Origin of the sequence: Streptomyces sp. NPDC093568 (assembly GCF_044764945.1) — a bacterium.
In the GTDB taxonomy this organism is placed as follows: domain Bacteria; phylum Actinomycetota; class Actinomycetes; order Streptomycetales; family Streptomycetaceae; genus Streptomyces.
Genome location: NZ_JBIWJD010000001.1, coordinates 571053 through 685487, shown reverse-complemented (window position 1 = coordinate 685487; position 114435 = coordinate 571053). Strand labels below are relative to the sequence as shown.

Here is a 114435-nt window from a genome sequence, read left to right as displayed (position 1 = left end):
ACGGGCCACCGTGTACGGCTACCCCCGCCAGGGCCCCGACCGGGAGCTGAAGAAGGCGATCGAGGGCTACTGGAAGGGCCGCGTCACCGCCCACGCCCTGCGCTCCACCGCCGCCGGACTGCGCCGCGGCAACTGGCGCCGGCTCGCCGACGCCGGCATCCACGAGGTGCCGACCGGCGACTTCTCGTACTACGACCACGTCCTGGACACCACGGTCGCCGTCGGCGCGATTCCCGAGCGCCACCGCGCGGCCGTGGCGGCCGACGCCCTGGACGGTTACTTCGCCATGGCCCGCGGCACCCAGGACGTCGCGCCACTGGAGATGACCAAGTGGTTCGACACCAACTACCACTATCTGGTCCCCGAGTTGGGCCCGGACACCTGCTTCGCGGCCGACTCGACCAAGCAGGTCGCCGAGCTGAAGGAGGCCCTGACGCTGGGTCTGACCGCCCGGCCCGTCCTGGTCGGCCCGATCACCTACCTCCTGCTCGCCAAGCCCGCACCCGATGTCGCCGCGGACTTCGAGCCGCTCACCCTCCTGGACCGGCTGCTCCCGGTGTACGCGGAGATCCTCGCCGACCTGCGCGCGGCGGGCGCCGAATGGGTCCAGCTGGACGAGCCCGCCCTCGTCCAGGACCGCACCCCGGCCGAGCTGAACGCCGCCGCGCGCGCCTACCGTGCGCTCGGCGCCCGCACCGACCGGCCGAAGCTGCTGGTCGCCTCGTACTTCGACCGGCTCGGCGAGGCACTGCCGGTGCTGGCCAAGGCACCGGTCGAAGGGCTCGCGCTGGACTTCACCGGGCCCGCGGCCGGCAACCTGGAGGCGCTCGCAGCGGCCGGCGGGCTGCCCGGCAAGCGACTGGTGGCGGGGGTCGTCAACGGCCGCAACATCTGGGTCAACGATCTGACGGCGTCGCTCGCCACGCTCGGCACCCTGCTGGGCCTGGCGGACCGGGTGGACGTGGCCGCGTCCTGCTCGTTGCTCCACGTGCCCCTCGACGCGTCCGCCGAGCGGGACATCGAGCCGCAGCTCCTGCGCTGGCTGGCCTTCGCCCGGCAGAAGACCGCCGAGATCGTCACCCTCGCCAAGGGTCTGGCCAAGGGTACCGGCGCGATCACGGCCGAACTCGCCGCCAACCGCGCCGACCTCGCCTCCCGGGCCGGCTCCCCGATCACCCGCGACCCGGCCGTCCGCTCCCGCACGGCGGCGGTCACGGAGGCGGACGCCCGGCGCGCTCAGTCGTACGCCGAGCGGGCCGCCGCCCAACGCGCCCAGCTGAACCTGCCGTTGCTGCCGACCACCACGATCGGCTCCTTCCCGCAGACCGGCGAGCTGCGCACCGCGCGCGCCGACCTGCGCGCGGGCCGGATCGACGCCGCCGCCTACGAAGAGCGCGTCAAGGCGGAGATCCAGGAGGTCGTCGCCTTCCAGGAGAAGACCGGCATCGACGTCCTGGTGCACGGCGAGCCGGAGCGCGACGACATGGTGCAGTACTTCGCCGAGCGGCTCACCGGCTACCTCGCCACGCGGCACGGCTGGGTCCAGTCCTACGGCACCCGCTACGTCCGCCCGCCGATCCTGGCCGGCGACATCTCGCGGCCCGAGCCGATGACGGTGCGCTGGACGACGTACGCCCAGTCCCTCACCTCGCGCCCGGTCAAGGGCATGCTCACCGGCCCGGTCACCATGCTCGCCTGGTCCTTCGTCCGCGACGACCAGTCGCTCGGCGAGACGGCCCGCCAGGTCGCCCTCGCCCTGCGTGACGAGGTGGGTGACCTGGAGGCGGCCGGCGCCTCGGTCATCCAGGTCGACGAGCCGGCCCTCCGGGAGACGCTGCCGCTGCGCGCCGGCGACCACGCCGCGTACCTGGCGTGGGCGACGGAGGCGTTCCGGCTGAGCACCGGCGGGGTGCGGCCGGACACGCAGATCCACACGCACATGTGCTACGCCGAGTTCGGGGACATCGTCGGGGCGATCGACGACCTCGACGCCGACGTCATCAGCCTGGAGGCGGCCCGCTCCCACATGCGGGTCGCCCGCGAGCTCGCCGCGCACGGCTATCCCCGCGAGGCCGGTCCGGGTGTCTACGACATCCACTCCCCGCGCGTGCCGAGCGCCGAGGAAGCGGCGGAGCTGCTGCGCATCGGTCTCAGGGCCGTCCCCGCCGAACGGCTGTGGGTCAACCCCGACTGCGGCCTGAAGACCCGCGGCTGGCCGGAGACCCGCGCAGCGCTGGAGAACCTGGTGGCGGCGGCCCGTACGGTACGGGGTGAACCGTCCCCGTCCTGACCCGTCGGACGGGCCCCGGCGCACCCGTGCCGGGGCCCGGAGACCCAGGTCACAGGGTGGAAGAGGGCAAGGTCACAGCCGTGCCCTCTGCTGCTCCTTTGACGATCTGACCTAGCATCCGAGCATGACGGTCCTGCCTGACGACGGGCTCTCGCTGGCCGCCGAGTTCCCTGACGCAACCCATGAGCAGTGGCAACACCTGGTGGAAGGTGTGCTGCGCAAGGCGGGTAAGGACGTCTCGGGCACGGCCGCGGAAGACGCCCTGTCCACCGCCCTGGAGGACGGGTTGCGCACCCGCCCTCTGTACACCGCGCGCGACTCCGCGCCCGAAACCGGTCTGCCCGGGTTCGCCCCGTTCGTTCGGGGTGGCCGCGCCGAGGGCAACACGGCGGGCGGCTGGGATGTACGCCAGCGGCACACGGCGCTCACGGACGGTGTGGTCCTCGGTGACCTGGAGAACGGCGTCACCTCGCTCTGGCTGGTCCTCGGCGAGGGCGGCGTCCCGGTGTCCGACCTGGGCCGCGCCCTCGACGGCGTCTACCTCGACCTGGCCCCCGTCGTCCTCGACGCGGGCACCGACGTGGAGCCGGCCGCGCGTGAGCTGCTGCGGCTCTACGAGGAGCGGGGCGTCGCCAAGGAGGCGGCGCGCGGCAACCTCGGCGCGGACCCGCTCGGCCTTGAGGCCCGTACCGGGAAGTCCTCGGAGTTCGCGCCCGTCGCCTCGCTGGCGCGGCTGTGCGCCGAGGAGTACCGGGGGCTGCGGGCGCTGACCGTGGACGCGCTGCCGTACCACGAGGCCGGTGGCTCGGCCGCCCAGGAGCTGGGTTCCTCGCTGGCCACCGGCGTCGCGTATCTGCGGGAGCTCACCGAGGCGGGACTGACCGTCGAACAGGCCTGCGCGCAGCTGGAGTTCCGGTTCGCCGCCACCGCCGACCAGTTCCTCACGATCGCCAAGCTGCGCGCCGCGCGCCGGCTGTGGGCGCGGGTCACCGAGGTGAGCGGGGCGCCGAGCGCGGCGCAGGTGCAGCACGCCGTCACCTCGCCGGTGATGATGACGCGCCGGGACCCCTGGGTGAACATGCTGCGCACGACGGTCGCCACGCTGGCCGCCGGCGTCGGCGGCGCCGACTCCGTGACCGTGCTGCCCTTCGACCACGCGCTCGGCCTGCCGGACGCGTTCGCGCGGCGCATCGCCCGCAACACCTCGACCATCCTCATCGAGGAGTCGCACCTGGCCCGGGTGATCGACCCGGCGGGCGGCTCCTGGTACGTGGAGCGGCTCACCGACGAACTCGCCCACGCGGGCTGGGAGTTCTTCCAGCGCATCGAGCAGGCCGGCGGCCAGGCGGCGGCCCTGCGCTCGGGGCAGCTGCGCCAGGACCTCGCCGACACCTGGGAGGCGCGCTCCGGCAGGCTCGCCAAGCGCCGCGAACCCGTCACCGGGGTCAGCGAGTTCCCGCACCTCGCCGAGCAGCCCGTGGAGCGCGAGCCCGCTCCCGAGCCCCCGTCCGGCGGCCTCCCCCGCGTCCGGCGCGACGAGGCGTACGAGGCGCTGCGCGCCCGCTCCGACGCCCACCTGGCCGCGACCGGATCCCGGCCCCGGGTCTTCCTGGCCGCGCTCGGCCCGGCCGCCGCCCACACCGCGCGACTCACCTTCGCCTCCAACCTCTTCCAGGCGGGCGGCATCGAGCCCGTCACCGAGGGCACCTTCGAGGAGAGCGGCGCCACCGAGGCGTGCCTGTGCTCCAGCGACGCCCTGTACGAGGAGCGGGCGGAGGCCGAGGCCGGGCAGCTGAAGGCCGCAGGCGCCGCGCATGTGTTCCTCGCCGGGCGGCCCGGGAACCACCCCGGTGTCGACAGTTACGTCTTCGCGGGCTGTGACGCCGTCGCCGTGCTGTCCGCCACCCTCGACCGCATGGGAGTGTCCTGATGGGAATCCCCGACTTCTCCGGGATCGAACTCGGAGAGCCGAGGACCGACGTCGGCGCCGACGAGTGGCGGGCGGCCGCCAAGAGCGACGGGGCCTTCTGGGAGACCCCCGAGGGCATCGCGGTCAAGCCGCTCTACACCGGCAGTGACCTGGAGGGCCTGGACTTCCTCGACACGTACCCGGGCATGGCGCCGTATCTGCGCGGCCCGTACCCGACGATGTACGTCAACCAGCCCTGGACGATCCGCCAGTACGCGGGCTTCTCGACCGCCGAGGAGTCCAACGCGTTCTACCGGCGCAACCTGGCGGCCGGTCAGAAGGGCCTGTCGGTCGCCTTCGACCTGCCCACGCACCGGGGTTACGACAGCGACCACCCGCGCGTGACGGGTGACGTCGGTATGGCGGGCGTGGCGATCGACTCGATCTACGACATGCGGCAGCTGTTCGACGGGATCCCCCTCGACAGGATGACCGTGTCGATGACGATGAACGGCGCCGTGCTGCCGGTGCTCGCGCTGTACATCGTGGCGGCGGAGGAACAGGGCGTACCGCCCGAGAAGTTGGCCGGGACCATCCAGAACGACATCCTCAAGGAGTTCATGGTCCGCAACACCTACATCTATCCGCCGAAGCCGTCGATGCGGATCATCTCCGACATCTTCGCCTTCACCTCGCAGCGGATGCCCCGCTACAACTCGATCTCCATCTCCGGCTACCACATCCAGGAGGCCGGTGCGACGGCCGACCTGGAGCTGGCGTACACGCTCGCGGACGGCGTCGAGTACATCCGCGCGGGCCGCGAGGCCGGCCTGGACGTGGACGCGTTCGCACCGCGGCTGTCGTTCTTCTGGGCGATCGGCATGAACTTCTTCATGGAGATCGCCAAGATGCGGGCGGCCCGCCTGCTGTGGGCGAAGCTGGTGAAGCAGTTCGACCCGAAGAACTCCAAGTCGCTGTCCCTGCGCACCCATTCGCAGACGTCGGGCTGGTCGCTGACCGCGCAGGACGTGTTCAACAACGTCACGCGTACGTGTGTCGAGGCGATGGCCGCGACACAGGGCCACACCCAGTCGCTGCACACCAACGCCCTCGACGAGGCGCTCGCGCTGCCGACCGACTTCTCGGCCCGCATCGCGCGCAACACCCAGCTGCTGATCCAGCAGGAGTCGGGCACGACCCGGGTCATCGACCCGTGGGGCGGCAGCGCGTACGTGGAGAAGCTGACGTACGACCTCGCGCGGCGCGCCTGGCAGCACATCCAGGAGGTCGAGGCGGCGGGCGGCATGGCCAAGGCGATCGACGCCGGCATCCCCAAGCTGCGCATCGAGGAGGCCGCGGCCCGCACGCAGGCCCGCATCGACTCGGGGCGGCAGCCGGTCATCGGCGTCAACAAGTACCGCGTCGACAGCGACGAGCAGATCGAGGTGCTCAAGGTCGACAACTCCTCCGTGCGCGCCCAGCAGATCGAGAAGCTGCGGCGGCTGCGGGCGGAGCGCGACGAGCAGGCCTGCCAGGACGCGCTGGACGCGCTCACCCGGGCCGCCGGCGGCGAGGGCAACCTGCTGGAGCTGGCGGTGAACGCGGCCCGCGCCAAGGCCACCGTCGGAGAGATCTCGGACGCCCTGGAGAAGGTGTACGGCCGGCACGCGAGCCAGATCCGTACCATCACCGGCGTGTACCGCAACGAAGCCGGGGAGTCGCCCTCCGTGGACCGCACCCGCACCCTCGTGTCCGACTTCGAGGAGGCCGAGGGCCGCCGCCCGCGCATCCTGGTCGCCAAGATGGGCCAGGACGGCCACGACCGCGGCCAGAAGGTGATCGCGACCGCGTTCGCCGACCTCGGCTTCGACGTCGACGTCGGCCCGCTGTTCCAGACGCCCGCCGAGGTGGCGCGCCAGGCCGTCGAGGCCGACGTGCACATCGTCGGGGTGTCGTCGCTGGCCGCAGGTCACCTCACCCTCGTACCGGCGCTCAAGGAGGCGCTGGCCGAGGAGGGCCGCGAGGACATCATGATCGTGGTCGGCGGAGTGATCCCGCCCCAGGACGTGCCGACGCTCCTGGAGATGGGCGCGGCGGCGGTCTTCCCGCCCGGGACGGTGATCCCGGACGCCGCGTACGACCTGGTGCGGCGGCTGGGGGCCGACCTCGGGCACGAGCTGTGATCGATCTCGACGCGTATGTGAAGGGCGTGCTCGACGGGAAGCGGGCGATCGTCGCGCGCGCCATCACGCTCGTCGAGTCCACCCGGCCGCAGCACCGGGTGCTGGCACAGCGGTTGCTCACCGAGCTGCTGCCGCACAGCGGCAGGGCGCGGCGGATCGGCGTGAGCGGGGTGCCGGGGGTCGGGAAGTCGACGTTCATCGACGCGTTCGGGACCATGCTCACGGGGCTCGGGTACCGGGTCGCGGTGCTGGCCGTCGACCCGTCGTCCAGCCGGACCGGCGGGTCGATCCTGGGTGACAAGACGCGCATGGAGCGCCTCGCGGTGGACCCGGCGGCCTTCATCCGCCCCTCCCCCACGGCCGGCACGCTGGGCGGCGTCGCCAAGGCCACCCGTGAGTCGATCGTGGTGATGGAGGCGGCCGGCTACGACGTGATCCTGGTGGAGACGGTCGGCGTCGGCCAGTCGGAGACCGCGGTCGCGAACATGGTCGACTCCTTCCTGCTGCTGACGCTGGCCCGCACCGGCGACCAGCTCCAGGGCATCAAGAAGGGCGTCCTGGAACTGGCCGACGTGCTCGCCGTCAACAAGGCCGACGGCCCGCACGAGCGCGACGCCCGCGCCGCCGCCCGGGAACTGGCGGGCGCCCTGCGCCTGATGCACGGCAAGGACGCCGCCTGGACACCGCCGGTGCTGCACTGCAGCGGGCGCGAGTCGATCGGCCTGGACACCGTCTGGGACCGCCTCGAACAGCACCGCACGCTGCTCGACTCCACCGGCCGGCTCGCCGCCAAGCGGCGCGACCAGCAGGTCGACTGGACCTGGACCATGGTCCGCGACGAACTGCTGGGCCGCCTCAACGCGGACCCGTCGGTACGGGCGGTCGCGCCGGGCCTCGAACAGCAGGTCAGGGACGGTGAGTTGACGGCGACGCTGGCCGCCGAGCGGATCCTGGCGGCGTTCGAGGGCGTACGCGATCAGCACACCGAAGGGTCGGAACCGCGCGGCGCCACCAGTCCCGACTCGTAGGCGAACACGACGAGTTGGGCCCGGTCGCGCGCGCCCAGCTTCGTCATCGCCCTGCTGATGCGGGTCTTCGCCGTGAACGGTCTGATCACCACCCGGCCAGTCCCTCGCACTGCTCGACGGCATCGACCCCGGCGAGGCCCCCGCCTGGGCCTGCTGGACGCGGACGACCACGACGTCGTCGAGGCGGCCCTGCGGGGCTGGGACTGCGCGCATCCGCCGCTCGCCCCGGACGGGTGCCCGGACCACCGGGAGCGTCCCGCCGCCCGGCCGGCGCTGCTGGCCGCCCTGGCGCCGTACCGGATCGCCGACGAGGACGTGGCGGCGTGGCGACGGCCGGAGCACACCGACCACTGTCTGGTGCACCTGGTGGCCTACGGCGCCTTCATCGCCATGGACCGTGTCGAAAGCGCTCTTTCCGCCCAAAATATCCTGGAGGCCCCGTAAATCACCCAGGACGCCGTCCGATCGTGGCCCGTCCGTAATGGCGTCAGCACGGAGCGAGTTGGCCCTTCCGCCTCACAGGGAGTCATGTGACACTGGCGTCCCGTCCGCAGTGCGGACTCCTTCCGCACCGTCCCCCACGAGAAGTGCGCCGTGCGTTCCCTTCCCTTGCCGCTCGCCCTCACCGCGCGTCTGTCGCCCGTCGTCGTGCTCGCCGCGGCGGGCTGGGCGCTGTCGTCCGGACCCGCCGCGACGCCGGCCGCCGAGGACCGTACGGCGACGCAGAACACCGGCGGCGAGGACGCGCCCTCGGCTCCCGCGACGGCGGCCGCGTCGAAGACGTACTCCGCCGCTCCGGCGCCGTGCAAGGCCCTGAGCTCGAAGTCGATAGGCGACCTAGTCCCCGGCGCCAAGGCGGCCGGCAAGGAGATCCCGTCGACCGACTCGAACCTGCGCCGCACCTGCTCGTGGAACGCGCTCAAGGGTTTCGACTACCGCTGGCTGGACGTGTCCTACGAGATCACCGCGTCGGACGAGGCGGCGGAGGAGTCCTACAAGGGGCGGGTCGCGGACAAGAGCGGCGGTGGCGAGGTCCCGGGCGTCGGTGACGCGGGCTACTCGGTCGTGAACCTCACCACCGAGGACAAGCAGCAGACCCGTGAGGGCACGGTGATGATCCGCGCGTCCAACGCGCTGATCTCCGTCACGTACAGCGGCAGCGACTTCGAGTCGAAGAAGGCGCCCGACACCGACGAGATCAACAAGGGCGCGATCAAGGCGGCCAAGGAGGCGGTCGCCGCCTTGGAGGACGGCCAGAAGGGCTGACCGTCCTCCACCCGCGCGGTCAGGCCTCGGCGCGTTCCCTGCGCCCGCCCATCAGCACCACGTACAGCAGCAGCGAGGCCGCAAGCCCCACCGCCCAGCCGTAGTCGGCGAGCGGCTTGAGGAACGGGATGAGCCCGTCCGTGGGGAACGGTCCGGTCTTCGTCCCGTCGGCCCCCACCCCCGAGTACGAGCCGCCGACCGCGAGCACGCCGCCCACCAGGAAGGCGACGATCGCCCGCCAGTTCCAGCCGTTCGTGTACCAGTAGCGCCCGCCGGGCGTGTACAGGTCGGCCAGGTGCAGGACCGTGCGGCGGACGATCCAGTAGTCGGCGATGAGGATGCCCGCGACCGTGCCGAGCAGGCCGCCGACCACGCCGAGCCAGGTGAAGATGTAGAACTCCGGGGTGGAGATCAGCTTCCACGGGAAGATCAGGACGCCGACGACCCCGGTGATGAGGGCGCCCGTACGGAAGTTGATGAGCTTCGGGGCGAGGTTGGCGAGGTCGTAGGCCGGGGAGACGACGTTCGCCGCGATGTTCACGGAGATGGTGGCGACGAGCACGACGATCAGCGCGAACAGCAGCCCGAAGACGCTGTCGGTCTTGGCGGCCAGGGTGACCGGGTCCCAGATCGCCTCGCCGTAGACGACCTCGGAGCCGGAGGTGACGAGGACGGCGAGGACCGCGAAGAGGGTCATCGTGGTCGGCAGACCGAGGGACTGCCCCCAGGTCTGTGCCCTCTGACTGGCGCCGAACCGGGTGAAGTCGGGGATGTTGAGGGACAGCGTGGCCCAGAAGCCGATCATGCCCATCAGGGACGGGAAGAAGACCGGCCAGAAGTCGGGGCCCCAGCCGAGCTTCGAGGGCTGGTCGAGCAGCGCGCCGAACCCGTCCGCCTTGATCGCGATCCAGACCAGCAGGACCAGTGCGCCGACGATCACGAAGGGCGCGGCCCAGTTCTCGAAGTGCCGCAGGAAGTCCATGCCGCGGTAGATGATGGCGATCTGCAGGGCCCAGAACAGGATGAAGCAGAGCCACAGCGGCCAGGGGTTGCCGGCGATCTTGCCCGCGTTCTCCCAGTGGCCCCCGGTCAGCTTGGAGCCGAGGGCGAAGATGCCGCTGCCGCCGATCCAGGTCTGGATGCCGAACCAGCCGCAGGCCACGGCCGCCCGGATCATCGCCGGGATGTTGGCGCCGCGCAGCCCGAAGGAAGCCCGCGCGAGCACCGGGAAGGGTATGCCGTATTTGGGCCCGGCGTGCCCGGTGGCCAGCATCGGCAGCAGCACGATGACGTTGGCGAGCGCGATGGTGAAGACGGCCTGCTTCCAGTCCATGCCGAGCGCGACCAGGCCGGAGGCCAGGGTCCAGCTGGGGATGCAGTGGGCCATCGAGATCCACAGGGCCGCGAAGTTGTACGTCGTCCACTTGCGCTCGGCGACCGGGACGGGACGTAGGTCCTCGTTGGCGAAGGGGCTGTCGGCGGGGAACGCCTCGGGGGCGAGCTCGATCCGGCCGCCGGTGTCGGCGGACTGGGGTATCGGCGACCCCGTGGGGACTGTTTCGGTCATGAGCAGGCCAATCGATCAGGTGGGACGGGAGAGGCCGTGCGGGGGCCGGCGGGGCCGGGGGGAAGGGCGGCGCGGGGGGGCATGCCCGGACTTCCCGGCCCCGCCCCCTCCCCGGGACGGCGGGGAGGGTGACAGGGGTGGGGGGTCGGTTGCGGCGGGTTGGTGCGGACTCGCGTGCTCGGGCTAGGAGTTGACCGCGGGGATGACGGAGGTGCCGTAGGCGTCGATCACGGCCTCCTGCGCGTCGTGCATGTCGTAGACGGCGAACTGGTCGACGCCCAGCTCGCGCAGGGCGTTGAGCTTCTCGATGTGCTTCTCGACCGGCCCGATGACACAGAACCGGTCGACGATCTCGTCGGGCACGAAGGCGGTGTCGGGGTTGTCGGCACGCCCGTGGTGGGAGTAGTCGTACCCCTCACGGGCCTTGATGTAGTCGGTGAGTTCGTCGGGGACGGCGGCGGAGTGCTCGCCGTACTTGGACACCAGGTCGGCCACGTGGTTGCCGACCATCCCGCCGAACCAGCGGCACTGCTCACGGGCGTGGGCGAGCTTCTCGGGCGAGTCGTCCTCGGTGACGTACGCCGGGGCGGCGACGCAGATCTTCACCTCGGACGGGTCGCGTCCGGCCGCGACCGCGGCGTCCTTCACGGCCTTGACCATGTACTCGGTCAGATAGAGGTCGGCGAGCTGGAGGATGAACCCGTCGGCCTCCTCGCCGGTCATCTTCAGGGCCTTCGGGCCGTACGCCGCCATCCACACGGGGAGTCGGGCGCCCTCCTTGATCCACGGGAAGCGCACCACCGTCCCCCCGCCGAGGTCGGCCTCCTGGCCGCTGCCGAGGGCCCGGATGACCTTCATCGCCTCGCTGATCCGGGCGAGGGTGTTGGGCTTGCGCCCGGCGACGCGCATGGCCGAGTCGCCGCGTCCGATGCCGCAGACCGTACGGTTGCCGAACATGTCGTTGAGGGTGGCGAAGGTGGAGGCGGTGACCTCCCAGGTGCGGGTGCCCGGGTTGGTCACCATCGGCCCGACCGTCAGCCGCTGCGTGTTGGCCAGGATCTGGCTGTAGATGACGAACGGCTCCTGCCACAGCACGGCCGAGTCGAAGGTCCAGCCGTAGCCGAACCCGCTGCGCTCGGCGCGTTTCATCAGGCTGACGACCCGCGAGGCCGGCGGGTCGGTCTGCAGGACGAGTCCGAAGTCCATGTGCTCCGCTCCTAGTTGAGGTACTGACAGGTGGAGCGGGGCGTGTAGACACCGTGCCCGGCACGACCGGTGTACTCCCGCTCGGTGATGACGAGTTCGCCGCGCGAGAGGACCGTCTCGACCCGGCCGGTGGTCTGCTTGCCCTCGTACGCCGAGTAGTCGACGTTCATGTGGTGGGTGACGGCGGACATGACCTGCTCGGCCCGCGGGTCGTAGATCACGACGTCGGCGTCCGCGCCCGGCGCGATGGTGCCCTTCTTCGGGTACATGCCGAACATCCGGGCGGGCGTGGCGCAGGCGATCTCGATCCAGCGGCGGCGCGAGATGTGTCCGTCGACGACGGCCTGGTGGAGCAGGTCCATGCGGTTCTCCACGCCCGGAAGCCCGTTGGGGATCTTGGAGAAGTCGCCCCGGCCGAGCTCCTTCTGGCCCACGAAGCAGAAGGGGCAGTGGTCGGTGGAGACGACCTGGAGGTCGTTCGTCCTGAGGCCCTTCCACAGCTGGGCCTGGTGCTCGCGCGGCCTCAGGGGCGTCGAGCACACGTACTTGGCGCCCTCGAAGTCCGGCTCGGCGAGGTTGTCGGTGGACAGGAACAGGTACTGCGGGCAGGTCTCGCCGAAGACGTTCAGCCCCTCGTCGCGCGCCCGCGCCAGCTCGGCCACCGCCTCCATGGCCGAGACGTGCACGACGTAGAGCGGGGCCCCCGCGACCTGCGCGAGCTTGATGGCCCGGTGGGTGGCCTCCGCCTCCAGCAGCGCCTTGCGCACCTCGCCGTGATAGCGGGGATCGGTCTCACCGCGCGCCAGCGCCTGCTCGACCAGCACGTCGATCGCGATGCCGTTCTCGGCGTGCATCATGATCAGACCGCCGTTCTCGGCGGAGCGCTGCATGGCGCGCAGGATCTGGCCGTCGTCGGAGTAGAAGACGCCGGGGTAGGCCATGAACTGCTTGAAGGAGGTCACGCCCTCCTCCACCAGCAGGTCCATCTCCTTCAGCGTCTCCTGGTGCACATCGGAGACGATCATGTGGAAGCCGTAGTCGATCGAGCAGTTGCCCTCGGCCTTGGCGTGCCAGGCGTCGAGGCCCTCGCGCAGCGAGTGGCCCACGCTCTGGACGGCGAAGTCGACGATCGTGGTCGTGCCGCCCCAGGCGGCGGCCCGGGTGCCGGTCTCGAAGGTGTCGGAGGCGAAGGTGCCGCCGAACGGCAGCTCCATATGGGTGTGGACGTCGACGCCGCCCGGGATCACGTACTTCCCGGTGGCGTCGATGGTCCGCTCGGCCGTCCAGGCCTCGGCGGCCGGGGTGCCGGCGGCGGCGAGGGCGGCGATACGGCCGTCCTCGATGAGGACGTCGGCGTGCATCTCGTCGGACGCGGTGATGACGAGGCCGCCGCGGATTACTGTTCGGCCGGTCATGTCGTGGTCGCTCCTCACGGTTTCACAGTCGCGGTTGTGTGGGGCTGGTCGCGCAGTTCCCCGCGCCCCTTGGCGGCGTTGCCGCTACCGGCGTTTTCAGGGTGCCGTCAGCGGGCCGTACGCCCCCGGCGCGCGGTCCCTGTAGAACTGCCAGCGGTCGCGGACCTCTCGCAGCTTGGCCAAGTCCAGGTCGCGGACGACGAGTTCGGTCTCCTTGTCGCTCGCCACCTCCCCGACGAACTGGGCCTCCGGGTCCACGAAGTAGGTCGTGCCGTAGAAGTCGTTGTCGCCGAGGTCCTCCACACCGACCCGGTTGATCGCGCCCACGAAGTACTCGTTGGCGACGGCCGCGGCCGGCTGCTCCAGCTGCCAGAGGTAGCGGGAGAGCCCGCGGGAGGTGGCCGAGGGGTTGAACACGATCTCGGCGCCGCCGAGACCCAGGGCCCGCCAGCCCTCCGGGAAGTGCCGGTCGTAGCAGATGTACACGCCGATCTTCCCGACGGCCGTCTCGAAGACCGGCCAGCCGCTGTTCCCCGGGCGGAAGTAGAACTTCTCCCAGAATCCCTGCACTTGGGGGATGTGGGTCTTGCGGTACTTGCCCAGGTAGGAGCCGTCCGCGTCGATCACGGCGGCGGTGTTGTACAGGACCCCCGGCTGCTCCTCCTCGTACATCGGCAGCACCAGGACGATGCCCAGCTCCTTGGCGAGCGCCTGGAAGCGGCGGACGGTCGGGCCCTCGGGGATCTGCTCGGCGTACTCGTAGAACGCCTTGTCCTGCACCTGGCAGAAGTAGGGCCCGTAGAACAGCTCCTGGAAGCACAGCACTTGAGCGCCCTGCGCGGCCGCGTCGCGGGCCGCCTGCTCGTGTACCTGGATCATCGATTCCTTGTCGCCGGTCCAGGCGGTCTGGAAGAGGGCGGCACGAATCACTCGGCTCATCGGGACCTCCGGTCGCTCGGTGTGCGAGAAGGCTAGGAAGTCCCCGGCATCGGTTTGAGTTGCAGGGTGTCACGTCTGCGGGCATGCGGCGTGTCACGGTGTCACCCTGTCGTGGTCCCATGTTTCACCGCCGTTTTCCCAGGTCGTGGCAGGTTTCAGCTCTGTTGCGCGTCGTGCGCGAGGAGTGCGATGTGTACGGATGCGGCCTGCTCGAAGTCGTCGAGGTCGACGCCGAGCCGCGTCTGTATCGCCTCCAGGCGGCGGTAGAGCGCGGGCCGCGAGACATGGTGGAGCTGGGCGGTGCGGGACTTGTTGCGGCCGGTCGCGAGGTAGGTGCGCAGCACGGACAGCATGTCGTCGTCGGCCGCGCACAGCAGCCCGTCCAACTCCCGTTCCGCGAAGGACTGGACATGCGGGTCGTCCCGCAGCAGCCGGATCAGGCCGCGCAGATGGACGTCCTTGAGGCGTACGACGGCCGGGAGGTCGAGGGCGGCCGAGGAGTCGGCGACGGCGTCGGCGACATGCTGGGCCTCGCGCAGCCCCGTGGGCACGTCGTCCCAGGCGGTCCGCGCCTCGGCGGCGGCCACGACGGCCCGCTCGGCCCCCGACTCCGAGCGCACCCGGCCGGCGAAGTTCGCGGCCAGCACGGTGGCGTCCTGGTCCCGGGCGAGGCTGAGCAGCACGGCGGTGGCCCCGTCGGCGAGCTCGGCGACGATCCCGGACAGCCCCAGCATCCGCAGCACCCGCTCCAGCCGGTCCGCCTCGACGTCCCGCACCACCAGCGGCACGAAGCTGCGCCGGTTGACCGGCAGTCCGGCGGCCCGCGCCCGCGGCAGCAGCTGCCGGGCCGGTACGACCCCGCTGACGAGGTCGGTCAGCAGGCTCTGCGCGGACTGCTCCTCCCAGGTGTGCGCGGAGTTCCCGCCGAGCATGCGGTGCAGGACGAGGGCCTCGGCGGCGCGGTCGGCGAGCAGCCGCCCGGCGGCGGTGTCGCCGCGGTGCCCGCACAGCATGATCTGGCCCCACCGCTCACCGCGTCCGCCCAGTTCGGCGCGGATCCAGCCGTCGCCCTCCCTGCCTCCCCCAGTGCCTGAACGGCCTGGGTGGTGCCCCCATGCCTGCCGGGCGATGCGCTCCCAGTCACGCAGCACGTCGTCCACGGCCGACCGCTCGCCCGCCGTGGCGAGGACGCGGTGGGCGAGGTTGGTGACGACGACGGGGCAGGCGCTGTGCGAGGCGACCTCGTCGAGGAGTCGTTGCAGCGGCGCGCCCGCGGTGATGAGTCCGGTGAGGGCGGTCCGTACGGACTCCGAGAGGCTGACGGCGGCGAACTTCCGCCGCACCAGCCGGGACTGGACCTCCTCGGTCAGGTCGGCGAAGGGGAACGGCCGGTGCAGGACGACCATGGGCAGCCCGCACCGCTCGGCCGCCCGGCGCATCACGTCCGGCGGGGCCGGGAACGCCCGGCCGAGGCCCAGCACGACGGCGGCGGCCTCGGCGCGGTGCAGGGACCGGATGTACTCGGCCTGCTTGTCCTCGTCGCCGGCGAGCAGCACGCCGGTGGTGAGCACCATCTCGCCGCCGCTGAGCATCACCCCGACGTCCGGTGCCTCGGCGACATGCACCCAGCGCACCGGCCGGTCGAGCTGACCGGCGCCGGCCACCACCTCGGGCTCACCGGCCAGCACCCGCTCCAGGGTGAGGACCTGGCGGACCGACAGAGCGGGTTCGGAAAGTTCCGTGGGCTCCGATGTGGTGGTCATGGCGGCGTTCCCTTGCTCAGGTGCTCACTCGGGTCGTGCTAGATGCTCCTCAGAGCGTTCTCGAGGATCGCGGCGCCTTCCTCGGCCTCCGCGACGGTGAGGGACAGCGGCGGGGCGATGCGCAGGGAGCTGGTGTTGTGGCCACCGCCCTTGCCGAGCAGGAGGCCTCCGTCGCGGGCCGCCTCCAGCACGGCGGAGGCGGCGGCGGGGTCGGCCTCGTCCGTGCCGGGCCTGGTGAGCTCGACGCCCAGCATCAGGCCCCGGCCGCGCACCTCGCGTACGTGCGGCACCTGCGCGGCGACGGCCCGCAGCCGCTCCAGGAGGAGTCCGCCGACCCGCCGGGCGTTGCCCTGGAGGTCGTGTTCGAGCAGGTAGGAGAGGTTGGCGAGGCCGGCCGCCATGGTGATCTGGGTGCCGCCGAAGGTCGAGATGCTGTTGGAGTCCAGGCAGTTCATGATCTCGGCGCGGGCGACGACCCCGCCGATGGACATGCCGTTGCCGATGCCCTTGGCGAAGGTCAGCATGTCCGGCGGACCGGACTGGCCGTGCGCCTGCCAGCCCCAGAAGTGGTCGCCGGTGCGGCCCCAGCCGGTCTGCACCTCGTCGGCGATCCACAGGATGCCGCGCTCCGCCAGCACCTCGCGGAACGCGGCGTACAGCCCGTCCGGGCCGGAGGTGAAGCCGCCGACGCCCTGGATGGGCTCGGCGATCAGGGCGGCGGGCGGGCGGGTGTGGCCGAGGAGGTCCTTCAGGTCCTCGACGCAGGCCGCGATGAAGTCGGCGTCGCTGAGACCGGCGTACGGCCCGCGGGTGCGGACACCGCCGTGGACGTACAGCGTCTGCAGCGGTGACAGCGAGGTGGGCGACCAGCCGCGGTTGCCGGTGATGCCGACCGCGCTGAAGGAGCGGCCGTGGTAGCTGTTGCGCATCGCGAGGACCGTGTTGCTCTGCCGGTGGGTCGTCGCGAGCAGCAGCGCGGTGTCGTTGGCCTCGGTGCCGGAGGTGGTGAAGAAGACGCGGGCGTCCGGGATGCCGCTCAACTGGGCGACGCGCTCGGCGAGCTCGACCATGGGCCGGTTGAGGTACAGGGTGGAGGAGTGGATGATCCGCCCGGCCTGCTCGCTCACCGCCTTGGTGACCTCGGGCAGCGCGTGCGCGGTCATCGTGGTGAGGATGCCGCCGAAGAAGTCGAGGTAGCGGTTGCCCTCGGCGTCCCAGACGTGGCGGCCCTCGCCGTGGGTGATCTCCAGCGGCTCCTCGTAGTACAGGGCCAGCCAGTCCGGCATGACGGCTCGGTGGCGTCCCAGCAGGTCCTTGGTCACGGCTGCACCAGTCCTTCATAGGCGTCGGGGCGGCGGTCGCGGTAGAAAGCCCACTGCTGCCGCACTTCGTCGATGAGGTCGAAGTCGAGGTCGCGCACGACGAGTTCCTCGCTCTTGTCGCTGGCGATCTCCCCGACAACCTGCCCACGTGGATCGACGAAATAGCTCGTCCCGTAGAAGTCGTTGTCGCCGTACGGCTCCTGCCCCACGCGGTTGATCGCGGCGACGAAGTACTCGTTGGCGACGGCGGCCGCGGGCTGTTCCAACTGCCAGAGGTAGGCGGACAGACCGCGCGAGGTGGCCGACGGGTTGTAGACCAACTGGGCGCCGTTGAGCCCGAGTTGCCGCCAACCCTCCGGGAAGTGGCGGTCGTAGCAGATGTAGACGCCCACCTTGCCGACCGCGGTCTCGAAGACGGGCCAGCCGATGTTGCCCGGCTTGAAGTAGTACTTCTCCCAGAAGCCCTTGACCTGCGGGATGTGGTGCTTGCGGTACTTGCCGAGGAAGGTGCCGTCGGCGTCGATCACGGCGGCGGTGTTGTAGTAGAAGCCCGCGTTCTCGACCTCGAACACCGGCACGACGATCACCATGCCGGTCTCGCGGGCCAGCTCCTGCATCCGGCGCGTGGTGGGCCCGTCGGGGACCGGCTCGGCCCAGCCGTAGTGCTCGGGTTCCTGGACCTGGCAGAAGTACGGAGCGTTGAAGACTTCCTGGAAGCCGATGATCCTGGCGCCCTGCCGGGCCGCCTCGCGGGCGTGCTCCTCGTGTTTCGCCACCATGGACTCTGTGTCGCCGGTCCAGGTGGCCTGGACCAGAGCGGCGCGTACGACGTTGGCCATGAGCTGCTCCTTCGACGGGACGTCAGAGCCTCTACGCCCGTAGAGGGGGCCGTAGAGGCTTGAAAGTAAGCCCCCGGGACAGCCTTGCCAAGACCATCGTCGTTAACCCGCTGAGTCGATCAGGTTTCACCCTCCTGTGGGTGATGGATGGGGCCGGTGGGAGGGGTGTGACCCGTGGTGCGCGCGGGTGTCACGCCGCGAAGCCCGCGACCCTCAGGGCGTGGACCAGATCCCACTGGCACTCGTCGGAGACCCGCTGGGCGGCCTCCAGCAGGAGCGGTACGAGCGTCCTCGGGTCGGGCTCGGCGCTGCGGGCGGCCTCCTCCGGGGTGCGGACGCGGACGTACGCGTCCAGCAGCGCACCGACCTCGCGGCTCCGCCCCTCGCCGGCCAGCCCCAGCACGGCCCGCCCGATCTCGGGTGCGGGCCGCAGCACGCCCTGCCGCAGGATACGCTCCCCGTCGTCGGCCCGCCCGGCCGCGGTCAGCGCGTCGGCGGCGGCGACCAGCCGCTCGGCGGGCAGCGAGGCGGCCTCCCACAGCAGGGTCGCCCAGTCGGCCTCCAGGCCGGCGCGCCGCATCTCGGCGGCCAGCAGCGGAAGCCGTACGGCGGGCCAGTGCGCGGCCTCGACGAGCAGCACGTGTGCCTCACCGCTGCGTCCCTGCGCGCGCAGCCGCACCAGCGCTGCCACGGTGCCGGCGACCTCCTGCCGGTCCACCGCGTCCGCCGCCCGGGCCTGCGGCTCGGCCGCCGCGGCCGGCTCCTCGGCGGCCCCGGCGAACCGCGCCCCTCGCGGGGTGCGGCGCGGGGTGGCGCTCTGCGCGGGGAGGGTCGGCAGTACGGGTTCGGCGGTCGGAGGTACGACGACGGGGGCGGCCTCCTCCTCGACGATGCCGGCGAAGCGGGCACTGCCACGGCGGCGTTTGCGCTGCTTCGGCGTGGGGGGTTGGGGGTCGGTGGTGCCGATGGTCTCGGGCGGGGCGGGGCGGTCTTCCACCGGAGTGCTGCCGCTCGGGTCGGGATGGTCCCGGAAGCCGTCGGCCCCGGACCTGTCGCCCTGGAGCCTGCCGCCCGGGAAGCCTTCGCCCCCGGGCCTGTCGTCCGCGAACCCGTCACCCCCGAGCCTGTCGTCCGCGAACCCGTCACCCCCGAGCCTGTCGTCCGCGAACCCGTCACCCCCGAGCCTGTCGTCCGCGAACCCGTCACCCCCGAACCCGCCGTCCGGGAACCCCTCGTCCGCGAACCCGCCGCCTCCGAATCCGCCGTCCCGGGACCCGCCGCCCCCGGCCCCTCCGTCGGCGACGCGAAAGACGGCCCCCTCCCCCACCCGCCCCTGCCGCATCGCCCGCCCCCGCGCCCCCGCCGCCCGCCGTTCCAGCTCGGCGATCCGGCCGCGCAGCTCGGCGCAGCGGGCGGTCGCGCGTTCGTGGTCGTCGCGGGCCCAGGCGAGGTCGAGGCGGATGGTGTCGGCCTCCTCCCGGCTGGTCGCGGCCGCGAGCAACCGGCCCAGCTCCGCCTGCCGTTCGGCGGCGTACCGCTGTTCGCGGAGCATGACGTCGAGTCGGTCGCCGAGGGCGTCACGGCCGCCGGGACGCGCGTCGAACGCGCCGAGCGCGGCGGTGTGCAGGGCGTGCGCGCGTTCCGTCTCGGCGTCGGCGCCGCCGGGGCCGTACTGCCCGGCGAGGTCGTACAGGAGGGACTCGACCACGTCCCAGGGCGGGACCTCGCGTCCGTCGAGGCAGGCCCGCATGCCCTCCGGGTCACGCTGCCAGAACACCCCGCACCAGCCGCCGCCCTGGTCGAGGCGCGCCACGAGGCCGTCCAGGTAGTTCGCGAACTCCCGCACCCGAGCCGAGAGTTGATCCACTGACATCCCAACTCCCGCCAGACCGGAGCACTCCGGTCCGTAAGGCAACACCAGACGTGTTACGGGCGCGCTACGGGAAGTTTTCCGACTGAACGCAGAGTACGCCGCTCCTGCCGGAACGTGACGTGCGGGCCTCTCAGGCGGCGGCCTCGACCACAGGCGCGCACCGGCCGTGGAGGTCGTCCATCGACAGCCCGAGGGCCTCCGCCAGCGCGGCCACGGTGAAGAACGCCGGGGTCGGCGCACGTCCGGTCTCGATCTTGCGCAGCGTCTCGGCGGAGATGCCGGCGCTCGCCGCGACCTCCGTCATGCTGCGGCCGCCACGGGCCTCGCGGAGCAGCCGGCCGAGCCGCTCGCCGCGCTCGCGCTCTTCGGGGGTGAGAGGGGTGCGCACCATGGCGCCCATTCTAATACCGCTCCCCGCCCACCTCACCCCATTCAAATACCGGTATAGTAATTGGCATGGTGGAGCTTAAGACGGACAAGTCGATCGATGAGATGTACGAGGCCGGGCAGGTCGTGGGCCGGGCCCTCACGGCCGTGCGCAAGGTCGCCGACGTGGGGGTCTCCCTGCTGGAGCTGGACGAGGTGGCACGCGAGGTGCTGCGCGACGCCGGGGCGACCTCACCGTTCCTCGGCTACCGCCCCTCCTTCGCACCCACCCCCTTCCCGGCCGTCATCTGCGCCTCGGTGAACGACGCGATCGTGCACGGCATCCCGACCGGCTACCGCCTGCGCGACGGCGACCTGGTCTCCATCGACTGCGGCGCCGAACTGGGCGGCTGGGCCGGCGACTCGGCGATCAGCTTCACGGTCGGCAGGGCGCGCCCCGCCGACGTACGCCTGATCGAGGCGGCGGAGCGGGCACTGGCGGCGGGCATCGAGGCGGCCGTGGTCGGAAACCGCATCGGCGACATCGCCCACGCGATCGGCTCGGTCTGCCGGGCGGCCGGCTACGGCATCCCGGACGGCTTCGGCGGACACGGCATCGGCCGCAAGATGCACGAGGACCCGGGCGTACCGAACGAGGGACGCCCAGGCCGGGGCATGCGACTGCGGCACGGCATGGTCCTCGCCATCGAGCCGATGGTCGTCGCGAGCGGCAAGGACGGCTACCACGCGGCGCCGGACGGCTGGACCCTGTGCACGAACGACGGATCCCGCGCGGCGCACGCGGAGCACACGGTGGCGATCACGGATGTGGGACCGCGCGTTCTCACCGCCAGGGAAGCCCTCTGACCAGCCACCCCCGCCGGAGACGTTGCGCACCGACGGCCGCACAGTGCGCCCGGGCGGCTCCCGCCCCGGGTTTCGTGCACGGCCGCCGCGACCACCGACGGGCCGCAGTCGAGAACGATTCTTCGCACATGCGCACGGCAAACCTTCGATGGCCAAAGCTCTCCCACCAGGTCCGAACGCACGTGCAAGTAGAACAGGTTCACCAGCCTTTTCGTATGTTCATACTTTCGTGCCACACCTTGCCGGAACCACGCATTCCGCAGCTAGCTGTGTGCTGTGCCCACCCCACCGTGGGGCTTGGGCCACGGCTCAGTGAGGAGAAGTCATGAAGAAGGCATACGAGGCACCGACGCTCGTCCGGCTCGGTACGTTCCGCAAGGAGACGGGACTCCTTCAGCGCTCCGGCAACGACCGGCTGATCTTCAGCAAGAACTGACGGGCGACGGCACTGACCCGACGTCATGACTGAACTGCACGAAAGTGCGGGGACGGGCCCCGGCGACGCGCACTTCGCGGTCCTTCCGGACCGCGAGGACGCGGCCGCCGTGGCCCGCTCCTTCGCCCGCCCCGGTAGCCGGACCCTCGCGCACGCGTCGGGCCGGCCCTGGCTGGTCGGCCACTGGCACGACGACGAGATCGTCACCGCGAGCGCCGGGAGTGCCACCCTCGCCGTCATCGGCTGCTGCCCCGTCGAGGCGGCGCAACTCCGGCGTATGGCCGCACGGCTGAGGGACCTGACGGAACTCGACGCGCCGGCCCGCTCCCTCCCCGGCAGCTTCCACCTCGTCGCCGCCCTCGACGGACAGGTCCGGGTCCAGGGCACCGCCTCCGGCCTGCGGCTGGTCTTCCACACCGAGATCGACGGCGTCCGGGTGGCCGCCACCCGCGCCGACACGCTCGCCGCCGCGCTCGGCCTCGACCCCGATCCGCAGGAGCTGGCCGTCCGGCTGCTGTGGCCGGCCCCCTACCCCCTGTTCGAGAACTCCCTGTGGCGCCCGGTCACCGCTGTGCCCCCGCAGGACGCCGTGATCGTCGCCGCGGACGGGCGCACCGTACGGCACACCCGCTGGTGGACGCCGCCGGAGCCGGTGCGGCCACTCGCCGAGGCGGCGCCCCTGATCCGGACGGCGCTGGAGGAGGCCGTGGGCGCGCGGACCCGGCAGGGCGGCGTGGTGAGCTGCGATCTGTCCGGCGGCCTGGACTCGACCTCCATCTGCTTCCTGGCCGACCGTTCCCCCGCCCACGTGGTGGCCAGCACCTGGCCGGGCCGCGATCCGGCGGACACCGACCTGCAGTGGGCGGAGCGGGCCATCAAGCACCTCCCGGACGTCGAGCACGTGGTGTGGGACGCCGACGCCTCGCCGCTGGTCTACGAGGATCTGCTCGGCATCGACGACCTCCTCGACGAGCCCACCATCGGCGTCATGGACCGCTCCCGGGTCCTGCACCACCTGCCGGGCCTCGCCGCACGCGGCAGCCGGTTGCACCTGACCGGAATCGGCGGCGACCACGTGGCATGGTGCTCCGACGCCTACTACCACCGGCTGGTGCGCACCCGTCCACTGTTCGCGCTGCGCCAGTTGCGCGGGTACCGGGCGCTGTGGCAGTGGCCACTGGGCGACACGGCCCGCGCCCTCGCCGACTCCCGGCCGTACGGGAAGTGGCTCGCCGACGGAGCCGGCCGGCTGCGTGACCCGTTGCCCTCGTCCGTCGCGACGAGTCTCGGCTGGGGCATGGCCCCGCGCCTGTTCGACTGGGTGACCCCCGAGGCGGAGCGGATGGCCCGCCGGGCACTGCTCGACGCGGCGGCCACGGCCTCGCCGCTGCACCCGGACCGCGGACTGCACACCGACCTGGAGCAGATCCGCTCGTGCACCCGCGTCATCCGGCAGTGGGACCGGATGGCGGCGCGGGCGGGCCTGCCGATGGCCTCCCCCTTCTTCGACGACCGCGTCATCGAGGCGTTCCTCGCCGTCCGTCCGAGCGAGCGCGTCACTCCCTGGCAGTACAAGCCCGTCCTGAGCGCCGCGATGCGCGGAATCGTGCCCGAGGACTGCCTGCGGCGTGCCAACAAGGCGACGGCCGCCATGGACGCCGCCAACGGACTGCGCCATCACCGCGGCGACCTGCTGGCCCTGTGGGAGGGCTCACGGCTGGAGGCACTGGGCCTGGTGGACGGCGACGAGCTGCGCCGCCTCGCCGTACGCCCGACCTCACCGGGCCTCTCCGACGCCATCCTCTACTCCACCATCGCCGCCGAGGTGTGGCTGCGGGGGCTGTCCCACAGCCGTGCCCGCACTCCCTGAGAACCCCGTCAGAAAGGCGAGCGCATGCCCTTGCGGTTCGACGCACACATCTCCACGGCCGAGACCGACTACGGCACCGTACTGCTGGACGAGCGAGCCGGTACCTACTGGGAGTTGAACCCGACCGCCACCCTTGTGGTCCGTACCCTGCTCGACGGCGGCGAGGAGGCGGACGCGACCGCCGCCCTGATCCGCGAGTTCGACATCGACCGGGCACAGGCCGAGCGGGACGTCGAGGCGCTCGTCGGTCATCTGCGTGAGGCGGGACTGGCCTCATGACGACACCCAGCGCGCTGGAACGCCCCACCGGTGTGCCCCTCGGCCACCGCCTGGCCGCCCTCCTCGTCCTGCTCCCCGCCGTCGCCCTCGCCCTTCTGCCACCCCGCCGTATCCGGACCGTGCTGGGCGTGGTGCGGCGCGGTGCCGCACCCGCCACCATCGCGCAGGCCCAGGACGCGCGCGACGCCATGTGCGCCGCCAGCCTGCGCTGCGCCGCCCCGAAGGGGTGCCTGCCGCGCTCCCTGGGGGCCGCGCTGCTGTGCCGGCTGAGGGGGACGTGGCCGACCTGGTGCACCGGGGTCCGCGTCGTCCCGCCCTTCACCGCGCACGCCTGGATCGAAGCGGAGGGCCGCCCCGTGGGCGAGGGCGTGCCCGACGGCTATTTCGCCCGGCTGGTGGCCGTCGAGCCGGCAGGCCGATGAGCGGGGGGGTGGCCGCGGACACCGGGCCGGCGTCGGGCGGCACGGTCGCGGACCACAGGACCCACGAGGCCGGCGACGAGGACCTGTCGACCCGCGCGGCCGTGGCCACGCTGTACAGGCTCACCGCCGGGCACCGGGCCGCCGCCGCCGTGGCCACCGCGCTGACGCTGGCCGGCTCCGCGCTGGGGCTGGTCCAGCCGCTGGTCGCCCGGCACGCCGTGGACGCGAGCGGCCGCGGCCAGGTCGTCTGGCCGCTGCTGGCACTCCTCGGCGCACTGTTCCTGGTGGAAGCGGCGATCGGGTCGGCGGGGCGCTTCCTGCTGGAGCGGATGGGCGAGGGCGTCGTACGGCAGCTCCGGCTCGGCCTGGTGGGGCGGCTGCTCCGGCTGGAGATGCGGGAGTACGACCGACACCGGAGCGGCGACCTCATCTCCCGGGTCACCGCCGACACCACCCTGCTGCGCGAGGTCGTCTCGCAGGCCCTGGTGGACCTGGTGACCGGCAGCCTCGTCGCCGCCGGAGCGGTGATCCTGATGGCGTGGCTCGACCCGCTGCTGCTGCTTCTGGTCGCGCTCACCGTGGCCGTCGCCGCGGCCGTGGTCACCTCGCTGCTCCAGGGCCTGCGGAAGGCGTCCGAGCATATGCAGGACTCGGTCGGTGCCGTCGCCGCGGACCTGGAACGGGCCCTTGGCGCCCTGCCCATGGTCCGGGTGCACCGTGCCGAGGACCGCGAGGCCGCCCGCATCGGGGGCCGGGTCCAGGAGGCCTACGACGCGGGGGTCCGCACCGCGAAGCTCGCCTCCGTCATGAGTCCCGCCGTCGAACTCGCCGTCCAGGGCTCGTTCCTCATCGTGCTCGTCGTCGGTGGCCTGCGGGTCAGCGGTCACGCCGGCTCCCTCGGGGATCTCGTCGCGTTCCTGCTGTACGCCTCGTATCTCGTCCTGCCGCTGTCCTGCGTTTTCCACGCGGTGGGTCTGGTCCAGCGCGGCATGGGCGCATACCGGCGCGTCGACCAGGCGCTGCGCCTACCCGTGGAACACACGGGCCCGTCGGCCGGGTCGACCGGCCACCGGCCGCTGCCGTCCGTCCCCGCCGGCCAGCCGGCGCTCGCCCTGCACGACGTCCGCTTCGGATACGCCCCGGGCCGCCCCGTACTGTCGGGCGTGTCCTTCGCCGTCCCCCACCGCCGGCAGGTCGCCCTCGTGGGCCCCTCGGGAGCCGGCAAGAGCACGGTCTTCGCGCTGGTGGCGGGGTTCTACGAACCGGACGCGGGAACCGTGCTGTTCGACGGGCGCCCCGCCGCCGAACTGGGCCGCGACGTCTGCCGCCGGCGCATCGCCGTGGTGGACCAGAACACCCACGTCGTCCACGGCACCCTGCGGGAGAACATCACCTACGCCGTGCCCGACGCCCCCGAGGCGGAAATCCGGCGGGTCCTCTCGCTGACCCGGCTGGAGGAACTCGTCGACCGGCTGCCCGGCGGTCTGGACACGGTCGTCGGTGAGCGCGGCAGCACCCTCTCCGGCGGCGAACGTCAACGCGTCGCCCTGGCCCGGGCCTTGCTCGCCCGTCCCGCGCTGCTGCTCCTGGACGAGCCCACCGCCCACCTCGACGCGATCAACGAAGCGGCGCTGACCACGGTGATGAAGGACGTCGCCCAGGAATGCGCCCTGCTGGTCATCGCCCACCGCCTGTCCACCGTGCGGCACGCCGACCACATCGTCGTCCTCCACCCGGGCCGCGGCCCGGCCTGCGGAAGCCACGAGCAGCTGATGGCCCGCGATCCCCTCTACCGCGAACTGGCCACGAGCCAGATGCTGCGCCCCGGCGACGGGCCGCCCGCGGACCTGGGCGGCCGCCGGACGAACGGCTGAGGCGTTCCTGCACATGCCCCCTGGGCCAGAACGTGCCATCGTGGCATGAGCGAGCCCGAACCGGGTTACCCGAATCCGGCACGTCGATCAGCGAGGGCGACCCTGCCCGCGCAGGGAAGCCGGATGGGAACGCCATGACCAGCGGCTTCAGTGGTCCCGAAGACTACGACCCCTTCGGGGAATTCCTCGCCCGCTTCTTCGGCGGACCGCGCCCCGGACCCCGGCAGATCGACATCGGACGGCTGCTCAGTCAGCCGGCCCGGGAGATGGTGCGCGGCGCCGCCCAGTACGCCGCCGAGCACGGCAGCCGGGACCTGGACACCCAGCACCTGCTGCGGGCCGCGCTGTCCGCCGAGCCGACCCGGAGCCTGCTCAGCCGGGCGGGCGCGGATCCCGACTCGCTGGCGACGGAGATCGACGAGCGGTCGGGCCCGATCCAGCACCAGCCGGGCGAGGCCCCGCCGCCGACGTCGCTCTCCCTCACGCCGGCGGCCAAGCGCGCCCTGCTGGACGCGCACGACCTGGCCCGCGCGCGGGGCGCCGGCTACATCGGCCCGGAGCACGTGCTCAGCGCCCTCGCCTCGAATCCCGACTCGGCGGCCGGGCACATCCTCAACGCGGCCCGCTTCGCGCCCTCCGGCATGCCGCCCGAGGCCGCCGACGGGGGCCGGCCCGGGGACCGTACCGACCAGCGCCCGCGTGTCGACACCGGTACGCCGACCCTGGACAAGTACGGCCGTGACCTCACCGACCTCGCCCGCCAGGGCCGTATCGACCCGGTGATCGGCCGGGACGAGGAGATCGAGCAGACCGTCGAGGTGCTCTCCCGGCGCGGCAAGAACAACCCGGTGCTCATCGGCGACGCGGGCGTCGGCAAGACCGCGATCGTGGAGGGCCTGGCCCAGCGGATCACCGACGGCGACGTGCCGGACGTACTCAGCGGCCGCCGGGTGATCGCCCTCGACCTGACCGGGGTGGTCGCCGGCACCCGTTACCGGGGTGACTTCGAGGAGCGGCTGACCAACATCGTCGACGAGATCCGCGCGCACTCCGACCGGCTGATCGTCTTCATCGACGAACTGCACACCGTCGTGGGCGCCGGAGGCGGCGGCGAGGGCGGGTCCATGGACGCCGGGAACATCCTCAAGCCGGCCCTCGCACGCGGCGAACTCCATGTCGTGGGCGCGACGACGCTGGAGGAGTACCGCAGGATCGAGAAGGACGCGGCGCTCTCCCGCCGGTTCCAGCCGATCCTGGTCCCCGAGCCGACCACCGCCGACGCCATCGAGATCCTGCGCGGCCTGCGCGACCGCTACGAGGCCCACCACCAGGTCCGCTACAGCGACGAGGCGCTGGTCGCCGCCGTGGAGCTGTCCGACCGCTATCTCACCGACCGCCGTCTGCCGGACAAGGCGATCGACCTGATCGACCAGGCGGGCGCCCGGGTGCGGCTGCGCGCACGGACCAAGGGCACGGACGTACGGGCCATGGAGCGCGAGGTCGAGCAGCTGACCCGGGACAAGGACCAGGCCGTCGCCGACGAGAGCTACGAGCAGGCGACGCAACTGCGCGACCGTATCGTCGAGTTGAAGAAGCGCATCGCGGAGACGGGCGACGGCGAGATCGACGAGGGCATGGACCTGGAGGTGACCGCCGAGGCCATCGCCGAGGTCGTGTCCCGGCAGACCGGCATCCCGGTGAGCAGCCTCACCGAGGAGGAGAAGGACCGGCTGCTCGGCCTGGAGGAGCATCTGCACCAGCGCGTCGTCGGGCAGGACGAGGCGGTGCGCGTGGTCTCCGACGCGGTGCTGCGCTCGCGGGCCGGACTCTCGAGCCCCGACCGGCCGATCGGCAGCTTCCTCTTCCTCGGCCCGACCGGCGTCGGCAAGACCGAGCTGGCGCGGGCGCTGGCGGAGGCGCTGTTCGGCAGCGAGGAGCGCATGGTCCGCCTGGACATGAGCGAGTACCAGGAACGGCACACAGTCAGCCGGCTGATCGGCGCCCCGCCCGGCTATGTCGGCCACGAGGAGGCCGGCCAGCTCACCGAGGTGGTGCGCCGGCACCCGTACTCGCTGCTTCTGCTGGACGAGATCGAGAAGGCCCACCCGGACGTCTTCAACATCCTGCTCCAGGTTCTGGACGACGGCCGGCTGACCGACTCGCAGGGCCGGACGGTGGACTTCACCAACGCGGTCGTCGTGATGACCAGCAACCTCGGCTCGGAGGCGATCAGCCGGGGCGGCGCCGGGATCGGGTTCGGCTCGGGTGACGAGGAGGCCGCCGAGGAGGCGCGCAGCGAGCGGATCCTGCGGCCGCTGCGCCAGCACTTCAGGCCCGAGTTCCTCAACCGCATCGACGAGATCGTGGTGTTCCGCCAGCTCACCCACGACCAGCTGGAGCAGATCACCAACCTGATGCTGGACAAGACGCGGCGGCTGCTGCACGCCCAGGGCGTCTCGGTCGAGTTCACCGCAGCGGCCGTGGACTGGCTCTCCGAGCGCGGCTACCAGCCCGAGTACGGCGCCCGCCCGCTGCGCCGCACGATCCAGCGGGAGGTCGACAACCAGCTCTCCCGGCTGCTCCTGGACGGCCGGATCGGCGAGGGCGGCCGGGTGACGGTGGACGTGGAGGACGGGCGGCTGGCCTTCCGCACGGAAGAGCTGCCGCCCGCCCCCGAGTTGTGAGCGGCGGGTGGGGCGGCGCTACGACGCCGGCCGCACCACCATCGCCGACCCGCCGCCCCGCCGTACCTTCTCGGCGGCTGCGAGCCACTTGCCGTTCGGCAGCCGCTGCACGCCCGTGGCGGCGCCGATCTCCGGGTTGAGCTTGAAGGAGTGCCCGATGGCCTCCAGCTCGGCCTTCACCGCACTGTTGTAGAGGCCGGGTTCCAGCTCGGTCTGGGCCGCGTTGCGCTGGCTGGCGCGCGGCGCGGCGATCGCGTCGACGAGCGGCACCCCCCGGTCGAGGAACCCGGTCAGCGACTGGAGCACGGTGGTGATGATCGTGGCACCGCCGGGCGAACCGAGCGCCACCACGGGCCTGTTGTGCTGGTCGAGCACGATCGTCGGGGACATCGAGGAGCGCGGGCGCTTGCCCGGGCCCGGCAGGTTCGGGTCGTGCACGGCCGGGTTGGCCGGGGTGAAGGAGAAGTCCGTCAGCTCGTTGTTGAGGATGAAGCCCCGGCCCGGGACGGTGATGCCGCTGCCGCCGGTCTGCTCGATGGTGAGGGTGTAGGAGACGACGTTGCCCCACTTGTCGGCGACGGTGAGGTGGGTGGTGCTGTCGCCCTCGTAGGTGGTCGGGGCGGCCGTGCCGCTCGCCTCGCAGGCCGCCGGGTCGCGCGGGTCGCCGGGTGCCACCGGGCTCTTCAGCACCGCGTCGTCCTTGATCAGGCACGCCCGCGAGTCGGCGTACCGCTGCGACAGCAGTTCCTTCGTCGGTACGTCCTCGAAGGCGGGGTCGCCGACCCAGCGCCCGCGGTCCGCGAAGGCGATGCGGCTGGCCTCGATGTAGCGGTGCAGGTACTGGACCTCGCTCGCCTTGGAGAGGTCGGTGTTCTCCAGGATGTTGAGGGCCTCGCCGACGGTCGTGCCACCGGAGGAGGAGGGCGCCATGGAGTAGACGCCGAGTCCGTGGTACGAGGTCCTGGAGGGGGCCTGGGACTTGACGCGGTAGGCGGCGAGGTCCCTGGCGGACAGGTCACCGGGGCGTGCCTTCCAGCCGGAGGCCGGGTCCACGGGCGGCTCGTTGACCGTGTCGACGATGTCCTCGGCGAGATCGCCCCGGTACAGCGTGCCGACGCCCTTGCTCGCCAGCTCGGCGTAGGTGCGGGCGAGGTCGGGGTTCTTGAAGGTGGAGCCGACGACCGGCAGCGCGCCGCCCGGCAGGAACAGCTTCGAGGTGTCCGGGAAGTAGCGGAACCGCGTCTCGTTGGCGGCGGTCTGCGCGCGGAAGGTGGCGTCGACGGTGAATCCGTCGCGGGCGAGCCGCTCGGCGGGCTTCAGCACCGAGCCGAGGCTTCTGCTCCCCCACTTCTCGAGCGCCCGCTGCCAGGTCGCGGGCGTGCCCGGGGTGCCCACGCTCAGGCCGCTGGTGACGGCCTCGGCGAACGGGATCGCGGTGCCGTTCTCCGTGAACAGCCGGGAGTCGGCGGTCAGCGGCGCGGTCTCCCGGCCGTCGAGGGTGCGCACGGTACGGGACTCGGCGTCGTAGTAGACGAAGTAGCCGCCTCCGCCGATGCCGGCGGAGTAGGGCTCGGTGACCCCGAGCGCGGCGGCGGTGGCGACGGCCGCGTCGACGGCGTTGCCGCCCTTGCGCAGTACCTCGATGCCGGCGGCGGAGGCGTCCGCGTCGACGCTGGAGACGGCTCCGCCGTAGCCGACGGCGACCGGGACCTTCTCCACTCCGTGGGTTCCGGTGCCCGGCGGCGCGGCCGCTCCCACCGACACCACGGCAACCGAGATGGCCAGGACCGACAGTTTCCGCGCGACAGGGCGACGCATCCGCACCTCCAGTCAGGGACCGTCCGCGCAGCCTATTCGATCGGCATGCCCCCGTCAGCCTGTCCTCGGCAGGCTCTCGTCGAACACGGGTTTGCGTTCGCCCGCTAGCATGCGCGCCCATGAATGACGACGTGCGCAACATCGTCCTGGGCGTGGTCGCGGCCGGCCTCAGTGCGATGCTCGGCTGGCTCGCCCGTACCTACCTGTGGAAGCGCAGGCTGCGCCGCAGGCAGGCGTTCTTCGGGCTGCCCGACAACGCCGAGTCCCTGCTGGTGGTCAACCGCGGGGCGGGCGGGCCCGAGTTGACGGTGATGCGCTACGACGTGTTCGCGCTCCTGGAACTCGCCGCCCTGATCAAGGACTGCAACGCCAACGCGCAGATCATCCCGCACGACGCGGCGCGCCAGGGCTTCGGGGAGCGCACCGAGTTCTGCGTCGGCGGCCCGGCGTCGAACCGCCGCATGATGGCGCACCTGGCCTCCCTGCTGCCCGGTGTGCGGGTGAACGTCGACGCCGAACCCGGCCCGGACCGGGGCGCGTTCCAGATCGGCTCGGAGCGCTACCGGGTGGAGGTCGGCAAGGAGGAGTACGCGCTGCTCGCCCGGCTCACCGTCGACGAGAGCCAGGGCCCGCGCCCGGTCTTCCTGTTCTGCGGGCAGACGTCGATCACCAACCAGGCCGCCACCCGCTACCTCGCCCGCAACCACGAGCGGCTGAGCCGCAAGCACGGCACGGGCTCGTTCGTGCTGCTGCTGAAGGTGGTCAACTCGCAGGCGTACGGCCCGGATGTGGTGGAGCTCGTCGCCGATGTCACGCGGTCGGCGCAGACCGCGCTGCCGGCACCGGCGGCTCCTCGCAACAGCCACCGGGCCTCCTGAGGTCCAACACATTCCGCTAATCGTTACTGGCACGTAACTTACCGACGGGTTACTTGCGGTAAGAGGCCGCGGTTACCGTCGGGTCACTTTGCACTGACACGAGTGAGGAGTGACCCGTGGGACACCATCGCAAGGCCCTGCGCACGACCGCCGTGGGCGCCGTCTCCGCGACCCTGGTCGCCGGTAGCGCCCTCGGGCTCGCCCCCGCCGCCCAAGCGGCCCCGAACAGCGTCCGCTTCGTCGACATCACCGGCGACGGCGGCACCACGCTCAAGGCGAACGTCGTCACGCCGGCCGGCGCCGACGGCACGCGCGACTACCCTCTGCTTGTCATGCCCACGAGCTGGGGGCTGCCCCAGGTCGAGTACTTCGCGCAGGCCCAGAAGCTCGCCGACTCCGGCTATGTCGTGGTCAGTTACAACGTGCGCGGCTTCTGGCAGTCGGGCGGCGAGATAGAAGTGGCGGGGCCGCCCGACATAGCCGACGCGTCCAGGGTCATCGACTGGGCGCTCGCCAACACCCCGGCCGACGCCCGGCACATCGGCATGGCGGGCGTCTCGTACGGCGCCGGCATCAGCCTGCTGACCGCCGCGCAGGACAAGCGGGTCCGGGCGGTCGCCGCCCTCAGCGGCTGGGCCGACCTCATCGGCTCGATCTACGCGGGCCGCACCCAGCACGTCCAGGCCGCGGCGCTGCTGGACGGCGCGAGCCTGGTCACCGGCCGCCAGAGCCCCGAAGTCCGGCAGATCTTCAATGACTTCTACGCCTCCAACCTGTCCAAGGAACAGGACATCATCAACTGGGGGAAGAAACGTTCTGTCGCCACATACGTGGACGAGCTCAACGACAGCGGCGTCGCGGTCATGCTGGCCAACTCCTGGGGCGACACGGTCTTCCAGCCGAACCAGTACGCGGACTTCTACGAGAAGCTGACGGGCCCGAAGCGGCTGGAGTTCCGCCCCGGCGACCACGCCACCGCCGAGCTGACCGGCCTGTTCGGCCTGCCCAACGACGTGTGGACGGACACCGAGCGCTGGTTCGACCACTACCTCAAGGGCGAGGACAACGGCGTGGGCCGCGAGCTGCCGGTCCGCCTCAAGTCCCGCACCAGCGGCGGCTACGAGGGCTACCCGGACTGGAAGTCGGTCGGCGCGACGAACCGGAAGATCGCCCTCGCGGGCACGACCACGATCCGCACGAACGTCGACTCGGGGGCGAACGGCGGGGTCGTCTTCCTGTCCAGCATCCTCGACCAGGTGGCCCAACTGCCTCCGATGGCCTCGATTCCGCTGATCCCCCGGCTCTGGGCGGGCGTGTGGCAGTCGGAGAAGTACGCCACGGCCCAACGGGTACGCGGCACCGCGAAGTTGCACACCACGATCACCCCGACCAAGGAGAGCGGCACCCTCGTCGCCTATCTCTACGACGTGGGCCCGCTCGGCCTCGGCAAGCTGGTCAGCAACGCGCCGTACACCTTCCACGGACGTACGCCCGGAAAGCCGTTCACCGTGGACCTGGAGCTGTACTCCACGGCCTACGACGTGCCGGCAGGGCACCGACTCGCCCTGGTCGTCGACACCGTCGACCCGCTCTACATCGAGCACAACCCGTCCGGCGCGCGGCTGACCTTCTCCTCGCCGGCGAACGACCCGTCATACGTGTCGATTCCACTGCGCGAGCAGTGATCTCCGGCCGGCGCCGGACGGGTATGGCTCTGTGACTGCTGCCCCCTGCTGCCCCTGTGTCCAGGGGCCGTGGGGGGATCCCCACCCGGCAGCAGCGTCCCCGGACGTGGACGGGGCCACCGCCACGGCCTTGGGGACGGACGGAACATCGTAGTCGAGGTCGGTTCAGCTGCGTTGCGATGGCCGCAAACTATCCGGGCAGCAGGGAACCTATGGGACGACACGCACTTTTCGGGCATTAGCCGTATTTATCCGGTTCTTACCTGAAAACGCCCATGAGGCCTCAGGCCTCCGAGACCTCCGCGTACAGCTGTGACAGCTCGGGCACGCCGCTCACGGCCCACTCCCGGCCCGAGGTCACCACGTCGAACTCACGGCCGGAGGCGAGGCGGACGACCGGCTGGCCGTCCGGCCAGAACCCCCAGGCCGCACCGGGTACGGTGCGCACGATGACGGTGCCGAGGTACAGCCCGGCGTCATTGCCCAGCCAGGGCAGGACCTCCTCGTCGTCCCGCCAGCGCGGCAGCAGCTGATCGAGGGCCTCCAACGAGGCCACGGTGTCATCGAGTTGGATCCCCGCCCGGGACGCGTGGGAACGCAGGAGTTCGCACTCGGAGAGAAGTTCGGCGATGCCCTCGGGGTCGGGGGCCCCGCGCTTCTCGGGCCGATGGCCAAGAAAAGGGATCTTCATACGCACAGCGTGTCATTCGCACGGGCGAGCGCACCACAGGCGCGCGGACCGCCGATTCCGGTCGAGTTCACGCCGACTTCTGGCATGGCTCGTTGACGGGTCACGGGTGCCTCTCTACTTTCTCGATGCGTCCTGCGTCTCGTCCGAACGGCTCATGTGAAACGGCTGGTTCGAACGTCCCGACCAGAAGCCTCACCCGAACTTGTCATGCGCAGTCATACGCGGTCCTGAGCGGTCGTGAACGGGAGGAGTCGGCCGTGCGCCGATGTGTGTGGATTTCCGCGGTCGTCCTTGCCCTTTTCGCGGCCCTCGTGCCCGCGGTCTCCGCACACGCGGCCGGCGAACGCAGAGCCGTGCCGCTCCCGCTGGAGCGGCTCTTCGACAACGCGGCCGTCAGCGACGACGCCCGGCCCGCCGACGCGGACTTCGACGGGGCGGGCGCCTCCCTGTCGGCTCGGGACCTCGCGGCCGCCGGCTGGACGCCAGGCCGCGCGCTGACCGTGCAGGGGGCCCGGCTGACCTGGCCGAACCGGCAGCCGGGCGAGCCGGACAACGTGCGGGCCGCCGGGCAGGAGGTGCGCCTGACCGGCCGCGGCGACGCGCTCGCCTTCCTGGTGGCGGGCACGGCCGGAACCGACGTCGGCGCGGCGGGAGAGGTCGGGTACGCCGACGGCACCCGGTCCGCCTACCGGCTCACCGCCCCCGACTGGCGCACCGGCCCGCTCGCCACCAAGGCGGTCGCCCTGCCGCACATCAACACCCCGGGCGGTCAACTCACCGAGAGTGCCCGGCTGTACGTCATGACCGTGCCGGTCCTCGCGGGCCGCTCGGTCGCGTCGGTACGGCTGCCGCAGGCACCCGGGATGCATGTCTTCGCGGTGTCGGTGCGGACCCCGGCCACCGGCTGGACGGGGAGTTGGGCGAGCGCGACGGGCGGCCATCCGACCGTGGGGCCGTGGACCGACCGGACGTTGCGCCTGGTGGTGCACACCTCGGTGGGCGGGCCCCGGGTGCGGCTGCGGTTCGACAACACCTTCGCGTCGGGGCCGGTGCGGATCGGCGCCGCCACGGTGGCGGTACAGCAGTCCGGCGCGGCGGCGAAGGCGACGCCGGTCCGCGTGCTGTTCCGGGGTGCCGCGGGTGCCGAGATCCCGGCGGGGGCGCAGGCGTACAGCGATCCGCTCGGCTTCACCGTGCCCGCCGACGCCAATCTGCTGGTGAGCTTCCATCTGCCGGCGACGGTGCCGGCGGCGCCCGTGCACCGGCTCGCGCAGCAGCGGTCGTACGTGAGCGGGCCGGGCGACCACACGGCGGACGTCTCCGCGTCAAACTACCCGACCGTCCTGACCAGCTGGCCGCTGCTGACGGGCGTCGACGTGGGCGGCGGACCGGGCTCGGTGGTGCTGCTCGGGGACTCCATCACCGACGGCGACAAGTCCACGGTGGACGCCAACCGGCGCTGGCCCGATGTGCTGGCCTCACGGCTGCTGAAGCAGAGTGCGGTCCCCCACTACGGGGTGCTCAACCAGGGGATCTCGGGCAACCGCGTGGTCTCCGACCGCTACCCCGGGGACGGGGTCTCCACGGACACCGCCGGGGTGAGCGCCCTGCACCGGTTCGACCGGGATGTGCTGGCCCAGACGTCGGCGCGTACGGCGGTGGTGTTCGAGGGCATCAACGATGTGCGGGCAGGCACGAGCGCCGAGCAGGTGATCGCCGGACTGCGCGAGATCGCGGACCGCGGGCGGGCGCGGGGACTGCGGATGCTGGCGGCGACCGTACTGCCCTGTGCGGGCGAGGCACGGTGCACGGCGGCTGTCGATGCCGAGCGGGTCGAGATCAACGCCTGGATCCGCAGTGCCGGGGTGTACGACGGGGTGCTCGACTTCGACGCCGTCGTACGGGACCCGGCGCAGCCGTCCCGGATGCTGCCCGCCTACGACAGCGGGGACCATCTGCATCCGGGCGACGCGGGGCTCGCGGCGCTGGCCGGGTCGGTGGATCTGAGGCTGCTCGCCGGGTGACCGGACCGGGGACTACACGTCCAGATCCACGACCACCGGTGCGTGGTCCGAGGCGCCCTTGCCCTTGCGCTCCTCCCGGTCCACATAGGAGTCGGTGACGGCCTTGGCGAACGGCTCGTTGCCGTAGACCAGGTCGATGCGCATGCCGCGGTTCTTGGGGAAGCAGAGCTGGCGGTAGTCCCAGTAGGTGTACGGGTGGTCGTACTTGAGGGGGCGCGGGACGACGTCGGAGAGGCCGGACTCGCGCAGGGAGGCGAGGGCCGCGCGCTCGGCGGGCGTGACGTGGGTGAGGCCCTCGAAGGCGGCCACGTCGTAGACGTCGTCGTCGGTCGGCGCCACGTTGTAGTCGCCCAGCACCGCGAACGGGCGGCTGCCGCCCGCGTCGCCGGCGACGGCCGCCTTGAGGGCCTCGAACCACTGGAGCTTGTAGGCGTAGTGGGGGTGGTCCACCTCGCGGCCGTTCGGCACGTACACCGACCAGACGCGGACCGGGCCGCAGGTCGCGGAGATGGCACGCGGCTCCTGGACGCCGTCGTAGCCCGGGTCGCCCGGGAGGCCCTTGACGACCTCCTTGAGGCCTACGCGGGAGAGCACCGCCACGCCGTTCCACCGGCCGGTGGCGTTGACCGCCGCCTCGTAACCCAGGTCGCGCAGCGGGTCGACCGGGAACTGGCCCTCGGCGACCTTCGCCTCCTGGAGGCACAGCACATCGGTGCCGCTGCTCTCCAGCCAGGCCAGGAGCCTTGGCAGGCGGGCGGTGATCGAGTTCACGTTCCAGGTCGCGATGCGCATGTCTCACAACCTACCGGGCGGGACTGACAACCCTGCCCCGCCCGGGGTGGGACCGGTCACAGCTGCGCGGAGTCCCCCGGTGTCAGCCGCAGATGCTCCGCGCCGCCGAGGCCGCCGATCTGGCGGTCGTAGATCGGCCGGGCCAGGTCGGTGAGGAGGGCGTCGTGGATGTCGTACGCACGCTGCGGCTTGACCTCGCGGACGTAGTCGATGACTTCCGCGATCTTGTTCCAGGGGGCCATGACCGGGAGCATCAGCGTCTCGACCGGGTGGTCCGGCACGGTGAGGGCGTCGCCCGGGTGGAAGACCCGGCCGCCGTCGACGAGATAGCCGACGTTGGTGATGCGGGGGATGTCCGGGTGGATGACGGCGTGCAGCTCGCCGTGGACCTGGATGTCGAAGCCGGCGGCGGTGAAGGTGTCGCCGTGGCCGACGGTGTGGACACGGCCCGGGAACGCCGCCGAGATCTGCTCCGCGACGGACTTCAGGGTCCAGATGTGCGCGGCCGGGTTGGCCTCCATGGCCGCCCGCAGCCGCGTCTCGTCGAAGTGGTCGGGGTGCTCGTGTGTGACGAGGATCGCGTCCGCGCCGATCGCGGCGTCCTCCTCGCTGAACCCGCCGGGGTCGAGAACGAGCGTCTGGCCGTCCTTCTCGAGCCGGACGCAGGCGTGCGACTTCTTCGTGAGCTTCATGGGTCCATCCTGGCGCGCACGCCCGCGGGATGCTCACTCCTCGGGGGTGGTCTCCTCCCTGATGACCTTCTGGGCCACCTTGAACGCGCTGTTGGCCGCCGGCACACCGCAGTAGACGGCCGCCTGCAGCAGGACCTCCTTGATCTCGGTGGGGGTCAGGCCGTTGCGCAGCGCGGCGCGGACGTGGAAGGCGAGTTCCTCCAGGTGACCGCCCGCGACCAGGGCGGTGAGGGTCACACAGCTGCGGGAGCGCCGGTCGAGGCCGGGTCTGTCCCAGATCTCACCCCACGCGTAGCGGGTGATGAACTCCTGGAAGTCCCCCGAGAACTCATCCGCCTGCGCCAGCGCCCGGTCGACGTGCGCGTCGCCGAGCACCTCGCGGCGGACCTTGATGCCCGCCTCGTACGGGTCCGGCCGTCCCGTCGTCTGCGGCACCGCGACGGCCGGGGCGATCTCGGCGATGGGCGCGGGCTGCGGCGGCGCCGCGGCCAGGACCGGCTTGACCGGGGCGGCCACGATGGCCATCTGGCCGGTGTTGGTGTCGTAGCCGGGCTGCCAGGCGGTGGAGAAGTGCCGCACCAGCAGGTCGGTGACGGCGGCGGGCTGCTCGACCGGGACGAGGTGGGAGGCGCCGGGGACGACGGCGAGCCGGGCGTCCGGTATGCCGGCGACCAGGGTGCGGGCCTCCGCGGGGCCGGTGACCTGGTCGTCCGAGCCGACGAGGACGAGGGTGGGCACGGAGACGCCGGCCAGCCGCGGCCGTACGTCGAAGGAGGCGAGCGCCTCGCAGGCGGCGATGTAGCAGCCGGGGTCGGTGGTGCGCACCATCTGCACCGCCCATTCGGTGATGGCGGGCTGGGCGGCGGCGAAGCCGGTCGTGAACCAGCGGTCCGGCGAGGTGCGGGCGATGGGGTCGAGGCCGTTCGTGCGCACGATCACGCCCCGCTGGCGGAACTCGTCCGCCGTGCCGAACCGGGGCGAGGCGGCGATCAGCGCGAGCGAGGCGATCCGCTCCGGGTGGCGCAGCGCGAGTTCGATGCCGAGGGCGCCGCCGAGCGCGCAGCCCGCGTAGCCGAAGCGCTGCACGCCGAGGCTGTCGAGGGTGGCGAGCAGCCGTTCGGTGAGGTCGCCGACGGAGCCGGCCGGGTACGCGGGAGCGCCGCCGTGCCCGGGCAGGTCGAACCGGAAGACCCGCCACTGCTGGGTCAGCTCGGGGACCTGCCGGTCCCACATGTGCCAGGTGGTGCCGAGTGAGGGACCCAGGATCAGGACGGGTGCGTCTTCTGGTCCGTCAAAGCGGTATTGCAGGGTGTTCGTCGGTGTCTCACTCACGCCCTGCACGCTCTCACATCTCACGAATTCTCACGCGCGGGGGTCGCAACCCCATGCAAGCCGTCCCACCTTGTGGTGGCTCCGCGAAGATCCTCCACACCACGGCCGCGTTCAGCTCTCCGGCGCGGCGCCCAGGCCGGTGAGGGCGCCGACCGGGTCGAGGTCGGGGGTGCCGCGCGGCCACCAGTCGTCGTGGCCCGGTTCCGATTCGTACGGGTACCAGAGGCCGTCACGGCCGAGGCGGAGCTGGACATGGCCGCGCGGGTGGGTGAGGTGGTTGCGCCACGGACGGAAGGCGGGGAGGTCGGCGGCGAGGAGGAGGGGGCGGGCCCGGTCGAAGCGGCCGGCCGGCGGGTCCCAGGGTTCTTCGAGGACGGCGAGCCCTTCGAGGCCGCCCTGGCGCCAGGCGGCGACCGCGCGGGCCAGGTCGGCCGGGGTGCGGTCGGCGGCCGAGGCCAGGGAGGAGTACAGGGCGCGGGTGGAGGCGGTCAGGCCGGAACCCGGGCGGGCGGCGGCGAGCCGTACCGCGTCCTGCCACAGGGTCAGTTCGGCGACCGGGTCGCGGCCGGTGGCGAGCAGGGCGTGGGCGCGGACCGCCGCGTCCGTCGCCAGCTGGTCGAGCGCGAAGGGGTCCGGGCCGCCCGGGGACGCCGGGTAGACGGGCGGCTGCTCGGGATGCGGGGGCGTGGGCAACGGGGCGGGCAGGGACGGCAGTCGGCGCCTCGGATCAAGCGCCTCGGCGGCCCGTACGCCCGCCAGGGGCGCCGGTTCCTGGTCCTGCGCGGCGCGCGCGGCCCGGGTGGCGCTGAGGCGGGACAGCGTATCCAGCAACTCGCGTTCGCCACGGCCGCGCAGCAGGAGCAGCACGAAGGGGTCGGCGTCCAGCAGGCGTGCCGTCTGGTAGCAGAGGGCGGCGGCGTGTTTGCAGGGGTGGCCGCGGTCGGGGCAGCTGCACCGGGGGTCCAGGTCGCCCGGCCCCGGCAGCAGCGGCACCCCGCACTCGGCCAGCGACTGCGGCATCTCCTTGTCGAGCAGCGCGGCGATATGGCCCGGCCGCTCGGCGACGGTGTCCAGGAACCGCGCCCAGTCGGCGTCGTCCAGCGTCCGCAGCCGCACCTGCACGCGGTAGGGCCGCGGCCGGCTGCCCCGCACATACGCCAGCACGAGCCCCGGCGTCACGGTGATCGCGTCGACGTGGCCCTCCTGGGCGTAGCCGCGGCCGCGCGCGAGCCGCTTGGCGTCGAGGGCGCCCTCTTCCAGAGCGGTCACCCAGGCGTCGCCCCACCAGGTCTCGGCGAAGCGGGCGTCGTCCGGCGGGCGGGGCGCGAAGGCCGGGAAGGTACGGCGGAGTTCGCCGTCCCGGGCCGGGGCGGCCATCGAGCGGGGGACCTGGGGTGTCGCGGGGAGACCGGGCGCGGGTGGAGGAGCGCTGACGGCGTTCGGAGGTGGTGTTTCGTGTGCCGGTTCGCTCGCTGAGTCGGGGGCGGTGGGTGCCGGGTGGGGTGGTGCGCTGTCCGTGAAGGGTGTGCGCGCAGGCGGAGTTGAGGGGGACGGTGAGGCCGGGGTGGGGCTCTTCGGCTCGCTTCGTCGGTCCGCGGGCGGCTCGGACAGCGCCGGGTCGTCCCCGTGAGGCGAGTCCTCGGACGGCATCCGGAAGGCACCGGCGAGCAGACTCCGAAGGTCACGGGCGCGCCCGCTGTCGGCACCGGCGTCCTTGCCCCGTCGCGCGACGGAGCCGGGCGGGGTTTGCTCGGGCCGACGGGGCCTGCGGGCACCCGGAGTCGACCGGTCGGCCTCCTCCTCCTCCGCCGCCGCCCGCCGCCTGTCCTCCATGGCGGCGCGCAGGGCCTCGCGGGCGGCGTCTCCGGGGCGGGCCGCGCGTGGGCCGGAGGTGGACGCGGGCGCCTCGGGGTCGGCCCCTGTGTCCGACGGTGACGGGTCCGCTGCCGCGCCCGCCGTGGCGGCTTGCCCACCCGACCGGCCCTCAGCGCTGTCTGCCCGGTCCGTGCCGCCGGCGGCGGGAGGTGTCGTAGGCCGTGCCCCGGAACCGCCGGGTGTCCGGGTGGGGCGCAGTGCCGCACGGGCGGCATCGCTCGGCCGGGCTCCCCGACGCTCGTCGGCGTCTCCCGTGGTCGACTCCGCGCCCGAGGACGCCTCCTGCTCCGCGTCCCGCCTCTCCCGGGCAGCCCGCAGTGCCCGGCGCGCCACGTCAGCCGGGCGGTCCGCGGGCTCGCTCCGGGGGCCCGGCTCACGGGGCAGCCGCTCCCCCTCGCCCGCACTCTCCCGCTCCCCCGCGCCCGTCACGACTCCCTCCTCAACGACACGAGGTCGGACAGCTCGCGGTCCGTCAGCTCCGTGAGGGCCGACTCGCCGGAGCCGAGGATCGCGTCGGCCAGGGCGCGCTTGGATTCGAGCATCTCGGCGATGCGGTCCTCCACCGTGCCCTCGGTGATGAGGCGGTGGACCTGGACAGGCTGGGTCTGGCCGATGCGGTAGGCGCGGTCGGTGGCCTGTTCCTCGACGGCGGGGTTCCACCAGCGGTCGAAGTGGACGACGTGGCCCGCGCGGGTCAGGTTCAGGCCGGTGCCCGCCGCCTTGAGGGACAGCACGAGGACCGGGGTCGCTCCGCTCTGGAAGCGGTCCACCATGCGTTCGCGCTCCGGGACCGGTGTGCCGCCGTGCAGCAGGTCCACCGGGACCGCCCGGGCGGCGAGGTGGGCGGCGATCATGCGGGCCATGCCCACGTACTGCGTGAACACCAGGGCCGAGCCGTCCTCGGCCAGCAGCGTGTCCAGCAGTTCGTCCAGCAGTGTCAGCTTGCCCGAGCGCACGGCCAGTCGCTCGGTCGCCGAAGTCGCCTCCTCCTTGAGATAGAGCGCCGGGTGGTCGCAGATCTGCTTCAGGGAGGTGAGGAGCTTGAGGACCAGACCCCGGCGCGCCATGCCGTCCGCCGACTCGATGACGTACATCGACTCGCGCACCACCGCCTCGTAGAGCGCCGCCTGTTCGCGGGTGAGCGGGACCGGGTGGTCCGTCTCGGTCTTGGGCGGCAGCTCCGGGACGATGCCGGGGTCGGACTTCTTGCGGCGCAGCAGGAAGGGGCGCACCAGGCGGGCGAGGCGGGTCACGGCCTCCGCGTCCTCGCCGTTCTCCACGGCGCGGGCGTGCCGGGCGCGGAAGGACTTCAACGGGCCGAGCAGACCGGGGGTCGTCCAGTCGAGCAGGGCCCACAGCTCGGAGAGGTTGTTCTCCACCGGGGTGCCGGTGAGCGCCACGCGCGCGGGCGTCGGGATCGTGCGCAGGGCCTTGGCCGTCGCCGAGTAGGGGTTCTTGACGTGCTGCGCCTCGTCGGCGACGACCATGCCCCAGGTGTGCTGGGCCAGGGTGGGTGCCGTCGACCGCATGGTGCCGTAGGTGGTGAGGACGAAGCCGCCGTCCATGTCCTCCAGGGTGCGGTCGGGGCCGTGGAAGCGGCGGACGGGGACGCCGGGTGCGAAACGGGTGATCTCCCGCTGCCAGTTGCCGAGCAGCGAGGCGGGGCAGACCACCAGGGTCGGGGCGGTCCGGGCGCGCTTCAGGTGCAGGGCGATGACGGTGATCGTCTTGCCCAGCCCCATGTCGTCGGCCAGGCAGCCGCCCAGCCCCAGGGACGTCATGAGCTCCAGCCAGCCCAGGCCACGGAGTTGGTAGTCCCGCAGGGTCGCCCGCAGTCCCGGCGGCGGCTCCGCCGGTCGTACGCCCGCCGTCAGCCGGTCGCGCAGCGCGGCCAGGGCGCCGACCGGTACCGCCTCGACGGACTCGCCGTCGACCTCCGCGCTGCCGGTGAGGGCCACGGACAGCGCGTCGACCGGGTCGAGCAGGCCCAGTTCCCGCTTGCGGGCCTTGCGGACCAGGGCCGGGTCGACCAGCACCCAGCGGTCCCGCAGCCGCACCACCGGGCGGTGCGCCTCGGCCAGCGCGTCCATCTCGCCCTCGGTGAGCGGGTCGCCGCCGATCGCCAACTGCCAGCGGAACTGGAGCAGTTCCTCGCTCTCGAAGAAGCCGGTGCCGTCGGTCGCCGAGCCCGGCGCGGGCCGTACGACCGCCGCCGCGCTGAGGTCCTGCGCCAGGTCCCGGGGCCAGTGCACCGCCACCCCGGCCGCCGCGAGCCGGGTCGCGGCCACTCCCAGCAGGTCGCCCAACTCCTCGTCGGACAGCGCCAGTACGTCGGGCACGTCCTGCTCGGAGAGCCGGTCGAGCGGCGCCCAGACCCGGGCCGCGCGCCGCACCGCCAGGGCCGCGTCCACCCGGGCGCGGGGCCCGAAGGCGGTGTCCGCCTCGCCGGACCACAGGGCCGTCGCGTCGGCCACGAGGGTGGGGTCGGCGAGGCTGTGCACCTGGACGATCGCCGCGCCCGCGCTGCGCACGCCCTCGTCGTGGTCGTCGAAGAGGTCGTAGGCCGACAGGTCGAGGCGGAGCGAGATCCGCACGCCCGCGTCCATGCCGGCGGCGACCTCGGCCGCCCAGTCCTGGGCTCCGGGCAGGTGCAGGCCCTCGCGGGCGGCGAAGGGCCTCCCCGAGGCGTACGGGGCGGCGGGGGTGCGGGGCAGGGTGTCGGCGACCGCGTCCAGGAAGGCACGCAGCAGCGCCTCGGGCTCGGGCAGCCGCAGCGGGCCCGAGCCGGGCAGAGGGACCGCGTGCCCCTCGTAGGGCAGGGCCGCGGCGATCGCGCGCAGGTGGGCGATGTCGTCCGGGTCCAGGGGGCCGGCCCGCCAGGCGTCGTGGCCGGTGGGGGTCAGGCCGGGCAGCAGCCGGCCGCGTGCGGTGAGCCGGAGGGCGTGCAGCGCGGCCGCGCCCCAGCAGGCGGTGGCGGGGTGGGCGGCCGGGTCGCGGCGGGCCCGCACGAGCAGCGGCAGCGCCTCGCCGAGCGGCACGGCGAGCGCGGGGGTGGTCCGGCGGCGGACGCCGGCGCCATGCCGCCGTACGACCGTGAGCTCGGTGTCCTCGGTGCCCTCGCCGGGGAGCGGTCCGCCCTCCGGGTCCCAGAAGGCCACCCGGCCCTCGCGCGGCAGAGGCGCGGGCAGGAAGACGGCCGCGAGTCGGACGGGGACGGCCGCCCCCGCACGCCCGGCCACCACGGCCTGGTCGCTCATACGTCCTGTCACCTCCCGCCCCTGAGTCGGATCAACCGTCTTCGACTCTACGGGCGGGGTCTGACAATCGGCCCCGGCGCCCGCTCGGGCCCGGCGTCCCAGCCTGTGATCAAGGGACCGTGCGCGAGACGACGTACACGAACGGATGGTCCGGGTCGGACATGTTCACGACGACGTCCTTGGTGGGCGCCGGGTTCTTCTGCTTGTGGACGAAGCCGTACCACGGGCCCTTGCGGCTGAAGTCCCAGCCGGTGATCTTCTGGTCGCGGGCGCTGATGGTGATGTCGTCCTGCTTCAGATCGTCCCGGTCCGCGCCCATGGACTTCAGGTACCCGTCCAGCTCTTCGTCCTCCGTCTCGAACTGGACGTACAGCCGGCTGGTCCGCCAGTTGTTCGTCTCGTAGTACGCGACCTTGTACGACGGCACGGGGATGGGGATCTGGTAGATGCGCCGCTGCACCCTCGACGGCCAGCCCGCGCTCAGGCCGGTCGCCGAGTACTTCTCCTCCTTGTCCTTGCCGCTGTCGCGGCTCTGGTTGGCGGAGATGACCAGATAGCCCGCGGGGACGCCGATGAGCAGCACGATGATGAGCAGGGTGAGCGTCCTGCGCCGGATCATGTGGCGGCGGTCCTCGGCCGGCTGCCGCGGCTCGCCCGCGGAGTCGCTCTGCTGGGGTGCGGGCATGGTTACGCGGACCCCTGCGACGCTCGACGGGCCTCGGCGAACCGCGCGTACCGCTCGTAGCGCTCCACCCGGCGCCGGTTGGCGCGGCGGAAGCGGCGGGCGACCAGGCGGGCGAGGTCGGCGGCGCCGACCATGCCGGCCTCGGGGCCGAGCTGCGCGCGCGTGATGCGGGCCTCGGGGCGGTAGCCACGGCCGGTGAGCTGGCGCTTGAAGGCGTCCCGCGCGGGGGCGATCAGCAGCTCGTCGGCGGCCGACACACCGCCGCCGATCACGAAGCAGGAGGGGTCAAGGGCGGCCGCGAGGTTGGCGATGCCCACCCCGAGCCACTGGCCGATGTCCTGGAGCAGCTCGATGCACATGGCGTCGCCCTCGCGGGCCAGCTCGGTGATCATCGGGCCGCTGATGTCGCCGATCTGGCCCTTGACGTGCTCGATGATCCCGTACGCCACCGGGGAGTCGGCGGCGGCCAGCTCCTTGGCCTCCCGCACCAGCGCGTTGCCGGAGCTGTACTGCTCCCAGCAGCCGCGGTTGCCGCAGGGGCAGCGGTGGCCGCCGGGCACGACCTGCATATGGCCGAACTCACCGGCGACGCCGTACTTGCCGCGCTTGACCTGACCGTCCTCCAGGATCGCGCCGCCGATGCCGGTGCCCAGCGTGATCATGACGAGGTGGTCCTCGCCGCGGCCGGCGCCGAAGCGCCACTCGGCCCAGGCGGCGGCGTTGGCGTCGTTGTCGACCAGGACGGGCACGGCGAGCCGGCCGGCGAGGCGGTCGCGCAGGGGCTCGTTGCGCCAGGACAGGTGGGGCGCGAACAGGACGCGGTTGCGGTCCGCGTCGACCCAGCCGGCCGCGCCGATGCCGACGGCGTGCACGTCGTGGCGGTCGGACAGGTCCAGGACGAGCTCGACGATCGTGTCCTCGACGACCTTGGGGCTCTTGGACTTGTCCGGGGTCTCCGTGCGGAGCTTCTCCAGGATGTTGCCGTCGGCGTCCACGACGCCCGCCATCACCTTGGTGCCGCCGATGTCGATGCCGACGGTGGGCACTCTGGGCGCCGACAGGTGTGAGCGGCGCTCTCTGGAGCCCACCGTCCTCAGAACGGGGGCCCGCCGTGAGCCGATGGGGGCGGTGAAGTCGCGGTAGGTGCTCATCAGGGCCGATTCTGCCTCACCGCCGGTACGGGTGCCGTACGGGGAAACAATGGGGTGGTTCACGGCATACGCCGCCTGCGGGCCGTTTGTGGTCGCTCGCGCAGTTCCACGCACCCCTTGGCGGCACCCTGCGCCAGGGACGTTGCATTGTCCTGACATTGCAACGTACCGAGCGGTCCGCTCACGACCGTACGAGCAGCTGGAACTCGAAGGAGTAGCGGCTCGGGCGGTACGTGTGCGTGCCGTACTCCACGGCCCGGCCCGTGTCGTCGAAGGTCACGCGCTGCATCGTGAGCAGTGGCGCGCCCTCCTCCTCGGCGAGACGTTCGGCCTCGGCGGCGGTGGCGGCGCGGGCGCCGATGGTCTGGCGGGCGCTGTGCAGGGTGATCCCGGCGGCGCGCATCAGGCGGTAGAGGCCGGTGGCCTCCAGTTGTGCGGTGTCCAGGCCGATCAGGCCGGGCGGCAGGAAGTTGCACAGGTACGCCATCGGCTCGCCGTGCGCGAGGCGCAGCCGCTCGACGCGGTGCACGTCGCTGTCCTCGGCCACCCCGAGGGCGGCCGCGACCTCGGCGGACGCCGGGACGACGGTGTTGACGATCACCCGGGTCGCGGGGCGCTGGCCGGCCGACTCCAGGTCGTCGTAGAGGCTGCTGAGCTCCAGCGGCCGTTTGACCTGGCTGTGCACGACCTGCGTGCCGACGCCCCGGCGGCGCACCAGCAGGCCCTTGTCGACCAGCGACTGGATGGCCTGGCGGACCGTCGGACGGGACAGACCGAGGCGCGCGGCGAGCTCGATCTCGTTGCCCAGCAGGCTGCCGGGCGTGAGCGCTCCGTGCTCGATCGCGGCCTCGAGCTGTTGGGACAGCTGGAAGTACAAGGGCACCGGACTGCTCCGGTCCACGCTGAGCTCGAGTTCCACGGTCGGGTCCACTTCTGGTTTCGGCACGGGCCGACTGTAGCTCTACGCGTTGTTGACGGGAAGTCGTGTAGTTTGATTGTCCGGACATTTGCATTGACAGGGTACGCACTGAACCCGCACTTTGTTTCCATGCGCATCGGGGTCATCGGTACGGGCCGCATCGGCACGATTCACGCCAACACGCTGAGCCGCCACCGCGAGGTCGGTTCCCTGATCCTCACGGACGCGGACGGCGCGCGGGCCCAGGAGTTGGCGCGGCGGCTGGGCGAGACGGCGGCACCGGGCGTGGACGAGATCTTCCGGTGGGGCGTGGACGCGGTGGTGATCACCACCGCTACGTCGGCCCATGCCGAGCTGATCGGCCGGGCGGCGCGGGCGGGGCTCCCGGTGTTCTGCGAGAAGCCCATAGCGCTCGATCTGCCCGGGACCTTGCAGGCGATCGGCGAGGTGGAGACGGCCGGGACGATTCTCCAGATGGGCTTCCAGCGACGCTTCGACGCGGGCTACGTGGGCGCGCGCGAGGCGGTGCGGTCCGGGCGGCTCGGGCGTCTGCACACCGTGCGGGCGCTGACCAGCGACCAGGCACCGCCGCCGGCCGACTGGCTGCCGCTGTCCGGCGGGCTGTACCGGGACACGCTGATCCACGACTTCGACGCGCTGCGCTGGGTGACCGGGCACGAGGTCGCCGACGTGTACGCGGCCGGGTCCGACGCGGGCCCCGCGATGTTCCGTGAGGCGGGCGACGTGGACACGGCGGCGGTGGTGCTCACGCTGGACGACGGCACGCTCGCCACGGCCACGGCGACCCGGATGAACGGCGCCGGGTACGACGTGCGCATGGAGCTGGCGGGCGAGCTGGACCAGATCGTGGTGGGCCTGGACGACCGTACGCCGATCGCGTCCACCGAGCCGACCGGGCCGCCCGCGGCGGACAAGCCGTGGGGCGGGTTCCTGGAGCGGTTCGGGCCCGCGTACGAGGCGGAGTTGAAGGCGTTCGTGGAGGTCGTGCGCGGCGAGCGGGCCAACCCCTGTGACGGGCGGGAGGCGCTGCAGGCGCTGCGGATCTCGGAGGCCTGCGAGCTGTCGCGGCGTGAGCGAAGACCGGTCGCACTGCGCGAGCTTCCCGGCGGGACCCAGGCCGCGGCCATGTGAGGCGGGCACGCGCGGGGCGTCCGCGTGCGGTCACCAGCGCACCGGCAGGCTCCGCATCCCCCGTATCAGCATCCCCGGCAGCCACTCCCCCGGCGGGCCGTCGAGCGCCAGGCCGGGTGCGCGCTCCAGGAGGGCGCGCAGGGCGGTGCGGGCCTCGAGGCGGGCGAGGGGCGCGCCCAGGCAGAGGAGCGCGTACACCGGATGCGGGTCCACCCGGAACCCGTCCCCGAACTCCCCCAGGTCGATCACGTCCGCCATGACACTCGCCCTCCCGTCACTGCGACAACGCGCGGGCGTCCCGACTAGTGCCCGCCGTCGTCGAGTTCCTCCAGAAGTCCCGCGTCGTACGCCAACAGGGCGATCTGCACCCGGTTGTTGAGGTCGAGTTTGGCGAGGACGCGCGAGACGTGGGTCTTGACGGTGGCGACGCTCATGAAGAGCCGTGCGGCGATCTCCGCGTTGGCCAGGCCCCGCCCCACCGCGACGGCGACCTCGCGCTCACGGTCGTTGAGGGCCGCGAGCCGCTCACGCGCGCGGGTGCGGCGAGTGTCGGCGGCGGCTCCGGCGGCGTGGTCCATCAACTGCCGGGTGACGGTGGGCGACAGGACCGGGTCGCCGGCCGCGACCCGGCGCACCGCCGCGACGATGTCGGCGGGCGGGGTGTCCTTGAGCACGAACCCGGCGGCGCCCGCGCGCAGGGCGCGCAGCACCTGGTCGTCGGCGTGGAAGGTGGTGAGCAGCACGACCTGCGGGGCGTCCTTGCGGCCTCGCAGCCGCTCCGTCGCGGTGAGACCGTCGACCGCCGGCATCCGGATGTCCATCAGGACCACGTCCGGCCGGGTGCGGTCGACCAGCGCCTCGACCTCGGCACCGTCGGCGGCCTCGCCGACGATCTCGATGTCGTCGGCGCCGCCCAGCATGAAGGACAGGCCCGCCCTGACCAACGGGTCGTCGTCGACGAGGAGCAGTCTGATCGCAGTCATGGGGCTTACGTAATCACGGTTGTACGGCGTTCCGGAGCCGGACCGCGTGGAGTGTTCCGCGGGCGCGCGGCGGCAGTCCGCGAGGGGTTCCACCGCGCCGCACGCGCGCGTGCGGGCCGGGCGGCCCGGCCCTCAACGGCGCACTCGGGGGCGGCCGTTGGCCACGTCCGGGTCACGCCCCGCCCCGGGACCCCCGCCCCCGGCGCGCGGCCCCGCGTCATCCCCACGGCAGCACGCCCCGCACCTCGAAACCCCCGTCGGCCGTCGGCCCGTGTTCCAGCCGGCCGCCCGCGAGTGTCGCCCGTTCCGTCAGGCCGATCAGGCCCTGTCCGGAGCCCGGTACGTGCGGGACGGGGCCCACGGGGGCGGGGTTGCGGACCGCCACCGACAGGCCCTCGCCCGGCGTTCCGGTCACGCTCACCGTCACCTCCGCGCCGGGGGCGTGCTTGCGGGCGTTGGTCAGGCCCTCCTGGGCGATGCGGTAGGCGGTGCGGCCGACGGAGGTGGGGACGGCGGCGGGGTCGGTGACGCGCTGGTCGAGGGTGACCTTCATGCCGGCCTCCCGGGACTCGTTGACCAGGGCCTCCAGGGCCGCGAGGGTCGGCTGCGGCCGGCCCGAGTCGTCGGGCTCGTCGGCCCGGAGCACGCCGATGATCTCCCGCAGGTCCTGGAGTGCCTCGTGGGCGCTCTCCCGGATGACGCCGGCCGCCCGCGCGATCTCCTCCCGGGGTGCGTCGGGCCGGAACTCCAGCGCGCCCGCGTGCACGCTGAGCAGCGTCAGCCGGTGCGCCAGCACGTCGTGCATCTCGCGGGCGATGGCCTCACGGGCCAGCCGCTGTGCCTGCTCGGCCCGCAGCCGCGCCTCGTTCTCGGCCCGCCGGGCGCGATCGCGCAGGGTCACCATCAGCTGGCGCTTCGACCGCACGAACATGCCCCAGCCGACGATCGCCCCCGTCAGCAGCACGCCGAAGACCATCGCCCAGACGTACGGCACGTCGGGGTCGGGGCGAAGCCAGAAGAACAGCGGAATGAGCACCAGGTCGGCCAGGGCCACCCAGACGACGTACCGGAAGGGCCGGTGCACGGCGAGCGTGAAGAGGGCGACGACGCCCGCGCCGCCGGCGGTGTTCGACACGAAGCCGATCGGGACCATCGCGACGGCGAGCCCGAGCGGCCAGCGGCGCCGCAGCCACACCGCGGCACAGGACAGGGCGCCCAGCACCTGGTCGAGGACGGCGTAGCCCTGCGGCAGGTCCTCGCCGCGCAGCGTGTCGGCGGCCAGCAGCCCGATGAACACCGCGAGGACGAAGCACGAGAAGTCGACCACCCAGTCGCGCGCGGTGCGCCGGGGCCTTCCGGAGCGGCCGGGGTCGGGGTCGAGCTCCTTCACCAGGGCCGACGGCAACAGCCAGCGGTGTCCTGGGAACACCTGTTGCGCGGCCGCCGGTTCGTCATGACTCACGGTCGACAAATCTACGCAGTGCACGCCCTCGGCGCGGCGCCTCGGCCGTGATCGGCGACCAAAGTCGCGCGACCGCCGACTTCGGTCGCGGCGGGCCGCCGCGGAAGGTGGACTTCCGCGGCGGGCCGCCGCGGAAGGTGGACTTCCGTCGGCCATGGCTCGCCCCGCGGCGTATTGGTGTGGGGGGTCCGCGGGGCGAGAGTCATGGCATGAGGCACCTGCTGGAGTTCCTTGGAGTCATCGCCCTGGCGCAGGGCGCCGTCGGCCTGGTCAACGAGTTCACCGGCTGGGACTGGGGTCTGATCCAGGGACTGGACGTCCTCGACGGCTTCGAGATCTACGCGAGCGTCGCCCTGCTCGTGCTGGCGTTCGCGCTGTTCGCCTCCGCCGGGAGCCGGAAGTCCGGCTGAACACGCACCGGACTTCCGGCCGGCCGCACCTTTTCCCGGTGCGGACCGTGGCCCGATTGCTCAGCAGCCGTAGTTGATCAGGTCGAACGTCTCGTAGTGGTCGGCCGTGTAGTAGTCCTCCTGGCTCTTCTCACCGGTGACGATGCGGCGAGCTCCACGCGTGGGGGAACCAGGCGTCTTGACCGTGTACTCGTGGTAGTACCCGGACGACTGGCTCGGCAGGACGCCTTCCCGGTTCTGGAAGACGATGCCGTCCTGGTCGTAGGGGTAGGGGCCGCCCTGCTCGATCAGTTCGAGCGTGTCGTGGGCCTGGGAGGGCAGGTCGCCGTAGCAGATGCTGCCCACCGCCGCGGCGGCCGGAGTGGCGGTGACGGTGCCGCCGACGAGGAGGGCGGACAGCACGGCGGCGGCCGCGCCGATACGAGTGATTCGTGGGGGGAATCTCATGGCTTCATGATGACGCGCGTAGACAGTGGCATGTCAATGTCAAGACGACAGAATTTGCCTTCATGTCCGTTGAGTTCTCGGGAAGTTAACGTGCCTCCCGGCGTTCTCACCCGATCTCCATCAGGCCGGGCGAGAACGCCGCGAACGGACACTCACGCGTCCTCGGGAAGCTCGAACGAGCCGTACTCGGGACGGCCCGCGAGGTCGTAGGAGTTGATGGCGACGCCGCTGCGCGTGGCGCGGCCACCGCTGTGCTTGAACCTGGTGGGCTCGGCCCCCTCGGTGAAGAGGCGGTACCCCGCGCCCAGGACGACCGGGAAGGTCAGCAGGTGCAGGGTGTCGACCAGGCCGAGGGCGAGCAGCGACCTGACCAGGGCGCCGCTGCCGTGCACCTGGAGCTCACCGTCCGTGCGCTCCTTCAGGGCGCCGACCTCCTTGGCGAGATCGCCGCCGAGCACGGTGGTGCCGGCCCACTCCGGGTCGGTCAGGGTGGCGGAGGGGACGTACTTCGGCAGTGCGTTGAGCTTGGCGGCGACCGGGTCGGCCGGGTCGGTCACCTTGGGCCAGAACGAGGCGAAGATGTCGTACGTACGGCGTCCGAGGAGAAAGGCGGCCGGGCGCGTGAAGACCTCGTTGATGAACTGACCGAAGTCTTCGTCGGCGTACGGAAAGACCCAGCCGCCCTGCTCGAAGCCGCCGCGGGTGTCCTCCTCCTTGCCGCCGGGCGCCTGGTAGACGCCGTCGAGGGTGACGAAGAGGGTGGAAACGAGCTTGCCCATGAGGAGTGCCTCTTTTCCGGGGTGGGGTCTGCTGTCATCACCTCAGACCCCACCGGCACCCGCAACTCATCGGTGGGCCGTGCGCCGCCCCGGCCTGGGTTCCGCTCCTGCCGCGACCTAGGTGTCCGTTCGCCGCCAGCACTTCCCGCCGCGGGGCGCTGGGATGGACTCATGACAACCACTGACGAATCCACGACAGGCACGCACACACCCCTGCACGGCAAGGTCGCGCTGGTCACCGGCGGCAGCCGGGGCATCGGCGCGGCGACGGCCCTGCGCCTCGCGCGCGAGGGCGCGGACGTCGCCGTGACATACGTGAACGGCGAGCAGGCGGCCGAGGAGGTCGTCCGGGCCGCTCAGGCGCTGGGGCGGCGGGCCGTGGCCCTGCGGGCGGACTCCGCGGACCCGGACGAGGCGGCCGGCGCGGTGGAACGCGCCGTGGAGACGCTGGGCGGGCTCGACGTGCTGGTGAACAACGCCGGCGTCGGCGTCCTGGGCCCGCTGGAGGGCCTGGCGCTCGCGGACGTGGACCGGGTGCTCGCGGTGAACGTCCGGGGTGTCTTCCTGGCCTCCCAGGCGGCTGCCGGGCGCATGCGGGCCGGGGGCCGGATCATCACGATCGGCAGCTGCATGGCACAGCGGGTGCCGGGGCCCGGCGGAACGCTCTACGCGACCAGCAAGTCGGCCCTGATCGGCCTGACGAAGGCGCTGGCGCGGGAGCTCTCCCCGCGCGGTATCACGGCGAACATCGTCCATCCCGGGCCGATCGACACGGACATGAACCCCGCCGATGGGCCCTACGCGTCCGGCCAGGCCGCGATGACCGCCCTGGGCCGTTTCGGCACGGCCGACGAGGTGGCGGCCACGGTCGCCTACCTGGCCGGCGCCGAGTACGTGACGGGCGCGGAGTTCGCCGTCGACGGCGGCCACGCGGCCTGAGATGACGTGGGGCGCGCCGGTGCTGTCCGGCCGGCGCGCCCCACGGGTTCGGACGCCTTACGCGCTCACCGTGGCGGGACTCAGCCGCCCACCTCCTGGTGCCGCGCCGCCAGCCCGGCCGCGCCCTGCTCCGTGAGCGAGCCGTGCAGGCGGAGGCGGGAGATGCCGCCGTCCGGGTAGATGTCCACGCGCGCGTGCGTGCCGACGGCGGGGACCGGCAGGACGAAGCGGTGGTTGGTGTCGGGCTGCAGTCGGGTGCGCGGGAGGATCTCCGTCCACTCCCCGCTCTCGCCGTCCTTCACCGACACCGAGGCCCAGCCCGCGCTGTTGCCCTTCAGGTACGCGGTGTCGATCTCGATCGCCCGGATCTGGGACTGCGCCGCGAGCCGGTAGCTGATCCAGTCGTTGCCCTGGTCGCGCCGCCGACGGGTCTCCCAGCCGTCGTCCATCTTGCGGGAGCGGCCCGGCTGGATGGTGTTGGTGGCGGGCGAGTAGAAGAGGTTGGAGGCGTTCTCGGCCTGGCCGCCGTTCTCCAGGGCGACCACGTCGAAGGTGCCGAGGACCTCCAGCCACCGCGGGTCGGGGACGACCTCGCCGTACACACGCAGGCGCGCGATGCCGCCGTCGGGGTGCTGGTTGACCCGGAGGTGGGTGAAGCGCTGCTCCGCGGAGACGGCGAACCCGTTCGCCGCGTGGCCGCCGACCGGCGTGCGGGGCACGAGGGTCGTCCACTTCACGTCGTCGCCGAGCAGTTCCTCCGGGGAGGGCGAGCCCTGCACCGACGCGCCCTCGACGGACACCGCCTGCGGATAGTTGCCGCGGAAGTGGGCCGTGTCGACGACGATGCCGCGGATCACGCCCGGCGCGCCGAGCCGTACCAGCGCCCAGTCGTGGTCCTCGGCCGTCGGCCAGGGGTGGTCGGCGGAGGCACCGCGCCGCCGCCGGGTCTCCCAGCCGTCCATGATCTTGCCCTTGTGCCCGAAGTGCTCGGGGTCGAACTCGGCCCGCTCGGGCACCAGCAGGTTCTCGCGCTGGGCGAAGAACTCGTCGTTGGCGGCGATGACCCCGGCGCCCAGCCGGCGGTCGGCCAGGTTGGCGTACTGGGTGAACGGGAAGTCGGCGGTGCGGTAGTCCGCGTAGGGGTCGCCGCCGCCGTAGGGGTTCGCGTCGCCGGTGAAGCTGGCCAACAAGGATCGATGCTGCGCCGTCACGGTGATGGTCTGCCTTTCGAGATCGATGGGTGGGATTCAGTCGGTCCGGGTGAGGAGTCGCCCCTTCGGGTCGGTGAACTCGCCGTCCGCGACGATGCGTTCGCCGCGCAGCCAGGTGGACTTCACGACGCCGTACAGGGTCTTGCCGGCGTACGCCGTCACGCGGTTGCGGTGCTGGAGGGCGGCCGGGTCCACGGTGAAGGTCTCGTCGGGCGCGAGGACGGCGAAGTCCGCGTCGCGGCCCGCCTCGATGGCGCCCTTCTGATCCAGTCCGACGAGCCCCGCCGTGCGCGCGGACATCCAGCGGACCACGTCCTCCAGGTCGTACCCGCGCCGGCGGGCCTCCGTCCACACGGCGGCCAGGCTCAGCTGGAGGCCGGAGATGCCGCCCCAGGCGGTGGCGAAGTCGTCGGTCTTCAGGTCGGCCGTGGAGGGCGAGTGGTCGGTGACGACGCAGTCGATCGTGCCGTCGGCCAGCGCCTGCCACAGCAGGTCCTGGTTGGCGGACTCACGGATCGGCGGGCAGCACTTGAACTCGCTGGCGCCGTCGGGGACTTCCTCGGCGGTGAGGGTCAGGTAGTGCGGGCAGGTCTCGACGGTGATCCGTACGCCGTCCCGCTTGGCCTCGGCGATCAGCGGCAGCGCGTCGCTGGAGGACAGGTGGAGCACGTGCACGCGCGCGTGGAGCCGCTTCGCCTGGGCGATCAGCTGGGCGATGGCCGTGTCCTCGGCGTCACGCGGACGCGAGGCGAGGAAGTCGGCGTACTTGGGGCCGCCGTGCTGCGGGGCGGCGTCGAGGTGGTGCGGGTCCTCGGCGTGCACGATCAGCAGGCCGCCGAAGGAGGTGATCTCCGCCAGGGACTGCGCGAGCCGGTCCTGGTCGAGGTGCGGGAACTCGTCCACGCCGGACGGCGACAGGAAGGCCTTGAAGCCGAAGACCCCGGCCTCGTGCAGCGGGCGCAGGTCCTTGACGTTGTCGGGCAGGGCGCCACCCCAGAAGCCGACGTCGATGTGCGCCTTGTCGCGGGCCACCTCCTGCTTGGTGCGGAGGTTGCCGACCGTGGTGGTCGGCGGCAGGGAGTTGAGCGGCATGTCGACGAGGGTGGTGATGCCGCCGGCCGCCGCGGCGCGGGTGGCGGTCCAAAAGCCCTCCCACTCGGTGCGGCCGGGGTCGTTGACGTGCACGTGCGTGTCGACCAGGCCGGGCAGCAGGACGTCGTCGCCGAGGTCCTCCAGCCGGGCGCCGGACGGGACTTCGGCGTCGTACCCGAGTACGGCCGTGACCTTGCCGGCGGCGACGGCGACCGAGGCGGCCCGCGTCCCCTCCGGGGTGATGACGCGCGTCGAGCGCAGCACCAGTTCAGCGTCGGACACCCGGACCCCTCTCTGCCGCTCCATGACTTCCACCCAGCGGAATTCAACGTTCTGTTGAAGAAGTCTTCACTCCCGTTCCGGCGCCGTCAAGGGCACACTTCTCCACAGTGCACCCGCTCGACACTCTCTGGACGTTTCCACAAAGCGGAATTACAATTCCAGCAAGCAGAACGTAGCTACGTACAAGCAGGGAGTCAACCGACCCACGGGTAGGCTTCTGCCCTCCCACCGGTCCCGAAAGGAACGCCGTGCCGACGTCCAGCGCCAGCACCACCGACACCGCCAAGTCCAACGGCGGCGGGGTCCAGTCCCTCGAGCGCGCCTTCGACCTGCTCGAGCGGATGGCGGACGCGGGCGGCGAGGTGGGCCTGAGCGAGCTGTCCGCCAGCAGCGGACTGCCGCTGCCCACGATCCACCGCCTCATGCGGACGCTCGTGGCCTGCGGATACGTACGCCAGCAGCCCAACCGCCGCTACGCCCTCGGCCCCCGTCTGATCCGCCTGGGCGAATCCGCCTCCCGGCTGCTCGGCACCTGGGCCCGCCCCTACCTCGCCCGGCTGGTCGAGGAGACCGGCGAGACGGCGAACATGGCCCTGCTCGACGGCGACGAAATCGTCTACGTCGCCCAGGTGCCGTCCAAGCACTCGATGCGCATGTTCACGGAGGTCGGCCGGCGGGTGCTGCCGCACTCCACGGGCGTCGGCAAGGCGCTGCTCGCCTCGTTCCCGCCGGAGGAGGTGCGAGCCCTGCTGTCCCGCACCGGGATGCCGGCCGCCACCGAGAAGACGATCGTCACGCCGGACGGCTTCCTCGCGGCCCTGGAGGACGTGCGGCGCCACGGCTACGCGGTCGACGACAACGAGCAGGAGATCGGCGTGCGCTGCCTCGCGGTCTCGGTGCCCGACTCCCCGACCGCGGCGGCCATCTCGATCTCCGGCCCGGCCGGCCGGGTCACCGAGGCGGCCACGGAGAAGATCGTGCCGGTGCTCCAGCAGGTGGCCGGCGAGCTGTCCCAGGCGCTGGCCACCCAGAGTCCCGCGTGACGGTGTCAGCGCGCTGGCCGGGCCGCTACACCGACCGGCACGGCAGCGAGGAGATCGTCTTCGAGTCGGACGGCCGCGAGGTGATCCGTACGACGATCAGGGGCGTGCGCTTCGAGGGCGACACGATGGACACCCTCGGCGCGCTGACCGGCGACCGCCCGAGCCGGCGTTCACCTTCTCCGGGGGAGACCTCTGGGCCTGCCTGCTGGAGTGGGAGCTGACCATGCCCGTCGAGGTCGAAGGGCAGGGCGAGCACGTCGCGACCGTGCACTGCGCGTTGCAGCTCCGGTGCCCGGCCGGAGGCGGAGAACCTCACCGTCACCCTGCGGCTCGACGGGCGCGAGTACCACGCCACGCACCCCGACTTCGAGGACGCCCTGCACGAGATCGGGAACGCACTGCCCGGGACGGCCCGCCTCAAGGCGTGCATCGCGTGCGCCTGGTCCGACTACCACCCGGTGGGCCGCGGCATGATGACCGGGCTGGCCTGCTTCCGGGGCGCCAAGGACGTCTACCGGCGGTGCGACGGCAAATACGGGCCCAACGGCATCCTGACGATCTGGCCCCGGCGCACCGAGTTCGTCCAGGAGACGTGGGTGTGCGACCAGTTCGAGCACCGGACGTCGGACCGGGGCTACCGGGGACCGTTCCCGTTCCGCGGCTGGACCTGACCTAACCCCGGGGCCGCCCGAACATCTCCACCGCGTCGCGCACCTGTGTGAGCCCGGGAGACAGCGCGCTCACCGATCCGATCGCGCCCGCGATCAGCAGCAGCGACCTGCGCAGCCGAGGAGTCTCCGGCGCGCCGGAGACCGCCATCGCGGCCAGCGCCGCGAGTTCGTCCTCGGCGATTCCCCGGTCCGGGAACTCGGCCGGATGCGCGGCGAGTTCGCGGCGCAGACGGGACACGGCCGTCCGCAGTTCCGCCACCCTTGGGTCCTCGTCGCTGCCTGTCACCGGCCTCTGCCCCAAGCTCCGCAACAAAGCTCTCCCCCCTCGCACGCCGTTGTGCGCCAGTGGTCGCGCAACCCCCGCCGAGCACCCCTGGCGTAGCTCGGGCGCCGGGGACGCCGGTCAGTAAACGCCACCCGATGCCGAAGCGCCACCACGCGGACGGAAATTCAGTCGTTGGGGACTCGGGCCCGCGCGCGGGTGTCAGGTATGCAGGACGCATGACGCTGAAGGACAGGGCGGATGACCCGGAAAGACGTGACGCATGACTGAGAACGAACCGCCGCCGGTCGCCGGTCTGCTGCTCGCCGCCGGCGGCGGCCGACGCCTCGGCGGACGCCCCAAGGCCCTGCTCCCGCACCGCGGCCGGCCCCTCGTGGAGTACGCGGCGGGGGTGCTGCGCGCGGCCGGCTGTGCCCGCGTGCACGTGGTGCTGGGCGCCGGCGCCGAGGCCGTACGGGCGCGGGCGGAGCTCGGTGACTGCGTCCTGGTGGAGAACCCGGACTGGGCCGACGGGATGGGCTCGTCGCTGCGCGCCGGGCTCGATTCGCTCGCCGGCACGGGGGCGCGGGCGGCGCTCGTCTTCCTCGTCGACCAGCCCGGCATCGGAGCGGAGGCTGTCGCGCGCGTCCTCGCGGCGTACGAGGACGAGTCGTCGCTCGTCTCGGCCGCCTACGACGGGGTACGCGGGCATCCGGTCCTGTTCGGCGCCGCCCACTGGGCCGGCATCGCGGCGACCGCGACCGGCGACCGGGGTGCACGCGCCTATCTCAGGGAGCACCAGGAGGCGATCGGGCTCGTCGAGTGCGGTGACGTGGCTCAGCCGTACGACATCGACACGGAGGCCGATCTCGCCCACCTTGAGTGAGTGCGGTGGCACCCGGAGCCACCTTGCCTCGACTCAGAGAATCTCGACATCAACAAACCATTGAACTTCCACCATGAGGAAACTAGTATCCACTGATCAGAAGCGCCCGTCCGCTCCACGGGCGCTGTCCGACGTATCCGGGAAGACTGGCACCCGGTGCCAGGCACGACAGCTCGTCCACGTAGCTCGCTGAAGGAAGTGACAGCTCATGTCCGCACCAGCGCCGTCCCCGCTGGCCATCGTCGACGCCGAGCCCCTGCCCCGGCAGGAGGAGGTCCTCACCGAGGCGGCCCTCGCCTTCGTGGCCGAGCTGCACCGGCGGTTCACGCCCCGGCGTGAGGAGCTGCTCGCCCGCCGCGCCGAGCGCCGCGCGGAGATCGCCCGGACGTCCGCGCTCGACTTCCTCCCGGAGACCGCCGCGATCCGCGCGGACGACTCCTGGCGGGTGGCCCCGTGCCCGCCCGCGCTCCAGGACCGCCGGGTCGAGATCACCGGTCCCACGGACCGCAAGATGACCATCAACGCCCTCAACTCGGGCGCCAAGGTCTGGCTCGCCGACTTCGAGGACGCCTCCGCGCCGACCTGGGAGAACGTCGTCCTCGGCCAGCTCAACCTGATCGACGCCTACACCCGCGGCATCGACTTCACCGACCCGAAGTCCGGCAAGTCGTACGCGCTCAAGGCCGACGAGGAGCTCGCGACCGTCGTCATGCGCCCGCGTGGCTGGCACCTGAACGAGCGCCACCTCCAGGTCGACGGCGAGCAGGTCCCCGGTGCCTTCGTCGACTTCGGCCTGTACTTCTTCCACAACGCCCAGCGCCTGATCGACCTCGGCAAGGGCCCGTACTTCTACCTCCCGAAGACGGAGTCGCACCTGGAGGCCCGCCTCTGGAACGACGTGTTCGTCTTCGCGCAGGACTACGTGGGCATCCCGCAGGGCACCGTCCGCGCGACCGTCCTGATCGAGACGATCACGGCGGCGTACGAGATGGAGGAGATCCTCTACGAACTGCGCGACCACGCCTCGGGGCTGAACGCCGGCCGCTGGGACTACCTGTTCTCCATCGTCAAGAACTTCCGTGACGGCGGCGCCAAGTTCGTCCTGCCGGACCGCAACGCGGTCACGATGACGGCCCCGTTCATGCGGGCGTACACCGAACTCCTCGTCCGCACCTGCCACAAGCGCGGCGCGCACGCGATCGGCGGCATGGCGGCCTTCATCCCCTCCCGCCGGGACGCCGAGGTCAACAAGGTGGCCTTCGAGAAGGTCCGCGCCGACAAGGACCGCGAGGCCGCCGACGGCTTCGACGGCTCCTGGGTCGCCCACCCCGACCTGGTCCCGATCGCCATGGAGTCCTTCGACAAGGTCCTCGGCGACAAGCCGAACCAGAAGGACCGGCTGCGCGAGGACGTCCACGTCGAGGCGGCCGACCTGATCGCGATCGACTCGCTGGACGCGCGGCCCACGTACCCGGGCCTGGTCAACGCCGTCCAGGTCGGCATCCGTTACATCGAGGCCTGGCTGCGGGGCCTCGGCGCCGTCGCCATCTTCAACCTCATGGAGGACGCGGCCACCGCGGAGATCTCCCGCTCCCAGATCTGGCAGTGGATCAACGCCGGCGTCGAGTTCGAGAACGGCGAGAAGGCCACCCCGGAGCTGGCCCGCAAGGTCGCCGCCGAGGAACTCCAGAACATCAAGGACGAGCTCGGAGACGAGGCCTTCGCGGCCGGCCACTGGCAGCAGGCCCACGACCTGCTCCTGGAGGTCTCCCTCGACGAGCGGTACGCGGACTTCCTGACGCTGCCGGCGTACGAGCAGCTGAAGGGCTGAGCTACTCCCGCGACGCCTTGTCCGAGTGGCCCAGGGACTTTCCCGGGGCCACTCGGTCGCGTACGGCCTGCTTCACGGCCGTCGGCTCGGGGAAGCCCTGCTCGCGGCGGTCCCAGACCACCTCGTCGTCCACCCGGACGACGAAGACACCGCCCCTGCCCGGCTTGAGGGCCAGTTCGGACAGCTCCGCCTCGAAGGTGGTGAGCAGTTCCTGCGCCAGCCAGGCGGCGCGCGGCAGCCACTTGCACTGGGTGCAGTACTCGATCTCGACACGGCCACTCATCCGAGGTGCACCGACCAATCCTGTTCCGCGGCCGGTTTGCCGTGCAGGTCGGGCACCTGCTTCAGCCACTTCGGCCGGCCCTGCTGTGACTTGGCCGCCCGGAGGGCCTCCTCGGCGGCGAGTTCCTCCCGGGTGGGGAAGTCGGTGGGGAGCCAGGCGGCGGACGCCCGCACGCGCGCGTGCAGGTGGGCGACGTAGGCCTCGCGGGCCGCGTCGGGCGTCGCGAAGCCGGGCTCCTCGGCCAGCCAGGCGTCCGGCACCTCCGCCACGATCGCGCGCAGCACCTCCTCGGTCACCCTCGGCGCCAGCTCCGCGTCGGCGGCGCGCACGTCGGGGCCGTAGTGTCCGAGGGCGTGGTGGCGGAAGTCGTAGGACTTCCCGGGGTCCGAGCCGTCCCAGCGGTGGTGGAAGACCAGGGCCGCCCCGTGGTCGATCAGCCACAGGCGCGGCGGGACCGTGCCGAGGGTCGGCCAGATCATCAGGTTCGAGCTGTGCACCGTGCGGTCGACGTTCGCGGTCAGGGCGTCCAGCCAGACGATCCGGCCCGCCTCCAGCGGGTCCACGCGGAAGGTCTTCGCGGCCTCCGGGGTGAAGTCCCGCGCGCCCGGCAGGAAGTCCATGCCGAGGTTGACCCCCGCGCTGGCGGCGTGCAGGTCCCGCACCTCCTGGTGCGGCTCGCTGTCGGCGACGGCGGGGTCGAAGTGGACCAGGACAAGCTCGGGGAAGCGCAGCCCGAGCGCGCGGGCGAGTTCACCGACGATCACCTCGGCGACCAGCGCCTTACGGCCCTGCGCGGAGCCGGTGAACTTGACGACGTAGGTGCCCAGGTCGTCCGCCTCGACGACGCCGGGTACGGAGCCACCGGAGCGCAGGGGGGTGACGTAGCGGGTCGCGGTGACCTCTCTCAGCATCTGTCGGGCCACCAGCCTCGTTCGTCTGTCGGCAGGAAACGCCCATAGTAACCTCCGACCCCTCGGGAGAGGCGGGGCGAGATGGACGTGCTGGGGGTCGACGCCTGTGGCAGGCAGGGGTGGGTGGGGATCGGGCTCACGGGCGGCGCCTACGCGGGCAGTCTCGTGGACGTCCGGCTGGACGCGCTGATCGAGCGGGCCGCCGAGGCGGCGGTGATCGCGGTGGACATGCCGCTCGGCCTGGTCGAGCGCGGCTGGCGTGCCGCGGATCTCGGCGCGCGGGCGCTGCTGCGGGAGCGGCGCAGCACCGTCTTCCTGGTGGCGCCGCGGCCGGCGTGGCTGGAGTCGGAGTACACGGTGGCCGGTGACCGGTGCCAGGAGCTGACCGGTCAGCGGCTGAGCCGGCAGGCGTGGGCGCTGGCTCCGAAGCTGCTGGAGGCCCGTGCGTGCTGGCTCGCCGACCGGCGGGTCCACGAGGTGCACCCCGAGCTGTCCTTCCGGGCCCTGGCCGGCGGGGTGCCGCCGGCGTACGCCAAGAAGACCTGGCGCGGCCAGCACGCGCGACGCGCACTGCTGGCGGCGGCCGGAGTAGTCCTGCCCGACGAGCTCGGGGAAGCGGATCGCGTGCCGGCGGACGATGTCCTCGACGCCGCCGCCGCGGCCTGGTCGGCGCACCGGATCGCGGTGGGGACCGCGGTACGCGTCCCGCAGTCGCCGGAATTGGACGCGGAAGGCCGCGCGGTGGAGATCCGCTACTGAAGCCCCGCCGCCCGGCCGGCTCTCACCGGGCCAGCGGGTTGGACAGCGGGCCGCCGCCCCGTCCGCGGCCGTCCAGCACAACAGCACGCCGGGACACTCCGGGACGGACAACACCGCCGCCGCACCATGAAAATCCGCCACTGACACCCCCTCCCCCAGCCGACCCTCACCGGGCCAACGGGGCGGGCAACGGCAGACAACGGGCCGCCACCCCCTACCCCGCCGTCCAGCACAACAGCACGCCGGGACACTCCGGGACGGACAACACCGCCGCCGCACCATGGAAATCCGCCACTGACACCCCCGCCCCCAGCCGACCCTCACCGGGCCAACGGATTGGGCAACGGCAGATAGCGGGCCGCCGCCCCGTCCGCGGCCGTCCAGCGCAGCAGCAGGTTGGTCTTGCCGGGCAGGGTGGGGGCGGACAGCAGCGCCGGGATCTCGGGGAGGTCGTGGCGGGCCAGCTCGCGGCGGGCGGCGGGCCACGGGTCCAGCGCCGGGAAGCGCTCGACGAGGGCTCCGGCGATCTCCACGAGATGGTTCACGACCAGGCAGTACACCAGTCGCTCCCAGCCGGCCGGCCGGGACACCTCCGGGAGCAGCTTCACGCCCTCGGCGTCCCGGAAGAGGGCCTGCACCGGCATGCCGTCGTCGTCGACGGCGACCAGCGTGTTCTGCAGGTGGGCTTCGAGTACGACGCCGTGGCCGGCGAAGGCGTCGAGGGCCGGCGGCACGACCTGGGCCAGATACGCCTCCCACCAGGCCACCGGGTCCTGGATGCCGAGCAGCGGGCTCCCCTCGAAGCCCTCGACGAGCCCGGCGGCGAGCAGGGGCGTCGCGCCCGGCAGCACGCTGTCCCGCAGTCCGTCGCGGACCAGGACCGCCAGCTCCTCGAAGGCGAAGCCGGCGGTGCGATAGCCGCGGTCGCCCAGCCAGGCCGCGCGGCCGTCGAGCGCGGTGAAGGCGGCGGCCGTCGCCGCGTCCGTACGGCGGAGTTTCAGCAGATCGTGCCGCCACAGCCGGCGGATGTCGTTGGTGATGCGCACGTCCAGGCTGAACTTGAGGAAGAGATCCTGCTCGGGGGCGTACAGCGTGCGGATCGCGGCCGTCGGCCAGACCTCGGACCCGGTCGTGCCCAGCCGCACCAGCCTGCCGTCCGCGAATGCCTCCGCGAGCTCGCGGCCGACCAGGTCGAGCTGCCAGGGGTGCGCGGGCAGCAGCCGGTAGCCGGGCGGGGCCTCGCCGAGGGCGTCCAGGGCCGCGGTGTCCCCCTCCTCGACGACGGCGTCCTCGCGCACGCCGAGCAGCGTCAGCGGGAAGCGGGCGTGCGCCTCGGGGGCGTACGGCAGCCAGGCCGCGACCGGACCGCCGCCGCGCGCCTTGGGGGCGGGGTGGTAGGGGTGGCCGGTGAGGAGGGACTGTTCGGAGCGGAGGTAGAGGTCGTCCGGCGGTGTGGCACGCCCGCGTGCCGTCAGGAGCGCGGCCAGCGCGTCGCGGCTGTCGATCATCTCGGCGGGCAGCTCGTGGTTGGACAGACCGGTGTGGCGGCGCAGTTCGTCGGCGACGAGCTTGACGAGTTCGGCGTGCCCGACGCGCTGCCAGGCGCCGGCCGCGTACACCTCCGGTTCGGCGGGCCGCCGCTCGCCGAGGACGCGCAGCAGACGGCCGGAGGCGGGCAGCCGGTACACGGGCCGCTCGCCGGTGCCGTCGTGGGGTTCGGCGACCTCGCGCAGCAGGCAGTTGAGCAGGGGCGCGACCGAGCGGGCGTCGGCGTGTTCCGCGACGTCGGCGGCGGGCGGAGGGTTGAGGTGCACGCGATCCACTCGTTCTCTACGGTCCGTTCAGGCGGGAAGACGATCAGTATGTCTGTCGTCGGTGCCTGCCCCGACGCCCTACTCGTACCCGAGGAGCCCGCCCGTGCACCGTCCCTCCAGCGCCGAGGCCGAGGTCGTGGCCGAACTGGCCGAAGCACGCCCCGAACTCGCCGCCCGGTACGCCGCCGGGCTCCCCGGCGCCCGCGCGGCCGTGCTGACCCGGCTGTGGCGTGCGCTGGCCTACGAGCCGCTGCCCTGGGTGGCCGGCCGGGAGCGCGGCCGGGAGGGCCTGAGCCTGCGTCTTTCGGACGGGCGCCGGCTGCACGGCCCGCCCGCCGACCCGTACGCCACCGCCGCGTACGTCACCGCCGTACGACTCGACGGGTCGCCGTACGACGATCCGGCCCGGCTGCTGACCGAGCTCTCCGTGCCGCACGGCATGTCGTTCGCGGCCGAACTCGGCCACAGCGTCGCCTCGTTGGCGCTGTCGCGGGCCGGTCAGGAGGGTCACCCCAAGGGGTGGCCGACGCGTGACTGGGAGTGGGAGCAGCGGGTGGTCGACGGGCATCCCTTCCATCCCAACTGCCGTTCCCGGCCCGGTTTCTCGGTCGCCGAGCAGCTGGCGTACGGGCCCGAGCACCGGCCGGTGGTGACGCTGGCGCGGGTGCCGGTGCGGGCGGCGGAGTGCCTGGTGACCGGTGCGTGGCCGCGGGACATGCGGGACGGGGAGCGGCTGCTGATCCCGGTGCATCCGTGGCAGGCGGAGCATGTGCTCAAGCGGCCCCGCGATCTCCCCGGCGCCGGGATCGCCGCGCATCCGCTGATGTCGCTGCGCACGCTCGCCCTCCCCGAAGGACCGCACGTCAAGACGGCGTTGAGCGCCCGGCTGACGTCCTCGGTGCGGGACATCTCGGTGTACTCCATCGGTCTGTCGGCCACGCTGTCGGACTTCGCGGAGACGCTGGCGGCCCGCATGGACGGACTGCTGCACGTCACCCGCACGCTGGGGGCCGCGACCGCCCACTCGCCGGATCTGGCGGCGGTGCTGCGCGAGTCGCCGCAGGTGTACGCGGGTCCCGGCGAGCGGGTCGTCCCGGTGGCCGCGCTCGCCACCACCGAGCTGCCCCGGTCCGCCGCCTGGCTGGCCGGGTTGACGCGGCTCGCGCTCACCGTGGGGCTGAGGCTGCTGGAGCTGGGCGTGGCGCTGGAGGCGCACGGCCAGAACCTGCTCGTGGTGCTGTCGGCGGACGGCTCCCCGGTGCGGCTGGTCTACCGCGACCTCGCCGACATCCGGGTCAGCCCCGCGCGGCTGGCCCGGCACGGCATCCCGGTCCCCGAGCTGACCGGCCGGATCGTCACGGACGACGTGACCGCCCTGCGCCGCAAGCTGTTCGGGTCCCTGGTGGCGGGGGCGCTCGCGGGTACGGCGGGCTCGGGCGCGGCGCTGCGCGGGGCGCTGGAGGCGGTCGCAGGGGAGCTCCCGGAGACCGAGGATCTGGCGGCACTGCACGAGGAGACGCTGCCGACGAAGGCGCTGACGCTGATGCGGCTGTCACCCGGGACGCCCGGGGACCAGTGGGCCGGGCTGCCCAATCCGCTGCTCGCCGAGGTGTTCTGACCTCGTTTTGAAGCAGGACACCTCTGATCAATAAGATCCGCCGATGATCACAAGAACACGGCTGGCGACCGGGGTCTGCGCCCTGCTCGCCGCGCTCGCGGCCGGGATGGCGTTCCCGGCCGGGGCGGTTGCCGACGAGACCAGCGCGATGGCGCCCAAGGTCGATCTCGTCCTCGACGTGAGCGGCTCCATGCGGGCGCGGGACATCGACGGCCAGTCGCGGATGGCCGCGGCGAAGCAGGCGTTCAACGAGGTGCTGGACGCGACGCCCGAGGAGGTCCAGCTGGGCATTCGCACGCTGGGCGCCAACTACCCCGGTGACGACCGCAAGACGGGCTGCAAGGACACCGCGCAGCTCTACCCGGTCGGCCCGCTGGACCGCACAGAGGCGAAGGCGGCCGTGGCGACGCTCGCGCCCACCGGCTGGACGCCGATCGGCCCCGCGCTGCTGAAGGCGGCCGACGACCTCGACGGCGGCGAGGGCTCCAAGCGCATCGTGCTGATCAGCGACGGCGAGGACACCTGCGCCCCGCTCGACCCGTGCGAGGTGGCCCGGGAGATCGCCGCCAAGGGCATCGGCCTGACCATCGACACGCTCGGCCTGGTCCCGAACACCAAGATGCGGCAGCAGCTCAGCTGCATCGCCGAGGCGACCGGCGGCACCTTCACCTCCGTCGAGCACACCGAGGAACTCGCCGACAAGGTCAACCAGTTGGTGGACCGGGCGGCCGACCCGGTGGTGACGCCGGTCGCGACGACCGGCGCGGAGCAGTGCGCGAAGGCGCCCACGCTGGAGTCCGGCCTGTACACCGACCGCGCGGAGTTCGGGCAGCAGCGCTGGTACCGGGTGAACGTCCCGTACGGCCATGAACTGCGCGCGTCGGTCAGCGTGTCGGCCGACCGCGCAGTGAACCCCTCCTACGGGGTGCTGCTGCGGGCGGTGACCGAGCGCGGCCGGGAGATCGTGCGCGGCGAGGCGGCGGGCAACGGCCGTACCGACGTCGTCTCGACCGGGCTGCGCTACCCGAAGGCCGAGCAGGAGGACGCGGAGGGCGAGAGCGCGCCCGAGTCCGTGTGCCTGCAGGTCACGCACTCCTTCTCGGCGGGCTCCGGTGTGCAGACCACGCCCGGTCTGCCGCTGGAGCTGACGGTCGACGTCGTGGAGGGGCCGTCCGCCTCGGGCGACGTGGCCTCCTTCGGCCTCGGCCGGGGCTGGTGGCTGCTCGGCGCGCTGATCCTCGCCGGCTTCCTCGCCGGTCTCGTCTGGGGCTGGCTGTCGCGCTGGCGGGTCGCGGTCTGGAGGACCAACTGATGCGGATCACACGTGTGGTGAGCGGAGCCCTGCTGGCGCTGGGCCTGGCGGCGGGTCCGGCGGTGGCCGACGCCTCGCCGTCGCCGAGCGCGTCGCAGGACGGCGGCGCGCCGACCCGGGCGGGCACGGCCTTCCGTACGGCGACGGAGATCGAGCAGGGGCAGACGGCCACGGCGAGCGCCTCCACGGGCGACTACCTGTACTGGTCGTTCCCCGCGGACGCCGGCCGGCGCCCCACCGTCAGGGCGACGGTGAAGCTGCCCGACAGGCACGCCGCCGAGACCTGGCAGATCGACGTGTACGACGGCCTGCGGCGCCGCCAGGCCTGCCAGTACGGCGCCCAGACGCGCACCGCGGCGGCCGCAGCGCCCTCCGTGGAGCTGACCTGCGTACTGCGCACGGTCCGCGCCTGGTCGGAGCAGTGGGCCAATGACCCGCTGCCCGGCACGTACTACGTCCGCCTGACGGCCGTGGACGTGCCCACCTCCGACCTGGGCCTGCCGGTGGAGGCGTCGGTGCGGGTCGACTCCAAGGACATCGGCGGCTCGGCGGCGGTGGACGGTTCGCTGGCCCAGCCGCTGATTCCGGGGGTGGCGCTGAAGTCGCGCGAGGACGAGGAGAGTTCGTCGGACTCGGCGGTGCTGTCCAGCCTCGAACCCGAGGACGGCTGGGCGTCCGGCTGGTGGTCCGACCGGTGGGTGTGGACGGCGATCGGCGGCGTGCTGGCCGCGCTCGCGGGGGTCGGCGGGTATGCGCTGACCCGTGGAACGGGCCGGCCGTCGCGGGTGCCGCCCGGCGCCTGACGCATCGTGAGAAGGGCCTGCCGTCCTCGACGGTGGGCCCTTTTCCGCGTTCATCCCTCGCGCAGCGCCTTGGCGAGGGTCCCCTCCCCGCCCACGTCGACACGGCCGCCGCGCACGGCGTCCGGCACGCTCAGCTCCCCGCGCGCGATCGCCTCGCACGTCCCGGAGTCCAGGACCAGCCGGGCGTCGGGCTCCACCGGAGCGGGCCCTTCCCCGTAGACCGGCCCGTCCTCGGCGCCGAGGTGGAGATGGAAGTCCCCTTCCTCCAACCGGACTTCGACGACGCCCTCCCCCATGTTCCGCAGGGCTCGCAGCAGCGGCAGCGCGAACCAGTGCGCGCGCACGGCGTCGGTGGGGCGCCGCCCGCCCAGCTCGGCCTGCCCCCAGTCCCCCAGCGCCTGCAGAACGGGCAGCAACTCCCGGCCTCGCGGGGTGAGTTCGTACACGTAGGCGGCTCCCGGCGGCGGCAGCCTGCGGCGGGTGGAGACGCCGTCCCGCTCCATGTCCTTGAGCCGGGACGCCAGCACGTCGGTGCTGACGCCGGGCAGATCGGCGTGCAGGTCGGTGTAGCGCCGCGGGCCGGCCAGCAGTTCCCGGACGATCAGCAGTGTCCAGCGGTCGCCGACGACGTCGAGCGCGCGGGCGGCGGAACAGTACTGGTCGTAGCTTCGGCGTGGTGACATGCGACGCAGTCTAGACATGTTGTTGGACTTTCCAAGCTCGAACTTGGTAAAACCAAGCAACACACGAAACCGGAGGGGCGAGCGCGCATGGAGTTCCGGCAGTCGAACAAGCTGAGCGAAGTCTGCTACGAGATCCGCGGCCCGGTGATCGAGCACGCCGACGCACTGGAGAAGGCGGGCCATAGCGTGCTGCGCCTGAACACCGGCAACCCCGCGCTCTTCGGCTTCGAGGCGCCGGAGGAGATCCTCCAGGACATGATCCGGATGCTGCCGCAGGCGCACGGCTACACCGACTCGCGCGGCATCCTCTCCGCCCGCCGGGCCGTCGCCGGGCGCTACCAGACGCTCGGCCTGGAGGTCGGCGTCGACGACGTCTTCCTCGGCAACGGCGTGTCCGAGCTGGTCTCCATGGCCGTACAGGCGCTGGTCGAGGACGGCGACGAGATCCTCATCCCCGCCCCGGACTTCCCCCTGTGGACGGCGGTGACGACCCTCGCCGGGGGCAAGGCGGTGCACTACCTCTGCGACGAGGAGTCCGACTGGTACCCGGACCTGGCCGACATGGCGTCGAAGATCACGGACCGCACCAAGGCCGTGGTCATCATCAACCCCAACAACCCCACCGGCGCGGTCTATCCCAAGGAGATCGTCGAGGGCATCCTCGACCTCGCCCGCCGGCACGGCCTGATGGTCCTCGCCGACGAGATCTACGACCAGATCCTCTACGACGACGCCGTGCACCACTCGGCCGCCGCCCTCGCCCCCGACCTGGTGGTCCTCACCTTCTGCGGCCTGTCGAAGACCTACCGGGTGGCGGGCTTCCGCTCCGGCTGGCTGGTCGTCACCGGCCCCAAGCAGCACGCGAAGGACTACCTGGAGGGCCTGACGATGCTGGCCTCCATGCGCCTGTGCGCCAACGCGCCCGCCCAGTACGCCATCCAGGCCGCCCTCGGCGGCCGCCAGTCGATCCGCGACCTGACCACCCCCGGCGGCCGGCTCCGCGAGCAGCGTGACGTGGCCTGGGAGAAGCTCAACGAGATCCCCGGCGTCTCGTGCGTGAAGCCGAAGGGCGCGCTGTACGCCTTCCCGCGGATCGACCCGAAGGTGCACAGGATCCACGACGACGAGAAGTTCGTCCTGGACCTGCTGCTGCGGGAGAAGATCCAGGTGGTGCAGGGCACCGGCTTCAACTGGCCGTCCCCGGACCACTTCCGGATCCTGACCCTGCCGTACGCGGAGGACCTGGAGGCGGCCATCGGGCGGATCGGGCGGTTCCTGAGCGGATACCGGCAGGAGTGAGGGCCGGCGTGGGTATCAACCGTCCATGAGCACCCGCCCTCTCCTGCTCCTCGACGTGGACGGCCCCCTCAACCCGTTCCGCGCGGTGTACCTCGGCCATCGCGGCTATGTCACGCGCCGGGTGCACCCGGCGAACTGGTCGGCCCGCCAGCCCCCGGGATCCCGCCGGCTGCGTCGCGGACTGCGGGTGCGGCTGCATCCGGGACACGGGGCGCGGCTGCGGGCCCTGCCGTACGAGCTGGCGTGGGCCACCACCTGGCAGCACCAGGCCAACGAGATGATCGCGCCGGTGATCGGGCTGCCCGGCGACCTGCCGGTGATCGAGTGGCCGGAGCTGTTCGCGAGGGATCCCGAGGGGCTGTACTGGAAGACCCGACATGTGGTCGCGTGGGCCGCGGGGCACCCGTTCGTGTGGGTGGACGACATGATCACCGACCTGGACGTACGGCATGTCGCGGCCCACCACGACGCGGCCGCGCTGCTGATGCCGGTCGACGCGCGCAGGGGACTGCGGGAGCGTGACTTCGCGGAGTTGGAGCGCTGGGCTCTTAGCCTGTGACGCATGGCTGATCTCATTCTCGTCCGGCACGGTGAGACCGAGTGGTCGCGGTCCGGACGGCACACGGGTTGGACGGACATGCCGCTCACCGAGCTCGGGCGGAAGGAGGCGCGGCAGCTCGTGCCGCTCATCCGGTCGCAGCGGATCGGCGCCGCCTTCGTCAGCCCGTCGCAGCGTGCGCGGGAGACCGCCGAGCTGATCGGGCTGCCCGACGCGCGGATCGACACCGACCTGCGGGAGTGGGACTACGGCGGGTACGAGGGGATCACGACCGTCGAGATCCAGCACGAGCGGCCGGGGTGGTTCCTGTTCACGGACGGGGTCGCGCCGGGCCCGCCGGACCATCCCGGGGAGAGTCCTGAGCAGGTCGGGGTGCGCGCCGACCGGATGCTGGCCAAGGTGGACGCGGCGTTCGCCAACGACGAGGGAAGCGTGGTGCTCGTGGCCCACGGGCACTTCCTGCGGGTGCTCACGGCCCGGCGGCTCGGGCTGCCGCCCGCCGACGGGGCGCTGTTCCAGATGGCGACGGGGACGGTCTGCCGGCTGAGCACGGAGCACGGGCGGCCGGTGATCGCCGGCTGGAATGTCAGAGCCGGGTCGTAGCCTGCGAAGCGGGTGCCACGCCGGGTGACGCCCCGCGCCGGAAGGAGCACGCCGTGACCCGACCGCCGACCGCCGCCCAGCGGCGTGTCATCGACGCCGCCGACCCCGCCACCGGGCGGCTGAGGGGTACGGAGGCGCAGCTCGCGGCACTGGTGAAGCGCGGCCTCGCCTTCCGGCATCCACGCCCGCCGCACGACCACTTCCTGACACCGGCGGGGCACCGGATACGCGAGGCCGAGCCGACGGCCCCCGCGGCAGCGCAGGCACCCGCGCCCGGCGGTGTCTTCGCCGCGCGGATCGGCGGTGCGCCGGGCGCCCCGAAGGCGGGCCCGGCGCGGCTGCGGGAGGTGCGCGGTGCCTGGCAGGGGCTGCTGGAGCTGCGCCGGATGACCAATCCGGACGGCGCGACGGACCGGCCGTGCGGGTGGGAGCGTACGCATCTGGTGCAGGCTGCCGCCCTCGCGTTGGAGGCCGCCGGGCATCCCCCGGCCGAGCCGGACGCCGCGGAGGGGTACCGGGTGCGGGCGACCCCGCAGCCGGAGGCGGTCGCGGTGCGCGAGTCCGACGGCGCGCGTCTGCGGGCCTGCGCGGCCACACTGGAGGAGGCGGGCTGGCAGGTCGGCGAGTACACCGAGCCGCGTACCCGGGCGCGCTATCTGCTGGCGTCCCCGCGCCGGGCATGACGCGCGTGCCAAGATCGGTGCACAGTCCACCGAAGGTCAGAAGGGGAAGCAGTGAGCGAGCCGTTTTCCGTCCGGGTCACCGTCCGCGGCTATGAGACGGACACGCAGGGGCACGTCAACCAGAGCGTGTACATCAACTACGCCGAGCACGCCCGCTGGACGCTGCTCCGGACCGCGGGCATCAGCCAGACCGGCCTCATAGGCAAGGGTGTGGGCCCGGTCGCGCTGGAGACGACCATCCGCTACAAACGCGAACTCGTCGCCGGCGACGAGATCGACGTGACGTGCGCCTTCGAGTGGTCCGGAGGCAAGACCTTCCGTATCCAGCAGTTCGTGCGCAAGGCGGACGGCACGGTGGCCGCCGAACTCACCGCGGTCGGCGGCCTGCTCGACCTCGAGAAGCGCAAGCTGGTGGAGCACCCCGACGAGATCTTCAAGGAACTGGCGTCGGACCCGAGCCTGTTCGGGCTCTAGACACCAACTGGCGCTCCAGTAGGGGCACAACCATACGCATACCTCGTGGGTCACATCATGCAGGAGCAACCAACTCCTATGGAGACCAGGGGGAAATATGCGATACGCACGCTCTGTCCTGTCCGCGGCCGCGTTGGCGGCGCTGACGGTGGGGACCACGGCCGCCCTGACGGCGCCCGCCTCCGCAGCGCCCAACACCACTCCGCAGAAGGTCTGCGGAAGCGCCTACAAGACCGTGAACTCGGCGCCCGTCGGCTCGCTGGGCACCGTCTACCTCACGTACAACGCCTCCACCGGCAAGAACTGCGTCGCGACCATCCGCAACAACCCGGGCACCGCGGTGTCCATGTCCGCGTGGATCTACGTCCCCGACACCGAGGAATACCACGAGGACGCCGGGCAGTTCACGTCCTACGCCGGTCCGACCGACGTCTACGGCAAGGGCCACTGCGTGGACTGGGGCGGCAACATCAAGAACGTGTACGTGCAGGTGACGGGCTCCAACTGCGGCGCCCTGAAGGAGAACCGGGTCACGTTCACCCGCTGACCCCACCGGTGTGCCGGGGCACCCGGTCCGCCTTCCGCCGGGGAGCATGGCGGGCGGAATGCGGATGCGGGAGCCCCGGCCGTGAACTGTTCACCCACCTCAGGGCGTGGCGGGGGCCCGGGTCGCCCCGGTGATCTCCTCACCCGCCTCCATGGGGTGGGTGACGTCCTGTGCGTCCCGGCCGCGCCCCAGGTGGTTGAAGACCAGGTTCAGCGCCACCGCCGCCACACACCCGGTCGAGATCCCGGAGTCCAGGACGATCCGGACCGTCTCCGGGAAGGCGTGGTAGAACTCCGGCGCCGTGATCGGGATGATGCCGACGGCCAGCGAGACGGCGACGATCAGGATGTTGTTGTCCTTCTCCAGGCCGGCCCGCACCAGGGTCTGGATGCCGCTCGCGGCCACCGACCCGAACAGGACCACGCCCGCGCCGCCGAGCACCGGGCGCGGTACGACCGCGATGAGCGACGCGGCCATCGGGCACAGGCCCATCAGCACCAGGAAGCCACCGCCCACGGCGACGACGTACCGGCTGCGGATCTTCGTCATCGCGACCAGGCCGATGTTCTGGGCGAAGGCGCTGCACATGAAGCCGTTGAAGAACGGGCTGAGCGCGGAGCCGAGGGTGTCGGCGCGCAGGCCCGCCGCGATGGTCTTCTCGTCGGCCGGGCGCTCGACGATCTCACCGAGCGCCAGCATGTCGGCGGTCGACTCGGTCATCGACACCACCATCACCACGCACAGCGAGATGATCGCGGCGAGCTGGAACTGCGGGGCGCCGAAGTGGAACGGGGTCGGGAAGCCGATCACGTCCGCCTCCGCCACCGGAGCGAAGTCCGTGACGCCGAACGGGATCGCGACGAGCGTGCCGATCACCAGGCCGAGCAGGACGGCGATCTGTTTGACGAACCCTCGCGTGAAGCGGCGCAGGAGCAGCACGATCAGCAGGGTCAGGGCCGCAAGGCCCAGGTTGGTCGCCGAACCGTAGTCGTCCGCGGCCGAGTTGGGGCCCTGCGCCCAGCCGAAGGCGACCGGCAGCAGCGAGATGCCGATGAGCGTGATGACCGTACCGGTGACGACGGGCGGGAAGAAGCGGACCGCCTTGCTGAAGAAGGGGGCGGCGAGGAAGCCGAGGAGGCCGGCGACGATGACCGCGCCGAAGATGACGGGCAGGGCGTCGGACTTGTCCTCGGTGGAGGCGACGATCGCCGTCATGGGGGCGACACCGGCGAAGGTGACGCCGTTGACGAAGGGCAGCCGGGCGCCGATCTTCCAGATGCCGAGCGTCTGGAGGAAGGTCGCGATGCCCGCGGTGAACAGGCAGGCGCCGGTGAGGAAGGTCAGTTCGGCGGCGCTCAGGCCTATGGCCGCGCCGACTATCAGGGGTGGGGCGACGACTCCCGCGTACATGGCGGCCACATGCTGGAGGCCGGTGGTCGCCATCTTCAGGGCGGGGAGTTTCTCGTCCACGGGGTGAACGGAACTGGCGGACAATGCGGCTCTCCTCCGGTCGGTTAAACGCGTCGACTCTGACGCGGGTTCAAGGAGGTGGTGCGCGGTCGTGCGGGACCGGGGACGGGCCCGTTCTGGGGGAAACGGAGACCGTTCCGGGGCGCGTGCGTCCAACACGCGCCCCGGAGACGGCCGCCATGGACCCCGCTCGGGTCCACGGCTGCCGACCGGGAGCCGTCCCTCCCGGCCGGAGATCAAGTGCCGTACAGCAAGGGCGTGTTACCTACCGGCGATGCGCGCCAGCCGCTGGGCCTCGTCCCGCGTGGAGCGGGCGATCGCGTCCTCGTCGGCCGTGAGCAGCCGTCCGTCCTCGACGATCTGCCGGCCGTTCACGAAGGACGCCGTGACCGGGGCCGCCGCGCCAAAGACCAGCGCGGTCACCGGGTCGGCGATGGAGGCGTGGGCGAGCGTGTCCAGCTTCCACAGCACCAGGTCGGCCAGCTTGCCCGGCTCCAGCGAGCCGATCTCGGCGGCGCGGCCGAGGACCTGGGCGCCGCCGAACGTGCCGAGGCGCAGCGCCTGGCGGGCGTTCAGGGCGGCCTCGCGGTGCGCGCCCAGGCGGTTGATGAGCAGCGCGTTGCGCAGTTCGGTGTGCAGTTCGCCGGACTCGTTGGACGCGGTGCCGTCCACGCCGAGGCCGACCGGGACGCCGGCCGCCAGCATGTCGGGGACGCGGGCGATGCCAGCGGCGAGGCGGGCGTTGGAGGACGGGCAGTGGGCGACGCCGGTCCTGGTGCGGGCGAAGGCGGCGATGTCGGAGTCGTTCATGTGGACGCAGTGCGCCATCCACACGTCCTCGCCGAGCCAGCCGGTGGACTCGAAGTAGTCGGTCGGGCCCATGCCGAACAGCTCGTGGCAGAACTTCTCCTCCTCCACGGTCTCCGAACCGTGGGTGTGCATGCGCACACCGAGGCGGCGGGCCAGCTCGGCGCCCTGCTTGAGCAGTTCGGTGGAGATGGAGAACGGCGAGCACGGGGCGACGGCGACCTGCGTCATCGCGTCGAAGGAGGCGTCGTGGTGCTGCTTGACGGTCTCCTCGGTGGCGGCGAGAGCACCGTCCAGGGTCTCGACGGCGAAGTCCGGCGGCAGACCGCCGTCCTTCTCGCTGCGGTCCATCGAACCGCGGGCGAGGGTGAAGCGGACACCCATGTCGCGGGCGGCGCCGATGATCGCGCCGGACAGGTCGCCCGAGCCCTGCGGGTAGACATAGTGGTGGTCCATGGCGGTGGTGACGCCACCGCGGGCCATCATCGCGAGCGAGCCCTGCGCGGCGGAGCGGACCATGTCCTCGTCGATGCGCGCCCAGGTCGGGTAGAGCGCCACGAGCCAGTTGAAGAGGTTGTGGTCGGTGGCCAGGCCCCGGGTGATCCACTGGTAGAAGTGGTGGTGGGTGTTGATCAGGCCGGGGGTCACGAGATGCCCGGTGGCGTCGATGCGGCGGACGACGTTCTCCAGGCCCTCGGGGGCGTTGCCCGCGCCGAGCGACTCGATGCGGTTGTCCGCGACGACGATGTGGCCCGTGGCGTACTCGGTGTCGTTCGCGTCCACCGTCGCGATCGAACAGTTCTCGATGACGATGCGCTGGGCTGCTGCCATGATTCGTCCTTTGCGCTGTTGTGGAGAGGGCACGGCAGGACCCGGAAGATTTGAGTACCGCGGCCGGATCGGGGCCTCACCGGCCGCGGGTGCCGATATGTGGAGTTACTACAGGTTGGTGAGGTCCACCGGGATCTTCGCCTCGCAGCCGTCCCGCAGGATCGTGGCCTCGATCAGGCCGTAGGGGCGGTCGGCGGCGAAGTACACCTCGTTGTCGTTCTTCAGCCCGAACGGCTCCAGGTCCACCAGGAAGTGGTGCTTGTTCGGGAGGGAGAAGCGGACCTCGTCGATCTCGCTGCGGTTGTTGATGATGCGCGCGCCCATCTGGTACAGGGTCTGCTGCAGCGACAGCGAGTAGGTCTCGGCGAAGGCGTGGAGCATGTGCTTCCTGGTCTGCTCGTACGACTTCTCCCAGTTGGGCATCCGCTGCTCGTCGTCGGTCCAGTTGAACCGCCAGCGGCCGGAGACCTGGGTGGCCAGGATGCGGTCGTGCGCCTCCTGGAGCGTCGTGTACTTGTCCTTGACGTAGCCCCAGAACTCGGAGTTGGTCGAGTTCATCACGACGAGGTCCTTGAGGCCGGAGACGACCTCCCACTTCTCGCCGTCGTAGGTGATCTGCGTGACCCGCGTCTCCTGGCCCTTGCGGACGAAGGAGTGCTTGACCTCGTCGGCGCCGATGAACTGCGAGTTGGCGTCGGAGGCCGCGATCCGCTCCCAGGCGTACTCCTCGATGCGGATCCGGGCGATCTTGATCGGTTCCTGGCTGGTCACGAAGTGCCGGGCCAGGTGGATGCCGAACTGCTCGGCGGACTCGATGCCGTGTTCCTTGGCGAACGCGTACACCGTGTTCTTGGTGGTGTCGGTCGGAAGGACGTTGGCGTTGGAGCCGGAGTAGTGGACCTCGTCCATGTCGCCGGAGAGGGCGACGGAGACGTTCAGGTCCTTGATGTGGTGGGTGGCGCCGTCCCGCGTGATCTTTACGACTCGGTTCTCGGCCTTGCCGTACTGGTTCTGTCCCAGGACCACAGGGCGGGCAGGGCGGGAAAAGTCGGTCATGGTGTCTGCTAGCTCCCTCGGTAAACGGAGTAGCCGAACGGGTTGAGCAGCAGCGGCACGTGGTAATGCTCCCCGGGGTTCACGGCGAAGGTGATCGCCACCTCGGGGAAGAACACGGCACCGCTGTCCCGATTCGCGGGGGCGTCCTGCTGCGCATCGGCTTGCTTCTTCTCGAAATACGGCTCTACGGCGAAGTCGAGCCGTACGTGTGTGGTGCCCTCCGGCAGCGCCGGGAGGTCCTTGCACCGCCCGTCCGCGTCGGTCGCGGAGCCGCCGAGCGCCTGCCAGTCCGCGCCCCGGCCGCCGCGGGCCGAGAGCTGGACGGCGACGCCCTCGGCGGGGCGGCCGACGGAGGTGTCCAGGATGTGCGTGGACACGGAGGCGGTGGTGCTGGTGCTCATGCTGCTGTCAGTCCTCTTCGACGATGCGGGCGAGCCGAATACGGTTGATCTTGCCCAGCTCGGTGCGGACGATCTCCCGCTCCTGCTCCGGCGAGTTGCCGATCCGCTCCTTGACCGCGTCGCGCATCTGCTCGCCGGTCCGGCCGGTGGCGCAGATCAGGAAGACATGGCCGAACCGGTCCTGGTAGGCCAGGTTGAGTTCGAGCATCTCCGTCCTGAGCTCCTCGGAGGCGCCGGCCATGCCGCGCTGCTCGCGGGCCGAGGTCGGGTCGCCCGGCTTGGGGCGGCCGATCGGCGGGTGTCCGGACATCGCCTCGGCGAGGTCCTCGGCGGTCAGCCCGGCCATGGCGGCGTCACTGGCGGCGTAGAGGTCTTCGGCGGCGGCGTAGGGGCGGCCGGCGAGCAATTGCCTGACCCAGGTGGAGGAGGCGCACGCCTCGTGGAGGGCGGCGTGGGCCGCGTGCTCCTCCAGGGCGTTGAACCGGGCCAGGCCCGGGGGCGTGGAATTCGACGTCACGGGAGCCTCCGTGGCCGCGAAGGGCCTTCGTACTGAACGGGCGTGCCGATAGCTAACGCCCTACGACGACGAGACGTCAACACTTTGTTGAAAATTCGCGGTATCGAAACCGGGCGGGGCGCCACAGGCACCCCTCGACCCGAATCCGGCCGCCTCAGGCACCCTTCTCACGGTTGAGGTAGTTGTACACCGTGAAGCGGCTGACCCCGAGGGCGCTCGCCACGGTTTCCACCCCATGTCGCACGGAGAAGGCGCCGCGCGCCTCCAGTATCCGCACGACCTCCTGTTTGTCCTTGCGGTCCAGGTCCGCCAGCGGCATGCCCTTCCTGCGCTCCATGGCGGCCAGGATGTGGTCCAGCGACTCGGCCAGCTGAGGCAGGCGCACGGCGACGACGTCGGCGCCCTCCCAGGAGAGCACGACATCCTCGGGTCCGGCCTCGTCCGGCGGGAGGATCTCGCCCCCCATGGCGTCGACCAGGGGCTTGACGGCCGCGATGAAGGGCTCGTCCCCGGTGCCGGTCACTCCTCGCCCTCCCCGACCACGTTGAGCTGGAGCGAGATCCGGGTGGCGCCGGCCTCCAGGCTCTTGCGCAGCAGGTCGTCCACGGCGGTGAGCACGGCGTCGGCGCCGCCCTCCGCCGTGTTTCCGAACGGCCCGACGTCCACCGCGTCGAGCTCGGCAGCCTCGACGACCTCACGGGCGACCAGCGCGTGCGCGGGTGCCTCGTCGAGGTCGAAGGGCTCGGTCGTGAACTCCACTCTCAATCGCACGCGCTCAACCTAACGCGCGCGCGAATGTTCGGGCAGCCCCCGCACGACCAGGCCCGGCCATCCCGGCGCCCAGGCGACGAGCCCTCTTGACAAGCCACGACGAACGACGGCAATCTTCCAGTACGCAGAAACTAACTTCCGCTATACGGAATCTCGACAAACGGAAGGGAGCGCCGGCGACATGGGATTCGCAGAGCAGCGCTTCAACGTCAACCTGTCGATCCTCTTCACGGAACTCCCGCTCCTGGAGCGCCCCGCGGCCGCCGCCGCGGCCGGCTTCACCGCGGTCGAGCTGTGGTGGCCCTGGGTCGACACCGCCACACCCGAGCAGTCCGAGCTCGACGCCCTGAAGCAGGCGATCGAGGACGCGGGCGTCCAGCTCACCGGGCTGAACTTCTACGCCGGCCGGCTGCCCGGCCCCGACCGGGGCGCCCTGTCGGTCCCGGGTGAGGAGTCGGAGCGGTTCCGCGCCAACATCGACGTGGCGGCCGGCTTCGCGGCCTCGCTGGGCTGCAAGGCGCTCAACGCCCTGTACGGCAATCGCATCGAGGGCGTGGATCCGGCCGAGCAGGACGCGCTGGCACTGGAGAACCTGGTCCTCGCGGCCCGCGCGGCCGACCGGATCGGCGCGATTCTCCTCGTCGAGGCGCTGAACCAGCCGGAGTCGCCGCTGTACCCGCTGGTCAGCGCGCCGGCCGCGGTCGGGGTCGTGGACCGGGTCAACGAGGCGACGGGACTGGGCAACGCGAAGTTCCTCATGGACCTCTACCACCTGTCCATGAACGGCGAGGACCTGCCGCAGGTGATCGACCGGTACGCCGACCGGACCGGTCACGTGCAGATCGCCGACAACCCGGGCCGCGGCGCGCCGGGCACGGGCACGCTCCCGCTGGAGGAGCTGCTCGGCCGGCTGAAGAAGGCCGGTTACGAGGGCTGGGTCGGCCTGGAGTACAAGCCGGGCGACCGCCCCAGCGCGGAGGCCTTCGGCTGGCTGCCCCACGAGGCGCGCGCCGCCCGCTGAACACACCCCCGTATTTTGAGAGGCACCCCATCATGAGCACCCCTGCAGCTTCTTCCCACCCGACCCGCCCGGCGATCGCCTGGATCGGCCTCGGCATCATGGGCTCCCCCATGTCCGAGAACCTGATCAAGGCGGGCTACCAGGTCACCGGCTTCACCCTGGAGCAGGACAAGCTGGACCGGCTCACCGCGGCCGGCGGCACCGCCGCCGCCTCGATCGCCGAGGCCGTCAAGGACGCCGACGTCGTCATCACCATGGTCCCGGCCTCCCCGCAGGTCGAGGCCATCTCCTACGGCCCCGACGGCATCCTGGAGAACGCGAAGCCCGGCGCGCTGCTGATCGACATGTCCTCGATCACCCCGCAGACCTCGGTCGACCTGGCGAAGGCCGCCAAGGACAAGGGCATCCGCGTGCTGGACGCCCCGGTGTCCGGCGGCGAGGCCGGCGCCGTCGAGGCCGTGCTGTCGATCATGGTCGGCGGCGAGCAGGCCGACTTCGACCAGGCCAAGCCGATCTTCGACGCCCTCGGCAAGACCATCGTGCTGTGCGGTCCGCACGGCTCGGGTCAGACCGTGAAGGCGGCCAACCAGCTGATCGTCGCCGTGAACATCCAGGCGTGCGCCGAGGCCGTGGTCTTCCTGGAGAAGTCCGGCGTGGACCTCCGGGCGGCGCTCGACGTCCTCAACGGCGGCCTGGCCGGCTCGACCGTGCTGACGCGCAAGAAGGACAACTTCCTGAACCGCGACTTCAAGCCGGGCTTCCGCATCGACCTGCACCACAAGGACATGGGCATCGTCACCGACGCCGCCCGCAACGTCGGTGCCGCGCTGCCGGTCGGCGCCGTGGTCGCGCAACTCGTCGCGTCCCTGCGGACGCAGGGCGACGGCGGCCTGGACCACTCCGCGCTGCTGCGCGCCGTCGAGCGCCTCTCCGGGGCGCAGCTCTAGAGACTTCCGGGCGGCGCCGCCGCTGACACCTGTCCTGTCGCGCCCAAGCGGCGGCGCCGCCCGGAATCCACTTCAACAAACTGTTGACGCCTCGATCGCCCCAAACCTAGGCTCCACGAAGCGGAAGTCCTTTTCCGAAGCCTCCGCTGACTCTCGTACGGAAGGTCCCCGATGTCGAAGCGCGTGCTCACGACCGAGTCCGGCGCCCCGGTCGCCGACAACCAGAACTCAGCCTCCGCCGGTGTCGGCGGCCCGCTGCTGATCCAGGACCAGCACCTGCTGGAGAAGCTGGCCCGCTTCAACCGTGAGCGCATTCCGGAGCGTGTGGTGCACGCCCGCGGCTCCGGCGCGTACGGCCACTTCGAGGTGACCGACGACGTCACCGGCTTCACCCATGCCGACTTCCTGAGCGAGGTGGGCAAGCGGACCGAGGTGTTCCTGCGCTTCTCGACCGTGGCCGACAGCCTCGGCGGCGCGGACGCGGTCCGCGACCCGCGCGGCTTCGCGGTCAAGTTCTATACGACTGAGGGCAATTACGACCTCGTCGGCAACAACACCCCGGTGTTCTTCATCAAGGACCCGATCAAGTTCCCCGACTTCATCCACTCGCAGAAGCGCGACCCGTTCACCGGCCGCCAGGAGCCCGACAACGTCTGGGACTTCTGGGCGCACGCCCCCGAGGCCACGCACCAGGTGACCTGGCTGATGGGCGACCGCGGCATCCCGGCGTCGTACCGCCACATGAACGGCTACGGCTCGCACACCTACCAGTGGACGAACGCCGACGGCGAGGCCTTCTTCGTCAAGTACCACTTCAAGACCAACCAGGGCGTGCGCTCCCTGTCGTCCGAGCAGGCGGCCGAGCTCGCGGGCAAGGACCCCAACTCGCACCAGACGGACCTGCTCCAGGCCATCGAGCGGGGCGTACACCCCTCGTGGACCCTGTACGTGCAGCTCATGCCGGCGGCCGAGGCGGCCGACTACCGCTTCAACCCGTTCGACCTGACCAAGGTCTGGCCGCACAAGGACTACCCGCTGCAGCGAGTGGGCCGGCTGGTCCTGGACCGCAACCCGGACAACGTGTTCGCCGAGGTCGAGCAGGCCGCGTTCTCCCCGAACAACTTCGTGCCCGGCATCGGCCCCTCCCCGGACAAGATGCTCCAGGGCCGGCTGTTCGCCTACGCGGACGCGCACCGCTACCGCCTGGGCGTCAACCACACCCTGCTGGCCGTGAACGCCCCCAAGGCCACCACGGCGCAGAACTACGGCCGCGACGGCTTCATGGCGGTCAACTCCCAGGGACGCGGGGCGAAGAACTACGAGCCCAACTCCTACGACGGCCCGGCTCAGACCGGACGCCCGCTGTCGGCGCCGCTCGCGGTGACCGGCTGGACCGGCACCCACGAGGCCCCGCAGCACACCAAGGACGACGACTTCTTCCAGGCCGGCGAGCTGTACCGGCTCATGTCGGCCGAGGAGAGGTCCCGGCTGATCGCCAACATCGCCGGCGGCCTGTCCCAGGTCTCCCGCGACGACGTGATCGAGAAGAACCTGGCCCACTTCCACACCGCCGACCCGGAGTACGGCAACCGCGTGGAGGAGGCGGTCCGCGCCCTGCGCGAGGACTGAGCCCCCATAACCCCCATACTGCGTCCGCCTCCTGACGGGAGGTCATGAGTCGGACGCACCGCCCGCGCCCCGTCGCCGGCCGACCCGGATGAGGGGTGGTCGCCCGGTACGGGCGCGGGCAACGCGAGGACCGCGGCGGTGTGCGAGCCAGTGCGGTGGTGAAGGTCCCGGCCTCCTTCTTCGACCAGAGGGAAGGAGAACCCGGTTCCGTCGCCGCCGCCGCGGTCCTGACCCTTGACCCCGTCCGGCGGCGCGAACGTCCTGTCGCGCCCAGCCTCGCGCCGTCGGACGGCCATAACGGAAGAAGCCTCACCGGCTGAAGAGCGCCGGGTACGGACGGTCCCGTACCCGGCGCTCTTCGGTGTCCCGCGGGCAGGGGTCGCTGCGTACGCGCGCCCGCCGCACTCCATCACGCGCATGGCAGGCCTGCCGCGACGCTTGTATCGTGAGCTAGCGGCGGGCGTCAACCACAGGACGGCAGAGCGCAGTTGCCTACCTCTGCTGCTGGTCTCCTGTTCGGCCCGCCGCGCGTGCCCGCTCGGGAGGGAGGCCCGGCCGTGCCCCACGACAGCGAAGCACTCACCGGGGACGGCTGGTCGAGCCTGGACGCCGATCGTGCGTCGATGCTGTCGGCCTTCGCGGCCGTAGTCACGGCGGCGCTGCTGCGCAGGGACACCGAGCACCGGGCGTTCCACGGCTGCATCGACTGGCACAGCGCCGTGCACGGCACCTACGCGCTGTTCGCCGTCTCCCGTCTCACGGGGGATACCGACCACCGGGACCTCGCCCTCAACGCCACGGGCGGGACGCGCAACATCGACGCCGAGACCGCCGTCCTTCGGGCCGGCCACCTCGCGCACGAGGTACCGTACGGCGCAGCCTGGGTTCTCCACCTGGACCTGGAGGCCCGTCGGGCCGGCGTCTCGGAGTTCAACGATCTGGCGGATGTGGCCGCCTCCTTGGTCGCCGGCCATCTGCGCGATATCGCCCCCGGCGCCCCCGCCATCCGCTCCACGGCGTATCCCAGTGCGATCTGGGCCACCTCGGCGCTGTTGGCCTGGGCGTCCCGATATGGGCGAGGTCCGCGGCTCACCACAGCCCGGGATTCCGCGCGGCGCATCCTCAAGGCACGGCCACGGGGAGAGGGACGTACGCCGGGCTTCTTCTCCCCGGCGCACCTGACGGCAATGCTGGCGCTGCAATGCGGGCTGCGCGACGGGGACGCGGAACCGTACGCACGCCCCGTCGAGCGCACTCTTCCACTGCTCGGCGCCGGAATCCGCACGCCGCACGAAGGAGGGCTCAACTTCTCGCGCTCCTGGGGGTGTTGGGCCGCCTGGCTGATGACCTCGCGAGTCGCCCACCGCGCCGACTACGTCCGGCTGCTCACCACGCACTTCGCGCAGCCCGCCCTGTGGCGGGACAACTACGACGCCTTCGCCCACTGGGTTCCGCAGTTCGGCACGTTCGCCCTCGCCATGACCGACCCGATTTGGTTCACGCCGCCGGACGGCACACGGCCTCAGGTCCAGTAGCTCTTCATCGCGTCACCGAACTCGTCCACGAGGAAGTCAAGATACTCGGGGTCGAGTATGTCGCCGCGCGACCTGTGCTGGTGCGTGATCATGTAGAGGAGTCCGAGCCTACGACGCTCCTCAGTGGTGAAACGGGCCGGTGACACCCGTACGATCCGCTTGTGACGGCCGGCGAACTGGCGGGGGATCGCCTCCGGCACGAGCATCGTGGGCGGTGCCACGAGCACAGCCGACCGCTTGGCGTAGTGCAGTGCCGCAACGAGCATCACCTCCCACCAGCGGTCGAAGGTCAGATGCAGCTGGTAGAGGTCAGCCAGCTCCTCGCGGAGCAACTCCGCGTCGCCGAAAGCATCGAGGTGCGGAACACGCTGGGGAAGGTCGTCTCCCAGCCGCCGCTGCACATCCGCCTCGGTGAGGCGGTAGTCGAGGAACTGAACCCGACCGTACAAACGGAACCAGTCGATCGCCAGGGGTGAACCGCGCCGACCCACCTCCGACGCGCGTGCCCCACCAGGCTCGAAGAGGTGCCACTCGACCGTGAGCGGCCGCTTCTGGGAACCGCACCACAGCAGGTCCAATTTCTTGCCCGGGTCGTGTGGATGGACGTTGTCGTAGCCCTCGTGGATCCAGACGATCGGCTCGTTCGCGTCGACTGGGCGCGGCCGGCCGACGCGTTCGTGACGGACGTAAAGGCGTGGCCGAGGCCCCAGATGACTGCGCAGCGTGCGCCGCACGTCGATGCCGTCGGCCAACGACCCCGTGAACTCGAGGCTCTTCACATCGCTTTCTGCGGGCAGCCGGGCCAACGTGTGTGCCTTGGCGCGCATCTCGTTGATGAAGAGGCTCATCACGGGCCACGCCTCTGTGTTCTCGAACATGCTCGACCGCACGCCCCTCGGCGGGGGAGGCGGAGTGTCCAAGTCCACCGTGATCCCCGGCGGCATGTCCACTGCTTCCTCGGGTCCGTCCCGCCCGTTACGGCGTCCGTCCGTCGGCCACGGCACGAGCACGTAGAACTGCTCCATGTGCGTGCAGTTGCGCGCTACGTAGAACCCCGGGTTGCGGCGTGGCGCCACGGACTCCACGTCGAAGACGGCTTCGTTGGTGCCCCGGACCCGGCCGATGCGGTGAACCCGGACCTGGTCGTAGTAGCCGAGCAGGTGGCGAAAGGCACGTTCGTGGAAGACCGCGGGGAAGCAGCCGGCGGCGGCGAGCAGAACCACGTCGAAGCGGGGTGACAGCAGCCGGTCGATCTCCATCAGCCGAGTGAGTACCCCGACGAACGCCTGGTAGTGCCGGATGGACAAGCGCAGATCCCGCGCGCCGGTGCTGAGTTCGTCGTAGATGCCGAGCAGGGCGTCGAGCTTGTCGAAGGTGTGGGCCTGCCCCTGGGACCGCAGGCGTTCGTAGGCCTCCACAAGGCGCGGGATGTGGTCGAGGTAGCGCATCAGTACGGGCAGACTCGGTGGGACCACGGTGTAGCGGGGGCTCGGGGGCGCGCTCTGCCCCACCTCGACCGGTGGCACGGGCCGGCGCAGCAATCGTCGGAGGGGCTGTACGTGAGTAGCGTCGCAGACGAACAGGATGCGCTCGTGTCGTCCCGCGAGTTCCTGCAAGCGGGCGGCCATGTGCAGTTCACGCCAGCTGTCGACGGGCTCGAAGCGGGCCGGGGGTCGCAGGAGCTGGTCGGCGACGAGCTCCAGATACGCCTCGGCCCCATGATGGAGGGCGTAGCCGTCGTCCGGCCACTCCTCGTCGTTGAGGCAGAAGCGGTCCACCAGGTGGCCGGGGGCGACTTCCTGGTCGACGCACCACAGCGGCAGCTCACGTTCCAGCGCGATGCGGATGGCCTCCACCATGCCGTCGGCCGGGGTGACCGGAAAGACCTCACGGCGGTCGGTGTCACTGACGGACGAGATGACCAGCGAGACCGTGGGCAGCTCGGCGACGGCCTCCAGTACACGTGGCCGCGCGGAGTCCGGCAGCGCCACGGCGACCGCGTCGTTCCCACCCAGACCCATCTCATGGGCGGCCCGTTGGACCTGCACGGCGAAACCGAGGTGATGGCGGACCACTGGCACGAAGTGCACCGGGCCCTGGCACAGAAAGGGCTTCGACATCGGGGCCGCCCGGGTCAGCGTCCGCGGCCCAGAACGCGGGCGGACAGCTTGCGCAGGATGCCGATCTTGTCGCCGCCCACCTGTTCGTCGTAATTGACCGCGTAGGTCATCAAGGCCAGCGCCTGGCGGACCGACACCTCGTAGCGCTCCTCCGCGTACCACTGCTCGAAGGCGACGATGAACTCCGGGGACAGGTTCAAGCGGGCAGCCAGAATGGTCAGCAGTTCGTCGAAGGTCGGGGGCTTGACCTCGATCACCGGGAGGGTGCGCTGTTCGATGTACTCGGGCAGGACGTGCCCGGCGTTGCTCAGCGAGGGGTTGAGTGCGCAGCAGAAGCGGAAGCGGGCCTTGGCCTCGTCGTTGGGCGGGCCGATGTGCAGACCCGTCATGGCGGAGTAGATGGACTGCCTGCCGTCGAGTACCGACGCCAGAGGGCTGAGCGCGCGGTCCGGGACCCGGTTGATCTCGTCAAAGAAGAACAGCGCGCCCTCGTACAGGGCGGTGGCCAGAGGGCTGGCCCGCAGGACGAGCGGTACTCCGGTATCCAGCTGGCCCTCGGGGTCCGGGGTGAGCAGCACCGCCAGGTCCTCGGGGGTGAGCTCCTCGTGGCCCTGGATGATGTACAAGGGCAGGTCCAGGCCACGGGCGATCTCGTAGACGAGTTCGTTCTTGCCCATGCCTGGGGCGCCTTCCAGCCGGAAGTTGAGGGGCGGCCGTGCGTCCTCCAGGAGTTGCTCGCCGGCGAGGCTGACGCCCCAGGCGATACGGCACATCGCCAGCTCCTCGTCGCGTCCGACGAAGGGTCGGTGGGGTACGTCGAAGGGTTCGGCCAGAAGCACCCTGCTCCCGTCGATGAACACTTCTCGGGGCATCTCGTCGTTCCTTCGCTCGGCGCCGGACCCGGCCGGCGTTGGGTGGTCAGTCGTCGGCCGGCCGACAGGTCACACGGAACCCCAGGTGATGGAACCGCACGTGGGGATCGAACCAACCGCCGGTCAGCAGGGAGGTGGGGCTGAGCGTGCCCGTGGGTCCACCGCCCTTGACGACGACGCGTGTGCCCCGATGCACATCGGGCATCGCGCCGGCCCGGGCATGACGGCGCGCCCGGAGCATGTGTCCGCGTTCGGCGGCGGGGTCGGTCACCGGCGCCGCCGGCAGGTCGCGGAACTCCAGCTCGGTCGCCGACAACAGATCGATCGAAGTGCCGCACCACTGCCACAGCACGCCCAGGAGATCGTGGACGCCGAACCGGCTTGGCGTAAGCATGCCGACGGGCGCCGGAATCTCGTCGTAGGCCGCCAACTGGCCGCGCACGTCCGCGGCGAGTTCCTTCGTCCGCTCGATGATCTCAACGAGTTCGGCGGTGAGCGGGTCGCCGGGGCGCCGTGCCAGGCGTGCCATCGTCGTCATCAACTCCAGCACCCTGTCGTCCCCGTGCGCCGCCCGGTCCCACTCCAGGGCGGAGGGCAGGCGGAACACGTGCCTGGGGTGCTGATGGGTCAGCCAGGCGCAGTAAGCGGACGCCTCGAAGAAGTTGACCCCCGTGACAGGGTGGTTGGGGCGGCTCACCACGGGATTGCGCCAGTATCGGGGGAAGCGGACGCGCTCCCGGTCACGCCACTCCTGGCCGTTCTCGCTCCACCAGTCCGGCTCGCGGTACCCGCCGGCGTCGACGAACGCGGCGAACTCCATCACCGTCACCGGGTGTCGGCCGATGCGGAAGCCATCCATTCTCTCGGTGGCGGGGATCTCGACCATGCCGTCCAGGGGACGGTCGACCTTGATCCGGGGATCGTGGCGCCCCAGGGCCCTGGTGTCCTCGATACGGGCGGCGAGGCTCTTCGGGTCTCGGGCCGACGCCTTGACCCGTTCGCCGAGCGCCCTGGCGGTGAACGCGCCGATGCCGGGGGCGCTCAGCAGCTCCAGCGCGCATTCGTGGGCCAGGCGCGGTTGCCCGTGCTCGATAAGCACGCCGACCACCCTCCGCGCCGCCCGTTCGGGCAGGAGCGCGGCGAGGAACAGACAGACACCGCGCCACTCCCCCGCCGCCCAGTCGTCCTCGTCGAGCCCGCGGAGGTGGCCGCCGAGCAAGGACTCCAGGTGTCTGGACCTACGGCTCCGTGCGGCTAGGTGGACGGCCGCGAAGTAGTCCCGAAGGGTGGCGGAGGTGAACTCGATGACATCACCCCTCGAGGGCGGGCACAGGAGACCGAGCAGGCGCGCGTCGGCGGCCAGTTGATACTCACGCTGCGTGCGGACCTTGCGCCGCCGTCGGCGCGACACCAGCAGCTCGCACGCGGTCTCGGGCAGCCAGAGGGCGAGTTCGGCGGACTGCTCGCCGACCGCCCAACGAGCGCCGTCGTCGGTGGTCGCCCGCGGCGAACGTCCGTTGCGGGCGGCGCGGCGGGCGCGGCGCTCCAGGTGCCCTTCCACGATCGTCCTGAGGTTGGCGTTCCACAGCTCGTCGCCGACGGGCGTCGCCTCACAGAGCAGTTCCAACAGATGGGGGTTGCGGATGTGGCCGGAGACCGGACGGTCGAACGCCGTGAGCAGTTCGGGCAGCGAGGCGTGGCCTCGACGTCGCCTCACGAAAGACTCGACCTGGCGTTCGTCCAGGTCACGCAACCGCGCCTGTGCCCACTTCAGCGTCTGCGCGAGCCGCTCACCGCGTGCGGCCAGCAGGATCCCGGCGTCCGCGGCCTCCCGTCCGAGCGTGGTCACCTCCTGGGCCAGACGGTCGTGCAGGGCGGTGGGGAGCCGGTCGGCGTCGTCGAAAAGCAGCAGGACGGGTGAGCCGAAGAGGTCGCGCAGCCTGTCGACGGAGCTGAGCCGGCTCAGGAGACCGTGACAGGCAAGCTTGCCGCGGACGTCACCATGCTCGAACCAGCTGAAATCCCCCCGCGCGAGGTACCGGTCGATCCGAAGGTGCAGGGGGAGGGCGTCGGGGAGCCGGGAGACGGGCGCCTCCGGTCCCTCTTCCACACGTGCTCCGTCCTCGTCCTCCTGCCCGTCGTGCTCCGGTGAGGCATCCAAGGAGACTAGGAGGGGCACGTAGGGGACGGTGTGGGTCGCGTCCTGGTCGAGATGCGGGATGGACCAGCGGTGTTCGATGTCGGTGAGGGCCGTGGACTTGCCCGAGCCGGCCGGTCCGGTCAGGACACCGCGCGGAAGGAGGGCGGGGAGATCCGTCGTCGACGGGGCGAAGCCGACGACGGTGTCCTCTTCGGCGATGTCCGAGTGGGGCCAGATGTCGGCGGCGAGCGGCACGAAAAAGTCCTGACCGGGTGCGGTACGGCAGTACGCCTCGAGCCGGTAGGCAATCTCATAGAAGCCCGCCTCGGTGAGACCGCGGGCCAGCGCGATGAGATCCGGCGCGGTCGACGTCCCCTTGCGCGCGACGCCCTGACCGGCCAGAAGACCAACGAGGACCTGGGGCAGCGCGGCGCTGTTGGCGTGCAGCAGCGGCCGCAGGACGTCCTGGAAGGGCAGCGGGCGGCGCAGCAACTGCTCGCACTCCCGTACGCGGTAGGCGTAGCCGGGCGAGAACAGCCGCTCGGACCGGTGAACTTCGCAGCCGCCGAGATCCAGGACGGGCCTGACGTAGCGGGGCAGCCCCATGGCGACGCGGTGTCCGCGCAGCGCGGCCCAGCGCAGCAGCTCCCGAAGCAGGGCGGAGGTACGAACGGCGTCGACGCGTTCGAGTCCGTCGGGTAGCGCGGCGGAGAAGTCGACCAGGAGCAGCCCGGATTGGAAGTTGGCAAGATCGGCGGGGTCGGCGGTGCCCGAGTCGTCGTGGGCCGGAGGCTCGGGGTCGAGCAGGCTCTGACCATCGATCCAGCGCGGGCTGCGGCTGCCGACGGTCAGCGTCGCCAGGGCGATTTGGGCGTCCCGGGGAAAGTCGGTGACGAGGGCGAGAGGCCGGTCCGACGCGGCGCACAGCTCGGCCGCCGTCAACGGCGACCCACCGCCCGCCGCGGTCCGGAACTCCGTTGGCCGGGTTCGGGCAACGGGAGTCGCGGGTGCGGGCTTGAGCCGCACCGCCGGCGGCAGACCGCTGTGCGCGGGAAGTCCACCGAGCGTGGACAGCAGCGGTACAAGGTCCTCCGTGCGCGCCACCCACACGGAGTCGCGCAGCCAGCCGTCGACGCTGTTGTACCGCTCGCAGACCACACCGACCACAGCGTCATCAAGCTGCCTGCGAACAGGCGCGCCGCTCATCCCGCGTAGCAGGTCCCTCGAGGAGACCCGGCCGAGGGCGAGGCTGTCGTCGCGCAGGGCGCGCCCGGCCCAGGTGCCGGGCGCCTCCACGTAACGCTGGCTGCCACCGGGCCGGGCCGGATCCGGCACCACGGCGTGCCCGGTCACGACGACCGGCGTACCCACCTGTTGCTTGTCGCTGAACAGCAGCCGCCCGATCGAGGCAGGAAGTGGCGGCTCCCGGCGCAGCACGGCGAGATCGTGCGCCGGGTCGATCCGGAGCACCTCGGCCGGAGCGGGAAACCGGTCGCCCTCGGACAGCCCGTCCACCGCGACCGTGTCGCCCACCTGCGCTGCGCCGACGTCGGCCAGCACGTGCCAAGCGGTGGCCAGCACACCCGGCGTCACCTGAAAGCAGGTTCCTGCGGGTTCTCCGTCATCTGTCAGTACCCGGCCCAAGTAGGCCGGTACACGCGCCTCCCCCGACATCCCAGGCGCACCCTATTCCGACGGCTCCAGTCGTGCGGAAGCCTCCGGTTCCGGCCGTAAGGGATCGGCGGGCGGTGGGGTCGCGGGTCGGTCGTAGGCGAGCGTCACCTGCAACGACGCCTGGGAGCCGACGCCCGCCACCACGATGCCGCCCTGTGCGGTGAAGGACAGTCCGAACTGCACTTCCACGTGGTCGGGCCGCACCGTCCGTTCTCCCATGGCTGCCAAGGTCCCCGCCAGTTGGGAGGCGAATGCGGTGATCGTGTCCTGCGCCCGATCGAACGCCTCGACGACCCGCTGCCCCGCCTCTTCCAGGCGGCCCGATGTCCGCTCCGAGCCCGGCACCGGCACGGTCTCCACCAATACCTCGACACCGCCCACATGGGTCGGCACCAACACACCTGCCATGAAAGAACCCTGCCACACGCAGGTGCCGCGCGGGCAGGGTTCGGCGACAGTGAGCATCCGGTTCGTCACTCTCAGGCGATCACGCGTTCGAGGCAGTAAGAGTGCCAGTCCCTGCGCGAGGACTGAACCCCCATAGTGCATCCGCCTCCTGGAGGTCATGAGACGAACCCAGCCCGTGCCCCGTGACCGGCCGACGGTCCCGTACCCGGCGCTCTTCGGCGTGCGCGGGAGCGGCTTCCGCAGGACGCTGAAGGCATGGCACATCCAACGGAGCATCCGCATGTCGTGGTGCACCCGCCGGCGCTGGACGGCTCCCGGCGGGTCACCGAGGGCGACGAGACGCTGGGCATCGCCACGCACGTGGACGACGTGAGCGAGATCCTGCGGCTCGCCGACCTCTATGTCACGGACATCGCGGAGAGCGACTTCATCGAGTGGCAGGGCGGCGGCCCCGACGACTGGCCGGGGCTGTCGGAGCACCACGAGGAGGCGTAGCGGGCCCACGCAAACCTCAAATCAAGCTCTGAATCTTGTTCAAGAGGCTTCAACCACCGCCGCACGCGGGCACATTGTCCTCAACAGGAGGCCCGCCGGCACGGGGGCGGCGGGCCTCAGCGGGGGAGCACGGAAAAGGGGCGGCCCAGCCATTCGGCTGGACCGCCCCTTCTGTGAGCGGACGCGTCAGACCTTCAGCGTCTTGATGGACGTCGGCGCGTGCCCCGGCTCCGTCGCGAGCTCCTCGAACTCGACGACGTTGCTGATGTCGTTGGTCGTCGACATGGAGATGTTGGTGACGCGCTCCAGGATCGCCTCGACCACGACCGGGACCTGGAACTCGGCAGCGAGCTTCTTGGCCTGCTCGAGGGCCGCGCCCAGCTCGCTCGGGTCGGTCACCCGGATCGCCTTGCAGCCGAGGCCCTCGGCGACCTTGACGTGGTCGACGCCGTAGACGCCCAGCTCGGGCGAGTTGATGTTCTCGAACTCCAGGTTGACCTGGAAGTCGATCTCGAACGCCCGCTGCGCCTGGCGGATCAGACCCAGGTAGGAGTTGTTGACCAGGACATGGACGTACGGGATCTTGTGCTGCGCCCCGACCGCCAGCTCCTCGATCATGAACTGGAAGTCGTAGTCGCCGGACAGGGCGACGACCTGGGCCTCCGGGTCGGCCTTGGCGACGCCCAGCGCGGCCGGGATGGTCCAGCCGAGCGGGCCCGCCTGGCCGCAGTTGATCCAGTGCCGCGGCTTGAAGACGTGCAGCATCTGGGCGCCGGCGATCTGCGAGAGGCCGATGGTGGAGACGTAACGGGTCTGAGGGCCGAAGGCCTTGTTCATCTCCTCGTAGACGCGCTGCGGCTTGATCGGGATGTCGTCGAAGTGCGTACGGCGCTGGAGGGTCGCCTTCTTCTCCTGCGCGGAGGCGGCCCAGGCGGAGCGGTCGGGCAGCTTGCCGGCCGCCTTCAACTCCCGCGCCACCTCGACGAAGAGCTCCAGGGCGGCCTTCGCGTCGGAGGCGATGCCGTAGTCCGGGGCGAAGATCTTGCCGATCTGGGTGGGCTCGACGTCGACGTGGACGAACTTGCGGCCGGCCGTGTAGACGTCGAGCTTGCCGGTGTGGCGGTTGGCCCAGCGGTTGCCGATGCCGAGGACGAAGTCGGACTCCAGGAAGGTCGCGTTGCCGTAGCGGTGCGAGGTCTGCAGGCCCACCATGCCGGCGTTCAGCTCGTGGTCGTCGGGGAGCAGGCCCCAGCCCATCAGGGTCGGGACGACCGGGGTGCCGGTCAGCTCGGCGAACTCGACGAGGAGGTCGGCGGCGTCGGCGTTGATGACACCGCCGCCCGCGACGATCAGCGGGCGCTCGGACGCGTTCAGCATCCCGATCGCCTTCTCGACCTGGGCGCGGGTCGCGGCCGGCTTGTAGACCGGGAGCGGCTCGTACGTCTCCGGGTCGAACTCGATCTCGGTGAGCTGGACGTCGATCGGCAGGTCGATGAGGACCGGGCCGGGGCGGCCGGAGCGCATCAGGTGGAAGGCCTGCTGGAAGACGCCGGGGACCTGCGCGGCCTCCAGGACCGTGACCGCCATCTTGGTGACCGGCCCCGCGATCGAGGCGATGTCGACGGCCTGGAAGTCCTCTTTGTGGATCACGGCGGTCGGCGCCTGGCCGGTGATGCACAGGATCGGGATGGAGTCGCCGATCGCGGAGTACAGGCCGGTGATCATGTCGGTGCCGGCCGGGCCGGACGTGCCGATGCAGACGCCGATGTTGCCCGGGTGCGTGCGGGTGTAGCCCTCCGCCATGTGCGAGGCACCCTCCACATGGCGGGCGAGGGTGTGGTTGATGCCGCCGGAGGCCTTGAGCGCCGCGTAGAAGGGGTTGATCGCCGCGCCCGGCACGCCGAACGCGTTGCTGACGCCCTCGCGCTTGAGGATCTCGACTGCCGCTCGGGCAGCGGTCATACGAGCCATGGAGTACTCCTGCTTCGGCCGTCGGATTCCCACTCCCGTCGCGCCCCGCGGTGAGCTTCTTCCGTATTGTGGAAACTTGTTTCTACTATCTGGAAGTAATGTAGGAGGGCGCGCGAATGCCGTCAAGAGAGGGACAGGCCGGGGCCTCTTGGAGGACGATGGGGGCCATGTCCGAGAGCGTGTCCGTGCGCTGCCCGGCCTGCCGACGCGAGCACGTCTATACGGCCCCCGCCTATCCCTGCGCGTGCGGGGCACCCGTCGCGCCGCCCCTCGACCCCGCCGGGACCGCCACGCCCGTCACCCATCGCGCGTGGGACGACGAATGGGTCGGCGTGCGCTGCGGCGCGTGCGACCACGAGAGCCAGTGGCCCCGCCCGGAGCTGGGCTGCCCCTGCGGGACGGTCCTGCTCGTGCCGGTGGCGCGGACGGCGACGCGCGACGAGGCGCAGCCGCCGCGGACGCCGGCGCCGCGCCGCCCCTTCCAGCCCGTCATGATCCGCACCGCCCGCGACGCGGTCACGGCGGCGGCCGTCTATCTGCGCTGGCTCGGCTACCGGGACGTCCACCGCTCCGGCCGGCGCCCCACCTCCGGCGTCGCCGTCACCGCCGACGGCCTGCTCGCCCAGGTCGACCCGACCGTGGAGCCGGCCTCCCTGCGGGACGTGGAGTGCCTGTGGCTGACGGCCATGGCGGAGTCCGTCCCCTGCGTCTACTTCACGCTCGCCGGCTACTCCCCCGACGCCCGCGCCCGCGCCGACTCCTTGGGCGTCCCGCTGTTCGTCCTCGACCTCACGGGCACGCCCCAGCCGGTCAACAGCCTCGCCGACGAACTGGACGCGGCGGGCGCCTCGTGACGCGCGTCCGAGCGGCCGGCGCCGGCGACCTTCCGGCCCTCCGGGACATCGAACGTGCCGCGGGCGAGCCCTTCCGGGACATCGGCATGGCCTGGGTCGCCGAGCACGAACCGCCCGCGGTGGAGGTTCTGGAGGAGTACCGCCGGGCGGGCCGCACCTGGGTCGCGGTGGACGACGGCGACCACCCGGTCGGCTACGCCGTCTGCGAGCCCGTCGACGGCGCGCTCCACGTCGAGCAGGTCTCAGTCCACCCGGACTTCGCCCACCGCCGCATCGGCCGCGGCCTCCTGGCCCACGCCGCCGACCGCGCCCGCGCCGAGGGCCTGACCGGCCTCACCCTGACCACCTTCACCGAGGTCCCGTGGAACGCGCCGTACTACGAGCGCCTCGGCTTCCGTGTCCTGCGGGAGGCCGAACTCACCCCGGGCCTGCGCGAGATCCGCGCCCACGAGCGGGAACTCGGCCTCGACAGGTGCCCCAGGGTCTGCATGCGCCGCGACTAGGCCGTGATCGCCAGCCGTCTCCGTGCCTCATACCCCGACGTAACCTCGTCCTGTGCCATCCTCTCGCCTGCATCGCGTCGCCGTCCTCGTGCTCGAGGGTGCGAAGCCGCTCGATGTCGGCATTCCCGCGCAGGTCTTCACGACCCGGGCGAGCATGCCGTACGAGGTGCGGGTGTGCGGGGCGACGCCCGGTCTCGTGACCGGCGGCGACGGCCTCGCGTACCACGTCGGCCACGGCCTCGACGCGCTCGCGTGGGCCGACATCGTCTTCGTCCCCGGGTACCGGGCGCCGGACCGCGACGACCCGCCGCAGGCCGTCGTCGACGCGCTGATCGCCGCCCACGACCGGGGCGCGAGGCTCGCCGCCATCTCGACGGGCGCCTTCGCGCTCGCCGCGACGGGCCTGCTCGACGGCAGGCGCGCGACCACCCACTGGCACTACACGCGGGCCCTGGTGGCCAGGCATCCGCTCGTCCAGGTCGACGAGAACGTGCTGTTCGTCGACGAGGGCAGCGTGCTCACGTCGGCCGGCGCCGCCTCCGGCATCGACCTGTGCCTGCACATCCTGCGCGGCGACCTCGGCGTGGCCGCCTCCAACCACGCGGCCCGGCGTCTGGTCGCCGCCCCCTACCGCAGCGGCGGCCAGGCCCAGTACGTGCCGCGCAGCGTGCCCGAGCCGCTCGGCGAGCGGTTCGGCGCCACCCGCGAGTGGGCGCTGCACCGGCTCGGCGAGCCCCTCACCCTCGACACCCTGGCCCGGCAGGCCGAGGTCTCGCCGCGCACGTTCTCCCGGCGCTTCGTCGAGGAGACCGGTTACACGCCGATGCAGTGGGTGATGCGCGCCCGCATCGACCGGGCCCGCGAGCTTCTCGAGCGGTCGCAGCGCAGCGTCGAGCAGATCGCCGCCGACGTCGGGCTCGGCACCGGCGCGAACCTGCGCCTGCACTTCCAGCGCATCCTCGGCACCACACCGAGCGAGTACCGGCGCACCTTCACCCGGGGCGAGTAGCCCCGAGGCCGGCGGTGGCGGGATCCTTTTGAACCATGGCGTTCCCGCCACTGTCAGCGACGCGGGCCGCGAGCGAGGCTGGTGGCGAAGGGAAGGGACCTCACTCATGACTCGCATCGCCATCAACGGATTCGGCCGCATCGGACGCAATGTGCTGCGCGCACTGCTGGAACGCGACAGCGCCCTCGAGATCGTCGCCGTCAACGACCTGACGGAGCCCGCCACGCTCGCCCGGCTGCTCGCCTACGACAGCACGGCCGGCCGGCTCGGGCGCCCGGTGACCGTCGACGGGGACGCCCTCGTGGTCGACGGCCGCCGGATCAAGGTATTGGCCGAGCGCGAGCCGGCTCACCTGCCGTGGGCCGAACTCGGCGTCGACATCGTCCTGGAGGCCACCGGCCGCTTCACCTCGGCCAAGGCCGCCCGGGGCCACCTCGACGCGGGCGCGAAGAAGGTGCTCGTCAGCGCGCCGTCGGACGGCGCCGACGTCACGCTCGCGTACGGCGTCAACACCGACGCCTACGACCACGACCTGCACACGATCGTCTCGAACGCCTCCTGCACCACCAACGCGCTGGCGCCGCTGGCCAAGGTGCTCGACGAACTCGCCGGTATCGAGCACGGGTTCATGACGACGGTGCACGCCTACACGCAGGAGCAGAACCTCCAGGACGGTCCGCACCGCGACGCCCGCCGCGCCCGCGCCGCCGGCGTCAACATCGTGCCGACCACGACCGGCGCCGCCAAGGCGATCGGCCTCGTGCTGCCGAACCTGGACGGCAAGCTGTCGGGCGACTCCATCCGCGTGCCGGTGCCGGTGGGCTCGATCGTCGAGCTCAACACGACCGTCGCCCGCGACGTGACGCGCGACGACGTGCTGGCGGCGTACCGCGCGGCGGCTCAGGGGCCGCTCGCCGGCGTTCTGGAGTACTCGGAGGACCCGCTCGTCTCCTCCGACATCGTGGGCAACCCCGCCTCGTCGATCTTCGACTCGGCCCTCACCCGCGTCGACGGCCGCCACGTCAAGGTGGTCGCCTGGTACGACAACGAGTGGGGCTTCTCGAACCGTGTGATCGACACGCTCGAGCTCCTCGCCGCCGGCTGACCTCCTCCGAGCGCTCCGGCCGGCCGGTCGGGCCGGCCCGGAGTGCTCAGCCGTGCAAGCGGCCTCAGTCGCCCGCGGCGTACCGCTCCCGCAGCTCGATCTTCCGTACCTTCCCCGACACCGTCATCGGGAAGGAGTCGAGGATCCGCAGCCGGCTGGGGACCTTGTAGTGCGCCAGCCGCCCGTCGCAGAAGGACCGCAGCTCCTCCAGGGTGAGGGGATCACCCGCGTCGCGCGGGATGACGCAGGCCAGCACCTCCTCGCCGTACCGCTCGTGCGGCACCCCGACGACCTGGACGTCCGCGATCTTGGGGTGGGCGTACAGGAACTCCTCGATCTCGCGCGGGTAGATGTTCTCGCCACCGCGGATGATCATGTCCTTGATGCGGCCGACGATCTCGACATAGCCGTCCTCGCGCATCGTCGCCAGGTCGCCGGTGTGCATCCAGCGGCCGGCGTCGACGGCCTCGGCGGTCTTCTCGGGCTCGTTCCAGTAGCCGAGCATCACGCTGTAGCCGCGGGTGCACAGCTCGCCCGCGCTGCCGCGCGGCCGGGTCACGCCGGTCGCCGGGTCGACGATCTTCACCTCGATGTGCGGCAGGACGCGGCCGACCGTACCGGTCCGGTGCTCCAGGTCGTCGTCCATCCGGGTCTGCAGCGAGACCGGGGACGTCTCCGTCATGCCGTAGCAGATGGCGACCTGCGCCATGTGCATCTCGGCGACCACCCGCTTCATCACCTCGACCGGGCAGGGGGAGCCCGCCATGATGCCGGTGCGCAGGGAGGAGAGGTCGTACGACGCGAAGTCGGGGAGGTTCAGCTCCGCGATGAACATGGTCGGCACGCCGTACAGCGAGGTGCACCGCTCCCGCTGGACGGCCTCCAGCGTGGCCTTCGGGTCGAAGGAGGGGGCCGGGATCACCATGCAGGCGCCGTGGGACGTGGCCGCCAGGTTGCCCATCACCATGCCGAAGCAGTGGTAGAAGGGCACCGGGACACAGATCCGGTCCTGCTCGCCGTACGCGATCAACTCCCCGACGAAGTAACCGTTGTTGAGGATGTTGTGGTGGGAGAGGGTGGCCCCCTTCGGGAAGCCCGTGGTGCCCGAGGTGTACTGGATGTTGACGGGGTCGTCGCAGGACAGCTCCTCGAACGGGACCGGCGTCGCCCGTGCGAGCAGCGCCTCCCAGCTCGGGTCCCCGATGAACACCGTCTCCCGCAGCCGCGGGCACCTGCCCCGCACCTGCTCGACCATCGCCCGGTAGTCGCTCGTCCTGTGGCTGAGGGAGGCGACCAGCAGCGAGACGCCGGCCTGGTTGAGGACGTACTCGACCTCGTGGGTGCGGTAGGCCGGGTTGATGTTCACCATGATCGCGCCGATGCGGGCGGTGGCGTACTGGACGAGCACCCACTCGGGGCAGTTGATCGCCCAGATGCCCACCCGGTCGCCCTTGGCGACCCCGCTCGCGAGCAGCGCGTACGCCAACTCGTCGACGTCGGCGGCGAATCGGGCGTACGTCCAGCGCCGTCCCGAGGGCACGTCGACCAACGCCTCCCGGTCCGGCCAGGCCTCGACCGCGCGGTCGAGGTTGGCGCCGATGGTGTCGCCGAGCAGCGGCGTGTCGCTGATCCCGTGGGTGTACGAACTCACCGGAAGTCCTCCTCGCGGTACTCGGCGTCGGAGCCCGCGGCCGTGGCCTCGCGCAGCTCGATGCGGCGGATCTTGCCGGAGACGGTCTTGGGCAGCGGGGCGAACTCCAGGCGGCGGATGCGCTTGTACGGCGCCAGGACCTCCCGCGAGTGCTCGAAGAGCACCTTGGCCGTGTCGGGGCCGGGCTCCCAGCCCTCCGCGAGCACGACGTACGCCTTCGGTACCGCGAGCCGCAGCTCGTCCGGCGCGGGCACGACGGCCGCCTCGTGCTCCAGCAGCGCGCTCTCCAGCTCGAACGGGCTGATCTTGTAGTCGGACGCCTTGAAGACGTCGTCCGCGCGGCCCACGTAGGTGATGTAGCCGTCGGCGTCCCGGGAGCCGATGTCCCCGGTGCGGTAGTAGCCGCCGGCCATCGCCTCCGCCGTGCGGTCGGCGTCGCCGTGGTAGCCGGTCATCACGCCGACCGGCCGCTCGGAGAGGTCGAGGGCGATCTCGCCCTCCTCGGCACCGGGGGCGCCGGAGACCGGGTCGAGGAGTTCGACGCGGAAGCCGGGGCTGGGGCGGCCCATGGAGCCGGTCTTCAGGGGCTGGCCGGGGCTGTTGGAGACCTGGACGGCGGTCTCGGTCTGTCCGAAACCGTCGCGGATCGTCACGCCCCAGGCGCGCCGGACCTGTTCGATGACCTCGGGGTTCAGCGGCTCACCCGCCGCCACGACCTCGCGGGGCCGGGTGCGCAGCGCGCTCAGGTCGGCCTGGATGAGCATCCGCCAGACGGTCGGCGGGGCGCAGAAGGTGGTGACGCCGGCGCGGTCCATCTCGGCCATCAGCCGGGCCGGGTCGAAGCGTGTGTAGTTGTGGATGAAGACGGTCGCCTCGGCGTTCCAGGGCGCGAACAGATTGGACCAGGCGTGCTTGGCCCAGCCGGGCGAGGAGATGTTCAGATGCACGTCGCCGGGCCTGAGGCCGATCCAGTACATGGTGGCCAGATGCCCGACCGGGTACGAGGTGTGGGTGTGCTCGACCAGCTTGGGGCGGGCGGTGGTACCGGAGGTGAAGTACAGCATCAGGGGGTCGTCGGCCAGGGTCGGGCCGTCCGGCAGGAACCCGGCGGGCGCCGGCGCGTACGCGTCCTCGTACGGCTCCCAGCCCTCCTCGGGCAGTCCGCCGACGCTGACGCGGGTGTAGGCGCCGGGGACGTCGTCGAACTTGGCGGTGTCCTCGGCCCGTACGACGACATGCCGGACGCGGCCGCGCTCGACCCGGTCGCGCAGGTCGGCCGGGCCGAGCAGCGGGGTGGCCGGGATGACGACGGCGCGCAGCTTCATCGCGGCCAGCGCGGTCTCCCACAGCTCGACCTGGTTGCCGAGCATGACGAGGATCCGGTCCTCGGCGGCAACGCCCCGGTCGCGCAGCCAGCCCGCGACCCGGTCCGAGCGCTCGGACATCTCCGCGAAGGACACCCGGACCTCGCTGCCGTCCTCCTCGACGATGTGCAGCGCGGTGCGGTCGTTCCCGTCCGCGACGACGTCGAACCAGTCGAGCGCCCAGTTGAACCGCTCGGGCCGGGGCCACGTGAAGCCCTCGTAGGCGGTGGCGTAGTCCTCGCGGTGTTCGAGCAGGAAGTCCCGCGCGCTGCGGAACAGCTCCGTCCCCGTCGTCATCTGTCCTCCTAGGTACCGGACCTTGCCGGGCGGCTCTCTGTCATCGTGTAATCCGTGACGTGGGTCTCACTACCCCCGAACGGGGGTGTGCGCTCCGGGAAAGCGCGGTGAAAGGGCGAGTACGTGACAGTGGACGCGGCCGCATCCGTGGAGATAGGGGGCGCGCTGGTGCGCCTGCGCCGGTCGACGGGGCTGCCCGTCGCCTTCGGCGGTCTGGTGGAGGCCGGCCAACGGCGGATACGCATCAGCGAACTGAACGGCACGGCCACCGACTCCCTGCGCAGACTCGCCGTCACCGCCGGCAACGGCCTCGGCGGCAAGGCCGTCGCCCTCGCCCGCCCGTGCGCGGTCACGGACTACCCCACCTCACGGCAGATCACCCACGAGTACGACGCCGCCGTCGCCATGGAGGGCCTGTGCTCGGTGCTCGCGGTCCCGGTCGTCGTACGGCGCCGGGTGCGCGGTGTCCTGTACGGCGCCCTGCGCACGGCGCGGCCGCTGGGCGACCGCACGCTGACGGCGGCCGTCGAGGCCGCGCGGGACGTGGAGCAGGCGCTGGTGGTGCGGGACGAGGTGCGGGGGCTGCTGGACGCGGCCCGGCCGCCGGCGGCGCCGCCCGACCGGGGCGCCGGGTGGGAGCAGGTCCGGGAGGCGCACGCGGCCCTGCGCGCTCTGGCCCCGCGGATCGGCGACCCCGCCCTGCGGGCGGAGCTGCTGGAGGCCTGCGGACTCCTGACGGACGGACCGGCGCCGAACGGTGTGCGGCTGGCCCCGCGCGAACTGGACGTGCTGGCGCACGTGGCCGCCGGCTCGACGAACGCCGCCGCCGCGGAGCGGCTGGGGCTGCGCCCGGAGACGGTCAAGGGTTATCTGCGGTCGGCCATGCGGAAGCTGGGCGCCCACACGCGCGGCGAGGCGGTGACGGCGGCCCGCCGGGCGGGGCTGCTCCCGTAGGGCGTTGTGTGCGCCGGGGGCCTTTGGCCTGCGGGGCGCCCGCCGTGGTCCAGCCCATGGCGACGACCCTCCATTCATTCATCGGCGCTTTGAAATGCCCCATGCTCCATCGCTGTTATTTGCCTCACCACGCCGGCGGTCCGAATTTCAAAGAACTCTTGCCTAATATTGGCCCGGACACGACACACGGAGGGGAGCGGTGACCGTGCGACGGGACTTCAAGGAGCCTGCCAGATGCCGCCCCGACCAGGTCATCGGCAGGGAGGAGCTGTTCACCGCCGCGCGTGAGCAGCTCGGGCGGGGCGGCAGCGTGCTGCTTCACGGACCTGCCGGAATTGGGAAGTCGACGGTCCTGCGGGCATTGGCCGAGGAATACGGCGGCGCGGCCCGCACCGTCCTGCGCTGCTCGCCGACCGAGTCAGAATCCCACCTCCCCTTCCTCGCCCTGGCCGACCTCCTGGGACTGGTCCTGGACGAGGTCTCCGAGCGGCTCCCCGCCGCCCAGCGGACCTCCCTGGAGGCGGCGCTCACCGGCCGCGGCGAGTCCACCCTCCAACGCGACGGCCTCGCCCTGCGCCTGGCCGTCCTGTCCACCCTGCGGGCCCTCGCCGACACCGGCCCCGTCCTCGTCGTCGCCGACGACCTCCAGTGGCTGGATCCGGCCAGCGCCGAACTGCTCGGCTTCGCCGCCCGCCGCCTCGGCGACACCCCGGTGCGGATGCTCTTCGCGGTGCGGACCGAGGGCGAGGAGTACGACCGCCATCTACGCGCGTCTCCGCCGGACACCCTCGCCGTGCGCCTCGGCCCGCTCTCCCGCGCCCAGATGTCGGCGCTGCTCGACCACCGCGGCTACACCGGTCTGCCCCGCTCCACCGTCCGGGACATCCACCGCACCAGCGGCGGCAACGCCCTGTTCGCCCTCGAACTGGGCCGCGCCCTCGCCGAGAACCCCACACCGCCGCGCCCGGGCGAGCCCCTGCCGGTGCCCACCTCGCTGCGCGCCCTGGTGCTCAACCGCCTGGAGATGCTGTCGGACCAGGCCCGCCGCACCCTCCTGGTCGCGAGCGCGGGCGCCCGCCCCACGCTGGCCCTGCTGCACGCGGCCGGCCGGGACGACGCCGAGGCCGAGACCGCGCAGGCGGCCGAACTCGGGCTGCTGGCGACCGAGCCCGAGGGCCCCGCCCTGCGGTTCGCGCACCCGATGATCTCCGCCGCGCTGTACGCGGAGGCGCCCGCGCAGGAGCGCCGGGCCGCGCACGCGGCGCTGTCCACGGTCGCCTCCGACCCCATCGAGCGCGCCCGGCACCTGGCCCTCGCGACCACCGGCACCGACCCGGAGGTCGCCGCCCGCCTGGCCGGGGCCGCGACCCTGGCCCGGGACCGGGGAGCGCCCTCGGTGGCGGCGCAGCTCTCCCTGCTCGCCGCCCGGCACACCCCGGCGGACGGCTCGCCCGGCCCGGACGTGCTGCGGCTGACGGCCGTCGAGGACGCGATCACCGCCGGCGAGCTGGATCTCGCCCGGGACATCGCCCGTGAGGTGCTCGCCCGTACGGCCGTGCCCGCCGAGCGGGTACGGGCCTGGATCGCGGTGATCGAGACGGCCGGCCACGCCATGACGGAGGTCGATTCGATCTTCCCGCAGGCCCTGGCCGACGCGGGCGAGGATCCCGAACTGCTGGCGCTGGTCCACTACCAGCTCACCTGGCGTGCCCTGCTCGTGGAGGGCGACTTCGACGAGGCGCGCGAGGAGGCCGGGTACGCGGCGGAGCTGGCCGCGCGGGCCGGCGACCGGTACACCGAACTCCTGGCGCTCGCCCTCAAGGCGCAGATCGAGACCCTGATGGGCCACGCCGACGCGCCCGCGACCATCCGGCGCGCGCTGGAGGAGCCCCAGGACCCACGGGTGGCCTGCCATCACAACGGGGCCGGCTACTCCCGGTTCCGCTGGCTGATCATGAGCGACCAGCTGCCCGAGGCGCGCGCGGCGGTCACCGCGCTGCTGCGCGAGGTGCGCCGGCACGGGTGGGTCGAGAGCGAGGTGCACTTCCTGCGCGGGGTCGCCGAGACCGAGCTGCACTCCGGTCACTGCGGGCGCGCCCTGGACCTGGCCCGCGAGAGCCTGCGCCTCGCCCGCGACACCGGGATCGGCGAGGTGGCGTCCGCCGTGCTGACCTCGCTCGCGGAGGCCGCGGGCGGCGAGGTGGACCGGGCGCTGGCGCTGGCGCGGGAAGCGGTGGAGCACGCCGAGGAGGTCGGCGACCAGATGTACGTCTCCCGTGCCCTGGCCGCGCTCGGCCACGCCCAGTTGGTGGCCGGGGACACGGAAGCGGCGGTGCGTTCGCTGCGCCGGGTGCGCGAGGTGGAGCACGGTCTCGGCATCACCGACCCGGCGCGCGGCCGCTGGCACGGCGACCTCGCCGAGGCCCTGGTGCGCGGCGGCGAGTTCGCGGAGGCGCAGGACGTCATCGACGTCACCCGCGAGCACGCGCTGCGGCTGGACCGCGAGAGCGTGCTGGCCGTGCTGGACCGGGCCGAGGCGCTGGTCCGCGCGGCCCGCGGCGAACAGGAGGCCGCGCTCGCCCAGTTGACGTCGGCGCAGTACCGGCTCGGCAAGCTGGGCTACGGCCTGGAGGAGGCGCGGGCCGCCTTCGCGCTGGCCCAGCTGCGGACCGCGGCCGCGGGCCCCACGTCGTACGACGAGGCGGCCCGGCTGTTCCGCCGCTGCCGGGCGCTGCCCTGGCTGCGCCAGGTCGAGGCGGCGACGGCCACGCGTCCCGCGGAGCCGGCGCCGGCGCCCGTCGCGGTGCCGGACGGCCTGGACGGGCTCGCCTCGATGGAGCGTCAGGTCGCCGCGCTGGTCATGGAGGGCGCGACGAACCGGGAGATCGCCGCGCGGCTGTTCATCAGCGTCAAAACGGTCGAAGCAACCCTTACTCGCGTTTATCGCAAGCTGGGGATCCGATCGCGGGTCGACATCGTCAGACTCGCGGCCGGGCGCCGTACGACGTGAGTTCACCCGTCCTTGTCGGTCGGGGCAGGTTTGACCTGACACGACCGAGGGTTTTCCCTGCCCAACTCCCTTAGGGGGTTCCCTCATTGGGAAGGGCGACTTCAGGGACCTACCTTGTGGATGTGCCGCTCGCCCGGGCACACGGGGGCCGGTCCCGCGTCCCTCGTGCAACCCCCCACACCCGTGCGACCCCCCACCGGCAATCCCCCTTGAGGAGTCTCATGTTCGGGCTCACCCGTGCCAGAAAGACCGCCGCCGTGGCGGCCACCGTCGCCGCCGCCGCGACGGCCCTGCTCAGCGCCCCCACCGCTGAGGCCGCCGACTCGCGCATCGTGGGCGGTTCGACGACCACGACGACCGCGTACCCGTTCGTGATGCAGATCACCGACGCCTCGCAGAACCAGTTCTGCGGCGGCACGCTGGTCTCCGCGACCAAGGTGGTCACCGCGGCCCACTGCATGGTCGGCGAAACCACGTCCAGCGTCCGGGTCGTCGGCGGCCGCACCTACCTCAACGGCACGAACGGCACGGTCAGCCGGGTCAGCGACATCTGGATCCACCCGGACTACCAGGACGCCACCAAGGGCGACGACGTGGCCGTGCTGACCCTGTCCACGTCGATGCCGTACACCACGGCCTCGTACGTCGACTCCTCCGACACGGCCGTGTACGCGGCCGGCACCACCGCCCGCATCCTCGGCTGGGGCACCACCTCCTCGAACGGCAGCTCGTCCAACCAGCTGCGCACGGCGACCGTCCCGACGGTCTCCGACTCCAGTTGTGCGGGCTCCTACGGTTCGGACTTCATCGCGTCCGACATGGTCTGCGCCGGATACACCTCCGGCGGCGTCGACACCTGCCAGGGCGACAGCGGCGGTCCCCTGCTCATCGGGGGCGTCCTGGCAGGGATCACTTCCTGGGGCGAGGGATGCGCCCAGGCCGGTTACCCGGGTGTCTACACCCGGCTGACCACGTTCTCGGACGAGGTGACCGAACAGGTCGAGTCCTGACCGGGAACGGCGTCCAGAAGGTCTCCCGAGCCCGCCTCGGGTGAGAGACCAGGGGGCGTTGCGGGCCTCCACGAGCGGCCCGCAACGCCCCCTATCCATGTCCTTCCGCCCCGGGGTTGAATGGCCGGAATCGTACGGAGGTGATGGACATGGTGTCCGCCGACCGGCTGCTGGCCTTCGCGGCCATGTCGCTCCTGGTGGTGCTCATCCCGGGGCCCAGCGTGCTGTTCGTCATCGGACGGGCGCTGGCACACGGCCGGCGCACCGCGGTGGCGACGGCCATCGGCAACGTCTTCGGCTCGTACGCGCTGGTGATCGCGGTCGCGGTAGGCATCGGCTCACTGGTGGAGCGCTCCGCCGCGATCTACCTCGCGGTGAAGCTGGCGGGCGCGGCCTACCTCGTGTTCCTGGGCGTGCAGGCCTTCCGGCACCGCCGGGAACTGCGGGTGTCGGCGACCGAACCCGCCGCGGCGCGGCCGGCCCGCGGTGATCTGCGCACGGTCCTCGACGGCGCCCTGGTCGGCGTCACCAATCCCAAGGGCGTGGTGTTCTTCGCCGCCGTACTCCCCCAGTTCGTCGACCAGTCGGCGGGCCGGGTCCCGCTCCAGATGCTGGTGCTGGGCCTGATCCCGATCATGATCGGGCTGGTCACGGACACCCTGTGGGGCCTGACCGCGTCCGCCACCCGCACCTGGTTCGCCCGCTCGGACCGCCGGCTGTCGCTGATCGGCGGGGCCGGCGGATTCACCATGATCGGGCTCGGGGTGACGGTGGCGGTGACGGGCCGCGCGGACTGAGGCGGCACGCGCGGCTACGGAATGACCGTCCCGAACCGGATGTCGTACGGCGTCTCCGGGTGCATGACCTGAAGCATCCGCTCCGCCTCCTCGGCCAGCTCCCCGCGCTGGGCCTTGGTGAGGCCGGTGAACTCCTCGATGACGAGCGCGTCGTCGATGATCCGCCACACGCCCGCGAGGAAGCCGTCGACGAGGAACGGGCAGAAGACCGTGTTCACCTGCCATGTACGGCCGCGGTTCGCGGGCGGCACGACACGGGTGCGGTCGGCGTGGGAAAGGAGCAGGTTGTCGAACTCGGGCAGGAAGCGGGGCGGCGCCGGGGTGTCCGGGTCGGGGCGCGGGGCGTCGGGGAGGTCGAAGAGTTCGACGCCGTTCTCGTCGCGGAAGGTGAGCAGCCGGGGCCGGAGCCGTTCGAAGGCGTCACGCATCCGGGTCAGTCCGGACCAGGTCTGCATGTCCTTCACGGAGGCCGGTCCGAAGGCGCCGAGATAGCGCAGCACCGTGGCGTCCGGCGAGGCGGCCGGCTCGGCGGGGCGGTCCAGCCAGTGCTCGGCGGTGGTGAGCGTGACCTGGGCACTGCGGCCCCACAGGCCGCGCGGGGTGACCTGGACGAGGGGCAGTTTGCAGCGGGCGGCGACGGCCAGGGACTGCGGGTCGGCGTCCGGCCAGTGGGCGCCGAGGGCCTCGCGCAGCTGCTTCATGGTGCGGGGCTCGTCCTCGACGAGGTCGCGGGCGATGGCGGCCAGCCGGTCGAGGTCGACGCCGACGAGGCCCTTGCGGAAGTAGTTGATCTCGCGGTCCCGGGCCGGCTGGACCAGCGGGCGCAGGGTGAGGCTGTCGTCGGCGGTGTGCAGATGGATCGTCGAGCGCAGGGTGACGATCCGCACGGCCGAGCGGTCCGCGAGCGGCCCGGACAGCGCCTCGGGCGTGAAGCCCTCCAGACGGGCGGCGAGCGCGTAGTACGGCGGTTTGACCTCCTGCGCCTGGAGCCCGGCCAGATGCTCCACGGCCGCGAGGGCGGACATCGGCGAGCGGCGCAGGAGAAGCTGCCGGTCGAGGGTGGCGCGGTTGAGGGCGCGGGTGCTGAGGACTGGGCCCGTGCTGGTCATCGCCTTCGCCGCCTTGGTCCGCTTGGTGGTCGCCGTCCTGCCGGTGCCGGCCGCGGTGGCCGCCGGCGCTGTGCTCCGCCCGCTCGTCGTGGGCTCGCTCATCGTGGGCTCGCTCATCGTCCGCTTGGTCATGCTCCGCACGCTAGTGGGGGTTGCGGACAGCTTTGGTCCGCATCTCTCACCGGATCCGGAACCGGTCCACCCCTCCCCAGGCCATTCGCCCCGTATATCCTGCTCCGTGATCACGCTCTCGTCGTCCCGACCGGGAGGCAGCCGCGATGTCCGAGCGACGCGCCCGCCCCGCCTCGAAAAACCCCATGAAGTCCGCCTGGCGCCGAGCCCTCACGCCGGCGCAGCCCCCCGAGCCGCCGGCCCCGGCGCCACGGGTGCCCGACGCGGCGGTGGAGCAGCCGGAGGTGGCGAGTGTCGTGCAGGCGGCGCTCTACCGGGACGGGGTGCGCGTGTCCAGCCCCGCCACGCTCGCCGAGACATACCGTGAGCTGCGCGACCAGCCGTCCGGCATGGCCTGGATCGGACTGGCCCGCCCCACCGAGGCGGAGCTGCTCTCCCTGGCCGCGGAGTTCGACCTGCACCCCCTCGCGGTCGAGGACGCGATGGAGGCACACCAGCGGCCCAAGCTGGAGCGCTACGGCGACACGCTGTTCGTGGTGCTGCGCGCCGCCCGCTATCTGGACGCGCCCGAGGAGGTCGACTTCGGCGAACTCCATGTGTTCGTCGGACCGGACTTCGTGATCACGGTCCGCCATGGTGCGGCCCCGGACCTGTCGGCGGTGCGCCGGCGCATGGAGGAGACGCCGGAGCTGCTCAAACTGGGCCCGGAGGCGGTGCTCTACGCGATCCTGGACGCGGTGGTCGACGGCTACGAGCCGGTCGTCGCCGGCGTCCAGATCGACATCGACGAGATCGAGACCGAGGTCTTCCGCGGCGATCCCGAGGTGTCCCGCCGTATCTACGAACTCTCCCGCGAAATGGTCGAGTTCCAGCGCGCGACCCGCCCGCTCGTCGGCATGCTGCACGGCCTGATGGCGGGCTTCTCCAAGTACGGCACGGACGAGGAGCTCCAGCGCTATCTGCGCGACGTGGCCGACCACGTGACCCACACCAGCGAACGCGTCGACGGCTTCCGCCAGGCCCTCACCGAGATCCTCACCGTCAACGCGACGCTGGTCACGCAGCAGCAGAACGCGGAGATGCGGGCGCTGGCGGAAGCGGGGTTCGAGCAGAACGAGGAGATCAAGAAGATCTCGTCGTGGGCGGCGATTCTGTTTGCTCCCACGCTCGTTGGAACTATCTACGGCATGAACTTCGAACACATGCCTGAGTTGAGCTGGAGCTTCGGATACCCCTTTGCGATCGGCCTGATGGGGGTGGTTTGCGTCAGTTTGTACGTGATTTTCAAGCGACGGGACTGGCTCTGAGTCCCTCTTGTCGAGCTCAGCTCTTGTGCGGCCTTTGCTCCCGCACCGGTCACGGATCGGGCCGGAATCGGCTCTGGGGTGTCTCTGGGGAGAAGTGATGCAGGTGATCTCCTCTACCTGCCGCCGTTACGCCTCTGACCAGTACTTTTGCCCTCCTGAAGCCCTTGGGGAGAATCCGGGGAGAATCAGCCGCCGGCACGGGCTCTGCCAGCGACTCCATCCCTATCCCGTTCCCCGCCAATCCTGTCGCCGAGCGCCGTTGCCCCCATCTGCAACGGACACAGACAGTGACATTGACTCCTTGGTTGAAGCCACAAGCCCCCGACCCTGTGCGGCAGCCATAATGGAGGCATGGCCTCCCACCCGCAGCACACCGGACCCGGGCCGAGGAACCTCTCGGGCGCAGACGCCGAGGACCTCGCGCTGTACCGGGAGAAGTTCCGGCGCCGTCTACCGGAGTCGCTGGACGAGCTGCACGGACCGACCCACGGTGTCGTGGAGCTGCCGCTGCACCTGGCATGGTCCGGGATGACCTCTTACGACCTGGGCAAACCTCGCCAGCGCATGGGCCTGTACCGCACCGTCCTGCACGAAGGCCTGCACGACGATCTCCCCCGCTACCTCAACCGGGATCTACTCCTCGAGCTGTGGCCCGTACTGCGCACCCTCGTCGGCCGCACCGTGCGCACCGTGTGGGAGGACGCCTTCCCCGAGCTCGCCTCCCGCATCCGGGCAGCCGCGTGACGGACATGCCGGAGCTGCACACGCGGCTCCTGGCGGATGTGATCGCCCTCGGCTCGCCGTATCCCCTGGTCCTCACCGGCGGGTACGCCGTGCGGGCGCACCGCCTCGTGAACCGCCCCAGCCAGGACCTCGATGTCGCCACCGAGAACCCGGCGCCCATGGCCGACATCGCAGCCGCGCTCCGCAGCGGCCTGACAGCCCGGGGCTGGAAGGTACAGGCTCTGGAGACTGCCCCGCTGTCCGCTCGCTTCACCGTGACGGACCCCGCTACCGGGCAGGAGTGCGAAGTCGACATCCTCAAGGAGATCTTCTGGCGGCCGGTCACCCAAAGCCCGTACGGCCCCGTCCTCGCCGAGGAGGACGTGATCGGGACCAAGGTTCGTGCCCTCGCCGATCGCGGGGCGCCCCGCGATCTGATCGACGTGTTCGCCGCGTCCCGCCGCTGGACGAATGCCGAGCTGGAGGAGTTCGGCCGACGCCACGCCCGCGGCCGCTTCGAGCGCGAGGACCTCCAGGCGAACCTGACCGGCGCCGAGTGGACCGACGACGAAGCCTTCGCCGCCTACGGCCTCGACGAGGCCACCATCACCACTCTGCGCGCCTGGGCCGTGGAGTGGGCCGACGACCTCGCGAGCCGCCTCCTCGAAGAGTCCGGTGACCCCGACATCGACTGATCACACCCAGGCGAGAGCATCTGCCAGGCCGTGAGTGTGCGAGCAACAGCAGTGACAAGCCGGCTCTGAGCAGTCGCCATCAGACGTGCTGCTGTGAGGCAGTGCTGCTCTCACCCGCCCAGAATCGAACCTGCGCCACGCCGTCAGTGCAGGGGCGTCATCTCAACTCCGGACGAGCCCGGGCAGGCAGACGGCCGAAGGCAACCTCGCGGAGTGCGTCGCAGTCGGCTCGCGGGAGTTGGCGCACTCGCGACCCGCGCCACGGGCGGATCGACCTGCCGTTAGGCGCCGCATTTCGCGGAGAACTGCCGAGGCCGCTGCAGAGCAGTCGATCTCGTCGAGGCATCCCCAACAGGGACCACCTGCGCCTCGCAGCCAGTCAAAGATGTCGCGTCACCGCATTGGCCGTCTGCGCATTGGGCGGTGCAGGCAGGCCATTGGAACTCTTGGCTTCGGCGGGTGGCTGGACAGGTCGAGTCGCTGACGAGAGCGAATCTGGGCATCATCTCAGGCCCCCCGCAATAAAGTTCAGGCGATCGGCGCGTTCAAAGGTGGTCCGCTGTCGACCCGACTCGCCCTGGAGCGTGGAGTGAGCCAGCCGGTGCGCGCGGTGCGGCGCGCCGTGTGGAGAACCTGGGGAGTATCGGCGACCCGGGGCTAGCGCAGCATGCCCCTGAAAGGGCGGCCCGGTCCGGCCGGGCAGCTGCGCCGACATCACCCAGGCCCGACAGCTCGGACTGGCCCAGCTCCTGTCCGATGGCCCGTTCCTGGAGATCCTGGCGGACGCCGGCTATGGGGCATGGGCGCGCAGTCCGGCGGACGCGTGGTCATACCACCACACCGCAAGTTCAAGAAGAACACTCCGCCTGGTACGAGGAGCGGCACGAACAGCAACGCAAGGCCCACTCTTCAGGGCGCATCCGCCGTCGACACGGCATTGCGCACTTGAAGAACTAGACGAGTAGTTCCGATGTGGCTCAGTGGTCGTAAGCGATCAGTGACCTGGTGATGGGTGCGCCGATGGTCCGGTTGTGCCAGATCGCGCAGGTCATCGCCAGGATCCGCTGAGCCACGCGGACGCCGACGCCTTCGATGGTCCGGCCGCCGTGCTGCTCCAGGTCGAGCTGGCCTTTGAGGGTGTCGTTGACCGACTCGATCAGCTGACGGACCGTCTTGAGCAGGGGCTCCACCGGGTGTGGGATGCCGCGGTTACGGTAGGGGGGCCGCAGCAGACTGATGCCGCGAGCGGCGAGGAAGCGGTCGAGTTCGGCGGCGATGTAGCCCTTGTCCGCCAGGATCAGCAGGCCCGGCCGGGCGGCGGCCAGATGTGGTTCGTTGTCGATCAGGTCGGCCAGCACCTGCCGGTCGTCGATCTTGGGGTCGGCCAGGGCCCAGGTGACGGGGAGTCCGGCTGGGGTGCACACCAGGTGCAGTTTCAGGCCCCAGTAGAAGCGTGAGTGGGAGCGGCAATAGCCGTAGTGCGCCCAGCCGGCCAGGTCGGAGCGTTTGACGGTCTCACACGAGCGGGCGCACTCGACGGGTGTCGAGTCCACGATCCACACGTTGTCCAGCCACAGGTCACAGTCGGTGGCGAGGGAACGGATGGCCCGTTTGACCAGGCCCAGTGCGGCTCTCAGGCGCTTGTTGTAGGCCGGGCGCTGGGGCAGGTAGGGGAACAGGCCGTGCAGGTGGGCGTGGGCGAAGCGCAGCCAGCGGGCCTCGCAGTGGAAGTCCAGCACCGCTTGGGCCACGGCCAGGGTGACCAGCTCCGCGTCGGTCAGCCGGGGCGGCCGGCCACGCCACCGCGGGGTCTTCAGATGGTCATCGACGTGCACGTACAGTGCGGTCAAGAGGGTGTCTAACTCGGTCGTCACAACCCGATGTTGGACACCCTCCCTGCGTCCGTGAACCCCGCAATCGGAACTACTCGTCTAGCGCTCCTGCCCGCCATCTTGGCCGTCGCGAGCACATGAGCGACATCGTCCAAGCCGTCGCCGGACTGCTCTCACACCAGCAGACCGCCACCCTCGCCCGAAGCCTTCCAGCGTGAACACCGTCAGCATCGCAAACCTCACGTGCAGCGACCAACCATGCACGAGGTCGTAGCTGACGAAGACAGAGGGCCGCTTGATGGGGTGCTGCGAATGCATCAAGGGTACGGGTGAGTACGCGCACTGCACGGCGCATTACACACACACCCCGGCTGTTTGTCGCATTGAGGGTGAATTGCAGTGAAGCATAGAGTTCAGTGAGGCCCTTGGGGTACGCGTCGCAAATTTAAGCAATTGGTCGCATGTCCAGGACCTCATCTCATGAATATCGTCCCATGCGAATGGTCCTCACCCGGCCTGCACGGAAGGGGCTGAATGGCACCCAAGCTATGCGATCACCGGATCCGCGACGGCGGGATGGAAGATTATCGATTCAACCAGGGTCATATCTGATTCTGGCCGTGCGGCATGGTGCGCGCGCCCTGTGACAGTGTGGCGATCCTAATAAGGAGGCCATAGGGCGGGCATGCGGGGCCGCTGGTCCGACCATAGAGGGCACTGTAGAACTTCGGGCGGGCTTCGGCCACAAGGGCCCGCGAGTAGGTCAAGAACATCTAACTCTTGCGGCGTTCATCAAGAGCGGAAGTGATCTCGGTCTGTGTGTCCATGACGTCAGGGATGACGACGCATTCGCGCTTGTCGCGGCTCTGGCCGCCCTTCATTCTCACCGAAGCAGAGAACTACAGGATCAACACGTCGATTACCGCCATGGCAGTTGGGGCTGACGTGACTGCAGCGATTTTCGGGCATATGGAGGTTAGGGACCCCATGGGGATATCCCAGAAACGTGCACCTCGTGTTCGCACGCAGACTGGGCCGGTTGACGCACAGGATCGCTGGATCAAGGAGGGCACACGGGTATGAAACTGGACGAGTTGATGGGCATCGTCATCGACGATCTCTACGCAGGATTAGCCGGCGGTGACGCCGAACTCTCGATCCCGCAGGACACACTGATCAACTGGATGATGCCGGCGATGGTCCTGCACGAGTCCGAATTCGACTTCGCCGTCGCGGGCCCGTTCGCCGGGCCGTCGCCCTTGACTCTCCCCTTCTTCAAGAGCCTGGTCGAAACCATCAAGGGAGACCAACCCGGAATGGATCAGGCGCAGGCGGTCGCCGAAGCCAAGGCCATGTACCAGAGCCACCTTCTCGGTACGTGGGAGAACTGGTCCCGCATGGTCGACTTCATTCCGCTGGACAGTCCGGGCGGCGGCTCCCGGTGGGAACGCAAGCGCGATTCCAGTTCGAAGTACAAGCACACTCAGGTCGTCTACGCGCAGGCGGGACGGACGCTGTCGCAGACTTACGCGGACACGCTGAACAACTGCGAGGTCGCCGACGACCCGATCACCGAGAACGAGCAGGAGATCATCGAACGGATGCGGGCACTGCTGCAGGAGGAGGTCGAGGTCGAGAACTTCCTCACCGGCGAGAAGACCAAGGAGATCCGTCCCTCCAAGGCGACCCTTGCGTACGAGGAGTACAGGGCGAAGTACGAGAACGCCGTGATCGACTACGCCGCCCGGCTGGCACGTTCGCAGACCGGCAGCGCCGCCGACAGGATCGAGTGGAACCGCAGCGGCGGCATCTACCGGGCACGGGCGAAGCAGGCCTTGCAGGACTGGGTGGGTCGAGGACACAAGTACGACATCGAGACGGCACAGGCGACCATCGACCACATTCTCGGCACGTCGATGCTGCTCTGGTGGAACCGGCTGAAGAGCGACGTCGTCGAGATCGACAACACCGTCAACGGGTCGTTCGGCTATCCGTTCTTCCCCGCGACGGTCGTGCCCGGGAGCTTCGCCCGCAACCCGAACTGGGCGGTCTACGAGGAGCAGCACGTCGAATCGCGCACCAAGTCGAGTACCACCACCCGGCAGGGCAGCGCCACGGTCGGTTTCTCTCTCGGCCTCTTCAACGTTGGCGCGGCCGGCGGCGGCGGGCGCGAGGACTTCGAACTCGACATGACCGGTAGGTCCTTCGGCATCAAGTTCGACTACACCCAGGTGCAGATCGTACGGCCAGCCTTCAACGCGAACTGGTTCTGGGCACGTGGCTGGCGGCCCAAGCCTGGCTTCGAACTGCTCGGCTATCCGCCGCTGCACTCCGACGGCGCGGAGCACCCGAAGGGTGCGATGATCGCCTACCCGACCGCGGCTCTGTTCGTCCGGGACTTGACCATCTACAGCCGCGAGGTCGCCGCGCATGTCAAGCAGCACACCGACCACATCGACGCCGGCGGGTTCGTCGGCATCGGCCCGTTCTGCATCGGCGGCAAGTACGGGCAGACGCGCAACTCGAACGAGCGGTCGTTCACATTCGACGGTTCCTCGGTGACGATGAAGGGCATCCAGTTGATGGCATTCATCAGCACCAAGATCCCGAAGGCCGCCGACCCGTCCCCGGACATCGAGAAGTGGGTCGGCGAGTGACGTGGAGCCGCTCGGTGTGCACGTGGCCCTCACAGCGTGGATGGACCAGCGCCGGGCGTACGACGGCTTCGCCGTGGTCCCGGCCGCGCCGGTGCAGTTCACGCCGACCGCGATCCTGCCGCTCTCCACTACCTTGGACGCCGGCCGTGAGGCGGAACTCGTGCGGATGGCGAACCTGGTTCCCCGCAAAGGGAGGCCGGCCGAACCGTTCGGGCCGGCTGCGCCGCTGTGGGAGCAGATGGCGGCGGTGCTCGACCGGATGGACTTCGCCCGCCGGGCACTGACCGACTCGGAAGCCGCCGAACTAGACGCCGCTCGCCAGGTCCTGTACGTCACCGACAAGGACGGGATCCACACTTCCGCGCAGTACAACGCCTACCTGGAGATGAGCGCGGTGGTTCAGTCCTTGCAGGACGCCGGAGCTTCCGTGGAGGTGCAGCAGGCCGCGCTCAGCGACTGGTTGGTGCTCGGCTACAAGAACGAGGTGGAGCAGGCGCTCGTCGACCTGACCCGGCTCGCCTCGCGGTCCTCGGTCGTCGAGGCCGCGTCGTGCCGGGCACAACTCCACGAGACCGCGCTGCTCAGCGCCGGGGACATCAGCTACGCGCCCACGTCCTTCTATCCGTTGTCCGCGGCCAACTGCGCCACCTGGACCATCGCCGAGGCCACGTTCGCCGAACTCGCCGATTGTGCGGCGAAAGCCTTCCCTGGGACGCCGGTCATGGCCCCCTCGGCCAGCGCCGCCAAGTGCCGCTTCGCCTACGCC

General features: G+C 71.5%; 98 protein-coding genes and 3 pseudogenes (2 of these 101 running past the window's edge). 53 read left to right on the top strand and 48 right to left on the bottom strand.

Going from position 1 to position 114435, the window contains the following annotated elements; genetic code table 11:
* The 4 genes from metE to meaB form a co-directional block, all read left to right on the top strand.
* Positions 1–2290, top strand: the 3' portion of a protein-coding gene (gene metE, locus ACIRD7_RS02870) for a 5-methyltetrahydropteroyltriglutamate--homocysteine S-methyltransferase (protein ID WP_403448862.1). It extends 29 nt beyond the left edge of the window; 2290 of the gene's 2319 nt are visible here — the last part of the coding sequence; its start codon lies beyond the left edge, outside the window; the stop codon is at positions 2288–2290.
* A 124-nt stretch (positions 2291–2414) separates the two neighbouring features.
* Positions 2415–4220 carry a methylmalonyl-CoA mutase family protein gene (locus ACIRD7_RS02865; RefSeq protein ID WP_403448859.1) on the top strand — a complete coding sequence of 602 codons (1806 nt, stop codon included), beginning with the start codon at positions 2415–2417 and terminating at the stop codon, positions 4218–4220.
* Positions 4220–6382, top strand: coding sequence for a methylmalonyl-CoA mutase (gene scpA, locus ACIRD7_RS02860; protein WP_403448857.1), 2163 nt, complete (start codon positions 4220–4222; stop codon positions 6380–6382). Before ACIRD7_RS02865 ends, scpA begins: the two co-directional genes overlap by 1 nt.
* Positions 6379–7410 carry a methylmalonyl Co-A mutase-associated GTPase MeaB gene (meaB, locus tag ACIRD7_RS02855; RefSeq protein ID WP_403448854.1) on the top strand — a complete coding sequence of 344 codons (1032 nt, stop codon included), beginning with the start codon at positions 6379–6381 and terminating at the stop codon, positions 7408–7410. Before scpA ends, meaB begins: the two co-directional genes overlap by 4 nt.
* On the opposite strand, the pseudogene ACIRD7_RS02850 reads toward meaB, so the two are convergent.
* Positions 7359–7502, bottom strand: a pseudogene (locus tag ACIRD7_RS02850) (DNA-binding response regulator); the annotation flags it as partial. The gene meaB and the pseudogene ACIRD7_RS02850 sit on opposite strands and share 52 nt — an antisense overlap.
* On the opposite strand from ACIRD7_RS02850, the gene ACIRD7_RS02845 reads away from it, so the two are divergent.
* Both ACIRD7_RS02845 and ACIRD7_RS02840 read left to right on the top strand, forming a co-directional pair.
* Positions 7468–7854, top strand: a complete 387-nt coding sequence (locus ACIRD7_RS02845; RefSeq protein WP_403451751.1) for a hypothetical protein — start codon at positions 7468–7470, stop codon at positions 7852–7854. The pseudogene ACIRD7_RS02850 and the gene ACIRD7_RS02845 overlap by 35 nt on opposite strands.
* Before the next feature lie 150 nt (positions 7855–8004).
* Positions 8005–8676 carry a hypothetical protein gene (locus ACIRD7_RS02840; RefSeq protein WP_403448852.1) on the top strand — a complete coding sequence of 224 codons (672 nt, stop codon included), beginning with the start codon at positions 8005–8007 and terminating at the stop codon, positions 8674–8676.
* 19 nt (positions 8677–8695) lie between these two features.
* Here ACIRD7_RS02840 and ACIRD7_RS02835 read toward each other — a convergent pair whose 3' ends face one another.
* The 9 genes from ACIRD7_RS02835 to ACIRD7_RS02795 form a co-directional block, all read right to left on the bottom strand.
* The gene (locus ACIRD7_RS02835; RefSeq protein WP_403448851.1) at positions 8696–10243 is read right to left on the bottom strand and encodes an NCS1 family nucleobase:cation symporter-1; all 1548 of its coding nucleotides are present in this window, start codon (positions 10241–10243) and stop codon (positions 8696–8698) included.
* A 183-nt stretch (positions 10244–10426) separates the two neighbouring features.
* Positions 10427–11449 (bottom strand): TIGR03842 family LLM class F420-dependent oxidoreductase, encoded by a 1023-nt coding sequence (locus ACIRD7_RS02830; RefSeq protein ID WP_403448848.1) that lies wholly within the window; start codon positions 11447–11449, stop codon positions 10427–10429.
* A gap of 11 nt (positions 11450–11460) precedes the next feature.
* Positions 11461–12864, bottom strand: a complete 1404-nt coding sequence (hydA, locus tag ACIRD7_RS02825) for a dihydropyrimidinase (protein WP_403448846.1) — start codon at positions 12862–12864, stop codon at positions 11461–11463.
* A gap of 96 nt (positions 12865–12960) precedes the next feature.
* On the bottom strand, positions 12961–13803 hold the full coding sequence (locus ACIRD7_RS02820; protein WP_194039420.1) for a nitrilase-related carbon-nitrogen hydrolase: 843 nt from the start codon (positions 13801–13803) through the stop codon (positions 12961–12963).
* Between the two features lie 155 nt (positions 13804–13958).
* Positions 13959–15566: a PucR family transcriptional regulator gene (locus ACIRD7_RS02815; protein ID WP_403448844.1), complete on the bottom strand. Its 1608-nt coding sequence runs from the start codon at positions 15564–15566 to the stop codon at positions 13959–13961.
* 38 nt (positions 15567–15604) lie between these two features.
* Positions 15605–16888: an aspartate aminotransferase family protein gene (locus tag ACIRD7_RS02810; RefSeq protein ID WP_403448841.1), complete on the bottom strand. Its 1284-nt coding sequence runs from the start codon at positions 16886–16888 to the stop codon at positions 15605–15607.
* Positions 16885–17727 (bottom strand): nitrilase-related carbon-nitrogen hydrolase, encoded by an 843-nt coding sequence (locus ACIRD7_RS02805; RefSeq protein ID WP_403448839.1) that lies wholly within the window; start codon positions 17725–17727, stop codon positions 16885–16887. The genes ACIRD7_RS02810 and ACIRD7_RS02805 overlap by 4 nt, the downstream gene beginning before the upstream one ends.
* A 190-nt stretch (positions 17728–17917) precedes the next feature.
* Positions 17918–19600, bottom strand: a complete 1683-nt coding sequence (locus tag ACIRD7_RS02800) for a hypothetical protein (RefSeq protein ID WP_403448836.1) — start codon at positions 19598–19600, stop codon at positions 17918–17920.
* 130 nt (positions 19601–19730) lie between these two features.
* Positions 19731–19991 carry a helix-turn-helix domain-containing protein gene (locus ACIRD7_RS02795; protein ID WP_403448833.1) on the bottom strand — a complete coding sequence of 87 codons (261 nt, stop codon included), beginning with the start codon at positions 19989–19991 and terminating at the stop codon, positions 19731–19733.
* 65 nt (positions 19992–20056) lie between these two features.
* Between ACIRD7_RS02795 and map the strand changes: the two genes are divergently transcribed.
* The 7 genes from map to ACIRD7_RS02760 all read left to right on the top strand — a co-directional run bounded on the left by map (position 20057) and on the right by ACIRD7_RS02760 (position 28398).
* Positions 20057–20833 (top strand): type I methionyl aminopeptidase, encoded by a 777-nt coding sequence (gene map / locus ACIRD7_RS02790; RefSeq protein ID WP_403448830.1) that lies wholly within the window; start codon positions 20057–20059, stop codon positions 20831–20833.
* A gap of 325 nt (positions 20834–21158) precedes the next feature.
* The gene (locus ACIRD7_RS02785; protein ID WP_023549519.1) at positions 21159–21269 is read left to right on the top strand and encodes a keywimysin-related RiPP; all 111 of its coding nucleotides are present in this window, start codon (positions 21159–21161) and stop codon (positions 21267–21269) included.
* A gap of 25 nt (positions 21270–21294) precedes the next feature.
* Entirely contained in the window at positions 21295–23139 is a 1845-nt protein-coding gene (locus tag ACIRD7_RS02780) for a lasso peptide isopeptide bond-forming cyclase (protein WP_403448828.1), read from the top strand.
* 24 nt (positions 23140–23163) lie between these two features.
* Positions 23164–23418, top strand: a complete 255-nt coding sequence (locus ACIRD7_RS02775) for a lasso peptide biosynthesis PqqD family chaperone (RefSeq protein WP_403448827.1) — start codon at positions 23164–23166, stop codon at positions 23416–23418.
* A complete protein-coding gene (locus tag ACIRD7_RS02770; protein WP_403448825.1) occupies positions 23415–23840 on the top strand; it encodes a lasso peptide biosynthesis B2 protein in 426 nt (141 codons plus the stop codon). Before ACIRD7_RS02775 ends, ACIRD7_RS02770 begins: the two co-directional genes overlap by 4 nt.
* Before the next feature lie 101 nt (positions 23841–23941).
* A complete protein-coding gene (locus tag ACIRD7_RS02765; protein ID WP_403451623.1) occupies positions 23942–25714 on the top strand; it encodes an ABC transporter ATP-binding protein in 1773 nt (590 codons plus the stop codon).
* Between the two features lie 134 nt (positions 25715–25848).
* Positions 25849–28398 carry an ATP-dependent Clp protease ATP-binding subunit gene (locus ACIRD7_RS02760; RefSeq protein WP_403448823.1) on the top strand — a complete coding sequence of 850 codons (2550 nt, stop codon included), beginning with the start codon at positions 25849–25851 and terminating at the stop codon, positions 28396–28398.
* A gap of 18 nt (positions 28399–28416) precedes the next feature.
* Here the strand turns inward: ACIRD7_RS02760 and ggt are convergent, their stop codons facing one another.
* Positions 28417–30216, bottom strand: a complete 1800-nt coding sequence (gene ggt, locus ACIRD7_RS02755; RefSeq protein WP_403448821.1) for a gamma-glutamyltransferase — start codon at positions 30214–30216, stop codon at positions 28417–28419.
* Positions 30217–30335: 119 nt separating this feature from the next.
* Here ggt and ACIRD7_RS02750 point away from each other — a divergent pair, with 119 nt between their 5' ends.
* Positions 30336–31094 (top strand): hypothetical protein, encoded by a 759-nt coding sequence (locus tag ACIRD7_RS02750; protein ID WP_403448819.1) that lies wholly within the window; start codon positions 30336–30338, stop codon positions 31092–31094.
* Between the two features lie 116 nt (positions 31095–31210).
* The gene (locus ACIRD7_RS02745) at positions 31211–32779 is read left to right on the top strand and encodes a CocE/NonD family hydrolase (RefSeq protein ID WP_403448816.1); all 1569 of its coding nucleotides are present in this window, start codon (positions 31211–31213) and stop codon (positions 32777–32779) included.
* Positions 32780–33062: 283 nt separating this feature from the next.
* On the opposite strand, the gene ACIRD7_RS02740 is transcribed toward ACIRD7_RS02745, so the two are convergent.
* Positions 33063–33470, bottom strand: a complete 408-nt coding sequence (locus ACIRD7_RS02740; RefSeq protein WP_403448814.1) for a DUF6278 family protein — start codon at positions 33468–33470, stop codon at positions 33063–33065.
* 257 nt (positions 33471–33727) lie between these two features.
* On the opposite strand from ACIRD7_RS02740, the gene ACIRD7_RS02735 reads away from it, so the two are divergent.
* Positions 33728–35494, top strand: a complete 1767-nt coding sequence (locus ACIRD7_RS02735; RefSeq protein ID WP_403448811.1) for an SGNH/GDSL hydrolase family protein — start codon at positions 33728–33730, stop codon at positions 35492–35494.
* Positions 35495–35506: 12 nt separating this feature from the next.
* Here the strand turns inward: ACIRD7_RS02735 and ACIRD7_RS02730 are convergent, their stop codons facing one another.
* The 8 genes from ACIRD7_RS02730 to ACIRD7_RS02695 form a co-directional block, all read right to left on the bottom strand.
* Positions 35507–36286 (bottom strand): exodeoxyribonuclease III, encoded by a 780-nt coding sequence (locus tag ACIRD7_RS02730; RefSeq protein ID WP_403448809.1) that lies wholly within the window; start codon positions 36284–36286, stop codon positions 35507–35509.
* Between the two features lie 56 nt (positions 36287–36342).
* Entirely contained in the window at positions 36343–36978 is a 636-nt protein-coding gene (locus ACIRD7_RS02725) for an MBL fold metallo-hydrolase (protein ID WP_403448806.1), read from the bottom strand.
* A gap of 33 nt (positions 36979–37011) precedes the next feature.
* Complete coding sequence (gene pcaC / locus ACIRD7_RS02720) at positions 37012–38310, bottom strand: 4-carboxymuconolactone decarboxylase (RefSeq protein ID WP_403448804.1); 1299 nt, start codon at positions 38308–38310, stop codon at positions 37012–37014.
* Positions 38311–38421: 111 nt separating this feature from the next.
* The gene (locus ACIRD7_RS02715) at positions 38422–40569 is read right to left on the bottom strand and encodes an SWIM zinc finger family protein (RefSeq protein WP_403451621.1); all 2148 of its coding nucleotides are present in this window, start codon (positions 40567–40569) and stop codon (positions 38422–38424) included.
* 41 nt (positions 40570–40610) lie between these two features.
* Positions 40611–43442, bottom strand: coding sequence for an SNF2-related protein (locus ACIRD7_RS02710; RefSeq protein WP_403448801.1), 2832 nt, complete (start codon positions 43440–43442; stop codon positions 40611–40613).
* A gap of 109 nt (positions 43443–43551) precedes the next feature.
* Entirely contained in the window at positions 43552–44127 is a 576-nt protein-coding gene (locus ACIRD7_RS02705) for a sugar kinase (protein WP_403448799.1), read from the bottom strand.
* A gap of 2 nt (positions 44128–44129) precedes the next feature.
* On the bottom strand, positions 44130–45278 hold the full coding sequence (locus tag ACIRD7_RS02700; protein WP_403448796.1) for an ROK family glucokinase: 1149 nt from the start codon (positions 45276–45278) through the stop codon (positions 44130–44132).
* Positions 45279–45459: 181 nt separating this feature from the next.
* Positions 45460–46197, bottom strand: a complete 738-nt coding sequence (locus tag ACIRD7_RS02695; protein WP_403451619.1) for a GntR family transcriptional regulator — start codon at positions 46195–46197, stop codon at positions 45460–45462.
* 129 nt (positions 46198–46326) lie between these two features.
* On the opposite strand from ACIRD7_RS02695, the gene ACIRD7_RS02690 reads away from it, so the two are divergent.
* On the top strand, positions 46327–47349 hold the full coding sequence (locus ACIRD7_RS02690) for a Gfo/Idh/MocA family oxidoreductase (protein ID WP_403448793.1): 1023 nt from the start codon (positions 46327–46329) through the stop codon (positions 47347–47349).
* Positions 47350–47379: 30 nt separating this feature from the next.
* Here the strand turns inward: ACIRD7_RS02690 and ACIRD7_RS02685 are convergent.
* The 3 genes and pseudogenes from ACIRD7_RS02685 to ACIRD7_RS02675 form a co-directional block, all read right to left on the bottom strand.
* Positions 47380–47535: pseudogene (locus ACIRD7_RS02685) on the bottom strand (cytochrome P450); the annotation flags it as partial.
* 116 nt (positions 47536–47651) lie between these two features.
* Entirely contained in the window at positions 47652–48332 is a 681-nt protein-coding gene (locus tag ACIRD7_RS02680; RefSeq protein ID WP_403448792.1) for a response regulator, read from the bottom strand.
* Positions 48333–48549: 217 nt separating this feature from the next.
* Positions 48550–49794: a sensor histidine kinase gene (locus ACIRD7_RS02675; RefSeq protein ID WP_403448789.1), complete on the bottom strand. Its 1245-nt coding sequence runs from the start codon at positions 49792–49794 to the stop codon at positions 48550–48552.
* 209 nt (positions 49795–50003) lie between these two features.
* Between ACIRD7_RS02675 and ACIRD7_RS02670 the strand changes: the two genes are divergently transcribed.
* A complete protein-coding gene (locus ACIRD7_RS02670) occupies positions 50004–50204 on the top strand; it encodes a hypothetical protein (protein WP_403448786.1) in 201 nt (66 codons plus the stop codon).
* A gap of 60 nt (positions 50205–50264) precedes the next feature.
* Here ACIRD7_RS02670 and ACIRD7_RS02665 read toward each other — a convergent pair whose 3' ends face one another.
* Both ACIRD7_RS02665 and ACIRD7_RS02660 read right to left on the bottom strand, forming a co-directional pair.
* The gene (locus ACIRD7_RS02665; RefSeq protein ID WP_403448785.1) at positions 50265–50651 is read right to left on the bottom strand and encodes a ribonuclease domain-containing protein; all 387 of its coding nucleotides are present in this window, start codon (positions 50649–50651) and stop codon (positions 50265–50267) included.
* Between the two features lie 152 nt (positions 50652–50803).
* Entirely contained in the window at positions 50804–51430 is a 627-nt protein-coding gene (locus tag ACIRD7_RS02660) for a dihydrofolate reductase family protein (protein WP_403448782.1), read from the bottom strand.
* Positions 51431–51601: 171 nt separating this feature from the next.
* Here ACIRD7_RS02660 and ACIRD7_RS02655 point away from each other — a divergent pair, with 171 nt between their 5' ends.
* Complete coding sequence (locus ACIRD7_RS02655) at positions 51602–52369, top strand: 3-oxoacyl-ACP reductase family protein (protein ID WP_403448780.1); 768 nt, start codon at positions 51602–51604, stop codon at positions 52367–52369.
* 80 nt (positions 52370–52449) lie between these two features.
* Here ACIRD7_RS02655 and alc read toward each other — a convergent pair whose 3' ends face one another.
* The gene (gene alc / locus ACIRD7_RS02650; protein ID WP_403448777.1) at positions 52450–53580 is read right to left on the bottom strand and encodes an allantoicase; all 1131 of its coding nucleotides are present in this window, start codon (positions 53578–53580) and stop codon (positions 52450–52452) included.
* 36 nt (positions 53581–53616) lie between these two features.
* Positions 53617–54954 (bottom strand): allantoinase AllB, encoded by a 1338-nt coding sequence (gene allB, locus ACIRD7_RS02645; protein WP_403448774.1) that lies wholly within the window; start codon positions 54952–54954, stop codon positions 53617–53619.
* A 248-nt stretch (positions 54955–55202) separates the two neighbouring features.
* On the opposite strand from allB, the gene ACIRD7_RS02640 reads away from it, so the two are divergent.
* The 4 genes and pseudogenes from ACIRD7_RS02640 to ACIRD7_RS02625 all read left to right on the top strand — a co-directional run bounded on the left by ACIRD7_RS02640 (position 55203) and on the right by ACIRD7_RS02625 (position 56668).
* The gene (locus ACIRD7_RS02640) at positions 55203–55997 is read left to right on the top strand and encodes an IclR family transcriptional regulator (RefSeq protein ID WP_403448772.1); all 795 of its coding nucleotides are present in this window, start codon (positions 55203–55205) and stop codon (positions 55995–55997) included.
* The gene (locus tag ACIRD7_RS02635) at positions 55994–56218 is read left to right on the top strand and encodes a DUF6304 family protein (RefSeq protein WP_403448769.1); all 225 of its coding nucleotides are present in this window, start codon (positions 55994–55996) and stop codon (positions 56216–56218) included. Before ACIRD7_RS02640 ends, ACIRD7_RS02635 begins: the two co-directional genes overlap by 4 nt.
* An 84-nt stretch (positions 56219–56302) precedes the next feature.
* Positions 56303–56431, top strand: a pseudogene (locus tag ACIRD7_RS02630) (DUF6304 family protein); the annotation flags it as partial.
* A gap of 36 nt (positions 56432–56467) precedes the next feature.
* Entirely contained in the window at positions 56468–56668 is a 201-nt protein-coding gene (locus ACIRD7_RS02625; RefSeq protein ID WP_403448766.1) for a hypothetical protein, read from the top strand.
* A 1-nt stretch (position 56669) separates the two neighbouring features.
* Here the strand turns inward: ACIRD7_RS02625 and ACIRD7_RS02620 are convergent, their stop codons facing one another.
* A complete protein-coding gene (locus tag ACIRD7_RS02620) occupies positions 56670–56954 on the bottom strand; it encodes a DUF5955 family protein (RefSeq protein ID WP_403448763.1) in 285 nt (94 codons plus the stop codon).
* Positions 56955–57213: 259 nt separating this feature from the next.
* Between ACIRD7_RS02620 and ACIRD7_RS02615 the strand changes: the two genes are divergently transcribed.
* Together ACIRD7_RS02615 and aceB are read left to right on the top strand one after the other, a co-directional pair.
* Complete coding sequence (locus ACIRD7_RS02615) at positions 57214–57816, top strand: NTP transferase domain-containing protein (protein ID WP_403448760.1); 603 nt, start codon at positions 57214–57216, stop codon at positions 57814–57816.
* 208 nt (positions 57817–58024) lie between these two features.
* Positions 58025–59647, top strand: a complete 1623-nt coding sequence (aceB, locus tag ACIRD7_RS02610) for a malate synthase A (protein ID WP_403448758.1) — start codon at positions 58025–58027, stop codon at positions 59645–59647.
* A gap of 1 nt (position 59648) precedes the next feature.
* On the opposite strand, the gene ACIRD7_RS02605 is transcribed toward aceB, so the two are convergent.
* Together ACIRD7_RS02605 and ACIRD7_RS02600 are read right to left on the bottom strand one after the other, a co-directional pair.
* On the bottom strand, positions 59649–59930 hold the full coding sequence (locus tag ACIRD7_RS02605) for a SelT/SelW/SelH family protein (protein ID WP_403448756.1): 282 nt from the start codon (positions 59928–59930) through the stop codon (positions 59649–59651).
* A complete protein-coding gene (locus tag ACIRD7_RS02600) occupies positions 59927–60841 on the bottom strand; it encodes a HipA family kinase (RefSeq protein ID WP_403448754.1) in 915 nt (304 codons plus the stop codon). The genes ACIRD7_RS02605 and ACIRD7_RS02600 overlap by 4 nt, the downstream gene beginning before the upstream one ends.
* Positions 60842–60922: 81 nt before the next feature.
* Here ACIRD7_RS02600 and ACIRD7_RS02595 point away from each other — a divergent pair, with 81 nt between their 5' ends.
* Positions 60923–61600: a DUF429 domain-containing protein gene (locus tag ACIRD7_RS02595; protein ID WP_403448752.1), complete on the top strand. Its 678-nt coding sequence runs from the start codon at positions 60923–60925 to the stop codon at positions 61598–61600.
* A gap of 320 nt (positions 61601–61920) precedes the next feature.
* Here the strand turns inward: ACIRD7_RS02595 and ACIRD7_RS02590 are convergent, their stop codons facing one another.
* Positions 61921–63414, bottom strand: a complete 1494-nt coding sequence (locus ACIRD7_RS02590) for an IucA/IucC family protein (RefSeq protein WP_403448750.1) — start codon at positions 63412–63414, stop codon at positions 61921–61923.
* Between the two features lie 103 nt (positions 63415–63517).
* On the opposite strand from ACIRD7_RS02590, the gene ACIRD7_RS02585 reads away from it, so the two are divergent.
* The 3 genes from ACIRD7_RS02585 to ACIRD7_RS02575 are packed head-to-tail and all read left to right on the top strand — an operon-like array spanning position 63518 to position 67147.
* Positions 63518–65032, top strand: a complete 1515-nt coding sequence (locus ACIRD7_RS02585) for an IucA/IucC family protein (RefSeq protein WP_403448747.1) — start codon at positions 63518–63520, stop codon at positions 65030–65032.
* 43 nt (positions 65033–65075) lie between these two features.
* Positions 65076–66344, top strand: coding sequence for a VWA domain-containing protein (locus ACIRD7_RS02580; protein WP_403448744.1), 1269 nt, complete (start codon positions 65076–65078; stop codon positions 66342–66344).
* Positions 66344–67147 carry a hypothetical protein gene (locus ACIRD7_RS02575; RefSeq protein ID WP_403448741.1) on the top strand — a complete coding sequence of 268 codons (804 nt, stop codon included), beginning with the start codon at positions 66344–66346 and terminating at the stop codon, positions 67145–67147. The genes ACIRD7_RS02580 and ACIRD7_RS02575 overlap by 1 nt, the downstream gene beginning before the upstream one ends.
* A 50-nt stretch (positions 67148–67197) precedes the next feature.
* Here the strand turns inward: ACIRD7_RS02575 and ACIRD7_RS02570 are convergent, their stop codons facing one another.
* Positions 67198–67830: a winged helix-turn-helix transcriptional regulator gene (locus ACIRD7_RS02570; RefSeq protein WP_403448739.1), complete on the bottom strand. Its 633-nt coding sequence runs from the start codon at positions 67828–67830 to the stop codon at positions 67198–67200.
* A gap of 87 nt (positions 67831–67917) precedes the next feature.
* On the opposite strand from ACIRD7_RS02570, the gene ACIRD7_RS02565 reads away from it, so the two are divergent.
* The 6 genes from ACIRD7_RS02565 (at position 67918) to ACIRD7_RS02540 (ending at position 71995) form a co-directional block, all read left to right on the top strand.
* The gene (locus tag ACIRD7_RS02565) at positions 67918–69129 is read left to right on the top strand and encodes a pyridoxal phosphate-dependent aminotransferase (protein WP_403448736.1); all 1212 of its coding nucleotides are present in this window, start codon (positions 67918–67920) and stop codon (positions 69127–69129) included.
* Between the two features lie 25 nt (positions 69130–69154).
* Positions 69155–69688, top strand: a complete 534-nt coding sequence (locus ACIRD7_RS02560; protein ID WP_403448733.1) for a hypothetical protein — start codon at positions 69155–69157, stop codon at positions 69686–69688.
* A gap of 3 nt (positions 69689–69691) precedes the next feature.
* Positions 69692–70291 carry a histidine phosphatase family protein gene (locus tag ACIRD7_RS02555; RefSeq protein ID WP_403448730.1) on the top strand — a complete coding sequence of 200 codons (600 nt, stop codon included), beginning with the start codon at positions 69692–69694 and terminating at the stop codon, positions 70289–70291.
* Positions 70292–70344: 53 nt separating this feature from the next.
* The gene (locus ACIRD7_RS02550; RefSeq protein ID WP_403448727.1) at positions 70345–70974 is read left to right on the top strand and encodes a hypothetical protein; all 630 of its coding nucleotides are present in this window, start codon (positions 70345–70347) and stop codon (positions 70972–70974) included.
* A 51-nt stretch (positions 70975–71025) separates the two neighbouring features.
* Positions 71026–71448 (top strand): acyl-CoA thioesterase, encoded by a 423-nt coding sequence (locus ACIRD7_RS02545; protein ID WP_403448724.1) that lies wholly within the window; start codon positions 71026–71028, stop codon positions 71446–71448.
* A gap of 97 nt (positions 71449–71545) precedes the next feature.
* Positions 71546–71995 (top strand): spore-associated protein, encoded by a 450-nt coding sequence (locus ACIRD7_RS02540; RefSeq protein ID WP_403448721.1) that lies wholly within the window; start codon positions 71546–71548, stop codon positions 71993–71995.
* 99 nt (positions 71996–72094) lie between these two features.
* Here the strand turns inward: ACIRD7_RS02540 and ACIRD7_RS02535 are convergent, their stop codons facing one another.
* From ACIRD7_RS02535 to ACIRD7_RS02505, 7 genes are all read right to left on the bottom strand, one after another.
* On the bottom strand, positions 72095–73438 hold the full coding sequence (locus tag ACIRD7_RS02535; protein WP_403451617.1) for a nucleobase:cation symporter-2 family protein: 1344 nt from the start codon (positions 73436–73438) through the stop codon (positions 72095–72097).
* A 288-nt stretch (positions 73439–73726) separates the two neighbouring features.
* The gene (locus ACIRD7_RS02530) at positions 73727–75103 is read right to left on the bottom strand and encodes an 8-oxoguanine deaminase (protein ID WP_403448718.1); all 1377 of its coding nucleotides are present in this window, start codon (positions 75101–75103) and stop codon (positions 73727–73729) included.
* 108 nt (positions 75104–75211) lie between these two features.
* Complete coding sequence (pucL, locus tag ACIRD7_RS02525; protein WP_403448715.1) at positions 75212–76159, bottom strand: factor-independent urate hydroxylase; 948 nt, start codon at positions 76157–76159, stop codon at positions 75212–75214.
* An 8-nt stretch (positions 76160–76167) separates the two neighbouring features.
* On the bottom strand, positions 76168–76560 hold the full coding sequence (uraH, locus tag ACIRD7_RS02520) for a hydroxyisourate hydrolase (RefSeq protein ID WP_403448712.1): 393 nt from the start codon (positions 76558–76560) through the stop codon (positions 76168–76170).
* A 7-nt stretch (positions 76561–76567) separates the two neighbouring features.
* Complete coding sequence (gene uraD, locus ACIRD7_RS02515; protein WP_403448710.1) at positions 76568–77077, bottom strand: 2-oxo-4-hydroxy-4-carboxy-5-ureidoimidazoline decarboxylase; 510 nt, start codon at positions 77075–77077, stop codon at positions 76568–76570.
* A gap of 154 nt (positions 77078–77231) precedes the next feature.
* On the bottom strand, positions 77232–77600 hold the full coding sequence (locus tag ACIRD7_RS02510; protein ID WP_403448707.1) for a helix-turn-helix domain-containing protein: 369 nt from the start codon (positions 77598–77600) through the stop codon (positions 77232–77234).
* Positions 77597–77848, bottom strand: a complete 252-nt coding sequence (locus ACIRD7_RS02505; protein ID WP_403448704.1) for a hypothetical protein — start codon at positions 77846–77848, stop codon at positions 77597–77599. Before ACIRD7_RS02505 ends, ACIRD7_RS02510 begins: the two co-directional genes overlap by 4 nt.
* A 181-nt stretch (positions 77849–78029) precedes the next feature.
* On the opposite strand from ACIRD7_RS02505, the gene ACIRD7_RS02500 reads away from it, so the two are divergent.
* From ACIRD7_RS02500 to ACIRD7_RS02485, 4 genes are all read left to right on the top strand, one after another.
* Positions 78030–78869, top strand: a complete 840-nt coding sequence (locus ACIRD7_RS02500) for a TIM barrel protein (RefSeq protein WP_403448702.1) — start codon at positions 78030–78032, stop codon at positions 78867–78869.
* Positions 78870–78901: 32 nt separating this feature from the next.
* The gene (locus tag ACIRD7_RS02495) at positions 78902–79816 is read left to right on the top strand and encodes a 2-hydroxy-3-oxopropionate reductase (protein WP_403448699.1); all 915 of its coding nucleotides are present in this window, start codon (positions 78902–78904) and stop codon (positions 79814–79816) included.
* Between the two features lie 171 nt (positions 79817–79987).
* The gene (locus ACIRD7_RS02490; protein WP_403448697.1) at positions 79988–81445 is read left to right on the top strand and encodes a catalase; all 1458 of its coding nucleotides are present in this window, start codon (positions 79988–79990) and stop codon (positions 81443–81445) included.
* 557 nt (positions 81446–82002) lie between these two features.
* Complete coding sequence (locus ACIRD7_RS02485; RefSeq protein WP_403448694.1) at positions 82003–82980, top strand: DUF2891 family protein; 978 nt, start codon at positions 82003–82005, stop codon at positions 82978–82980.
* Here the strand turns inward: ACIRD7_RS02485 and ACIRD7_RS02480 are convergent.
* Genes ACIRD7_RS02480 through ACIRD7_RS02465 form a run of 4 tightly spaced genes read right to left on the bottom strand, consistent with a single transcriptional unit; the run spans position 82968 to position 90194 of the window.
* The gene (locus ACIRD7_RS02480; RefSeq protein WP_403448692.1) at positions 82968–85100 is read right to left on the bottom strand and encodes a hypothetical protein; all 2133 of its coding nucleotides are present in this window, start codon (positions 85098–85100) and stop codon (positions 82968–82970) included. The genes ACIRD7_RS02485 and ACIRD7_RS02480 overlap by 13 nt on opposite strands.
* A gap of 14 nt (positions 85101–85114) precedes the next feature.
* The gene (locus ACIRD7_RS02475; RefSeq protein ID WP_403448689.1) at positions 85115–85972 is read right to left on the bottom strand and encodes an AAA family ATPase; all 858 of its coding nucleotides are present in this window, start codon (positions 85970–85972) and stop codon (positions 85115–85117) included.
* 46 nt (positions 85973–86018) lie between these two features.
* Entirely contained in the window at positions 86019–89786 is a 3768-nt protein-coding gene (locus ACIRD7_RS02470; RefSeq protein ID WP_403448687.1) for an SUMF1/EgtB/PvdO family nonheme iron enzyme, read from the bottom strand.
* A 12-nt stretch (positions 89787–89798) separates the two neighbouring features.
* Entirely contained in the window at positions 89799–90194 is a 396-nt protein-coding gene (locus ACIRD7_RS02465; protein WP_403448684.1) for a CU044_2847 family protein, read from the bottom strand.
* Positions 90195–90449: 255 nt separating this feature from the next.
* Between ACIRD7_RS02465 and ACIRD7_RS02460 the strand changes: the two genes are divergently transcribed.
* Positions 90450–90689 (top strand): hypothetical protein, encoded by a 240-nt coding sequence (locus tag ACIRD7_RS02460; RefSeq protein ID WP_403448681.1) that lies wholly within the window; start codon positions 90450–90452, stop codon positions 90687–90689.
* A 186-nt stretch (positions 90690–90875) separates the two neighbouring features.
* Here ACIRD7_RS02460 and gcl read toward each other — a convergent pair whose 3' ends face one another.
* A complete protein-coding gene (gene gcl / locus ACIRD7_RS02455; protein ID WP_403448678.1) occupies positions 90876–92660 on the bottom strand; it encodes a glyoxylate carboligase in 1785 nt (594 codons plus the stop codon).
* A 158-nt stretch (positions 92661–92818) separates the two neighbouring features.
* Here gcl and ACIRD7_RS02450 point away from each other — a divergent pair, with 158 nt between their 5' ends.
* From ACIRD7_RS02450 to gap, 4 genes are all read left to right on the top strand, one after another.
* Complete coding sequence (locus tag ACIRD7_RS02450; RefSeq protein WP_403448675.1) at positions 92819–93514, top strand: hypothetical protein; 696 nt, start codon at positions 92819–92821, stop codon at positions 93512–93514.
* Positions 93511–94017: a GNAT family N-acetyltransferase gene (locus tag ACIRD7_RS02445; protein ID WP_403448673.1), complete on the top strand. Its 507-nt coding sequence runs from the start codon at positions 93511–93513 to the stop codon at positions 94015–94017. The genes ACIRD7_RS02450 and ACIRD7_RS02445 overlap by 4 nt, the downstream gene beginning before the upstream one ends.
* 52 nt (positions 94018–94069) lie before the next feature.
* Positions 94070–95026 carry a GlxA family transcriptional regulator gene (locus ACIRD7_RS02440; RefSeq protein WP_403448670.1) on the top strand — a complete coding sequence of 319 codons (957 nt, stop codon included), beginning with the start codon at positions 94070–94072 and terminating at the stop codon, positions 95024–95026.
* 106 nt (positions 95027–95132) lie between these two features.
* Entirely contained in the window at positions 95133–96131 is a 999-nt protein-coding gene (gap, locus tag ACIRD7_RS02435; protein ID WP_403448667.1) for a type I glyceraldehyde-3-phosphate dehydrogenase, read from the top strand.
* A gap of 64 nt (positions 96132–96195) precedes the next feature.
* Here the strand turns inward: gap and ACIRD7_RS02430 are convergent, their stop codons facing one another.
* Both ACIRD7_RS02430 and ACIRD7_RS02425 read right to left on the bottom strand, forming a co-directional pair.
* On the bottom strand, positions 96196–97782 hold the full coding sequence (locus ACIRD7_RS02430; RefSeq protein ID WP_403448664.1) for an AMP-binding protein: 1587 nt from the start codon (positions 97780–97782) through the stop codon (positions 96196–96198).
* Positions 97779–99443: an AMP-binding protein gene (locus ACIRD7_RS02425; RefSeq protein WP_403448661.1), complete on the bottom strand. Its 1665-nt coding sequence runs from the start codon at positions 99441–99443 to the stop codon at positions 97779–97781. The genes ACIRD7_RS02430 and ACIRD7_RS02425 overlap by 4 nt, the downstream gene beginning before the upstream one ends.
* 123 nt (positions 99444–99566) lie before the next feature.
* Here ACIRD7_RS02425 and ACIRD7_RS02420 point away from each other — a divergent pair, with 123 nt between their 5' ends.
* The 4 genes from ACIRD7_RS02420 (at position 99567) to ACIRD7_RS02405 (ending at position 105214) form a co-directional block, all read left to right on the top strand.
* Positions 99567–100397 (top strand): response regulator transcription factor, encoded by an 831-nt coding sequence (locus ACIRD7_RS02420; RefSeq protein ID WP_403448659.1) that lies wholly within the window; start codon positions 99567–99569, stop codon positions 100395–100397.
* 199 nt (positions 100398–100596) lie between these two features.
* Positions 100597–103407, top strand: coding sequence for an AAA family ATPase (locus tag ACIRD7_RS02415; RefSeq protein WP_403448656.1), 2811 nt, complete (start codon positions 100597–100599; stop codon positions 103405–103407).
* A 221-nt stretch (positions 103408–103628) separates the two neighbouring features.
* Positions 103629–104417, top strand: coding sequence for a S1 family peptidase (locus ACIRD7_RS02410; protein ID WP_403448654.1), 789 nt, complete (start codon positions 103629–103631; stop codon positions 104415–104417).
* A gap of 149 nt (positions 104418–104566) precedes the next feature.
* Complete coding sequence (locus ACIRD7_RS02405; RefSeq protein ID WP_403448651.1) at positions 104567–105214, top strand: LysE family translocator; 648 nt, start codon at positions 104567–104569, stop codon at positions 105212–105214.
* Between the two features lie 14 nt (positions 105215–105228).
* Here ACIRD7_RS02405 and ACIRD7_RS02400 read toward each other — a convergent pair whose 3' ends face one another.
* Entirely contained in the window at positions 105229–106323 is a 1095-nt protein-coding gene (locus ACIRD7_RS02400) for a winged helix DNA-binding domain-containing protein (protein WP_403451616.1), read from the bottom strand.
* A 278-nt stretch (positions 106324–106601) separates the two neighbouring features.
* Here ACIRD7_RS02400 and ACIRD7_RS02395 point away from each other — a divergent pair, with 278 nt between their 5' ends.
* The 3 genes from ACIRD7_RS02395 (at position 106602) to ACIRD7_RS02385 (ending at position 109180) form a co-directional block, all read left to right on the top strand.
* Positions 106602–107762, top strand: a complete 1161-nt coding sequence (locus ACIRD7_RS02395) for a magnesium and cobalt transport protein CorA (protein ID WP_403448648.1) — start codon at positions 106602–106604, stop codon at positions 107760–107762.
* 351 nt (positions 107763–108113) lie between these two features.
* On the top strand, positions 108114–108506 hold the full coding sequence (locus ACIRD7_RS02390; protein ID WP_403448645.1) for a hypothetical protein: 393 nt from the start codon (positions 108114–108116) through the stop codon (positions 108504–108506).
* A gap of 5 nt (positions 108507–108511) precedes the next feature.
* A complete protein-coding gene (locus ACIRD7_RS02385) occupies positions 108512–109180 on the top strand; it encodes a nucleotidyl transferase AbiEii/AbiGii toxin family protein (RefSeq protein ID WP_403448642.1) in 669 nt (222 codons plus the stop codon).
* Positions 109181–110157: 977 nt separating this feature from the next.
* Here ACIRD7_RS02385 and ACIRD7_RS02380 read toward each other — a convergent pair.
* A complete protein-coding gene (locus ACIRD7_RS02380; protein ID WP_403448638.1) occupies positions 110158–111054 on the bottom strand; it encodes an IS982 family transposase in 897 nt (298 codons plus the stop codon).
* A 1037-nt stretch (positions 111055–112091) separates the two neighbouring features.
* Here ACIRD7_RS02380 and ACIRD7_RS02375 point away from each other — a divergent pair.
* Entirely contained in the window at positions 112092–113669 is a 1578-nt protein-coding gene (locus ACIRD7_RS02375; protein WP_403448635.1) for a hypothetical protein, read from the top strand.
* A gap of 22 nt (positions 113670–113691) precedes the next feature.
* Positions 113692–114435: the 5' portion of a hypothetical protein gene (locus ACIRD7_RS02370; RefSeq protein WP_403448632.1), read on the top strand. Its footprint extends 588 nt past the window's final position; only the first 744 of its 1332 coding nucleotides appear in the window; the start codon lies at positions 113692–113694; its stop codon lies off the right edge, out of view.

Coding starts and splice junctions, on each gene's coding strand:
- ACIRD7_RS02865 (WP_403448859.1), top strand. CDS start 2,415: ATGACGGTCCTGCCTGACGACGGGCTCTCGCTGGCCGCCGAGTTCCCT.
- scpA (WP_403448857.1), top strand. CDS start 4,220: ATGGGAATCCCCGACTTCTCCGGGATCGAACTCGGAGAGCCGAGGACC.
- ACIRD7_RS02845 (WP_403451751.1), top strand. CDS start 7,468: ATGCGGGTCTTCGCCGTGAACGGTCTGATCACCACCCGGCCAGTCCCT.
- ACIRD7_RS02835 (WP_403448851.1), bottom strand. CDS start 10,243: ATGACCGAAACAGTCCCCACGGGGTCGCCGATACCCCAGTCCGCCGAC.
- ACIRD7_RS02830 (WP_403448848.1), bottom strand. CDS start 11,449: ATGGACTTCGGACTCGTCCTGCAGACCGACCCGCCGGCCTCGCGGGTC.
- hydA (WP_403448846.1), bottom strand. CDS start 12,864: ATGACCGGCCGAACAGTAATCCGCGGCGGCCTCGTCATCACCGCGTCC.
- ACIRD7_RS02820 (WP_194039420.1), bottom strand. CDS start 13,803: ATGAGCCGAGTGATTCGTGCCGCCCTCTTCCAGACCGCCTGGACCGGC.
- ACIRD7_RS02815 (WP_403448844.1), bottom strand. CDS start 15,566: ATGACCACCACATCGGAGCCCACGGAACTTTCCGAACCCGCTCTGTCG.
- ACIRD7_RS02805 (WP_403448839.1), bottom strand. CDS start 17,727: ATGGCCAACGTCGTACGCGCCGCTCTGGTCCAGGCCACCTGGACCGGC.
- ACIRD7_RS02800 (WP_403448836.1), bottom strand. CDS start 19,600: ATGTCAGTGGATCAACTCTCGGCTCGGGTGCGGGAGTTCGCGAACTAC.
- ACIRD7_RS02795 (WP_403448833.1), bottom strand. CDS start 19,991: ATGGTGCGCACCCCTCTCACCCCCGAAGAGCGCGAGCGCGGCGAGCGG.
- map (WP_403448830.1), top strand. CDS start 20,057: ATGGTGGAGCTTAAGACGGACAAGTCGATCGATGAGATGTACGAGGCC.
- ACIRD7_RS02785 (WP_023549519.1), top strand. CDS start 21,159: ATGAAGAAGGCATACGAGGCACCGACGCTCGTCCGGCTCGGTACGTTC.
- ACIRD7_RS02780 (WP_403448828.1), top strand. CDS start 21,295: ATGACTGAACTGCACGAAAGTGCGGGGACGGGCCCCGGCGACGCGCAC.
- ACIRD7_RS02775 (WP_403448827.1), top strand. CDS start 23,164: ATGCCCTTGCGGTTCGACGCACACATCTCCACGGCCGAGACCGACTAC.
- ACIRD7_RS02770 (WP_403448825.1), top strand. CDS start 23,415: ATGACGACACCCAGCGCGCTGGAACGCCCCACCGGTGTGCCCCTCGGC.
- ACIRD7_RS02760 (WP_403448823.1), top strand. CDS start 25,849: ATGACCAGCGGCTTCAGTGGTCCCGAAGACTACGACCCCTTCGGGGAA.
- ggt (WP_403448821.1), bottom strand. CDS start 30,216: ATGCGTCGCCCTGTCGCGCGGAAACTGTCGGTCCTGGCCATCTCGGTT.
- ACIRD7_RS02750 (WP_403448819.1), top strand. CDS start 30,336: ATGAATGACGACGTGCGCAACATCGTCCTGGGCGTGGTCGCGGCCGGC.
- ACIRD7_RS02740 (WP_403448814.1), bottom strand. CDS start 33,470: ATGAAGATCCCTTTTCTTGGCCATCGGCCCGAGAAGCGCGGGGCCCCC.
- ACIRD7_RS02730 (WP_403448809.1), bottom strand. CDS start 36,286: ATGCGCATCGCGACCTGGAACGTGAACTCGATCACCGCCCGCCTGCCA.
- ACIRD7_RS02725 (WP_403448806.1), bottom strand. CDS start 36,978: ATGAAGCTCACGAAGAAGTCGCACGCCTGCGTCCGGCTCGAGAAGGAC.
- ACIRD7_RS02710 (WP_403448801.1), bottom strand. CDS start 43,442: ATGAGCGACCAGGCCGTGGTGGCCGGGCGTGCGGGGGCGGCCGTCCCC.
- ACIRD7_RS02705 (WP_403448799.1), bottom strand. CDS start 44,127: ATGCCCGCACCCCAGCAGAGCGACTCCGCGGGCGAGCCGCGGCAGCCG.
- ACIRD7_RS02700 (WP_403448796.1), bottom strand. CDS start 45,278: ATGAGCACCTACCGCGACTTCACCGCCCCCATCGGCTCACGGCGGGCC.
- ACIRD7_RS02690 (WP_403448793.1), top strand. CDS start 46,327: ATGCGCATCGGGGTCATCGGTACGGGCCGCATCGGCACGATTCACGCC.
- ACIRD7_RS02680 (WP_403448792.1), bottom strand. CDS start 48,332: ATGACTGCGATCAGACTGCTCCTCGTCGACGACGACCCGTTGGTCAGG.
- ACIRD7_RS02670 (WP_403448786.1), top strand. CDS start 50,004: ATGAGGCACCTGCTGGAGTTCCTTGGAGTCATCGCCCTGGCGCAGGGC.
- ACIRD7_RS02665 (WP_403448785.1), bottom strand. CDS start 50,651: ATGAGATTCCCCCCACGAATCACTCGTATCGGCGCGGCCGCCGCCGTG.
- ACIRD7_RS02660 (WP_403448782.1), bottom strand. CDS start 51,430: ATGGGCAAGCTCGTTTCCACCCTCTTCGTCACCCTCGACGGCGTCTAC.
- ACIRD7_RS02655 (WP_403448780.1), top strand. CDS start 51,602: ATGACAACCACTGACGAATCCACGACAGGCACGCACACACCCCTGCAC.
- ACIRD7_RS02625 (WP_403448766.1), top strand. CDS start 56,468: ATGATGACCGGGCTGGCCTGCTTCCGGGGCGCCAAGGACGTCTACCGG.
- ACIRD7_RS02615 (WP_403448760.1), top strand. CDS start 57,214: ATGACTGAGAACGAACCGCCGCCGGTCGCCGGTCTGCTGCTCGCCGCC.
- aceB (WP_403448758.1), top strand. CDS start 58,025: ATGTCCGCACCAGCGCCGTCCCCGCTGGCCATCGTCGACGCCGAGCCC.
- ACIRD7_RS02605 (WP_403448756.1), bottom strand. CDS start 59,930: ATGAGTGGCCGTGTCGAGATCGAGTACTGCACCCAGTGCAAGTGGCTG.
- ACIRD7_RS02600 (WP_403448754.1), bottom strand. CDS start 60,841: ATGCTGAGAGAGGTCACCGCGACCCGCTACGTCACCCCCCTGCGCTCC.
- ACIRD7_RS02595 (WP_403448752.1), top strand. CDS start 60,923: ATGGACGTGCTGGGGGTCGACGCCTGTGGCAGGCAGGGGTGGGTGGGG.
- ACIRD7_RS02580 (WP_403448744.1), top strand. CDS start 65,076: ATGATCACAAGAACACGGCTGGCGACCGGGGTCTGCGCCCTGCTCGCC.
- ACIRD7_RS02575 (WP_403448741.1), top strand. CDS start 66,344: ATGCGGATCACACGTGTGGTGAGCGGAGCCCTGCTGGCGCTGGGCCTG.
- ACIRD7_RS02570 (WP_403448739.1), bottom strand. CDS start 67,830: ATGTCACCACGCCGAAGCTACGACCAGTACTGTTCCGCCGCCCGCGCG.
- ACIRD7_RS02565 (WP_403448736.1), top strand. CDS start 67,918: ATGGAGTTCCGGCAGTCGAACAAGCTGAGCGAAGTCTGCTACGAGATC.
- ACIRD7_RS02560 (WP_403448733.1), top strand. CDS start 69,155: ATGAGCACCCGCCCTCTCCTGCTCCTCGACGTGGACGGCCCCCTCAAC.
- ACIRD7_RS02555 (WP_403448730.1), top strand. CDS start 69,692: ATGGCTGATCTCATTCTCGTCCGGCACGGTGAGACCGAGTGGTCGCGG.
- ACIRD7_RS02540 (WP_403448721.1), top strand. CDS start 71,546: ATGCGATACGCACGCTCTGTCCTGTCCGCGGCCGCGTTGGCGGCGCTG.
- ACIRD7_RS02535 (WP_403451617.1), bottom strand. CDS start 73,438: ATGGCGACCACCGGCCTCCAGCATGTGGCCGCCATGTACGCGGGAGTC.
- ACIRD7_RS02530 (WP_403448718.1), bottom strand. CDS start 75,103: ATGGCAGCAGCCCAGCGCATCGTCATCGAGAACTGTTCGATCGCGACG.
- pucL (WP_403448715.1), bottom strand. CDS start 76,159: ATGACCGACTTTTCCCGCCCTGCCCGCCCTGTGGTCCTGGGACAGAAC.
- uraH (WP_403448712.1), bottom strand. CDS start 76,560: ATGAGCACCAGCACCACCGCCTCCGTGTCCACGCACATCCTGGACACC.
- ACIRD7_RS02500 (WP_403448702.1), top strand. CDS start 78,030: ATGGGATTCGCAGAGCAGCGCTTCAACGTCAACCTGTCGATCCTCTTC.
- ACIRD7_RS02495 (WP_403448699.1), top strand. CDS start 78,902: ATGAGCACCCCTGCAGCTTCTTCCCACCCGACCCGCCCGGCGATCGCC.
- ACIRD7_RS02490 (WP_403448697.1), top strand. CDS start 79,988: ATGTCGAAGCGCGTGCTCACGACCGAGTCCGGCGCCCCGGTCGCCGAC.
- ACIRD7_RS02480 (WP_403448692.1), bottom strand. CDS start 85,100: ATGTCGAAGCCCTTTCTGTGCCAGGGCCCGGTGCACTTCGTGCCAGTG.
- ACIRD7_RS02475 (WP_403448689.1), bottom strand. CDS start 85,972: ATGCCCCGAGAAGTGTTCATCGACGGGAGCAGGGTGCTTCTGGCCGAA.
- ACIRD7_RS02470 (WP_403448687.1), bottom strand. CDS start 89,786: ATGTCGGGGGAGGCGCGTGTACCGGCCTACTTGGGCCGGGTACTGACA.
- ACIRD7_RS02465 (WP_403448684.1), bottom strand. CDS start 90,194: ATGGCAGGTGTGTTGGTGCCGACCCATGTGGGCGGTGTCGAGGTATTG.
- ACIRD7_RS02460 (WP_403448681.1), top strand. CDS start 90,450: ATGGCACATCCAACGGAGCATCCGCATGTCGTGGTGCACCCGCCGGCG.
- gcl (WP_403448678.1), bottom strand. CDS start 92,660: ATGGCTCGTATGACCGCTGCCCGAGCGGCAGTCGAGATCCTCAAGCGC.
- ACIRD7_RS02450 (WP_403448675.1), top strand. CDS start 92,819: ATGGGGGCCATGTCCGAGAGCGTGTCCGTGCGCTGCCCGGCCTGCCGA.
- gap (WP_403448667.1), top strand. CDS start 95,133: ATGACTCGCATCGCCATCAACGGATTCGGCCGCATCGGACGCAATGTG.
- ACIRD7_RS02425 (WP_403448661.1), bottom strand. CDS start 99,443: ATGACGACGGGGACGGAGCTGTTCCGCAGCGCGCGGGACTTCCTGCTC.
- ACIRD7_RS02410 (WP_403448654.1), top strand. CDS start 103,629: ATGTTCGGGCTCACCCGTGCCAGAAAGACCGCCGCCGTGGCGGCCACC.
- ACIRD7_RS02405 (WP_403448651.1), top strand. CDS start 104,567: ATGGTGTCCGCCGACCGGCTGCTGGCCTTCGCGGCCATGTCGCTCCTG.
- ACIRD7_RS02400 (WP_403451616.1), bottom strand. CDS start 106,323: ATGACCAGCACGGGCCCAGTCCTCAGCACCCGCGCCCTCAACCGCGCC.
- ACIRD7_RS02395 (WP_403448648.1), top strand. CDS start 106,602: ATGTCCGAGCGACGCGCCCGCCCCGCCTCGAAAAACCCCATGAAGTCC.
- ACIRD7_RS02390 (WP_403448645.1), top strand. CDS start 108,114: ATGGCCTCCCACCCGCAGCACACCGGACCCGGGCCGAGGAACCTCTCG.
- ACIRD7_RS02385 (WP_403448642.1), top strand. CDS start 108,512: ATGCCGGAGCTGCACACGCGGCTCCTGGCGGATGTGATCGCCCTCGGC.
- ACIRD7_RS02375 (WP_403448635.1), top strand. CDS start 112,092: ATGAAACTGGACGAGTTGATGGGCATCGTCATCGACGATCTCTACGCA.